General features: G+C 73.2%; 92 protein-coding genes and 2 pseudogenes (2 of these 94 only partly in view). 49 read left to right on the forward strand and 45 right to left on the reverse strand.

Annotated features, from left to right (window positions below; translation table 11 throughout):
• Positions 1-2,495, forward strand: partial view of an alpha-mannosidase gene (locus IO36_RS20205; RefSeq protein ID WP_037621736.1) — the 3' portion only. It extends 520 nt beyond the left edge of the window; the window shows 2,495 of its 3,015 coding nt (coding positions 521-3,015); the start codon falls outside the window, past its left edge; the stop codon is at positions 2,493-2,495.
• A 108-nt stretch (positions 2,496-2,603) separates the two neighbouring features.
• On the forward strand, positions 2,604-4,190 hold the full coding sequence (locus IO36_RS20210; RefSeq protein ID WP_037621737.1) for a transcriptional regulator: 1,587 nt from the start codon (positions 2,604-2,606) through the stop codon (positions 4,188-4,190).
• Positions 4,191-4,246: 56 nt separating this feature from the next.
• Here the strand turns inward: IO36_RS20210 and IO36_RS20215 are convergent, their stop codons facing one another.
• Positions 4,247-5,989, reverse strand: a complete 1,743-nt coding sequence (locus tag IO36_RS20215; protein ID WP_037621738.1) for a pyruvate dehydrogenase — start codon at positions 5,987-5,989, stop codon at positions 4,247-4,249.
• Positions 5,990-6,092: 103 nt separating this feature from the next.
• Entirely contained in the window at positions 6,093-8,462 is a 2,370-nt protein-coding gene (locus tag IO36_RS49355) for a protein phosphatase 2C domain-containing protein (protein WP_078943310.1), read from the reverse strand.
• Positions 8,463-8,989: 527 nt separating this feature from the next.
• On the opposite strand from IO36_RS49355, the gene IO36_RS20230 reads away from it, so the two are divergent.
• Together IO36_RS20230 and IO36_RS20235 are read left to right on the forward strand one after the other, a co-directional pair.
• On the forward strand, positions 8,990-9,970 hold the full coding sequence (locus IO36_RS20230) for a TrmB family transcriptional regulator (protein ID WP_037621740.1): 981 nt from the start codon (positions 8,990-8,992) through the stop codon (positions 9,968-9,970).
• A gap of 36 nt (positions 9,971-10,006) precedes the next feature.
• Positions 10,007-10,489, forward strand: a complete 483-nt coding sequence (locus tag IO36_RS20235; RefSeq protein ID WP_037621741.1) for a DUF456 domain-containing protein — start codon at positions 10,007-10,009, stop codon at positions 10,487-10,489.
• A gap of 49 nt (positions 10,490-10,538) precedes the next feature.
• Here the strand turns inward: IO36_RS20235 and IO36_RS20240 are convergent, their stop codons facing one another.
• The gene (locus tag IO36_RS20240) at positions 10,539-11,918 is read right to left on the reverse strand and encodes an SGNH/GDSL hydrolase family protein (protein ID WP_078943311.1); all 1,380 of its coding nucleotides are present in this window, start codon (positions 11,916-11,918) and stop codon (positions 10,539-10,541) included.
• Positions 11,919-12,200: 282 nt separating this feature from the next.
• Between IO36_RS20240 and IO36_RS20245 the strand changes: the two genes are divergently transcribed.
• Positions 12,201-12,569 carry a PPOX class F420-dependent oxidoreductase gene (locus tag IO36_RS20245; protein WP_107065755.1) on the forward strand — a complete coding sequence of 123 codons (369 nt, stop codon included), beginning with the start codon at positions 12,201-12,203 and terminating at the stop codon, positions 12,567-12,569.
• A gap of 286 nt (positions 12,570-12,855) precedes the next feature.
• On the opposite strand, the gene IO36_RS20250 is transcribed toward IO36_RS20245, so the two are convergent.
• From IO36_RS20250 to IO36_RS20265, 4 genes are all read right to left on the reverse strand, one after another.
• Positions 12,856-14,295 carry a DNA-3-methyladenine glycosylase 2 family protein gene (locus tag IO36_RS20250; protein ID WP_037621743.1) on the reverse strand — a complete coding sequence of 480 codons (1,440 nt, stop codon included), beginning with the start codon at positions 14,293-14,295 and terminating at the stop codon, positions 12,856-12,858.
• 307 nt (positions 14,296-14,602) lie between these two features.
• On the reverse strand, positions 14,603-15,718 hold the full coding sequence (rsgA, locus tag IO36_RS20255) for a ribosome small subunit-dependent GTPase A (protein ID WP_037621744.1): 1,116 nt from the start codon (positions 15,716-15,718) through the stop codon (positions 14,603-14,605).
• A gap of 296 nt (positions 15,719-16,014) precedes the next feature.
• A complete protein-coding gene (locus tag IO36_RS20260; protein WP_037621745.1) occupies positions 16,015-17,526 on the reverse strand; it encodes a cellulose-binding domain-containing protein in 1,512 nt (503 codons plus the stop codon).
• Between the two features lie 495 nt (positions 17,527-18,021).
• Positions 18,022-19,344, reverse strand: coding sequence for a radical SAM protein (locus tag IO36_RS20265; protein ID WP_037621746.1), 1,323 nt, complete (start codon positions 19,342-19,344; stop codon positions 18,022-18,024).
• A 162-nt stretch (positions 19,345-19,506) separates the two neighbouring features.
• On the opposite strand from IO36_RS20265, the pseudogene IO36_RS20270 reads away from it, so the two are divergent.
• A pseudogene (locus IO36_RS20270) lies at positions 19,507-20,354 on the forward strand (alpha/beta fold hydrolase).
• A 195-nt stretch (positions 20,355-20,549) separates the two neighbouring features.
• Here IO36_RS20270 and IO36_RS20275 read toward each other — a convergent pair.
• The gene (locus tag IO36_RS20275) at positions 20,550-21,536 is read right to left on the reverse strand and encodes a hydroxyacid dehydrogenase (protein WP_037622008.1); all 987 of its coding nucleotides are present in this window, start codon (positions 21,534-21,536) and stop codon (positions 20,550-20,552) included.
• A gap of 413 nt (positions 21,537-21,949) precedes the next feature.
• Between IO36_RS20275 and IO36_RS20280 the strand changes: the two genes are divergently transcribed.
• The 6 genes from IO36_RS20280 to IO36_RS20305 all read left to right on the forward strand — a co-directional run bounded on the left by IO36_RS20280 (position 21,950) and on the right by IO36_RS20305 (position 30,906).
• Positions 21,950-23,200, forward strand: a complete 1,251-nt coding sequence (locus IO36_RS20280) for an FAD-binding protein (protein WP_037621747.1) — start codon at positions 21,950-21,952, stop codon at positions 23,198-23,200.
• Between the two features lie 108 nt (positions 23,201-23,308).
• Positions 23,309-24,556 (forward strand): ROK family transcriptional regulator, encoded by a 1,248-nt coding sequence (locus IO36_RS20285; protein WP_037621748.1) that lies wholly within the window; start codon positions 23,309-23,311, stop codon positions 24,554-24,556.
• 271 nt (positions 24,557-24,827) lie between these two features.
• Entirely contained in the window at positions 24,828-26,090 is a 1,263-nt protein-coding gene (locus tag IO36_RS20290; protein ID WP_037621749.1) for an ABC transporter substrate-binding protein, read from the forward strand.
• Between the two features lie 20 nt (positions 26,091-26,110).
• A complete protein-coding gene (locus tag IO36_RS20295) occupies positions 26,111-27,076 on the forward strand; it encodes a carbohydrate ABC transporter permease (protein ID WP_037621750.1) in 966 nt (321 codons plus the stop codon).
• A complete protein-coding gene (locus IO36_RS20300) occupies positions 27,073-27,966 on the forward strand; it encodes a carbohydrate ABC transporter permease (protein WP_037621751.1) in 894 nt (297 codons plus the stop codon). The genes IO36_RS20295 and IO36_RS20300 overlap by 4 nt, the downstream gene beginning before the upstream one ends.
• A 12-nt stretch (positions 27,967-27,978) precedes the next feature.
• Positions 27,979-30,906, forward strand: coding sequence for a glycoside hydrolase family 2 TIM barrel-domain containing protein (locus IO36_RS20305; RefSeq protein WP_037621752.1), 2,928 nt, complete (start codon positions 27,979-27,981; stop codon positions 30,904-30,906).
• A 54-nt stretch (positions 30,907-30,960) separates the two neighbouring features.
• Here the strand turns inward: IO36_RS20305 and IO36_RS49360 are convergent, their stop codons facing one another.
• Positions 30,961-31,704 carry a hypothetical protein gene (locus tag IO36_RS49360; protein WP_037622010.1) on the reverse strand — a complete coding sequence of 248 codons (744 nt, stop codon included), beginning with the start codon at positions 31,702-31,704 and terminating at the stop codon, positions 30,961-30,963.
• Positions 31,701-33,449, reverse strand: coding sequence for a PHP domain-containing protein (locus IO36_RS20315; RefSeq protein WP_037621753.1), 1,749 nt, complete (start codon positions 33,447-33,449; stop codon positions 31,701-31,703). The genes IO36_RS49360 and IO36_RS20315 overlap by 4 nt, the downstream gene beginning before the upstream one ends.
• A gap of 248 nt (positions 33,450-33,697) precedes the next feature.
• On the opposite strand from IO36_RS20315, the gene IO36_RS20320 reads away from it, so the two are divergent.
• A complete protein-coding gene (locus IO36_RS20320) occupies positions 33,698-34,312 on the forward strand; it encodes a TetR/AcrR family transcriptional regulator (RefSeq protein ID WP_037621754.1) in 615 nt (204 codons plus the stop codon).
• Between the two features lie 39 nt (positions 34,313-34,351).
• On the opposite strand, the gene IO36_RS20325 is transcribed toward IO36_RS20320, so the two are convergent.
• From IO36_RS20325 to IO36_RS20350, 6 genes and pseudogenes are all read right to left on the reverse strand, one after another.
• On the reverse strand, positions 34,352-34,954 hold the full coding sequence (locus IO36_RS20325) for a hypothetical protein (RefSeq protein ID WP_037621755.1): 603 nt from the start codon (positions 34,952-34,954) through the stop codon (positions 34,352-34,354).
• 73 nt (positions 34,955-35,027) lie between these two features.
• Complete coding sequence (locus IO36_RS20330; protein WP_051900706.1) at positions 35,028-35,777, reverse strand: rhomboid family intramembrane serine protease; 750 nt, start codon at positions 35,775-35,777, stop codon at positions 35,028-35,030.
• 43 nt (positions 35,778-35,820) lie between these two features.
• Positions 35,821-37,554, reverse strand: coding sequence for a DUF2264 domain-containing protein (locus tag IO36_RS20335; protein WP_037621756.1), 1,734 nt, complete (start codon positions 37,552-37,554; stop codon positions 35,821-35,823).
• A 102-nt stretch (positions 37,555-37,656) separates the two neighbouring features.
• Positions 37,657-37,821: pseudogene (locus tag IO36_RS20340) on the reverse strand (carbohydrate esterase); the annotation flags it as partial.
• 2 nt (positions 37,822-37,823) lie between these two features.
• Positions 37,824-39,281: an RICIN domain-containing protein gene (locus IO36_RS20345; RefSeq protein ID WP_078943340.1), complete on the reverse strand. Its 1,458-nt coding sequence runs from the start codon at positions 39,279-39,281 to the stop codon at positions 37,824-37,826.
• 163 nt (positions 39,282-39,444) lie between these two features.
• Positions 39,445-39,933, reverse strand: a complete 489-nt coding sequence (locus IO36_RS20350) for a MarR family winged helix-turn-helix transcriptional regulator (protein ID WP_037621758.1) — start codon at positions 39,931-39,933, stop codon at positions 39,445-39,447.
• 139 nt (positions 39,934-40,072) lie between these two features.
• Between IO36_RS20350 and IO36_RS20355 the strand changes: the two genes are divergently transcribed.
• On the forward strand, positions 40,073-41,437 hold the full coding sequence (locus IO36_RS20355) for a pyridoxal phosphate-dependent decarboxylase family protein (protein WP_037621759.1): 1,365 nt from the start codon (positions 40,073-40,075) through the stop codon (positions 41,435-41,437).
• 21 nt (positions 41,438-41,458) lie between these two features.
• Here the strand turns inward: IO36_RS20355 and IO36_RS20360 are convergent, their stop codons facing one another.
• Positions 41,459-42,061: a nitroreductase family protein gene (locus tag IO36_RS20360; RefSeq protein WP_037621760.1), complete on the reverse strand. Its 603-nt coding sequence runs from the start codon at positions 42,059-42,061 to the stop codon at positions 41,459-41,461.
• A gap of 190 nt (positions 42,062-42,251) precedes the next feature.
• Here IO36_RS20360 and mmuM point away from each other — a divergent pair, with 190 nt between their 5' ends.
• The gene (mmuM, locus tag IO36_RS20365; protein WP_037621761.1) at positions 42,252-43,178 is read left to right on the forward strand and encodes a homocysteine S-methyltransferase; all 927 of its coding nucleotides are present in this window, start codon (positions 42,252-42,254) and stop codon (positions 43,176-43,178) included.
• Between the two features lie 44 nt (positions 43,179-43,222).
• Here mmuM and IO36_RS20370 read toward each other — a convergent pair whose 3' ends face one another.
• Positions 43,223-45,007 carry a carboxylesterase/lipase family protein gene (locus IO36_RS20370; protein ID WP_051900708.1) on the reverse strand — a complete coding sequence of 595 codons (1,785 nt, stop codon included), beginning with the start codon at positions 45,005-45,007 and terminating at the stop codon, positions 43,223-43,225.
• A 319-nt stretch (positions 45,008-45,326) separates the two neighbouring features.
• Positions 45,327-46,007, reverse strand: a complete 681-nt coding sequence (locus IO36_RS20375) for a ThuA domain-containing protein (RefSeq protein WP_037621762.1) — start codon at positions 46,005-46,007, stop codon at positions 45,327-45,329.
• 88 nt (positions 46,008-46,095) lie between these two features.
• Here IO36_RS20375 and IO36_RS20380 point away from each other — a divergent pair, with 88 nt between their 5' ends.
• Positions 46,096-46,509 carry a VOC family protein gene (locus IO36_RS20380; protein ID WP_037621763.1) on the forward strand — a complete coding sequence of 138 codons (414 nt, stop codon included), beginning with the start codon at positions 46,096-46,098 and terminating at the stop codon, positions 46,507-46,509.
• 6 nt (positions 46,510-46,515) lie between these two features.
• On the opposite strand, the gene IO36_RS20385 is transcribed toward IO36_RS20380, so the two are convergent.
• From IO36_RS20385 to IO36_RS20395, 3 genes are all read right to left on the reverse strand, one after another.
• Positions 46,516-47,238 (reverse strand): helix-turn-helix transcriptional regulator, encoded by a 723-nt coding sequence (locus tag IO36_RS20385; protein ID WP_037621764.1) that lies wholly within the window; start codon positions 47,236-47,238, stop codon positions 46,516-46,518.
• A gap of 10 nt (positions 47,239-47,248) precedes the next feature.
• Positions 47,249-48,193, reverse strand: coding sequence for an AraC family transcriptional regulator (locus tag IO36_RS20390; protein ID WP_037622016.1), 945 nt, complete (start codon positions 48,191-48,193; stop codon positions 47,249-47,251).
• Positions 48,194-48,296: 103 nt separating this feature from the next.
• Positions 48,297-49,469 carry a YihY/virulence factor BrkB family protein gene (locus IO36_RS20395; protein WP_078943312.1) on the reverse strand — a complete coding sequence of 391 codons (1,173 nt, stop codon included), beginning with the start codon at positions 49,467-49,469 and terminating at the stop codon, positions 48,297-48,299.
• A 17-nt stretch (positions 49,470-49,486) separates the two neighbouring features.
• Between IO36_RS20395 and IO36_RS20400 the strand changes: the two genes are divergently transcribed.
• From IO36_RS20400 to IO36_RS20470, 15 genes are all read left to right on the forward strand, one after another.
• Entirely contained in the window at positions 49,487-51,121 is a 1,635-nt protein-coding gene (locus tag IO36_RS20400) for an acyl-CoA dehydrogenase family protein (RefSeq protein WP_037621765.1), read from the forward strand.
• Between the two features lie 259 nt (positions 51,122-51,380).
• Positions 51,381-52,676: a GAF domain-containing protein gene (locus IO36_RS20405; RefSeq protein ID WP_037621766.1), complete on the forward strand. Its 1,296-nt coding sequence runs from the start codon at positions 51,381-51,383 to the stop codon at positions 52,674-52,676.
• 160 nt (positions 52,677-52,836) lie between these two features.
• The gene (locus IO36_RS20410; RefSeq protein ID WP_037621767.1) at positions 52,837-54,183 is read left to right on the forward strand and encodes a hypothetical protein; all 1,347 of its coding nucleotides are present in this window, start codon (positions 52,837-52,839) and stop codon (positions 54,181-54,183) included.
• 169 nt (positions 54,184-54,352) lie between these two features.
• Positions 54,353-54,925, forward strand: coding sequence for a GNAT family N-acetyltransferase (locus tag IO36_RS20415; RefSeq protein ID WP_037621768.1), 573 nt, complete (start codon positions 54,353-54,355; stop codon positions 54,923-54,925).
• 163 nt (positions 54,926-55,088) lie between these two features.
• Entirely contained in the window at positions 55,089-55,172 is an 84-nt protein-coding gene (locus IO36_RS49205; RefSeq protein WP_309486338.1) for a putative leader peptide, read from the forward strand.
• A 135-nt stretch (positions 55,173-55,307) separates the two neighbouring features.
• Complete coding sequence (locus IO36_RS20420; protein WP_037621769.1) at positions 55,308-57,002, forward strand: nitrite/sulfite reductase; 1,695 nt, start codon at positions 55,308-55,310, stop codon at positions 57,000-57,002.
• Positions 56,999-57,178, forward strand: coding sequence for a hypothetical protein (locus tag IO36_RS20425; RefSeq protein WP_037621770.1), 180 nt, complete (start codon positions 56,999-57,001; stop codon positions 57,176-57,178). The genes IO36_RS20420 and IO36_RS20425 overlap by 4 nt, the downstream gene beginning before the upstream one ends.
• Positions 57,175-57,885: a phosphoadenylyl-sulfate reductase gene (locus IO36_RS20430; protein WP_037621771.1), complete on the forward strand. Its 711-nt coding sequence runs from the start codon at positions 57,175-57,177 to the stop codon at positions 57,883-57,885. Before IO36_RS20425 ends, IO36_RS20430 begins: the two co-directional genes overlap by 4 nt.
• The gene (gene cysC / locus IO36_RS20435; RefSeq protein ID WP_078943314.1) at positions 57,882-58,487 is read left to right on the forward strand and encodes an adenylyl-sulfate kinase; all 606 of its coding nucleotides are present in this window, start codon (positions 57,882-57,884) and stop codon (positions 58,485-58,487) included. Before IO36_RS20430 ends, cysC begins: the two co-directional genes overlap by 4 nt.
• Positions 58,484-59,422 (forward strand): sulfate adenylyltransferase subunit CysD, encoded by a 939-nt coding sequence (gene cysD / locus IO36_RS20440; RefSeq protein ID WP_037621772.1) that lies wholly within the window; start codon positions 58,484-58,486, stop codon positions 59,420-59,422. The genes cysC and cysD overlap by 4 nt, the downstream gene beginning before the upstream one ends.
• Positions 59,423-59,424: 2 nt before the next feature.
• Positions 59,425-60,780 (forward strand): sulfate adenylyltransferase subunit 1, encoded by a 1,356-nt coding sequence (locus IO36_RS20445; protein WP_037621773.1) that lies wholly within the window; start codon positions 59,425-59,427, stop codon positions 60,778-60,780.
• A gap of 232 nt (positions 60,781-61,012) precedes the next feature.
• Positions 61,013-62,134 (forward strand): aliphatic sulfonate ABC transporter substrate-binding protein, encoded by a 1,122-nt coding sequence (locus IO36_RS20455; RefSeq protein ID WP_425535542.1) that lies wholly within the window; start codon positions 61,013-61,015, stop codon positions 62,132-62,134.
• Between the two features lie 36 nt (positions 62,135-62,170).
• Positions 62,171-62,959 (forward strand): ABC transporter ATP-binding protein, encoded by a 789-nt coding sequence (locus IO36_RS20460; RefSeq protein WP_037622025.1) that lies wholly within the window; start codon positions 62,171-62,173, stop codon positions 62,957-62,959.
• Positions 62,946-63,848, forward strand: a complete 903-nt coding sequence (locus IO36_RS20465) for an ABC transporter permease (RefSeq protein ID WP_037621775.1) — start codon at positions 62,946-62,948, stop codon at positions 63,846-63,848. Before IO36_RS20460 ends, IO36_RS20465 begins: the two co-directional genes overlap by 14 nt.
• 7 nt (positions 63,849-63,855) lie before the next feature.
• The gene (locus IO36_RS20470) at positions 63,856-64,602 is read left to right on the forward strand and encodes a sirohydrochlorin chelatase (protein ID WP_037621776.1); all 747 of its coding nucleotides are present in this window, start codon (positions 63,856-63,858) and stop codon (positions 64,600-64,602) included.
• A 49-nt stretch (positions 64,603-64,651) separates the two neighbouring features.
• Here IO36_RS20470 and IO36_RS20475 read toward each other — a convergent pair whose 3' ends face one another.
• From IO36_RS20475 to IO36_RS20485, 3 genes are all read right to left on the reverse strand, one after another.
• The gene (locus IO36_RS20475) at positions 64,652-65,278 is read right to left on the reverse strand and encodes a mycothiol-dependent nitroreductase Rv2466c family protein (RefSeq protein WP_037621777.1); all 627 of its coding nucleotides are present in this window, start codon (positions 65,276-65,278) and stop codon (positions 64,652-64,654) included.
• Positions 65,279-65,386: 108 nt separating this feature from the next.
• Positions 65,387-65,752, reverse strand: coding sequence for a nuclear transport factor 2 family protein (locus tag IO36_RS20480; protein ID WP_037621778.1), 366 nt, complete (start codon positions 65,750-65,752; stop codon positions 65,387-65,389).
• Positions 65,745-66,293 carry a DUF1697 domain-containing protein gene (locus IO36_RS20485; protein WP_037621779.1) on the reverse strand — a complete coding sequence of 183 codons (549 nt, stop codon included), beginning with the start codon at positions 66,291-66,293 and terminating at the stop codon, positions 65,745-65,747. The genes IO36_RS20480 and IO36_RS20485 overlap by 8 nt, the downstream gene beginning before the upstream one ends.
• Before the next feature lie 298 nt (positions 66,294-66,591).
• On the opposite strand from IO36_RS20485, the gene IO36_RS20490 reads away from it, so the two are divergent.
• Together IO36_RS20490 and IO36_RS20495 are read left to right on the forward strand one after the other, a co-directional pair.
• Positions 66,592-68,859, forward strand: coding sequence for an MMPL family transporter (locus IO36_RS20490; protein ID WP_037621780.1), 2,268 nt, complete (start codon positions 66,592-66,594; stop codon positions 68,857-68,859).
• Between the two features lie 221 nt (positions 68,860-69,080).
• A complete protein-coding gene (locus IO36_RS20495; RefSeq protein WP_037621781.1) occupies positions 69,081-69,944 on the forward strand; it encodes a phosphotransferase enzyme family protein in 864 nt (287 codons plus the stop codon).
• 110 nt (positions 69,945-70,054) lie between these two features.
• Here the strand turns inward: IO36_RS20495 and IO36_RS20500 are convergent, their stop codons facing one another.
• The 4 genes from IO36_RS20500 to IO36_RS20515 form a co-directional block, all read right to left on the reverse strand.
• Complete coding sequence (locus IO36_RS20500) at positions 70,055-70,777, reverse strand: 3'-5' exonuclease (protein WP_037621782.1); 723 nt, start codon at positions 70,775-70,777, stop codon at positions 70,055-70,057.
• A gap of 107 nt (positions 70,778-70,884) precedes the next feature.
• Positions 70,885-72,123: an SAV2148 family HEPN domain-containing protein gene (locus IO36_RS20505; RefSeq protein ID WP_037621783.1), complete on the reverse strand. Its 1,239-nt coding sequence runs from the start codon at positions 72,121-72,123 to the stop codon at positions 70,885-70,887.
• A gap of 118 nt (positions 72,124-72,241) precedes the next feature.
• Positions 72,242-73,558 carry a copper amine oxidase gene (locus tag IO36_RS20510; protein WP_037621784.1) on the reverse strand — a complete coding sequence of 439 codons (1,317 nt, stop codon included), beginning with the start codon at positions 73,556-73,558 and terminating at the stop codon, positions 72,242-72,244.
• 56 nt (positions 73,559-73,614) lie between these two features.
• Positions 73,615-74,433, reverse strand: coding sequence for a Tat pathway signal sequence domain protein (locus tag IO36_RS20515; protein WP_037621785.1), 819 nt, complete (start codon positions 74,431-74,433; stop codon positions 73,615-73,617).
• Between the two features lie 178 nt (positions 74,434-74,611).
• Between IO36_RS20515 and glgX the strand changes: the two genes are divergently transcribed.
• Positions 74,612-76,720 carry a glycogen debranching protein GlgX gene (gene glgX / locus IO36_RS20520; RefSeq protein WP_037621786.1) on the forward strand — a complete coding sequence of 703 codons (2,109 nt, stop codon included), beginning with the start codon at positions 74,612-74,614 and terminating at the stop codon, positions 76,718-76,720.
• A gap of 161 nt (positions 76,721-76,881) precedes the next feature.
• Positions 76,882-79,353, forward strand: coding sequence for a malto-oligosyltrehalose synthase (treY, locus tag IO36_RS20525; RefSeq protein WP_037621787.1), 2,472 nt, complete (start codon positions 76,882-76,884; stop codon positions 79,351-79,353).
• Here treY and IO36_RS20530 read toward each other — a convergent pair.
• Complete coding sequence (locus IO36_RS20530; protein WP_245173358.1) at positions 79,313-80,509, reverse strand: cytochrome P450; 1,197 nt, start codon at positions 80,507-80,509, stop codon at positions 79,313-79,315. The two genes, treY and IO36_RS20530, sit on opposite strands and share 41 nt — an antisense overlap.
• A gap of 1,120 nt (positions 80,510-81,629) precedes the next feature.
• On the opposite strand from IO36_RS20530, the gene IO36_RS20540 reads away from it, so the two are divergent.
• On the forward strand, positions 81,630-82,880 hold the full coding sequence (locus IO36_RS20540; protein ID WP_037621789.1) for a M14 family zinc carboxypeptidase: 1,251 nt from the start codon (positions 81,630-81,632) through the stop codon (positions 82,878-82,880).
• Positions 82,881-82,882: 2 nt separating this feature from the next.
• On the opposite strand, the gene IO36_RS20545 is transcribed toward IO36_RS20540, so the two are convergent.
• The 3 genes from IO36_RS20545 to IO36_RS20555 form a co-directional block, all read right to left on the reverse strand.
• Entirely contained in the window at positions 82,883-83,302 is a 420-nt protein-coding gene (locus IO36_RS20545) for an SSI family serine proteinase inhibitor (RefSeq protein ID WP_037621790.1), read from the reverse strand.
• Positions 83,299-84,624: a M14 family zinc carboxypeptidase gene (locus IO36_RS20550; RefSeq protein WP_051900713.1), complete on the reverse strand. Its 1,326-nt coding sequence runs from the start codon at positions 84,622-84,624 to the stop codon at positions 83,299-83,301. Before IO36_RS20550 ends, IO36_RS20545 begins: the two co-directional genes overlap by 4 nt.
• Before the next feature lie 150 nt (positions 84,625-84,774).
• Positions 84,775-85,341: a DUF1707 and FHA domain-containing protein gene (locus IO36_RS20555; protein ID WP_037621791.1), complete on the reverse strand. Its 567-nt coding sequence runs from the start codon at positions 85,339-85,341 to the stop codon at positions 84,775-84,777.
• Positions 85,342-85,534: 193 nt separating this feature from the next.
• On the opposite strand from IO36_RS20555, the gene treZ reads away from it, so the two are divergent.
• The gene (treZ, locus tag IO36_RS20560) at positions 85,535-87,280 is read left to right on the forward strand and encodes a malto-oligosyltrehalose trehalohydrolase (RefSeq protein WP_037621792.1); all 1,746 of its coding nucleotides are present in this window, start codon (positions 85,535-85,537) and stop codon (positions 87,278-87,280) included.
• Between the two features lie 3 nt (positions 87,281-87,283).
• Here the strand turns inward: treZ and IO36_RS20565 are convergent, their stop codons facing one another.
• From IO36_RS20565 to cyc2, 5 genes are all read right to left on the reverse strand, one after another.
• Positions 87,284-88,246, reverse strand: coding sequence for an aminoglycoside phosphotransferase family protein (locus tag IO36_RS20565; RefSeq protein ID WP_051900714.1), 963 nt, complete (start codon positions 88,244-88,246; stop codon positions 87,284-87,286).
• A gap of 63 nt (positions 88,247-88,309) precedes the next feature.
• Positions 88,310-89,434, reverse strand: a complete 1,125-nt coding sequence (locus IO36_RS20570; RefSeq protein ID WP_037621793.1) for an aminopeptidase P family protein — start codon at positions 89,432-89,434, stop codon at positions 88,310-88,312.
• 96 nt (positions 89,435-89,530) lie between these two features.
• Positions 89,531-90,151 carry a LysE family translocator gene (locus tag IO36_RS20575; RefSeq protein WP_037621794.1) on the reverse strand — a complete coding sequence of 207 codons (621 nt, stop codon included), beginning with the start codon at positions 90,149-90,151 and terminating at the stop codon, positions 89,531-89,533.
• 115 nt (positions 90,152-90,266) lie between these two features.
• The gene (locus tag IO36_RS20580) at positions 90,267-91,109 is read right to left on the reverse strand and encodes a PDZ domain-containing protein (RefSeq protein ID WP_037621795.1); all 843 of its coding nucleotides are present in this window, start codon (positions 91,107-91,109) and stop codon (positions 90,267-90,269) included.
• Positions 91,110-91,352: 243 nt separating this feature from the next.
• Positions 91,353-93,524: a germacradienol/geosmin synthase Cyc2 gene (gene cyc2 / locus IO36_RS20585; protein WP_037621796.1), complete on the reverse strand. Its 2,172-nt coding sequence runs from the start codon at positions 93,522-93,524 to the stop codon at positions 91,353-91,355.
• A 320-nt stretch (positions 93,525-93,844) separates the two neighbouring features.
• Between cyc2 and IO36_RS20590 the strand changes: the two genes are divergently transcribed.
• On the forward strand, positions 93,845-95,116 hold the full coding sequence (locus tag IO36_RS20590) for a cytochrome P450 (RefSeq protein ID WP_245173359.1): 1,272 nt from the start codon (positions 93,845-93,847) through the stop codon (positions 95,114-95,116).
• A gap of 37 nt (positions 95,117-95,153) precedes the next feature.
• On the opposite strand, the gene IO36_RS20595 is transcribed toward IO36_RS20590, so the two are convergent.
• A complete protein-coding gene (locus tag IO36_RS20595) occupies positions 95,154-96,353 on the reverse strand; it encodes a damage-control phosphatase ARMT1 family protein (RefSeq protein WP_051900715.1) in 1,200 nt (399 codons plus the stop codon).
• Positions 96,354-97,043: 690 nt separating this feature from the next.
• On the opposite strand from IO36_RS20595, the gene IO36_RS20600 reads away from it, so the two are divergent.
• Positions 97,044-98,012, forward strand: coding sequence for a lytic polysaccharide monooxygenase auxiliary activity family 9 protein (locus IO36_RS20600; RefSeq protein WP_037621798.1), 969 nt, complete (start codon positions 97,044-97,046; stop codon positions 98,010-98,012).
• An 18-nt stretch (positions 98,013-98,030) separates the two neighbouring features.
• Here the strand turns inward: IO36_RS20600 and IO36_RS20605 are convergent, their stop codons facing one another.
• A complete protein-coding gene (locus tag IO36_RS20605) occupies positions 98,031-98,696 on the reverse strand; it encodes a hypothetical protein (RefSeq protein WP_037621799.1) in 666 nt (221 codons plus the stop codon).
• A gap of 707 nt (positions 98,697-99,403) precedes the next feature.
• On the opposite strand from IO36_RS20605, the gene IO36_RS20610 reads away from it, so the two are divergent.
• The 3 genes from IO36_RS20610 (at position 99,404) to IO36_RS20620 (ending at position 101,917) form a co-directional block, all read left to right on the forward strand.
• Entirely contained in the window at positions 99,404-100,078 is a 675-nt protein-coding gene (locus tag IO36_RS20610; RefSeq protein WP_037621800.1) for a DUF6230 family protein, read from the forward strand.
• On the forward strand, positions 100,078-100,494 hold the full coding sequence (locus tag IO36_RS20615) for a DUF6114 domain-containing protein (RefSeq protein ID WP_051900716.1): 417 nt from the start codon (positions 100,078-100,080) through the stop codon (positions 100,492-100,494). The genes IO36_RS20610 and IO36_RS20615 overlap by 1 nt, the downstream gene beginning before the upstream one ends.
• Before the next feature lie 178 nt (positions 100,495-100,672).
• A complete protein-coding gene (locus IO36_RS20620; protein WP_037621801.1) occupies positions 100,673-101,917 on the forward strand; it encodes a cytochrome P450 family protein in 1,245 nt (414 codons plus the stop codon).
• 112 nt (positions 101,918-102,029) lie between these two features.
• Here IO36_RS20620 and IO36_RS20625 read toward each other — a convergent pair whose 3' ends face one another.
• The 4 genes from IO36_RS20625 to IO36_RS20640 all read right to left on the reverse strand — a co-directional run bounded on the left by IO36_RS20625 (position 102,030) and on the right by IO36_RS20640 (position 105,756).
• Positions 102,030-103,388 carry a cytochrome P450 gene (locus IO36_RS20625; protein WP_078943342.1) on the reverse strand — a complete coding sequence of 453 codons (1,359 nt, stop codon included), beginning with the start codon at positions 103,386-103,388 and terminating at the stop codon, positions 102,030-102,032.
• A gap of 216 nt (positions 103,389-103,604) precedes the next feature.
• Entirely contained in the window at positions 103,605-103,934 is a 330-nt protein-coding gene (locus IO36_RS20630) for a DUF742 domain-containing protein (RefSeq protein WP_037621802.1), read from the reverse strand.
• Between the two features lie 32 nt (positions 103,935-103,966).
• Positions 103,967-104,380 carry a roadblock/LC7 domain-containing protein gene (locus IO36_RS20635; RefSeq protein WP_037621803.1) on the reverse strand — a complete coding sequence of 138 codons (414 nt, stop codon included), beginning with the start codon at positions 104,378-104,380 and terminating at the stop codon, positions 103,967-103,969.
• Positions 104,377-105,756, reverse strand: a complete 1,380-nt coding sequence (locus IO36_RS20640; protein ID WP_051900717.1) for an ATP-binding protein — start codon at positions 105,754-105,756, stop codon at positions 104,377-104,379. Before IO36_RS20640 ends, IO36_RS20635 begins: the two co-directional genes overlap by 4 nt.
• 215 nt (positions 105,757-105,971) lie before the next feature.
• Between IO36_RS20640 and IO36_RS20645 the strand changes: the two genes are divergently transcribed.
• Positions 105,972-106,934 (forward strand): AraC-like ligand-binding domain-containing protein, encoded by a 963-nt coding sequence (locus IO36_RS20645; RefSeq protein ID WP_037622036.1) that lies wholly within the window; start codon positions 105,972-105,974, stop codon positions 106,932-106,934.
• A 78-nt stretch (positions 106,935-107,012) separates the two neighbouring features.
• On the forward strand, positions 107,013-107,882 hold the full coding sequence (locus IO36_RS20650; protein ID WP_037621804.1) for a LysR family transcriptional regulator: 870 nt from the start codon (positions 107,013-107,015) through the stop codon (positions 107,880-107,882).
• 21 nt (positions 107,883-107,903) lie between these two features.
• On the opposite strand, the gene IO36_RS20655 is transcribed toward IO36_RS20650, so the two are convergent.
• Complete coding sequence (locus tag IO36_RS20655; protein WP_245173360.1) at positions 107,904-109,340, reverse strand: YhgE/Pip domain-containing protein; 1,437 nt, start codon at positions 109,338-109,340, stop codon at positions 107,904-107,906.
• Positions 109,341-110,176: 836 nt separating this feature from the next.
• Between IO36_RS20655 and IO36_RS20660 the strand changes: the two genes are divergently transcribed.
• The 5 genes from IO36_RS20660 to IO36_RS43180 all read left to right on the forward strand — a co-directional run.
• Entirely contained in the window at positions 110,177-111,256 is a 1,080-nt protein-coding gene (locus IO36_RS20660; RefSeq protein WP_425535543.1) for a lysylphosphatidylglycerol synthase transmembrane domain-containing protein, read from the forward strand.
• A gap of 242 nt (positions 111,257-111,498) precedes the next feature.
• Positions 111,499-111,831 carry a hypothetical protein gene (locus IO36_RS20665; RefSeq protein ID WP_037621805.1) on the forward strand — a complete coding sequence of 111 codons (333 nt, stop codon included), beginning with the start codon at positions 111,499-111,501 and terminating at the stop codon, positions 111,829-111,831.
• A gap of 23 nt (positions 111,832-111,854) precedes the next feature.
• Complete coding sequence (locus tag IO36_RS20670; RefSeq protein ID WP_037621806.1) at positions 111,855-112,166, forward strand: pore-forming ESAT-6 family protein; 312 nt, start codon at positions 111,855-111,857, stop codon at positions 112,164-112,166.
• 41 nt (positions 112,167-112,207) lie between these two features.
• Positions 112,208-112,600, forward strand: coding sequence for a DUF6507 family protein (locus tag IO36_RS20675; RefSeq protein ID WP_037621807.1), 393 nt, complete (start codon positions 112,208-112,210; stop codon positions 112,598-112,600).
• On the forward strand, positions 112,597-114,964 hold the 5' portion of the coding sequence (locus IO36_RS43180; protein WP_051900718.1) for a hypothetical protein. Its footprint extends 122 nt past the window's final position; the window shows 2,368 of its 2,490 coding nt (coding positions 1-2,368); it begins with the start codon at positions 112,597-112,599; its stop codon lies off the right edge, out of view. The genes IO36_RS20675 and IO36_RS43180 overlap by 4 nt, the downstream gene beginning before the upstream one ends.

Here is a 114,964-nt window from a genome sequence, read left to right on the forward strand (position 1 = left end):
CTGCCGATCTCGCCGTACTGGACGAGGACGTGTGGCATCTGGTCCTCGACATCGAGGTCCTCTCGGAGCTGATGTACGAGCTCGATCCGCAGCGGCCGCGGCGGCACGAGATCCTGCGTGCCCTGGAGAACGCGCTCGACGCCCTCGACCTGCACGACGTGTCCGGCACGGCCGCGGCGGCCCGGGCCGAGCTGACGGACGTGCTGGCGCGGCCCGCTGCGGCGAGCGCGCACCGCATCTCGGCGACCGGGCACGCGCACATCGACTCGGCGTGGCTGTGGCCGCTGCGCGAGACGGTCCGCAAGGCCTCCCGCACGTTCGCCAACGTCACCGCGCTGGCCCTCGACTACCCGGAACTGGTGTTCTCCTGCTCCCAGGCCCAGCAGTACGCCTGGGTCGAGGAGCACCAGCCGCACATCTGGGAACGCATCAAGAAGGCCGTCCGGGACGGCAACTGGGCGCCGGTGGGCTCGATGTGGGTGGAGTCCGACGCCAACATGCCCGGCGGAGAGGCGCTGGCCCGCCAGATCGTGCACGGCAAGCGGTTCTTCCTGGAGGAACTCGGCGTCGAGACCGAGGAGATCTGGCTGCCGGACTCCTTCGGCTACACCGCCGCCTTCCCGCAACTGGCCAAGCTCGCAGGCGTCCGCTGGTTCCTCACCCAGAAGCTGAGCTGGAACCAGACCAACAAGATGCCCCACCACACCTTCTGGTGGGAGGGCATCGATGGCACCCGCGTCTTCACCCACTTCCCGCCCGTGGACACCTACAACGTGCAGTTCCACGGCCGTGAACTCGCCCATGCCGAGCGCAACTTCGCGGAGAAGGGACCGGCCACCCGCTCCCTGGCCCCGTTCGGCTGGGGCGACGGCGGGGGCGGCCCGACCCGGGAGATGCTGGAGAAGGCCCGCCGGCTTCGGTCCCTGGAGGGCTCCCCCACGGTCGAGATCGAGAAGCCGGAAGCCTTCTTCACCGCCGCGGAGCAGGAGTACGGGTCCGGGGCCCCGGTGTGGTCGGGCGAGCTGTACCTGGAACTGCACCGGGCCACCTACACCACCCAGGCCAAGACCAAGCAGGGCAACCGCCGCTGCGAACACGCCCTGCGCGAGGCCGAGTTGTGGTGCGCCACGGCGGCCGTGCGCGACACCTCGTACAGCTACCCGTACGACGCGCTGGACCGGATCTGGAAGACGGTGCTGCTGCACCAGTTCCACGACATCCTGCCCGGCTCCTCGATCGCCTGGGTGCACCGGGAGGCGCGCGAGACCTACGCGCGGGTGCTCGCCGAGATCGAGGAGATCACCGCGGCCGCGGTCCGGGCGCTGGGGTCAGGACCGGCCGCGGTGCTGAACGCCTCGCCGTACGAGCGGACGGAGGTGACCGGGGACGCGCTGGTGACGGTGCCGGGGCTGGGCACCGCCCCCTTGCCCGGCGGGCCCGGCGGCCCCACCGTCCGGGCCGAACGGCGCGGGGACACCGTGGTGCTGGAGAACGACCGGTTGCGTGTGGTGATCGACGCCGACGGGCTGCTCGCCTCCGTCCGGGACCTCGCGCACGGCCGGGAGGTGCTGTGCGGCCCCGGAAACCTGCTCCAGCTCCACCCCGACCATCCCAACGCCTGGGACGCCTGGGACATCGACCGGCACTACCGGCGCACCCGCACGGACCTCACGGCCGCGGAGTCGGTGGACCTGGTGGAGAGCGGACCGCTGCGGGCCGCCGTGCGCGTCACCCGGACCTTCGGATCCTCCCGGATCACCCAGGAGTTCCGGCTGGACGCCGCGAGCCGCCGGCTGGACATCGTGACCGACGTCGACTGGCGGGAGTCGGAGAAGGTCCTCAAGGCCGCCTTCCCGCTCGACGTCCATGCCGAACGCTCCGCCGCCGAGATCCAGTTCGGCCACGTCCACCGTCCCACCCACGCCAACACCGGCTGGGACGCGGCCCGTTTCGAGATCTGCGCCCACCGGTGGCTCCGGGTCGCGGAGGAGTCGTACGGCGTGGCGGTGCTCAACGACTCGACGTACGGCCACGACGTGACCCGCACCCCCGGCGCCGACGGCCTCGGCACGACCGTACGGCTGACCCTGCTGCGCGCTCCGCACAGCCCCGACCCCGAGACCGATCTCGGCACGCACCGGTTCACGTACGCGCTGCTGCCCGGCGCCGGGGTGGGCGACGCCGTGGCGGAGGGGCTCGCGCTCAACCTGCCGCTGCGCCGGGCCGCGGTGCCGGCGGTCGCGCCCCTGGTGAGCGTGGACCACCCGGCCGTCACCGTCGAGTCGGTCAAGCTCGCCGAGGACCGCGGCGGCGACGTGGTGGTGCGGTTGTACGAGTCGCGGGGCGGGCGGGCCCGCGCGAAGGTGACCGCCGGTTTCCCGGTCGCCCGCGCCGAGGTGACCGACCTGCTCGAACGGCCGCTGCACGAGGCACCCGAGGAGATCGAGCTGCGGCCGTTCCAGATCCTCACCCTCCGGCTGCGTCCCGCCCGCTAGGAGGGCGCGGGGGCCAGCCGGGGCCCGGGATGGAACCGTCCCAAGCCCTGCCGCCTCCTACATGAGGAGTGCCTGGGATGCCGTCCTGGGACGGGAACGGAGGAAACGGTGTCATCCCCGGACGAGGTCGAGGAATTCGCGGCGCTGCTGCGGCACTTGAAGGGCCGCACCGACCGCAGTTACGCGGCTCTCGCCCGTCGTCTGAACATGAACGCCTCGACCCTGCACCGGTACTGCTCCGGGGAGGCGGTCCCGCTCGGCTTCGCGTCCGTGGAGCGGTTCGCCACGCTGTGCGGGGCGGAGCCGGCCGAACGGATCGAGCTCCACCGCCTGTGGATCCTGGCGGTGGCGGCCCGTCAGCGCTCCCGGACGGCGGCGCCCGGACCCGGGCAGGGCAGGGGAGAGGCCCCGTCGGAGTCCGGGCAGGAAGCGGCGGGAGCCCTGGAGTCCGGGCCCTGGCAGGACACGGCGGGAGCCCCGGAGCCCGGCACCTGGCCGGACGCCACGGAGGCCCCCGCTTCCGGGGCCTGGCCGGACGCGGCGCAGACCCCGGAGTCCGGGACCGGGCCGGACGCCACGCGCACCCCTGAGTCCGGGAACGAGCCCGACGCCTTGCGGGCCCCCGGGTCCGGGACCGGGCCGGGCCCCGGTGAGGCCGGCGGAACGCCCCCGCCGGGGAGCGCGCCGGGTACGTTCGACGCGCTGCCGCCGGTCACGGACCTCGCGGCCGTGCCCGGCGAACACCCCGCGGACGGCGACACCGCCCGGGACGGGGCGCCGCGCAAGCGCCGGTTCCGGCGTCGCGCCGTGGTCACCGCGGCCGTCGTGACCGCGCTGATCGCGACCCTGGGCAGCCTGTCCGCCCTGCCCTCCCGGCACTCCTCGAAGGACGCCGACGACCGGGCGTCCGTCACGCCGACCGCGAAGGCGGCGGGCGGGCGGCGCGACTCGGCGACACCGTCCGCGTCCCCCTCGGGCAAGCACGGCCGGCCGTCGGGCTCCCCGACGCCGAGCGCGTCCGGCGGCCCCGCCGCCTCGCCGAGCCCGTCCAGGAGCCCCTCCCCCGCCCCCGCCGTGACCGGTCCCCCGCTCACCTGGACCGTGAACTCCCACCGCTGGGCGGTCGGTTGCGGCCACGTCTACGTCATCGACAAGGCGCCCGAGCAGGTGCCGCCGCCCCCGGCCCCGCAGGACGCCTCCCCGTGGGCGCAGACACAGAACGGGGTGCACGGCGAGGCGACGATCGTGGACATCACGGTGCAGGGGCGCTCCGACGCGGCCGTGGTCCTGGAGGCGCTGCGGGTGCACGTCGTCGGACGGTCGGCCCCGCTGAAGGGCAGGGCCTACTCCACCGGCGGCGGGTGCGGCGGCGACCTCGGACTCGGCTCGTTCACCGTCGACCTGGACAAGGACCGGCCCGTCGCCGACCCGATCGCGAGCGACGACGGAACGGGCCCGAAGGTCCTGCGCCCGCCCTTCCGGGTGTCCGTGGAGGACCCCCAGGTGCTGGAGGTCAACGCCCTGACCGAGGACTGCGACTGCCGCTGGTACCTGGAGCTCGACTGGTCCTCGCGGGGCCGCAGCGGCACGGTCCGGATCGACGACCAGGGTGCCCCGTTCCGTACCAGCGGCATCAAGGGCCTGCCGTACTACTGGTACCGGAACAACGGCTGGTCCCTCTCCAGCCCCGGCTGAAACGGAGCCGCGCGGCACCCGGGCGCGCGCGGCAGGCGGGATCTTCGCAACACGCCCTACGGGCGGGGCACGTTGCGCAGGTTGGAGCGGGCCATCTGCACCATCCGGCCGACGCCCCCGTCCAGCACGATCTTCGACGCCGAGAGCGCGAACCCGGTCACCATGTCCGCGCTGATCTTCGGCGGGATGGAGAGGGCGTTCGGGTCGGTGACGATGTCGACGAGGGCCGGGCCCTTGTGGCGGAAGGCGTCCTTGAGGGCGCCGGCGAGGTGCTTGGGCTTCTCGACCCGGATGCCGAACGCCCCGCAGGCCCGGGCCACCGCCGCGAAGTCCGGGTTCTTGTTCGTGGTGCCGTAGGAGGGCAGCCCGGCGACCAGCATCTCCAACTCCACCATGCCGAGAGCCGAGTTGTTGAAGAGAACGACCTTCACCGGCAGGTCGTACTGCACGAGGGTGAGGAAGTCGCCCATCAGCATGGAGAACCCGCCGTCGCCCGACATCGACACGACCTGGCGCCCTCGGTCGGTGAACTGGGCGCCGATCGCCATCGGCAGCGCGTTCGCCATCGACCCGTGCGAGAACGAACCGATCACCCGGCGGCTGCCGTTGGGGGAGATGTAGCGGGCCGCCCAGACGTTGCACATCCCGGTGTCGACCGTGAACACCGCGTCGTCGTCCGCGAGTTCGTCGAGTACGGAGGCGACGTACTCGGGGTGGATCGGGACGTGCCGGTCGACCTTGCGGGTGTAGGCCTTGACGACCCCCTCGAGCGCGTCCGCGTGTTTCTTCAGCATCTTGTCGAGAAATCGCCTGTTCCCCTTGGGCCGCACCCGCGGGGTCAGACAGCGCAGGGTCTCCCGCACGTCGCCCCACACCGCCAGGTCCAGCCTCGACCGCCGCCCCAGATGCTCCGGCCGCACGTCGACCTGCACGATCTTGACGTCGTCGGGGAGGAAGGCGTTGTACGGGAAGTCGGTGCCCAGCAGGACGAGGAGATCGCACTCATGGGTCGCCTCGTAGGCCGCCCCGTAGCCGAGGAGCCCGCTCATCCCGACGTCGAAGGGATTGTCGTACTGGATCCATTCCTTGCCGCGCAGCGCGTGGCCGACCGGCGACTTGATCTTCTCGGCGAACTCCATGACCTCGGCGTGCGCGCCCGCCGTGCCGCTGCCGCAGAACAGGGTGACCTTCTCCGCCGCGTCGATCATCGCGACCAGCTCGTCGATCTCGGCGTCACCGGGCCGGACGGTGGGCCGGGAGGTGACGAGCGCGGTCTCGACGGTCCTGTCCGGGGCGGGCCGGGAGGCGATGTCGCCGGGCAGCGCGACCACACTGACCCCGGACCGGCCCACCGCGTGCTGGATGGCGGTCTGGAGGAGCCGCGGCATCTGCTGGGGGTTGGAGATCAGTTCGCTGTAGTGGCTGCATTCGCGGAACAGCTGGTCGGGATGGGTCTCCTGGAAGTACCCGAGGCCGATCTCGCCGGAGGGGATCTGCGAGGCGAGGGCCAGCACCGGGGCCATGGAGCGGTGCGCGTCGTACAGCCCGTTGATGAGGTGCAGGTTGCCCGGGCCGCAGGACCCGGCGCAGGCCGCGAGCCGGCCCGTGACCTGGGCCTCGGCGCCCGCGGCGAACGCGGCGGTCTCCTCGTGCCGGACCTGGATCCAGTCGATGGCCGCGTTGCGCCGGATCGCGTCCACGACCGGGTTGAGGCTGTCGCCCACGACCCCGTACAGCCGCTCGACACCCGCGCGGACGAGGATGTCGACGAACTGCTCGGCGACGTTCTGCTTGGCCATGCCGCACACACCTCTTCGTGGTCCTGGAAGCCCTCGGGTACCCGGGTCCCCTCCTCCACCCGGCGGCTCGTCCCTCGGTTCCATGAATTCACACCGGGCGCGGTTACGCCTCCCACACGGCGGCGGCCGTCCGGTCGTCGGCGTACCCCTTGACCCGCACGGAGGCGTCCGCGAGGAACGCGGCGAGGCCCGGCGGCTCCCCCTCCGCCCAGCGGGTCGTCAGGTGCTCGGCCAGTTCGGGCTCGCCGCGCAACGGCTCCGCGAGACCGCCCGTGCACAGCAGGAGCGTGTCACCCGGGCGGGCGACGGAGGCCCGGAACCGGAAGGGGGCCCCCGGCGGCCGGGGAGCGGGCTCGTACGGGCTCGGCGGTGTCGTGATGCCCAGGTCCATGGTGAGCCGGTCGCCCCCGGGGGTCTCGTGCGGCGGCGATCCGAAGCCGACGACGGGCTCCCCGGCCGTGTCGGTGACCCGGGGCTCGATGTCCTGCCACTCGCCGTCCCGTAGCCGGAACAGTCCGCCCGCGCCGACGCCGAAGAAGACCCGCGTCCGGCACTGGGGATCGGCGGGCAGCAGCAGACAGCGCAGGCCCGCGGTGTACTCCTCCGGTTCGACGCCCTGCTCCGCCGCGCTCGCCCGCAGCTTGCCGAGGCTGCGGTCGGTGAGCCGGTGCAGTCCCGACTTCAGCTCGCCGCGCCGGGCGGCCCTGATGTCCTCGGAGAGCCGTTCGTGGCTGCGTCCGACGGCCTGCCCGATCCATCGGCACGCCTCCGCCGCGGCGCGGTGCGCGCCCGAGGTGGCGCGCGCGCCGGTCGCCATCGCCACCAGGACGAGTGCCTGCTCGCCGGTGCCGAACCGGGCGGTGAGCAGCGCGTCCCGGCGCGGCTCGCCCCGGTAGCGCGCGGAGTCCCCGCGCAGGGACACGGCCCGCAGCGTGCTCGCCCCGTACCGCGCTCCGTCCAGCACGGTGTCGGCGACCAGGTCACCGAGCTCGTCGGGCTCGGCGGGCGGCAGCGCGGTCGGTTCGGGGGCGTAGGTGGGCGGCCCGGAGCCGACGTGACCGGCGGGGGGCGGCGGTTCCACGACGGACAGGACCGTCTCCCGGGGCCCGGCCTCCGCCTGGTCCCCGGGGGGCGCCTCGGGCGGGGGCGTGCGGAAGCCGCCGGTGGTGCTGGGCAGGACGTCCGCCCCGGGCTCCGGGGGTACGGCGGGCGCGGACACGGGTTCCGGCGACCCGTCCGACGGCGCCCTCGACGCGGGCACCCGGTCGGACGCGGGGGCGGAGGGCACCGCGCTCCGGGCGTCCCGGGGCGTGTGCGGGGCGGGTTCCCGGGGGGTGTGCGGTGCTTGTTCCCGAGGAGCGGACGCCGATGGTTCCGGGCCGGCCGGCGGGGACGCGGGCGCGGCCGGGGCGGGGCGCGGAAGGTCCCAGGACGGGGGCTCCCAGGGAGTGGGCTCCCAGTGGGTGGGCTCCCAGGAGCCGGGGTCGGAGGGGCTGGAATCAGAGGGGCCGGGTGCTGGGGAGCCGGGACCGGAGGAGCAGGGATCCGAGGAGGGCGTCGGCCGGGCGGGCGCGCCCGTGTCCGCGCCGGGCCCCGTCACCGGTCCTCGCTCCCAGCGGCCCGGCCGGGCCATCGGCTCGTCGGACGGCGCCGGCCCGGACGGGGTCGGTCGCGACGGGGTCGGTCCGGACGGGTTCGGGCCGGGCGCGGCGGAGGGCCGTTCGGACGAGTACGGGCCCGGCGCGGTGGGAGGCAGCTCGGGAGGGTTCGGACCCGGCGCGGCGGGCGGCCGTTCGGGCAGGGGCGGACCCGACTCTGCGGAAGGCCGTTCGGACCGGTACTGGTCCGGCGCGGCGGAAGGCCGTTCAGGCGGGTTCGGGCCGGGCGCTGCGGAAGGCGGGTTCGGGCCGGGCGCGGCCGGAGGCAGCTCGGACGAGTACGGGCCCGGTGCGCCGGGAGGCCGTTCGGGCGGCAGGGGGCGTGCCGTCCCCGAGTCGGGGGTGGCGGGCCCCGGTACGACGGGAGGCCGCTCGGGGCGCGGCGGGCCGCCGGGAGCACGGGTGCCGGGCCCCGGGGCGGACGCCCCGCCCGCCGCGGACCTCGGATCGGGACCGGCCCCGGCGTCCGACGACGGGCGCCGTCCGCCCGGTACGCGCGGCACGTCCGGCCCCGGACGGCGGTCCGGTGCGGGCGGCAGGTGGGACGGGGGCCTTCCCGTGGACGCGGATGCGGGCCCGGGCTCCGACGGGGTCCGCGCACCGGACCCTGCCCTCCGCCCGGGCACGGGCCGGGTGTCCCGCCCGGATTCCGGGCCCCTGTCCAGCCCGTCCCCGAGTGTCCCCGACGCCGACGCGAACCGGTCGTCGAGGGAGTCGGCCACGGGCGCGGGCCCCGTGTCCTCGGTGGAGTCGTCGTACAACTGCCGCCACCAGTCGTCCTCGTGACCGGTGGGCCTGTCCCCCTGCTGGCTCATGCCCCCGATTGTCCACCGAGACGGCGGGTTGAAAACGGGGCATCCGGAAAAACCGGCCAAGGTGCGGGCCGTCGAACGGCGCGCCGCGTGAACGCTCGAACGGGGATCCGCACCGGTGCGGGCGGACGCGTGGCCGCCGGGCGGTCCCACCCCCCACGGGAGAACCGCCCGGCGGCGTCCGGAGGGCCGCCCCCGCGCACGCGGTGGACCGGCCGGGCCGCGGTCCGGACGGCCAAGTCGCCGTCGAGGCCGTCCGGTTCGGCACCGGCTCGGCCCTCGCGGCGGCCGGCCGCCGCGACCCCGCGCGCTCCGGGGCGGGTTCACCCGCAGCGCGGGCGACGGACCCGCGTACGAACGAAGGAACCGGTCGGCACCTCGTCGTCCCGCCCGGGCAGCTCGGTGACGTGAGCTTGTCAGAGGGGCGGGGGGTACGGCGATGATGTGCCGCGGCGGGTTTGCGCCGTGGCCGATTTCCGCCACGGCCGGGCCGGCCGGCCGGAACGCATCCGAGGGAGGGGCTACTCCGCATGCTGGGAGCGATAGGTCTGGACGAGACCCACGAGTCGGCGTACCGCGCGCTGGTGTCCGCGGGCGCCGCCGAGGTGCCCGATCTGGCGCGCCGGCTCACGCTCGGTGAGCACGAGACGGAGCGCGCCCTGCGCCGGCTGGAGCTGAACGGCCTGGCCGCCCAGTCCTCGGCGCGGCCCGGACGCTGGGTCGCGGCCCCGCCCGGGGTCGCGCTGGGCGCGCTGCTCACCCAGCGGCGCCACGAACTGGAGAAGGCGGAACTGGCGGCCGCGCTGCTGGCCGAGGAGTACCGCGGCACCGCCGCCGAACCGGCGGTGCACGACCTGGTCGAGGTGGTGATCGGCGCCGCGGCGGTCTCACAGCGCTTCCTTCAGCTCCAGCTCGGCGCCGTCGAGGAGGTGTGCGCGCTGGTCACGGGCACCCCGATGGTGGTGTCCGGCGCGGACAACGACGCCGAGGAACAGGCCGCGGGCCGGGGCGTCCGCTACCGCGTGGTCGTCGAGCGGTCCGTGCTCGACCAGCCGGCCGGGATCACCGAGCTGTCGGCCGCGCTCGGCCGCGACGAGCAGGTGCGGGTCCTGGACCGCGTGCCGACCAAGCTGGTGATCGCCGACCAGACGCTCGCGATGGTGCCGCTCACCTCGCACACCGCCGAGCCGGCCGCGCTGGTCGTGCACGCGAGCGGGCTCCTGGAACTGCTGTCGGGGCTGTTCCGGTCGGTGTGGCGGGAGGCGCTGCCGCTGCGGCTGGGCAGCCGGGGCGTACTGGAGCAGGAACCGGACGGACCGGACACCACCGACCTGGAGATCCTCTCCCTGCTCCTCGCCGGTCTGACCGACGCGAGCGTCGCCAAACAGCTCGACCTGGGCCTCAGGACGGTGCAGCGCCGGGTCAAGCGGCTGATGGAGCTGACGGGCGTGACGACCCGGCTGCAACTGGGCTGGCACGCGTACGAGCGGGGCTGGGTGGCGCGAGGCTGACCTGCGCGCTCCCGTCGGCTCGGGCAGGCTGGGCAGATGGGAGTGTGGGAACTCCTGCTGGTCGGCGTGGTGATGCTGTTCGGCCTGGTCGGAGTACTGGTGCCCGGTCTGCCGGGGTCGTGGCTCGTCTGGGCCGCCGTGCTGTGGTGGGCGCTGAGCTACCCGCAGGCGCTGTCCTGGGCCGTCCTGGTGGCCTCGACGGCGGTCCTGCTGCTCTCCCAGGCCGTCCGCTGGATGCTGCCGCCACGACGGCTGCGGGAGAGCGGCGCCACCACCCGAATGGCGGTATTCGCTGGGGGCGGCTCCTTCCTGGGCTTCTTCCTGGTCCCGGTGATCGGCGCCGTGGCCGGTTTCGTCGGCGGGATCTACCTCAGCGAACGGCTGCGCCTCGGCGGCCACGGCCCGGCGAAGGCCGCGGTGCGCACCGCGATGCGGGCGGGCGGCTGGAGCGTGCTGACGGAACTGTTCGCCTGCCTGCTGATCATGGGCGCGTGGCTGGGCGCGGTGATCTGGGGCTAGGGCGTTCAGGGGTCGGCTGCCCGGTGCCGGGTCTCCCCGGTTCGGTGTCCTACGCCGGGTTCCGAGGACCCGGCGCCCGGAGTCCGAGTCCGGTTTCGGGTACCTGGCGTCCGGCGTCACGGGTCGGGTGCCAGGCGTCCAGGGCCTGGGGGCCGGTGTCCGGGGCCTGGGGACCGTTGCTCGGGGTCAGCAGGGACCGGAGGTCGATCGTGTCGGCGAGCGCGCGCATGCCGGCGTCGTTGAAGTGCAGGTGGTCCCCGGGGTCGTAGGCCGGCAGGATCCGGTCCGGGCGGGCCGGGTCGCGGACGGCGGCGTCCATGTCCGCGACGGCGTCAAAGATCCCCCGGGCGCGGATGGCGGCGTTGACGGCCTGCCGCACGGCCTCGCGGGCCGGGGTGTACGCGGCGTGACCGCCGTACGGGGTGATCGTGCCGCCGACGACCCGGATGCCGCGGGCGTGGGCGCGGCGCACCACGAGCCGGTAGGCGTCCTCCAGCGTGCGGGGGTCCGACTGCTCCGGGGTTCCCTTGATGTCGTTGACGCCCTCCAGCACGATCAGCGCCCGGACGCCCGCTCGGGAGAGGACGTCGGCGTCCAGACGGGCCAGCGCGTTCGGGCCCCGCCCGTCGAGCAGGAGACGGTTCCCGGCGATCCCCGCGTTGAGGACGCCGGGCCTGCGGTGTGCCGGAAGTCCGCGCAGCCGGGCGGCGAGCAGGTCGGGCCAGCGGTGGTTGGCGTCGGGCGAGGAGCCGGTTCCGTCGGTGATCGAGTCACCGAGCGCGACGACACTGCCGGCAGCCGGGGCTCCGAGCACGTCGACCCCCGTCACGTAGTACCAGCTGCCCACGGTGGCGGTGTACCCGGCGCCGCTCTCCTCCGCGGTCCGGTCGCCCACGGGGGCGACGAAGTTCGTCTGGAGCGCGGAGCGGTGGTAGGCCACCGGGCCCGAATCGCCAGGGGTGTGCACCGAGACCAGCAGGTTGGCGTCGGCGGGGACGCGCAGCGCGACGGGGTCGCTGACCAGGTCCCGGCCGGCCGGAACGGTGACCGACCCGGAGCCCCCGAAGGTGACCGTGCGCAGGGAGCCCGCGCGGGCCCGGGGGCTTCCCGGTTCGCCGGGCTGCTGGAGCGCCAGGGTCACGGAGCCGAGCCGGAGCGGCCGGGTGCCGAGCCGGTTGGAGAGCCGGACACGGGCGGCCCGGCCGCCGACGCTGGTGTGGACGACGTTGCGGACCGAGGCGCCGGGCGGCGCGGGCACGGTGCCGGAGGCCGCCGCCTCCCAGGTTCCCGTCCAGACCCCGGGCCGGGGGCGGGGGGCCGGTGACGGGGCTCCGGGGGCTGGGATCGCCGCGGCGGCACCCGTCGAGGTGAGGACCAGGGCGGTCGCGAGGGGGACGAGAAGACGCCGGTACGTGATCGCTCGGGACATGGGGCGATCGATTCCCCGCCCCCGCACCACGGCATCACATGATCACACCGCCGGACGCGCCCGAACGGGCGGGCCGGACGGCCGGGGCCGGACGGGTCTCTCCTCCCCCGGTCCTAGGGCCTGTCTGACAATTCGCGTCGTCGCCCGGAGGGCGGCCCGGCGGCGTCAGGTACGTGCTCTCGGCGTGCCGGCCCCGCGTCGCCGGGCAGACGGGAATTGTCAGACAGGCCCTAGGTCCCCGACCCGATGCGCCGAGGGGGCGGGGCGTGTTTGGCTGCTGCCATGACCGGATTCAGTGAGGCCGAGCGCGCGTATCTGAAGTCGCAGCGGCTGGGGCGGCTGGCCACCGTCGACCCCCTCGGGCAGCCCCAGGCCAATCCCGTGGGCTTCTTCCCGCAGGAGGACGGGACGATCCTGATCGGCGGCTACTCGATGGGCACCACGAAGAAGTGGCGCAACCTCCAGAAGAACCCCAAGGTCGCGCTCGTCGTCGACGACGTCGTGAGCCTGCGGCCGTGGAAGGTGCGCGGGGTCGACATCCGCGGAGACGCGGAACTCCTCACCGGGGCCCACGACCTGGGGCCGCAGTTCAGCGAGGAACTGATCCGCATCCACCCGCGGCGCATCCACAGTTGGGGCCTCGACGACTGAACGCCCGTGCAGCTGAGCCGAGTCGAGGAACAGCCCGCGCGATCCGGGCCGCACGAGGGCGAGTTCTGCTTGCGCACCGCAGGTCGGTCACGCCACCCGAGGACGAGTTCCGCCGGGGCGGTCACGCTGTACGACGGCGAGTTCGGCCCGCGCACCCGGCGCCGTCACCTCGTACGACCGTGGGTTCGGCCCGCGCACCCGGCGCCGTACGACCGTGGGTGCGGCCCGTCCGTCCCGCGCCGTCACTCCGTACGACGGCCGGTTCCCCCGCCGCGCCCCCGGACCGTCACCCGCCCGCCGCCGCCAGATGCCGGACGGCGTACGAGCGCCAGGGTCGCCAGGTGTCCGGGGCGTCCACCCCGGGCGGGGCCACGTCCGGGTCGCCGAGGGCGCGGGCGCGGATGACGGCGACGGCACCCTCGTCCATCCCGGGCAGGGCGAGCAGCGCCGCCCGCGCCTCCTCCCGGTCAGCCCCCGGGTCCAGACGCAGGGTGCCGTCGGCGAGGGCCGCGGTCAGGGCGCCGAGCGGTCCGCCGGGCTCCGCCTCCGCGAGCACGGCGGCCTCGGGGAAGACATGGGTGAGCGTGTCGCACTCGGCGTCCAGCCGCTTCCCGTACCGCAGCACCAGCCGTCCGGCCTCCGCCTCCCCGACCAGCGCGCGGACCGCCAGCTCGTCCGGATCGGCGGTGCCCGGCGACCGCAGGCCCGGCCGTGCCGCGACCAGCGCACCCAGCACGGCGTCGGCTCCCAGCCGCTCGTCCACGGCGAACGGATCCGCGTCGAGGTCGAACAGCCGCCGCAGCCGCTGCACGGCGGTGGTGAGGTCCCTGAGGTCGGTGAGGTGCAGCCGGGCGTCGAGCCAGCCGCCGGGGTGGGCGGCGCCGGGGCCCGGTGTCGCGCCGGTCCGGCTCCTGCCGACGGCCCGGGCGCGCCCCGCCCCGGCACCCGCCCGCTCGTCGACGGCCACGATGCCGGTGCCGTACGGCAGCCGCAGCGTCCGGCGGTACGTCCGCAGGCCCCGGCCGCCGGTGACGGCCTCGATGCCGGGGACGGCCTCGGCGGCCAGCAGGTCGAAGACGGCGGCCGACTGGTAGGGGCCGCGGTGGGCGAGCCGGAGCGGGACACCCGCCGCCGGGGTCGCGGCGCTCCGCGGGGCGGGGCCGGGACGGGGAGCGGCGGCGCGCAGCTGGCTCGGCGTCGAGGCGTAGACCGTGCGGATCGTCTCGTTGAACTGGCGGACGCTGGCGAACCCGGACGCGAACGCGATCTCGGTGACGGGCAGCCCGGTGGTCTGCAGGAGCGTGCGCGCGGTGTGCGCCCGCTGGGCCCTCGCGAGGGCGACCGGACCCGCGCCGACCTCCGCCGTGAGCTGCCGCTGGACCTGGCGGGCGCTGTAGCCGAGCCGCGCGGCGAGTCCTCCGACCCCCTCGCGGTCCACGACGCCGTCGCCGATCAGGCGCATGGCCCGGCCGACGACGTCGGCCCGTACGTTCCAGGCCGCGGAGCCCGGCACGGCGTCCGGGCGGCAGCGGCGACAGGCCCGGAAGCCCGAGCCCTGCGCGGCGGCGGCCGTCGCGTAGAACCGCACGTTGTGCCGTTTGGGCGTCACCGCGGGGCAGCTGGGCCGGCAGTAGATCCCCGTCGTCCGTACGGCGAAGAAGAACTCCCCGTCGAACCGGGCGTCCCGGCTCCGCACGGCTTCGTACCTGGTGTCCTCGTCGTTCACCCTTCCAGTGTGTCCCGGCGGCCCGGCCACCGGCTGGCGGAAATCGGACACCACGCCCCGCCCCGGGACGACGCGCCCGCACGCGGCGGGGCGCGACAGATCCGGGGCGAGACGCGATGCACCGCGGACAGGGCGCCATGGCCCCGGGACGGGGACGCCCCGGACCAGAGACGGGGCGCCACGGACCCGGGACGGGGCGCCACGGACCCGAGACGGGTGACCCGGACCCGGGACAGGTGACCCGGACCCGGACCCGGGACAGGTGACCCGGTCCGGGGCGCCCCCGCCGCCCGATTACCAGCGACCGCTACCAGCGACCGCGCTTCGCCTCCATCGCGGCGCGGCCCTCCGCCCCCTTGCGCTTCCAGTCGCGGCGGATCTCGGCGCGCACCCGAGCGTCCGTCTTGGCGACGATCCGCTGGTTCTCGCGGAGCAGCTTGCGGTAGCTCTCCAGCCGCCGCTCGGGAAGTTCCCCGGCGTCGACGGCCGCCAGCACCGCGCAGCCGGGTTCGGCGACATGGGCGCAGTCCTGGAAGCGGCAGTCGGCGGCGAACTCCTCGATCTCCGAGAACACCTGCCCGACACCGCTCTCGGCGTCCCAGAGCCCGACCCCGCGCAGCCCCGGGGTGTCGATGAGGACACCGCCGCCCGGCAGCACGAGCAGATTGCGGGTCGTCGTGGTGTGGCGGCCCTTCCCGTCCATGTCACGGGTGGCCCGTACGTCCATCACGTTCTCGCCGAGCAACGCGTTGGCCAGGGTCGACTTGCCCGCGCCGGACTGGCCGAGCAGCACGGCCGTACCGCCGGCGAGCACGGCCTCGAGGACGTCGAGCCCCTCCCCCGTCTCGGAGCTGACCGCGAGCACGGGAACACCGGGAGCGGTGGTCTCCACGTCCTCGACGAGATGGGCGAGGGTCGCCGCCTGCGGGACCAGGTCGGCCTTGGTGAGGACGACCACGGGCTGTGCGCCGGACTCCCAGGCCAGCGCCAGGAAGCGCTCGACGCGGCCGAGGTCGAGCTCGACGGCGAGGGAGACGGCCACGACGGCGTGGTCGACGTTGGCGGCGAGGATCTGCCCCTCGGACCGCTTGGAGGAGGTGGAGCGCACGAAGGCCGTACGGCGCGGCAGATAAGCCTTCACATAGCGGGGGTTGCCGCCCTGTTCGACGGCGACCCAGTCACCGGTGCACACGACGCGCATCGGGTCGTGCGGGGTGACGAAGGCGGTGTCGGCGCGGATGACGCCGTCGGCGGTGGCGACGTCGCACTGGCCGCGGTCGACACGGATCACGCGTCCGGCGACGAGGCCTTCGGCGTCGTAGGGGGCGAACTCGTCCGCCCAGGCATCGTCCCAGCCGTACGGAACGAGCGGGGAGAGTCCGAGGGAGGCGGACGGGGTGGAGAAGGCGGAGCTGGAAGTCAAGGGAGACCCTTCACAAGGGCGGCCCCGGCGACGCGCACTGCGGCGCGAAGGAAGAGGAAGGTCAGCCGGCGGCCACGGAGGTGGACTTGATGAACTTCTGGATTCGGGCAGCGCCCGTCGCAAAGACAGCCATCGGTCACACCTCCTGGATCTCGCTCGAGGCCGGGCCTCGATGCCGACGCCTCGTTGTCGACGCGTGAACTGTACCGGGGCCCCCTTCGGCCCCGTCAACCGAATAAAAGACCCCCGCCGGGGTTCGGCGGGGGCGGTCGGCCGGGCCCGGCGCGCCGGCGGTGTCAGCCGGCCGTCGTGCAGTGTCCGCCGTTGAGGGTGAAGTCGTCCGGTGCCGTGTTCGCGTCGTGCCAGCTGCCGAGGAAGCCGACCGCGAAGGTGCCGCCCGCGGCGACCGACTTGTTGTAGTCGGCGGCGGTCGCCGTCACCCGGGAGCCGTCCTGGCCGACCGTGCCGTCCCACATCTGTGTGACCCGCTGGCCGTCGTCGAAGGCCCAGCCGATCTGCCAGGAGTCGAGGGCCTTGGCGGACGTCACGCTGACACTGGCCTGGAAGCCGTCGGTCCACTGGTCGACGACCGTGTACTTCACCTCGCAGGAGGCGGGGCCCTTGGTCGCCTCGGCGGGTTCCGTGGAGCCCTTGGAGCCCGGGGTCCGCCCGGTGGCGTGGGCCGGGGACGACGAGGACGTGCCCTGGGGCTCGGGGTCGGACTTCGAACCGGTGCCGGCGCTCGGGTCCACGGGCTCGGGCGAGACGAGCGCGCCCTCGGCGCGCCGGGTCGCCGGCGGGGAAGAGACGGCGGGGTCGGCCACCGGCCGGCCGTCGGCCGCCTCTCCGCGCGCGGAGACGTCGTGGTCGTTCCCGGAGCCGAAGGGCATCAGGGAGACGGTGAGGGCGAGCCCGGAGACGATGACGGCGGCGACGAGCAGGCCGGTGCGGCCGATCCGGGGCGCGGCCTCCTTGTTCTCGGCGAGCCCGGTGTCGGCGGCCGCGTCCGTACGCCCGCCGGCGAGCCCCGCCTCCGCGGCACGGCGCCTGCGTTCCAGATAGGCGAGGCCGCCCCAGCCGATGACGCCGCCCGCGAGGGCCGCGGGCAGTCCGCCGCCGTGCAGCCGCAGACAGGCCGCGGCCTCCGCGCACTCCACGCACCGGGCGAGATGCTGGGAGAGGTCCTCGGGCGTCTCGGCACCCGGCGAGCGGGTGACCGCGTCGAGCAGCCGCGCGTAGCTGCGGCACTGCGCGTCCATCGGGGTGTCGAGGTGGTTGCGGTGGCACCGGTCCCTGAACAGCGCCCGCACCTGGCCGAGTTCCTCGGCCGCGGCGACCGGGTCGAGCCCGAGCCGCCGGGCCACCGCGGGCAGCGGCAGCGCCTCCACCTCGACCAGCCACAGCAGGGCCGCGTCGGGTTCCTGGAGGTCCCTCAGACCGCGCAGCGCGACCGGGCGGTGGAGCGGGGGGCCGGTGTAGCGGGCGGCCTTCTCGGAGTTGAGCCACAGCCGGAGGTCCGGGTCCAGCCGGTGCCCCTGGCCGTGCGCCTCCCAGGCGGCGGCGGTGGTCCGCACGGAGTTCAACAGCATCGGGATCCGGGGCAGTTGGGGATTCCGGCGGCCGGTGGTCTTCGTGCGGGCCGAGACGGAGCGGGCCTCGTGGATGCCGTGGGTGAACGCCTCCGTGGCGAGCTGCGTGGCCGCGGCGGACCCGGACGTGCACAGGTCGGCGTACGACAGGACGGCGTCCCAGCATTCCGAGAACAGCGCGGCCTCGGCGGCGTCCTGGGGGGTCGGCAGGTCTGGCATGGGGGCTCCTGCATCCACGGCTTCCGCGTGCAACGTCGGACAACGCCCAACTCGCCGGTTTTCAGACAGAGTTGGGGGCCTTCAAAACAACGGGCCAGAGCCTTTCACGCTTTCGACACAACTGACAAGCGACGTCGTCACATCATGCGGTCGCGCGATCACGGGACGGACCGCCGAACACCGGCGGGCCGAAACCTGGTGTCCGCGGCCCGGGGTGGCCCTCGGTCGCCCGCGCCGGGACTCCGGTGGCCAGAGTGTCGTACGGAAGGCGTCCAAGAGGGGAACCGATCACTCCAACCTTCACAGGACCCGCCATTCCGCGGCGTGGCAGACCGGGCGCGAAGGGGCCGCACCGGGCGCAACGGGGCACGACGCCCGCGGCCGGACGCCTACGGCACAGGACGCCTACGGCCGGACCCGACGGGACACGACGCGTACGGCCCGGACGCCGACGGGGCGTCCGGGCCGTACGGGTGCGCCCTCGGGGGCGCCGGGTCACACCTGGGAGACCGGCTCCTGCGCGGGCAGGCTGTCCATGAAGGAGCTGACGGAGAAGACCGCGCGGCCGGGACCGGGCTCGCCGTACCCGGGCGGCGACTGGAGCCCGAAGTCGTCCATCGTGGCGCGGTAGGCCTCGAGCAGCCGGATGTGGTACTCCAGCGGCGCACCGTTCGGGTTCGCCTTGCCGAGCGGGGTGGTCGGCTCCGGGCACCAGGTGGTGAAGCGGGGCGTGATGCCGTGCGACATGAAGAACCGCAGGCCCTCGGTCGTCGACGCGATCGCCTCGTCGACACTGGTGAAGCCGAAGGGCTCGGCCATCTCCACGCCCGCGACGAAGTTCGGGATCACATTGCGGGCGCCGAAGATCTCCGCGGAGTCGAGGATGCGCTTGTGCCACTCGTCCCGGCCGACGTAACGCTCCTTGCCGGGGCAGTACAGCTCGAACAGCCGGCGGTCCCACACCTCGTAGTTCGGGTGGTAGATCTGCACGCCGTAGTCCTTGAAGCGCTGGACGTCGTCGCGCGGCAGCGCCTGGGCCACCACCTTGCCGATCCAGCGCCCGGGGAACCTCTCCTCGATGGCCTTGGCGTAGTGGCCGTAGAAATCGGCCTCGTCGCGGCCGGCGACCGTCTTGGTGATCGCTCCGCCGGTGAGCGTGTACGCCGTCGACGCCTTCGCGGTGTCGTACCGGTCGATGATCTCCAGGGCCTCCAGGACCTCCTCGACGTCCTTCACCCCGGTGTAGGGACGGCCCGCCGCCTTGTGCTGGCGCCAGTTGTGGTTGATGTCGCAGTACTGGCACTCCTCCTTGGCGCCGAAGTACTGGCAGACGCGGAAGACGGTGAGGTAGATGAGATAGCCCCACTGGATCGTCGGGGCCACCTCCATCACGGACTTCCCGTTCGAGAGGGTGTGCCGGTAGTACTCGGGCATCGGCGGCACGCCGACGTCGGAGATCCGCTTCCCGTCCAGGTACAGCCCGAGGACGCCCTCGTCGTCGGCGGCCACGCGGTACGGCGAGGCGGGATTGACCCGCACGGACACGACCGTCCGGCGCAGGTCGTACGGGCCGCCCGTGAGGATGATCTCCTCCGGCGGACGCCGGAGCGCGGCCTCGCCCAGCTCGGGCAGGGTGCCGTGGTCGAAGGAGAAGATGAAGTACGACTTCGGTTTGACCTCGCCGCTCTCGTTGTCGCTGAGCGCGGACGCGTCGAAGGCCACGCCCCCGCGCAGCAGGTCCTCCTTGATGACGGCTTCCCGCGGCACGTGCGGGAACCGCTCCATCAGATCCTCGACCAGCGCGGTGCGGCTGCCCATCCCGTTCTCCTCGCTCCCGACCTGCTTCGTCTGTCGTGTTCGACTCCTCACGGTATGCCCCCGCCCGGACATCGGCCGTGCCGGGTCCCCCGTGCCGCGCGGGGCCGCCCCGGCCCGGGATCTCGTTTGCTCCGTCCGGGCGCCGCTGCGAGAGTCGTCGCCATGCCTTCCTTCCTCGCGTACGACGGGACCGAGCTGGCTTTCGACACCTCGGGGGACGGTCCGCCCCTGGTGTGTCTGCCCGGCGGCCCGATGCAGGACAGCGACTACCTCGGGAATCTGGGCGGGCTGTCCGCCCACCGGCGGCTGATCATGGCGGATCCGCGCGGGACCGGCGGGTCGGCGGTCCCGGCGGACCCCGGCTCGTACCGCTGCGACCGGCAGGTCGACGACGTCGAGGCCCTGCGCGAGCACCTCGGGCTCGACCGGATGGACCTGCTCGCGCACTCCGCCGGGACGAACCTCGCGGTGCTCTACGCCCAGCGCCACCCGGAGCGCGTCGGACGCCTCGCGCTGATCACGCCGAGCGTCTACGCCGTCGGGGTCGAGGTCACCGGCGAGGTCCGGCGGGAGACGGCGCTGCTGCGCAAGGGCGAGCCCTGGTTCCCCGAGGCGTTCGCGGCGCTGGAGGCGATCGTCGCCGGGAACGGTGACGCCGCCGCCTTCGCGGCCATCGCCCCCTTCTGGTACGGACGTTGGGACGCGGCCGCCCGGGCCCACCGGGACGCGGAGGACACGCACCGCAACCAGGAGGCCGCGGCCCGCTTCTCCGACGGCGCCTTCGACCCGGACGCCACCCGGGTAGCGCTGGCCCGTCTGGCGTCCCCGGTGCTCGTCCTCGCCGGGGAGCTCGACCTGAACTCGCCGGCGCCGGCGATGGCCGAGGTCGCCGCCCTGTTCCCGCACGCCGAGCTGGTCGTCCAGCCCGGGGCCGGCACTTCCCCTGGCTCGACGATCCGGCGCGGTTCGCGGCGACGACGGAGGCGTTCCTGGGCGGGACCACCAGCTGACGGCCCGGGCGAGCCCCGTCGATCCGGGCGAGCCCCGTCGATCCGGGCGAGCCCCGTCGATCCGGGCGAGCCCCGTCGGTCCGGGCGGGCCCCGTCGGTCCGGCTGCCGCCTGACAGTCCGAACGGCCCTTGACGGTCCGGCCGCAAACTGACGGTCCGGGCCGCGGAGTCGGCCGGACCGTGCGCGCCGCACCGTCAGGCCGTCCGGCCCAGCGTCCCGGGGTCGACCGGGAACTCCGGCGCCCGCCCGGACAGCAGGCGTTCGGCCTCCCGGACCACGGTCAGGCCGAGGCGGGCGACCTCGTTGCCCTGCGAACCCGCGAGGTGGGGTGTGACGAAGGCGTTCGGGAGGTCGTACAGCGGGGAGTCGGCGGGCAGCGGTTCGGGGTCGGTGACGTCGAGGATCGCGCTGACGTGCCCGGCGCGCAGCGCCTCGACCAGGGCGTCGTGATCGACCAGGGAGCCGCGCGCGGTGTTGACGAGCACCGATCCGGCGGGCATCAGGGCGAGTTCGCGGCGGCCGATCAGATGCCGGGTCTCCGGCGTCTGCGGGGCGTGGACCGTGACGACGTCGCTGCCGGTCAGCAGGTCGTCGAGCGGTAGCAGGGGAACGTCGAGGGCGGCCGCCCCGGCCTCGTCGACGTAGGGGTCGGCGAGGCTCACGGCCAGGTCGAAGGGCCGGAGCAGTTCGATGAGGCGCCGCCCGATGAGGGAGGCGCCGACGACGCCGACCCGGCGGCCGAAGTTGCCGATGCCGGGAATGATCCCGCCGTGGGGGAAGGCCCGTTCGGCGCGCAGACGGTCCCGGAGGGCGAAGACGTCCTTGCCCGCGAGCAGGATCATGGCGAGCGTGTACTCGGCGACGGGCAGCGCGTTCGCGGCGGCGGCCGAGGAGACGACGATGCCGCGCTCCCACACCGTCGGGGTCGCGAAGCCCTTCACGGAACCGGCGGCGTGCAGGACGGCCCGCAGCTTCGGGGCCGCGTCCAGGGTCTCGGCGTCGAGCACCGGGCAGCCCCAGCCGGTGATCAGGATCTCCGTTTCGGCGAGCCTGGCCCGGGTCCGCGGTTCGGTGAAGTCGCCCGCCGCCCAGGAGGGATCGATGTCCACCAGCTCGCGCAGCCGGGCGAGGACGTCCGTCGGGAAGATCCGGGCCACGTTCTCGGGGGTCATGGCGAACATCGCCACGGGCCGCCCGGACGACTCCTCCGCAAGTGGCTCGGACGCCTGCTCCACGGCCGGCTCGGACGTCTGCTCCACGGGCCACGCGGCCCCCAGCTCCGCGGCCGGCCCGGACGGCAGCTCCGCGGCTGGTCCGGACGTCAGCTCTACGGCCGGCTCGGACGTCAGCTCCACGGCCGGCTCGGACGGCTCGACGGACGAGCTCTCGGACGGCTTCCCCACAGGACTCTCGGGCAAGAAAACGGCCTTCCGTTTCGGTGGCACCGACGACAGCAAGCGCTCTCTACGGTAGATCGCGCCACGTGAGGGGGTCAACGGACCGGTCTGCCGGCCGGAGCGGCCGACGGGGTACGTTCACCGGGTGGCCGCTGCACGGAGCCACGGACGGCGACCTCCGGGGAGGAACGACAGGGATGACTGGGACCCTGACCAACTGGGCCGGCAACATCACCTACGCGGCCGAGCAGCTGCACCGGCCCGCCTCGCTCGACGCGCTGCGGTCCCTGGTCGCGGACAGTTCCCGGGTCCGGGTGCTGGGCAGCGGGCACTCGTTCAACGAGATCGCCGACGCGGGCCCCGACGGCGTCCTGCTGTCGCTGACCGCCCTGCCTCCCTCGGTGGACGTCGACACCACGGCCCGCACGGTACGGGTCTCGGGCGGGGTCCGGTACGCCGAACTCGCCCGCCGGGTGCACGAGCACGGGCTCGCGCTGCACAACATGGCCTCGCTCCCGCACATCTCGGTGGCGGGATCGGTGGCCACGGGCACGCACGGCTCCGGGGTCACCAACGGGTCGCTCGCCGCCGCCGTCCGCGAGGTCGAGCTGGTCACGGCGGACGGCTCCGTCCTGGTCGTCGGCCGCGGCGAGGAACGCTTCGGCGGCGCCGTGACCGCGCTGGGCGCGCTCGGCGTGGTCACCGCGCTCACCCTCGACCTGGAGCCGGACTTCGAGGTGAGCCAGCACGTGTTCACCGAACTGCCGCTGGAAGGGATCGACTTCGAGACCGTCGCCGCCTCTGCGTACAGCGTCAGTCTGTTCACCGACTGGAGGCGTCCGGGCTTCCGGCAGGTGTGGCTCAAGCGGCGCACCGACCGGCCGGCGCCCGACTTCCCGTGGGCGGTGCCCGCGACCGAGGCGCTGCATCCGGTGCCGGGCATGCCCGCCCGCAACTGCACCGAGCAGCTGGGGGTTCCCGGGCCCTGGCACGAGCGGCTTCCGCACTTCCGGGCCGAGTTCACCCCGAGCAGCGGGGCCGAGTTGCAGTCCGAGTACCTGCTGGCGCGCGCGGACGCCCTGGCGGCGCTGCACGCCCTGGACGCGATCAGCGACACGATCGCGCCGGTGCTGCAGATCTGCGAGGTGCGGACGGTGGCCGCCGACGACCAGTGGCTGAGTCCCTCGTACGGCCGGGACACGGTGGCGCTGCACTTCACCTGGATCGAGGACACCGGGGCCGTCCTGCCGGTGGTACGGCGGGTGGAGCGGGCCCTGGCGCCGTTCGGGCCGCGGCCGCATTGGGGGAAGGTGTTCACGGTGCCGCCCGCGGTACTGGCCGAACGGTCGCCCCGGCTGGACGCGTTCAGGGCGCTGGCCGGTGAGCTCGACCCGGCCGGCACGTTCACGAACGCCTTCGTACGGGACGTCCTCCACCCGCTCCCGTGACCTTCCTCCAGCCCATTTCCTAACCCCTTGTCGAATCTCCCCGGCGGGCCATAGCCTGACGCCGCGCCGGGGCCGACGCGACCGGGCACGGGAGCGAGGGGGAGTCCCATGAAGCGCGGTACGTCACGCGACATCCGCACCGCGAACCGCTACGAGGTGCTGCGCCAGATCATCGCCGCGTCCCCCACCTCCCGGCAGGAACTGGCGGCGGCGACCGGGCTCAGCCTCGCGACGGTCGCCACGCTCGTCGGCGAACTGCTCGACCTGAGGATGCTGACCGAGGTCGGCTTCGAGGACTCGGCGGGCGGGCGGCCCCGCGGTCTGGTGGCGGTCAACACGGCCGGGGGCGCCCTCATCGGGGTCGACATCGCGGAGACGTACGTCCGGGTCGAGCTGTTCGACCTGGCCCTGGACGTGCTCGCCCGCGCCGACGAGGACATGCGCCCCGGCGAGAGCAGCCCGGAACAGGTGGTCGGGCATGTCGCGGCCGCCGTCGGCTCGGTGGTCGCACAGGCAGGGGTGGAGGGCGCGCGGGTCCTGGGCGTGGGCGTCAGCGTCCCCGGGCAGGTCGACCGCGACACCGGGATCGCGGAGTACGCGCCCAACTGGGACTGGCACGACGTGCCGTTGCGCGATCTGCTCGCGGAGCACATCCCCTACCCGCTCCATCTCGACAACCCGCTGCGCGCCTGTGCCGTCGCCGAGTCGTGGTTCGGCGCGGCCCGTGGGCGCGGGGACGCCGTCGTGGTCAATCTGGGCACGGGGGTGGGCGCGGGGCTGGCGCTCGGCGGCGGTCTGCACCGGGGCGTCAGCAACAGCGCGGGCGAGTGGGGGCACACCACCCTCGTGCTGGACGGGCGGCTGTGCCACTGCGGCAACCACGGCTGCGTGGAGACGTACGTCGGTGCTCCCGGCATCATGCGGAACCTGCGCGAACTGAGCCCCGGGAGCGCCCTGTTGCACCCGGAGGACCAGACCGCCACCATCGACGCCCTCGCCGCGGGCGTCGCCGCACAGGACCCGGTGGCCATCGAGGTCGTGCGCGACACCGCCCGTTACCTCGGCGCCGGGATCTCCGACCTGGTCAACCTGCTCAACCCCGAGGTGGTCGTGCTGAGCAGCTGGGTCGCTGCCGCGCTCGGGGAGCCGCTGCTGCGCGAGGTGCGCGAGGCCGTCGCCCGGCACGCGCTGCGGCGTCCGCTCGCGGCCACAGAAATCGTCCTGTCCCCCATTCCGACCGACCCGGTGTGCCTGGGCGCCGCGACGTTCGCCCTCGAAGGCGCGCTCCAGTCGGCCGGCCGACGACCGGCCGGGCGCACCGCCCCCGCCAAGGGCCGCACCGCGCCTCCGGCATGACGGGCACCCGACGCCCATGACAACCGGTCCGCTCAAGTTCCTTTGAGGGCCGGCGAGTTGATTCGCCCGACTCTTCCGCACCCCTCGAAGCCGGGCCGCCGCGTCCGGTATCCCGAACCTCCGGCAACGCTTCGCGCGGACTTCGTCCAACCCCTTGCCGAAGGATTGGCGGAAGGTTAACGTCCGGCACCGCACGGCGAATTCGATCCGGGGCCGCGTTCGGCCCGTCTGTGATGCGCACTCAAACCGCCCACAAGACAAGGACGTCACCATGTCGGCATTGAGCAGCACCTGGGACCGTCGCTCCGTTCTGCGGGCCGCCGCCGGCCTCGCCGCCCTCGGACCGCTGGCCGCCTGCGGCAGCAACAACGGGCGTTCCGGCGGCGGGAGTTCGGGCAAGGAGCTGGTGCAGTACTTCCACGCCTACGGGGAGGCGGGCACCGAGCAGGCCATCAAGCGGTACGCGAAGGCCTACGACAAGGCGGCGGTGACCACACAGTGGATCACCGGCAGCGACTTCGAGAGCAAGCTGTTCGCCAGCCTGCTCACCAAGAACGCGCCGGACGTCTTCGAGTTCCATCCCCAGATCCAGCTCGTCAGGAGCGGGCAGGTGGCGGACCTGAGCGACATCGTCGATCCGGTCAAGGACGACTTCAACCCGGCCGACATCGCCTCGCACACGGTCGACGGGAAGATCTACGGCGTCCGCATGATCGACGACCCGCAGTTCTTCTTCTACCGGCCCTCGCTGCTGGAGAAGGCCGGCGTCGACGTGCCGACCACACTCGACGAACTCGTCGAAGCAGCGGCCAAGTTGACGACCGGCAAGGTCAAGGGACTGTTCCTCGGCAATGACCTGCACGCGGTCATCAACCCGATGATCTGGTCCGCGGGCGCCGACACCCTCGACTCGCAGAACCGGATCGCGTACCACACGGAGGGGGTCAAGGAGGGGCTGAAGAAGATGCGGAGCCTCTTCACCAGCGGCCATCTGCTGCTCGACGCCCCGGCCGACTACTGGGACCCCTCGGCGATCGACCAGGGCCTGTGCGCGATCCAGTTCTGCGGGATGTGGGCGATGCCGCAGATGCAGAAGACCCTCGGCGACGACATCGGCGTGTTCCCCTTCCCGAAGGTCACCGACTCCGGCAAGCCGTCGGTCTACAACGGCGGCTGGTCGATGTTCGTCAACGCCAAGGGCAGACACGTCGACCTGGCCAAGGAGTACGTGAAGTGGCTGTGGATCGACCGGAAGAAGTACCAGGAGGACTGGTCGCTGTCGTACGGCTTCCACATCCCGCCGCGCTCCTCGCTCGCCGCGTCCGCCACCAAGCTCGAGTCGGGACTGCCCGCGGAAGGGGTCAAACTGTTCGGCGAGTACGGGCACTTCGACAACATCGGCTGGACCCAGTCCATGATCACCGCCCTGGAGGACGTCTTCGCCGACTGCGTCCGCAAGGGCGGGGACCCGGAGGCGGCGCTCGACAAGGCGGACACGACCGTGAACCGCGAGCTCAAGAAGCTGTTCGGATAGGCCGGCGGACGGGCCCCGGCATGCCGACCACCACCGCGCACGACGTCCCGCGCTCCGCCCCGGCCCCGGCCGCCGCCGCCCGGCCGCGGCGGTTCCGGCGGAACCCGAGCACCCTCGCCTTCTGGCTGTTCACCGGCCCCTTCCTCCTCGGCCTGCTCGTCTTCGTGTACGTGCCGATCGGCTGGAGCCTGTGGCTGAGCTTCTTCGAGGCCCGCTTCACCGTCACCCCCGACACGTTCGTCGGCTTCGACAACTACCGGCAGATGCTGGAGAACGGCGACTTCACCGGCTCACTGCTCACGTTCACCGTGTTCGCCGCCCTCATCGTTCCGCTGACCTGGGCGCTCTCCCTGGCGCTGGCGCTGCTGGTGAACCGGCTGCGTCTCCTGCGGGCGTTCCTCCGGTCGGTGTTCTTCCTGCCGACCGCGTGCAGTTATGTCGCCGCCTCGCTGATCTGGAAGATGTCCATCTTCAGCGGGGTGCGCTTCGGCCTGATGAACACCGTCCTCGGCTGGTTCGGGATCGAGAACACCGCCTGGCTGGCCGACCCCGATCCGCCCTGGTACTGGCTGGTCATCGTGACAGCGCGGCTCTGGCTCCAGGCCGGCTTCTACATGATCCTGTTCCTGGCCGCCCTGCAGAACATCCCGCCCGAGCTCTACGAGGCCGCCGCGATCGACGGGGCGGGGCCCGGCTGGCAGTCGTTCCGCCACATCACCCTGCCCCAGCTGCGCGCCACCTCGACGGCCGTGATCCTGCTGCTCCTCGTGGCCGCCTACCAGGCCTTCGACGAGTTCTTCAACCTGCTCTCGAAGACCACCTGGGGCCGCCCGCCGCTCGTCGAGCTCTACTACACGGCGCTGGGCCAGGAGCAGGACTACGGCGCGGGCAGCGCGGGCGCCGTCATCCTCACCCTGCTGATCTGCGGGGTGACCCTGCTCCAGGGCAGGTTCATGGGCTTCGGACGCGGGGAGGACGCCGGATGACCGCCGCCACCAAGGACCGGGGAGCCCGCGCCGCCGCTCGGGACGGGCGCCGACGGGCGGGCCGGGGCGGTGTCCTCGGCAGCGCCGGACTGTTCGCCGCCACCGGGGTCGCCGCGCTGCTGTTCCTCGTCCCGTTCTATCTACTGGTGCGCAACGCCCTGTCGACCGACGCCCAGATCACCGGCGAGAACTGGGAGTTCTTCCCCACCCGTCTCCAATGGGGCAACATCGGGGAGCTGTTCGACGACCCCACCGTGCCGTTCGCCCGCTCGCTGTGGAACTCCGCGGTCGTCGGCGTGCTGCACACCGTCGGCACCCTGCTGGTCTGCTCGCTCGCCGGCTACGGCCTCGCCCGCATCCCCTACCGGCACGCCGACAAGATCTTCTACGCGGTCCTGGTCACCCTGATGGTCCCCGCCGCCGTGACGTTCGTGCCGAGCTTCGTGCTCGTGTCCTCGCTCGGCTGGGTGGACAGTCTTCGCGGACTCATCATCCCGGGGCTTTTCAGCGGTTTCACCTGCTTCCTCTTCCGGCAGTACTTCCTGGGGTTCCCGAAGGAACTGGAGGAGGCGGCACGCATGGACGGGCTCGGTCACTGGGGCGCGTACTGGCGCATCGTCGTGCCCAACTCCCTCAACTTCTTCGCCGCGATCGCGACCATCACGTTCATCAGCGGCTGGAACGCCTTCCTGTGGCCGCTGGTCATCGGCCAGGACCCCGACGCCTGGACGGTCCAGGTGGCGCTGTCCTCGTACATGACGAACCAGACCGTCAACTTCCATCTGATCTTCATGGCCACGGCCATTTCCATCCTGCCCCTGGTGTTCGTGTTCCTCTTCCTCCAGCGCTGGCTGGTCCAGGGAATCGCGCAGACCGGCATCAAGGGCTGACCTAGGAGACGCATGACCGTCCGCACCTCTCCCGGAACACCGGCCTCTCCCCCGTCCGCCACCGACTACGTCGAGGACGTCTCCCCCGGCTCCGGGGCACTTCCACCCCGCGCCCGGTACGCGCACTCCGACGCCCGCTCCCTCTCGCTGAACGGCCGCTGGGACTTCCGGCTGTCGCCCACCGCCGACGCCGAGGACGACTCCTTCGCGGCCGAGGGGTACGAGCCCGAGGGCTGGGCCGGGGTCGACGTCCCCGGCCACTGGGTGCTCCAGGGGCATGGAACGCCGGTCTACACCAACCACCTCTACCCCTTCCCGGTCGACCCGCCGCACGTACCGACCGAGAACCCGACCGGGGACCACCTGCGCCGCTTCGACCTTCCGGCGGACTGGCCGGCGGAGGGCGGCTCGGTCCTGCGCTTCGACGGGGTCGAGTCCTGCGCCCGGGTCTGGCTGAACGGCACCGACCTCGGCGAGTTCAAGGGCTCCCGGCTGCCCCACGAGTTCCCCGTGGGCCAGTTGCTCCGGCCGGGGGGCAACGTGCTCGCGGTCCGGGTGCACCAGTGGTCGGCGGGCTCCTACCTGGAGGACCAGGACCAGTGGTGGCTGCCGGGCATCTTCCGCGACGTCACCCTGTTGCACCGGCCGCCGGGCGGCGTCCTCGACTTCTTCGTGCACGCCTCCTACGACCACCGGCGGGGCCTCGGCACCCTGCGGGTCGACTCGGACGTCGACGGACGGGTCCTCGTGCCCGGCCTGGACATCGATGTCGAGACCGGGACGCCGGTGACGCTCGCGGTGCTGCCGTGGACGGCCGAGACACCCCGGCTCTACGACGGCGAACTCGTCACCGCGGGCGAACGCGTCCCCCTGCGCATCGGCTTCCGTACGGTCGAGCTCCGCGACGGCCTGATCACGGTGAACGGCACACCCCTCCTCTTCAAGGGCGTCAACCGGCACGAATGGCACCCGGAGAAGGGCCGCGCCCTCGACCCGGAGACCATGCTCGCGGACGTGCTGCTGATGAAGCGGCACAACATCAACGCGGTGCGCACCTCCCACTACCCGCCGCACCCCGCCTTCCTCGACCTGTGCGACACCCACGGCCTGTGGGTGATCGACGAATGCGACCTGGAGACCCACGGCTTCACCGAACAGGGCTGGCGCGACAACCCCGTCGACGACCCGCGCTGGACACCGGCGCTGCTCGACCGGGCGGAGCGCATGGTCGAACGGGACAAGAACCATCCCTCGGTGATCCTGTGGTCCCTGGGCAACGAGGCCGGCACCGGGCGTGGCCTCACCGCGATGGCCGAGTGGATCCGCGCCCGTGACCCCTCGCGGCTCCTGCACTACGAGGGCGACCACGACTGCCGTGACACGGACGTCTATTCGCGCATGTACGCCGACCACGCCGAGGTCGAACGGATCGGCCGGCACGAGGACGGCGGCGGGCTGAGGCGGCGCCGACTCCCGCTGATCCTGTGCGAGTACGGGCACGCCATGGGCAACGGACCCGGCGGACTCGCCGACTACCAGCGCCTGTTCACCTCCCACGACCGGCTCCAGGGTGGCTTCGTCTGGGAGTGGATCGACCACGGCATCGCCGACGAGCGCCACGGGTTCGCCTACGGAGGGGACTTCGGGGAGGAGCTGCACGACGGGAACTTCGTCTGCGACGGTCTCCTCTTCCCGGACCGGACACCGTCCCCCGGGCTCGTCGAGTACAAGAAGGTCGTCGAGCCCGTCCACATCGACGGCGGGGACTCCCCCTCCGGCGAACGCCGCGAAGGTTCCGGGGCCCGGGACGGCACCGTGCGCGTCACCAACGGGTACGACTTCACCGGCCTCTCCCACCTGGAGTTCGCCTGGTCGTACGAAGTGGACGGCGAGCGCGTGGAGTCGGGGCCGCTCGCGGTGCCCGCCCTCGCGCCGGGCGAGTCGGCCGACGTCAAACTGCCCCCGCCGCCCGTGGATCCGGGGGACGCCTGGGCCGGCTGGACGATCCGGGCGGCGCTGGCCGAGGAGACGTCCTGGGGGCCGCGGGGTCATGTCGTCGCCCGGGCCCAGCTGGTCGTGAAGGAGCCCGCGCCGCCGTCCTTCACCCCGTCCGCGGTCCCGGTGCGCGGCGGGCGGACCGTCACGCTCGGGCCGGGTACCTTCGACGCCCGCACCGGCGCGCTGCTGTCCGTCGGCGGGGTCGAGGTCACCGGCCCGCGCCTCGACGTGTGGCGCGCCCCGACCGACAACGACAACGGCGCGCACTGGCAGCCGGACGCCCGGTACGGCCCGCTCTGGCGCAAGCTCGGCCTGCACCGGATGCGGCACCGCCTGGACACGGTGGAGACCGGCGACGACTTCCTCACCGTGCGCACCCGGGTGGCGCCCGCGGCCCGCGACGTGGGCCTCGGGACCGTGTACCGCTGGACCTCCGACGGCACCCGGCTGCGGCTGACCGTGTCCGTGGCTCCGGAGGGCCATTGGGCGCTGCCGCTGCCCCGGCTCGGCGTCCGGCTCGGTCTGCCGGGCTCCGCGGACCGGGTGACCTGGCTCGGCGGCGGCCCCGGAGAGGGGTACCCCGACACCGGCTCGGCCTCCCTGCACGGGCGTTGGGAGTCGACGGTCGACGCGATGCAGACGCCGTACGTGCGTCCGCAGGAGAACGGTGCCCGCCCCGGCGTCCGCTGGGCCGAGATCGGGGGACTGCGGATCGAGGGCGACCCGGACTTCTGGTTCACCGCGCGGCGCTGGACGAGCGAGCAGCTGGACGCGGCGGAGCACCGGACGGAGCTGCGGCCCGGTGACACGGTCTGGGTCAACCTCGATCACGGCCAGCAGGGCATCGGTTCCCAGTCCTGCGGGCCCGGCGCCCTTGCGCGGTACCAACTGCGGGTCGGTCCGGCGGAGTTCTCGTTCGTGTTCTCCGCCGTCACGGGCTGAGGCCCGCGTTCCCCGTGCGGCCGGACGGCTCTCCCCAGCCGTCCGGCCGCACGGTCAGTGGCCGGCGCAGCAGGGTGTCGGGTCCGGCACCTCGAAGGGCACGAGGGTGCCGCCGGCGGCCGGCATCGCCGCGAGGACGAGCAGGCCCTCGCGCCACTCCGGGCGCACATGGCCGCGCGTGACCAGCTTCGCCTCCGGGGAGGGCCCTTCGGGCGCGCCGAGCACCGTCACCCGGTCCACCGCCGAGACCTCCAGCAGCCGGGCGACGGTCAGGGTTCCGGTGACCGTCTCCGAACCCGGGTACAGGACGGCCCGGCCCCCCGTGCGGGCCTCGTGCTCGGCGGCGGCATGAACGGCTCCGGCCGCGAGCTCCTCGGGCCCGTGCCGGTCGTCGCCGAATGCGACCCCCGGCAGGGCCTCGGTCCCGGCGCCGGAACCCTCCCCGCCGCTGCCGGCACCGTCGCCACCACCACCGTCACCCGCACCGGCTCCGGCTCCGGCTCCGGCTCCGGCTTCGGCTTCGGCTCCGGCTCCGGCTCCGGCTCCGGCTTCGAGGACGGTGCCGGGGCCGGTGGGGTGCTCGGTGAGCCACTGCCAGGCCGCGCGGGCCGCCGCCGCGGACGGCAGCGCGAACGACAGGGCCGTGTGCGGCCGCCGTCCGTCCCGGACGTGGTGCGTGCAGCCCACCGCGTCCGCGTCCAGTCCGAGCTCCGCGGCGAGCGCCCGCAGCAGATGGTCGGCCTCGCGCGGGGGGCCCGTGTGACCGGTGTCGACGCCGACGACGTACCGCCCGGTCACGACGGCAGGACCCACACCGGGTTGGAGTAGAACCACAGGTCCTTCCACGGGTCGGCGTCGCCGAGGACGTCCACGGCGGGACCCGCCGGGTCGACCGACGCGCCCCTGAGGCCGACGGCGGAGCGGTTGCCGTCGGTGCCGCGCAGCCGGACGTACACCGGGCGGTCGACGGCGCCGAGGTCGTAGGTGAGCCGGACCGTGCCGGAGGACTTGTTCACCTCGTAGGACCTGGCGACGCGCGCGGTGGGCGCGGTGAACGTGTCCCGGTCGGAGACGGGGCCCGTCACATCGCCCTGGATGACGTCGACCCGGGCCAGCTCGGGCACGAACCCGGCCCAGTTGGGTCCGCCGGCCAGTCCGAGGTCCACGGTCAGGGTCACCCGGGTGCCCTTGCGCACGTGCAGGGCGCCGCCGAGGGTGGCCCAGCGGCCGCCGCCGGAGACCCGGGCGTCGAGACCGCTGATGAGCTGCCCGTGGTCGACCCACACCCGGCCGGCGCGGATGCCGTCCATCACGGCGGCGTAGGAGAACCCGTCGGAGCCGACGTGGGTGCGGCTGTACTGGCCGGGCCAGTAGTCGCCCTGGGTGGTGTCGATCTTCCCGCCGTAGACCGGGTCGGTGTGCCGGCCGTTGAGGTTGAAGTCGCTGTCCGGTCCGCCGCGCACCGCGGTGTCCGTGTAGACCTGGTGGGAGTCGGAGTTGGCGGTGATCCACCAGGGCTTGCCCTCGGCGAGGAGGCTGTCCCACAGGCCGCCGACGGTGGCGGTCATCCAGTCGAAGCCGCCCCAGGTCCGGTAGCTCTCCAGCGGGTAGCCGGCGAAGGAGTTGGCGCTCGGGCTGTTGTCGTACAGACCGCGGGCGACGCCCATGCCGTACGTCTTCTCGATGCCGCCGGCCTGGTGGCCGGGGGCGCCCTCGAAACCGACGGCGATCTGATGGGACGCGGGGGTCGCGTCGCGCCAGGCGCGGATCTCGTGCGGGGAGTCGAGACCCTTGCGGGCGGGGTGGTTGGCCAGCATCAGGATGTCCTTGACGCGGCGCCGCTGGACCTGCTCGGCGAGGAAGTTGAGGCCCGCGACGGCCAGCGCCTCGTTGGCGGGCGTCGAGTCGCCGGCACCCTTGACGCTGCCGTCGTAGTCCGTCTCGAACTGCTTGAGGACGGCGACCTCGTTGCGGCCGGGGTGGACGAAGACCGTGCCGTGCTCGGCGGCCGGGATGTTCCATTCGAGGCCCTGGAAGACGAGGGTGTCCTCGTGGATGTCCCGGGCCTCCTGGATGTCCGGGTTGACCTTGTCCACACCGATCTTGGCGTGGGTCTCGCTGCCGTGGTCGGTGATGACCATCCAGTCCAGGCCGTGCGCGGCGCCTTGGCGGACCTGGTCGCGGACGCGGTACTTGCCGTCGCTGCTGTACTGGGTGTGGATGTGGTGGTCGCCGGCGAGCCAGAGGAAGCCGTTCTTTCTCCGGCCGCCCGTGGAGGCCGCCGCGGGTGCGGCGGCCGCGGGGGTGGCGGCCGCGGGGGTGGCGGCCGCGGGGGTGGCGGCCCCCGGCGCGAGGACGCCGCCGGCGGCGAGACCGGCGCCGAGCAGTCCGGCGCGGCGCAGCAGCGAGCGGCGCGACTGCTGCTCGGGGGTCAGGGCCTCGTCGGGCACCGAGGTGTCGAAGGCGGCGGGCAGCGTGGTGCCCGCGTCGCCGTGATGGTGGTGATGGTGATGCCCGTGCTCGTGTCCGTGCGTGTGCCCCATGACCGCCTCCTGAGTCCAGCCCCGCCCCTGCGGGCGCGTCATGAGGAGATTCGGGGCGGAGCATGAACGGCGGGCGGCTCCCTCGTGTTCGCGGGACGACCTGAATCGGTCAACTGGCTTTATCCATGGGCCTGTTGCCGCATCCCCTGTCCGTTGCGCCGGGAATGCGGCGGGCCCGGTGCCATCGGTGGCTAGGCTTCTGCCTCGGTTCCCCAGGAAAAGTGGCGTGGCGGAAAAGGGTGGTCCTCATGGCTCGTGCCGGACTCACGACCGAGCGGGTCGTGCTGGCGGCGGCCGATCTCGCGGACGAGATCGGCTTCGAGAACGTGACCGTGGCCGCCCTGGCCCGGCGGTTCGGGGTGAAGGACGCGAGCATGTACGCGCATGTGCGCAGCGTCCGGGAGCTGCGCGAGCGCGTCGCGCTGCTCGCGTCCGGCGAGATGATCGACAGGATCGCCACCGCCGTGGCCGGACGAGCCGGGAAGGACGCGCTGGTCGCCTTCGCCGACGCCTACCGGGCCTACGCCCTGGAGCGGCCCGGCCGCTACCGGGCCACCCACACCCAGCCCGACCCGGCCCTGGTCGCCGAGCGGCCGGAGTACCGCCGCACGGCCGAGGTCACCGCCGAGGTCACCACGGGCATGCTCCGCGCCTACGGACTGACCGAGCCCGACCTGACCGACGCCGTCCGCCTGCTGCGCAGCACCTTCCACGGCTACTGCACCCTGGAGGCCATCGGCGGTTTCGGCGCCCCCCGCCCCGTGGAAACGTCCTGGCGCCACGCCCTGGACGCCCTGCACGTGACCCTGGAGAACTGGCCACACACCGAGGCCGGGACGCCCGGTCCGGTTCCCGCTCCCTGACCGGCTCGGGACTCCGGCGGTCCGGCCGCCGGCCGGGTCTCAGAGAAGGTCCCGCCAGAACGGGACCGTGGCCCTCGGGTCCCAGCTCGCGTCGGTGTGGCCGTGCCCGTTGCCGAACTCCTGGTGCAGGTAGTCGTCGAGGTCCAGGCCGTAGTAGATGATGTCGGTCTGCCACACCGAGAGGACCGGGTGTCCCGACGTCCCCCGGCCGGCGGGCAGATACCGGTGGCTGTAGACCGGTACGAGCGCCGGGACGTCCCGCAGGCACAGCCGTGCCCGCTCCAGGGCGGCCTCGGCGGCGGCCGGGCGTTCCCCCCATGCCTCGTACCAGAAGTCGTTGCTCTCCACGTCGAAGAGGACGCCCTCGACCGGCCATTCGAGCCGCTGCCGCAGTTCGGCCGGATCCCCGCCGCGCCACTCGGGCCACGGCCTCTCCCACATCTGCCCTTGGCGGGGCGTGCCGTTCACGGGAACGCCCGCGGCGAGGAACGCGCGGTGGTCGTCCCCGAACTCGAAGCCGTAGGCGTCCTCGATCTCCGCAAACTCGGTGTCCGTCAGACCCGGTTCGATCGCGAACCGGCCCGATGCCGCCAGACGCCGTGCCGCCGCCGCACCCAGGCGCGTCCCCTCTTCACCGATCACCGGCGCAGGCTAGCGCCGGCGAGGTCACGCCGCCACATGGTTTTGCCGGTGCTCGCACCCCGGGCCGGGCCGGTCAGAGCAGCCCCAGATCCCCCAGTTCCTTGTGCAGGTCCGCGCGGGGGTTGGGTGGGGTCGGGTCCGGGGTCAGGGGGGCGGGGAGGGTTGTGCCGGGGGTGGGGTGGGGACCGGACGGTCGGCGGGGGTGGCGGTCGCGGAAGATCCAGGCGCCGGCCAGGCCGCCGATCAGTCCGCCGAGGTGGCCGAGCCAGCTCACCCCGGGCGTCCCGGGGACGGCGACGGTGAGCATGTAGGCGAAGGACGCCGCCATGACGACACCGATGAGGGTGTCGATCAGGTGCCGGTCGAAGACGCCCCGGACCACGACGTAGCCGAAGTAGCCGAAGATCAGACCGCTCGCGCCCACCGTCTCCACGTCACCGCGTTCGAAGAACCACACCACGAGTCCGCTGGTCACCGCCACCAGCAGGCTCAGCCCGAGGAAGCGGGTCACGCCCCGGTAGGCGGCGAGGAAGCCGAAGACGAACAGCGGGCCCGAGTTGCTCTCGATGTGGGCCCAGCTCCAGTGCAGGAAGGGCGCGCTGATGATGTCGGGCAGGGTGGCGATGTCGCCGGACACCACCCCGTACTCCCGTGAGAAGGCGTAGTGGTCGGCGAAGTTGGCGAGTTGCACCAGCCAGACCACCGCCAGGAACCCGAACATCACGAAGAACGCCTTCCGCGCCTCCGCGATCATCTGCTCCGCGTCGGCCGGACCGATCCCGGCTCCGCCGCCCCAGCCCCCGCCCCTGCCCGGACCACTCATGACCTGCCCCTCCCCGGCGGATGCGTCTCCGCCCCCACGCACTCTAGGGAATGCCCGTGACATCGTCCCCGGCCAGGGGGACGATCCCGTCGGCACCGAGGCGGAAGCGGACCGTCCCTCCCCCGGTCCAGGTCACCGTCACCTCGTACGTCCCCGGCGGTGCCCCCTCGGAAGCGTCCGCCTGGACGGACACCAGGTCCGTGAGCGGGTCGGGATCGGGGTCGGCGGTGAGGCGGGCGAGGGCGACGAACAGGGAGGCGCCGTCCCCCGTGACGCCCTCCCCCGCTCCCGACAGGCCGTGCGCGGGCAGGAGTTCGGCCCGGACCTCGTCGCCCGCGGCCCAGCCGGTGATCCGGACCGGCGTCCCGGGTACGGCCCCCGAGACCAGGTGGGCCCGCACCTCCACGGCACCTCGGGCTGCCACCAGGGAGATCACCGAGACGCCCTCCGTGACCGTGTGCCGGGACGCCGCCCAGCCCTCCCCGACCCCCAGCGGCACGATCCCGGTCCGGCTCGCGTCGCCGCCGACGATCACGCTGTTGTCGTACGACGGTGAGGGCGCCGTCGCGGTCGAGTAGGCGAGCCGTGTGTAGAACGGGTCGTAGCGGACGTCCTCGCTGCCGTGGTTGTGCAGCCGGACCAGACCGTCCGAACGGGTCGACTGCAGAAGCCAGTTGGGCGGGCCGACCGGGGTGACCGCGTCGGCGCGTTCCGCCGGGCCCGGCTCCTCCGCCGCCGTCCAGACCTCGTGCTCCGGCGGCAGCAGCAGCGCGACGAACGCCTTGCTCGCCCAGTACGGCGAGGCGGGGCCGGAGTAGTGCTGCACGTACGCCTCGTCGGGGCCGTGCCAGCCGAGGGTGAGCAGCCCGTCTCCGTCCACCGCGCCCCGGTCGAGGAAGTGGCGCAGGGCGCCCGAGGCGAGCCGGCGGGTCTCGCCCGGCGACAGCGGACTTCTGCCGGTGAGCGCGCCGAGCCACAGCGGCGCGGTGGCCGCGAAGCGGTAGGTGAGCGAGCGGCCCTGGCGCAGCGGCGCCCCGTCACCCCCGAACAGCCGGGCGTGGTCGCCGAGATGGGCCTCCAGCCGGCCGCCGTAGAGGTCGAGGAGCCGCGCGTCGTCCGCCAGCCACGCGTGCAGCACCGGATAGAGGTGCATCGCCCAGCCGTTGTAGTAGTCGAACTTGCGCCCGTCGCCGTCGGTGTACCAGCCGTCGCCGCGGTACCACTGCTCGATGCGTTCCAGACCCCGGTCGACCGCGGCGCGCGAGGCGTCGGGCTCCCAGCCGATCTCCTCGAGGAACCCGCCGACCGTCACCGGGAACAACTCCCAGTTGCAGGCCCAGGGTTCGGCCGTCAGCGCGTCACCGAGCCAGGCGGCCGCCCGCTGCTTCACCCCGTCGTCGAGGCGGTCCCACAGCAGCGGCCGGGTGAGCCGCAGCGCGAGCGCGACCGACGCCGCCTCGACGAGGGGCTGGCCGCGGTCCTCGACGCGCGGCCAGATCCCGGCCGTTCCGGCGGCCAGGCCCCGCGCGTACCGCTCCAGGACCTTCTCGTCGCGGCGGAAACCGGCCAGCAGCAGCGTCCGGGCGTAGCCCTCCAGACCGTCGGAGAGCCGGCCGGCGCTGCCGGTGTGTCCACCGGGGAGGTGGTAGAGGGCCTGGTCCTCGGTGGCGTGGGGGGCGACCGCGGCGAGCAGGGAGTCGGCGACCGCCTCCCAATGGGCGCGGGTGAAGCCGGTGTACGGGCTGAGAGAGCGGTCCTCGGCGGGTTCGACGGGCATCAGGTCTGCTTCCTGTCCGGGCGGGGTCCGGCGTCCGGGGGTCCGGCGGATGGCCGGGCCGGTACCTGGGGCGCCCCGGTTCCGGTCGGGACGCCCCAGGGGTCATCCCACCCTCACCCGGTCCTCCGGCACCAGCCCCAGGGCGAGGAGTTCGTCGCGGACCAGGGCCGCGTAGACCGTGGCGCCGTGCACCGAGGTGTGGGTGTTGTCCCGTTTCTCGTCGTAGAGGTAGATCGCCTTCGAGCCCTCGACGCCGAGGGACTCCAGGTTCAGGTCCCGCGCGTCCACTGCTGGTTGGCGCCTCCGTTGCAGGTGTACGTGATGAGTGCCGCGGAGTCCGCGGCGGACGCCCCGGACACGTCCAGGCACTCACCGGTGGCCCGCGCCCTGAGCAGCGTGTAACCGCCGGAGGACGTCACCGACCACTGCTGGGAGACGGCGCCGGAGCAGTCCTCCTGGGTGACGTCGGTGGCGTTCTCGGTCAGGCACAGGGAGCTGCCCCGGCCCGTCAACTGGTAGTAGCCGCCGAGGGACTTGAACCAGAACTTCTGGTTCGCCCCGCCGTTGCAGGTGTACTGGGTGAGCGCGGCCCCCTGCCAGAGCGACTGGCCGGGGACGTCCGCGCACTTGCCGGAGTGACGGGCCGTCAGGGTCTCGTAGGCGGCGCTCGTCGCGCCGATGGTCCCGGCGGCCGCGTCGACCGTGATCTCCGGGGACCAGGACAGGGACATGGTGGTGGCGGTGGGGAAGGCGACCGGCAGCCAGACGTACCGGGAGTCGTCGACCGTGCCGCCGAACGCGTCGCCCCAGCGGTCGCCCATGTACAGGTAGGAGGTGCCCGAAGCCCCCTGCACGGGAAGGACGTACGCGGTCTGCGAGCCGTACGCGGTGGAGTCGCCGACGTTCGTCATCGCGGTCCAGGGGCCGGCGAGCGAGGTGGCGGTGGCGTACTGCTGTTGGTTGGGACTCCAGCCGGTGGCGGCCGAGGTCAGCATGAAGTAGACGCCGCCCCGCCGGAACAGCGCCGGGGCCTCGCGGTGCCCGCCGTGCCAGGGGTCGGCGACCAGCGCCGCGACACCGGTGTAGTCGGCGGTGAGCCGGTAGATCTGGAGGTCGTAGTTCTCCCGGGCGGCGGACACCAGGTAGCCGGTTCCGTCGGTGTCGACGAAGGTCGTGAGGTCGCGGGACATGTACTGGCCGAGCGGCCGGAAGCTGCCCCGGTAGGTGTAGTCGCCGTCCACGGTGTCCGAGACGGCGACGGCGGCCCGCGCCTCGCTGTAGTCGACGCCGTTCTCCTTGTGCATCCACATGACGAACGTGCCGGTGGATGCGTTGTACATGACCTTGGGCCGCTCGATGTAGGCCGTGCCCAGTTCGGCGGCGCTCGCCCGGGTCAGGACGTGGTTGCGGAACTCCCAGGACTTCAGGTCGGTGGAACGATAGGCGTCGACGTACTCGAAGGTGTTGTCGGCGTTGCGGTCCTCGCCGAACCAATAGTAGTAGCCGCCCACTTTGATGACCCCGCCGCCGTGCGCGTGCACGGCGGCCCCCGAAGTGTCCTTGAACTGGGTCCCGTTGACGATGGTCTGGGCCGCCGCCCGCGCGGGCAGGGCGGCGAGGAGTCCTCCGGCGAACGTCAGGACGAGGGCGAGGAGCAGGGCGCCCGTACGTCCCGCCGGGCGCCGGCCCGAGGAGACGGCGCGCGGGGCGGGGATGGTGCGGCTCATGCGGCTCATACGGTGACCGTCCGTCCGGTAGGCCGAACAACCTCTGCGACGACATGCCTTGCCGCCGAAAAAGTAAGCGCGTTCTACGTCCGGGTCAACGGAGTGGACGGGGCCGGTCCGCCTCCATCCGCCCCTGTCCCGCCTCCGTCGCACCTCGACTCCGTCAGGCGTCGTCGCGCAGGGCCGTCTCGATCCGGCCCAGGGCGGCGGTCAGGCGGCCGTAGTCGTCGGTGGTCAGCGGGGCGACGAAGTACCGCTCGACCAGGCGGGCGTGGACGGCGGCGGCACGCAGGAACACCTCGCCTCCGTGGGGGGTCGTCTCCACCAGGGTGACCCTGCGGTCCGCGGGTGAGGGGATCCGGCGGACCAGGCCCGCCTCCTCCATGCGGTCCAGCAGTCGGGTGGTCCCGCTGCTGGTCAGCGTGAGGTCGTCGGCGAGATGCCGCTGGGAGACCTCCTCGCCCGGCCGGCGGCAGAGCCGTATCAGGACCTCGAGCATGGTGTGGCTGATCCCGCACTCCTGCCGCAGCTCGCCGTCGATGCGCTGTTCCAGGCGGGTGGCGGACTTGATCAGCAGGCCGAAGTCCCGGACGAGCCGGCTGTTGGCGGCCCGGGCGGCGACTTCCTCGCCGGGCTGAGGGGTGGTGTTCATCGCCGCCGAGCTTACTGCCGACGCACCAAGTGACTCCTCAATCACCAACCAGTCAGTCATTGACATAGCAATTGCTGAGTAGTCAACTAAAGCAAGGGCGGTGCGCAACCGCCGGAGAGCACCGGAGAGGGAGACCCGCGTGGATCTGCAGCACTGGCTCGGCCGGGCCACCGAGGCCGTACAGGACTGGGCCGACGGTTTCGGCACCTTCCGGCCGCACACGTCACTGGAGGTGGACGACGAGCGCTTCGGTGCCGCCTTCGCGGAGTTCACGGTGAGGCTGAGGGACAACTATCCCTTCTTCCACCCCCGTTACGCGGGCCAGATGCTCAAGCCGCCGCACCCCGCCGCGGTGGTCGGCTACCTCACCGCGATGCTGATCAACCCCAACAACCACGCGCTGGACGGGGGGCCCGCCACCGCCGCGATGGAGCGCGAGGTCGTCGCCCTCCTGGCCACGATGTTCGGCTATGAGGGTCATCTGGGGCACCTGACCACCAGCGGCACGATCGCCAACCTGGAAGCCCTCTTCGTCGCCCGCGAGCTCCATCCGGGGCGCGGGATCGCGCACAGCGCGGACGCCCACTACACCCACGGCCGCATGTGCCACGTCCTGGGCGTCGCGAGCCACGCCGTGCGCACGGACGCCCGGGGCCGGATGGACCTGGAGGATCTGGAGCGCGTACTGCGGACCGGGGAGGTGGGCACCGTCGTCGTCACCGCCGGGACCACCGGGCTCGGCGCCGTCGACCCCGTGGACGAGATCCTGCCGCTGGCCCGACGGCACGGCGTGCGGGTCCACGTCGACGCCGCCTACGGGGGGTTCTTCACCCTGCTCGCCGGTGCGGACGGCCCCGAGGGACTTCCCGCCGGGCCCTGGCGGGCTATCGCGGGGTGCGACTCGATCGTCGTCGACCCGCACAAGCACGGTCTCCAGCCCTACGGCTGCGGCGCCGTCCTGTTCCGCGATCCCGAGGTGGGCCGCTTCTACCTCCACGACTCGCCCTACACGTACTTCACCTCCGACGAGCTGCACCTGGGCGAGATCAGCCTGGAGTGCTCGCGCGCGGGCGCCTCCGCGGCCGCCCTGTGGCTGACCTTCCGGCTCCTGCCGCCCACCCCCGAGGGTCTGGGCCGGGTCCTGGCGGCCGGCCGCCGCGCGGCCCTGAAGTGGGCCGGCCTGATCACCGCGTCCGACCTGCTGGAGCTCTACCAGCCGCCCGAGCTGGACATCGTCGGCTACTTCCCCGCCGTCGAACCCGCCTCGCTCTCGGGCATCGACGCGGTGTCCGGGCGGGTCCTCGCCGAGGGCATGACCGGCTCCGAGCCCGTGTTCCTGAGCACGCTCAAGGCCGGCGAGAAGGCGTTCACCGCCCGCCATCCCGGGGTCGCCGCGGACGCCGACGGCGCCCGGATCCTGCGCAGCGTGCTCATGAAGCCGGAGTCCGAGCACCACGTCGAGCGGCTGCACGCGCGGGTCGAGGACCTGGTGCGGGCCCGCTGAGCGGTCCGGGCGCGACCCGGGTCAGTTGCGCAGGCCCCAGTGGCCGCGGTGCACGACCTCGTCCATCCCGCGCCGGCGCTCCGCGATCCGGGCGCCCTGCGCGGGGACGTCGTCCGACCGGTAGCCGACCGTGATGCCGCCGATCGGCGCGTACTCCCCGGGGATCCCGAACTCGGCGCGAAAGGGCTCCAGTTGTTCGGGCATGATCCCGAAGAAACAGGCGTCGAGTCCTTCGTCGACCGCGCTCAGCAGCATCATGAGCGCGGCCATCCCGGTGTCGACGTACCAGTAGGGGACCGGCCACCGGGCCTCGGCGCGGTCCTCCCAGCCCTTGTCGGGTTCGGCGTAGCGCTCCAGATACGCCGCCTTGTGGGCGAGCGGTACGACGACCAGCGGGGCGTCCTGCATGGTCGGGGTCTGCTCGACGCGGGTGGGGACGAACGGCCAGAAGCGGGCGCGGTCGGCGGGTTCGGTGAGCGCGAGGAACGCCCACCCCTGGGAGAAGCCGGCCGACGGGGCGCGCAGCGCGGAGGCGAGGACGCGCTCCACCGCCTCGGGGGCCAGCGGCTTGTCGGAGTAGTGCCGGATCATGCGACGACGACGGACCACCTCGGAGAACTCCATGTCACCCGATCCTGCCAGGCCACGCCCCGCCGGGACCCCGGCTCCGTCCGGATCAAGCCGTCGGCCCGGGAGCGGGAAGGCCCCCGCCCGGCGGGGCGCGTCCTCGGCCCGGGTGTTCCGTTCCGCGGGACGGCCGCCCGACAGGTGGACGGGGGCGGGGCGCGGCCTCCGGATCGGTTAGCGTCGGGACATGGCCAGCGACAACGCCCTCTCCCTCGCCGCCGCACTGTCCTCGGGCACGGTCGTGCTCGACGGAGGCATGTCCAACCAGCTGGAGGCGGCCGGACACGACCTCGGGGACGCGCTCTGGTCGGCGCGCCTGCTGGAGGACCGGCCCGAGGCGATCGTCGAGGCCCATCTCGCCTATTACGAGGCGGGCGCGGACGTGGCGATCACCGCCAGCTACCAGGCGACGTTCGACGGGTTCGCCCGGCGCGGCATCCCGCGCGAGCGGGTCGCCGGGCTGCTCGCCCTGAGCGTCGGGTCGGCGCGCGAGGCCGCGCGGCGCGCGCACGCGAAGGGCGCCACGCGGCCGCTGTGGGTCGCGGCGTCGGTGGGGCCGTACGGGGCGATGCTCGCGGACGGCTCCGAGTACCGGGGGCGCTACGGACTGAGCGTCGCGGAGCTGGAGCGCTTCCACCGGCCGCGCCTGGAGGTGCTGGCCGCCGCCGCGCCCGACGTGCTGGCCCTGGAGACGGTTCCGGACGCGGACGAGGCGCGGGCGCTGCTTCGCGGGATCCGCGGGCTCGGCGTACCGGCGTGGCTGTCCTACAGCGTGGCCGGGGACCGTACGCGGGCCGGTCAGCCGCTGGAGGAGGCCTTCGCCCTGGCCGCCGAGGCGGACGAGGTGATCGCGGTCGGGGTCAACTGCTGCGCGCCCGAGGACGTCGACGCGGCCGTCGCCACGGCCTCGCGCGTGACCGGCAAGCCGGTGGTGGTCTACCCGAACAGCGGTGAGGCGTGGGACGCGACGGCCCGCGCCTGGACCGGCGCCTCCACGTTCGCCTCCGAGCAGGTCGTCGGCTGGGAGCGGGCCGGCGCCCGGCTGATCGGCGGCTGCTGCCGGGTGGGCCCGGAGGCGATCACCGGAATCACGTCGGCCCTCCGAGCGACCTGATCCAGCCCCGGACCCACGAACCGTCACCCCAGCCGGCGGCAGGGTCAGCGTCTGCCCGCTCCGCCCGGGCGGCGGAAGCGGCGGACGACCGCGAGCGGTGTCGTGATGCGTACGGGCGCGTCGACGGACGGAGGGGCGGACGGGTCCTCGGTCACCGTGGACGGGCCGTCCGCGGGTTCGGGGTCCGCGCCGGTGCCGGACCGGACGGCGACCGCGGGCGTCGGCGCGGGGACGGTCCCGACCGTGGATCCGCCGATGTGGCGGCGCGTGGGGCCGGTCGCCGGCCTGGCCGCGGCTCTGGCCGACTCGGCCGCCCACAGGGCGAGTTCGGGGTCACGGGGGCCGTGGACGGTGTGCGGGTCGCCGTCGCCGAAGATCCGGACGGGGTGCGTGTCGTCCCAGGCGGCCCACCCCGGGTCGCCGTGGGTCGCGAACCGCACCCAGGCCGCGTGCATCGCGTCCGCCAGCTCCTGCGGGGCGCCCTCGCCCGCGAGCTTCGCCGACTCCGGCACACCGGCCGTGTCGAAGACGAAGCCCAGTTCCAGGGCGTGGCAGGCGCCGAGGTCCGGCACGTTGGAGGGCCAGGCGAACTCGTAGACGTGCGCCGGGGCGCGGACGTCGGCGCCGGGGGCGGTGGAGGGAGTGCCGCCGCGCGCGTCGGCGAGGCGGTGCAGCGGTACCCGCAGGAGGTGGTCGGTGATCATCTGGCCGACGAGGTCGGCGGTGCCCGCCTCGGGACGGAGGCTCCGGTACCCGCGGGGCACCTCGTGGCCGCAGTGGCAGCGGGCCATCGCGCCGGCCAGGGCCACCGGGCCCAGCCGGTCGACGCGCTCCAGGAGCCCGCCCGGCACGAGCCACAGCCGGTACTCGTCGCGGGTCCAGCCGAGCAGCAGGCCGACGTCCGCCGCGGCGCCCTCGACCAGGGCCTCCAGGGGATCGCGCGGTACCAGGTCACCGTCGACGACGATCCCGAAGGCGGGACCGCCGAGCACCGGGCTGCTGAGTCTGCCCACGTCGGCCTGGGTGCGCAGCAGCAGGTCGCGGTCCACGGCGGCGAACGCCTCCGCCGTCGCGGGGACCTTCAGCCGGGTGGCCATCCTGCGCACCATCCGGCGCACCTTGTCGCGGTCGCTCACCTCGGGCGGCCCGCTCTGCAGCACCGCCCGCCGGAACAGGCCCCGGGCCCGCGGGCTCGCGAGCAGGGCGCCGATGCTGATGGCTCCGGCGGACTCGCCGAAGACGGTCACCCGGCCGGGGTCTCCGCCGAACCGGGCGACGGACTCGTGCACCCACTCCAGCGCGGCGAGCTGGTCGCGCAGTCCGGGGTTGGCGGGCGCGTCCGGGAAGAGTCCGTAACCCTCCACGCCCAGGCGGTAGTTGAAGGACACGAAGACGACGCCGTCGCGGGCGAAGGCGTGCCCGTCGTACACGGGCACGGCCGAGGAACCGCGGGTCAGGGCTCCGCCGTGGATCCACACCATGACGGGGAGGCGGGCGGCGGGGTCCGGGGCCGGGGTCCACACGTTCAGATTGAGACAGTCGTCGCCGGGGACGACGGGGTCGGCGAGGAGCTTGGCGAAGGCCTCGGAGTAAGGCGGCTTGGGCGGGGTCGGCCCGAACGCTCCGGCGTCCCGGACCCCGTCCCAGGGTTCGGGGGGCTCGGGCGGCCGGAACCGGCGGGCGCCGAAGGGAGGGGCCGCGTACGGGACGCCCCGGAAGACCGCGATCCCGTTCTCGTACCGGCCGCGCACCGCTCCGTAGGGGGTGGGGACCACCGGGTCCCTCTTCTCCGCCACCGGATCCACCGAGTCCACCGAGTCCGCCGTCATCCGGGACCAGCTCCTCACCGTCGCGCGCTGTAGAGATCAGAGCATCACATCGCGTCGCGGTATTCCTGTCGAGAATGCCTTGACCGGCCGATTCCGCGGGACGCCGAGACGGGGTCCGAGGGACGCCGAGACGGGGTCCGTGGAGCGCCGACACGGGTTCCGTGGGGCGCCACACGGGCCCGGCGGGGCCGGTGGCGGGCTCCCGACGGGGCCCGGGCGGGCCCGGTCCACGGTCGGCCGCCGGTCCTGAGCCGCCCCAGAGCAGCCCCGGACACCCCCGGCCGGCCCTGCACCGCCCCCACGACGCCCCCGACGACGGTCAGCTCCCCGGGCCCGCGGCGGGCTCCCGGGCCGCCCAGAGGATGCCCCCGAGCAGATGCCGGCGGAAGTCCGGGTCCTCGTACGCCTCCGCGGAGTGCCCCAGCGCGGTGTAGAAGACCCGGCCGGTGCCCTGCTCCCGGCACCAGACCAGGGGGTGGTCGGCGCCCATTCCGCCGCCCTCGTAGGAGGTCTCGTCGGCGGAGGCGAGCACGCGCACATGCTCCGCTTCGCGCGGGTTCGTACGGAAGTCGTACCATTCGTCCGTGAATGCCCAGACCGGCGGCAGGTGCCGGGTCGCGGGATGTCCGTGGTCCTCGACGAGGACCCGGCCCGGCTGGAGGTCCGGGTGCCGGTCGAAGCGGGCTCCGAGCAGGTCGCCGTAGTGGGGCCAGTCGTATTCGGTGCACGCGGCGGCGTGCACCCCGACGAAACCGCCGCCGCCCTCGACATGGGCCGCGAGCCGGCCGCGGCCCGCCGGGGTGAGCACCTCGCCGCTGGTCGACAGGAAGACGACGGCCGCGTACGGGTCGAGGGGGGCCTCGAGGACCGCGGGGTCCTCGGTGGCGTCGGTCGCGAAGCCGTGGGCCCGGCCGAGCGCGCGCACGGCGCTTACGGCGGCCGGTATGGAGTCGTGCCGGTAACCGGTCGTACGGGTGTACACGAGAACGCGGAAGACCATGCCCGGAGCCTAAGGGCTGCGCACCGGGGAGGGAGCGCTGTCCGTTTCCTTCAAGACCGGCGGACGGGGACCTGCCTACGGTGGCCGCATGACTCCACGATTCGATGTGATCGGGCTGGCCGTCTCCGACATGGCCGCCTCCCTCGCCTTCTACCGCCGCCTCGGGCTCGTCTTCCCCGACGGCGCCGAGAACGAGCCGCACGTCGAGGCCGGACTGCCCGGCGGGCTGCGCCTCGCGCTGGACACGGAGGACACCATCCTTTCGTTCCACCCCGCCTGGCGGCCCCCGGCCGGCGGCGGCCGGGCCTCGCTCGCCTTCCGCTGCGAGGACCCCGCCGAGGTCGACTCGGTGTACGAGGAGCTCGTCGGCGCGGGCCATCACGGCGAGCTCAAGCCGTGGGACGCCTTCTGGGGCATGCGGTACGCCGTCGTGCACGACCCGGACGGCAACGGCGTCGACCTGTTCGCCCCGCTGCCGGAGGCACCCGCCCCCGCCCCCTAAGGCATGTCACCTGCGGCCGGTCAGTTCGCCGAGCGTCATTCCCGTCAACTCCCGTACGTCGCGGGCCAGATGGGCCTGGTCCGCGAACCCGGCGCGGAGCGCGGCGACGGCGAAGGGCTCGTCGTCGCGGGCGAGGGCGAGCGCCCGTTGCAGGCGCAGGATCCGGGCCAGGGTCTTGGGGCCGTAGCCGAAGGCGGTGAGCGAGCGGCGGTGCAGCCGCCGTGCGCCCAGGCCCAGCCGGTCGGCGGTCTCGGCGACCGGGCGGCCCGCGTCCAGCGCGGCCACCACCTCCCGGAGCAGCGGGTCGGGAGGCGGGGCCTGTGCCGCGCGGAGCAGCGCGACCTCTTCGAGCGCCAGGACGGGATCGGCGGCCGCGTCGATCCGCGCGGCGAGCCGGCGCACCTCGGCGGCGGGCCACAGGTCGGTCAACTCCACGCGCCGGTCACGGAGTTCGTGGGCGGGCACGCCCAGGTAGGCGGGGGCGGTGCCGGGGTGGAAGCGGACGCCGGCCCAGCGGCGGGGCGGGCCCTCGGGGACGTGGGACCGGGTGTCGGGACCCGCGACGAGCAGCCGTCCCTCGGTCCACAGCAGATCCATGCAGCCGTCGGGCAGCACGGCGGACCGGGCGCGTTCGGACCCCCGAGCCGCGTCGGCGTCCGGTGCCGGTCCGCCCGGGGCGCGGCTCCAGACCACCGCGCCCGGCAGCCGGGACGCCCGTTCCGCGTACATGTCCGCCAGGCTACGCCGGGCGGGCCCGGTGCTCCTGGGGGCTGACGCCGTAGAGCCGTTTGAAGGCGCTGGAGAGCGCGAAGGCGCTGCCGTAGCCGACGTGGCGGGCGATCGTCTCCAGGGTGTCGTCGCTCTCGCGGAGCCGGTCCGCGGCCGAGGCGAGGCGCCGGCCGGTCAGATAGGTCATCGGGGGTTCCCCGACGAGTTCGCCGAAGCGCCGGGCCAGCGCGGCGCGCGAGACGCCGGTCTCGGCGGCGAGCGCGGCGACCGTCCAGGGGCGGGCGGGGTCGTCCTGGAGGAGCCGGAGCGCCCGGCCCACGACGGGGTCCGCGAGGGCCCGGTACCAGGCGGGGGCTGCGGCCTCGGGGCGGGAGAACCAGGCCCGCAGGGCGCTGATCGTCAGCAGGTCGAGGAGGCGGTCCAGGACGACCGCCTGGCCGGGTTCGTCGCGCGCCATCTCGGCGGCGAGGATCGGGGTCAGCGGGCACTCCCACACGTCGGAGGAGAGCGTGAGCAGCGGCGGCAGGGCGTCGAGCAGCGGGCCGTGGACCTCGCCGCGCATCAGGTACGTGCCGATGAGCAGCACCGTCGAGCCGTCGGGCTCGCCCCAGCTGCGCACCCCGAGGTCCCAGTGGCCGCTCAGCGGGCGCCCGTCCGGGTAGTGGCACTCGCCGCCGGGCAGGATCACGGCCCCCGGCGCGGTGGCGGGGTCGTCGGCGCACCGGTACGGGTCGGGGCCGCGCGCGATGGCGAGGTCGCCGGCCCGCAGCCGCAGCGCCTCTCCCCGGTCCGGCACGACCCAGGCGTCGCCGCGGACCGCCAGCATGACCGTCAGCGGGGCGCGGTCCTCGACGCGTACGCACCAGGGGGGATCGAAGCAGGCGCGGATCATGAACGCGCCGCGTGCGCGTGGACCCTCCAGCAGGCCGGCGAGGGGGTCTCCCCGGGTGAGCATGTCCGAGCGCGACGGAACGTCCATGGCGTCAGGGTAGACGGCGGCGGGACGGCCGCTGACGCCCGCCCACGGGCCTCGCGAAGAGCGTCCGGGTGGTGCCGGGTCACTCCCCCGGCGGGTGCTCCTCGCCGTTCTTGCCGGCGCGGTGGGCGTTGTGGTGGGTGTTCCTGGCGTGGGTGCGCAGCCGGGAGGTGACGTCCTCCGGGGGCAGGAAGCGCGACCAGCGCTCGGGGAACTCGGAGGGCATGTCGAAGTCGTCGGGGTCGGCGTCGTAGGAGCGGTGCGCGGCGACGCGGGCCACGTACTCGGCGGCCTGGGCCTCGCGCAGCCGCTCGTTGGCGGCACGGGCCGCGGCGGTCGCGGCGGCGGGCCAGACCCGGTCGATGGCGGCGTTGACGGCCGCGCCGACCAGGACGGCGAAGGCGGACACGCCGATCCACAGCAGGACGGCCACGGGCGCGGCCAGCGAGCCGTAGATGGTGGGGCCCTCGATGGTGTTGGTCAGGTAGATGCGCAGCAGGAAGCTGCCGAGGACCCACATGGCGAGGGCGACCAGGGCGCCGGGCACGTCCTCGACCCAGGGGGAACGCACGGGCACGGACACGTGGTAGAGGGTCGTCAGGAAGGCGACCGACAGGACGATGACGACCGGCCAGTACAGGACCTGCACGACGGTGGTCGACCAGGGGACGACGTTCACGACGGCGTCCGGGCCCGCCACCATCAGCGGGAGCGCGACGGAGCCGATCAGCAGCGCGACGATGAACAGCAGGAAGGACATCATCCGGGTCTTCACGATGCCCCGGGTGCCGTCGAGGCCGTACATCACGGTGATGGTGTCGACGAAGACGTTCACCGCGCGCGAGCCCGACCACAGGGCGAACAGGAATCCGAGGGAGATGATGTCGGGCCGGCCGCCCTTCATCACGTCGTGCAGGATCGGCTCGGCGATCTGGTGCACCCCCTTCTCGGTGAGCACCGTGCGGGAGGCGTTGAGAAGGTTGGACTCCAGGCTCGCGATGGTGTCGGCGCCGGTCCAGGCGTCCACGTAGCCGAGCAGCCCGATCAGGCTGAGCAGCAGCGGCGGCACCGACAGGAGCGTGAAGAACGCCGCCTCGGCCGCCAGTCCGAGGATCCGGTACTCCATGCACGAGTTGACGGTGTCCTTGATCAGCAGCCAGGCGGTCCTGCGCTTGGAAACGTTCCGGTAGAGCGCGCGAGCGCGGTGGAACCGGCCCGGACGAGGCCGTTCAGGTGTTTCTTTTGCCTGGTGCACGTCCTTACGGTAGCGGTATGGCAGCCAGCACCCACACCGTGACCAACCAGGCTCCGCCCCTGGTCGGATATGACGTCTTCGCCGCCGACCGGGCACTGGGCGAGGCGGTCGAGCGGCACCTCGATCCGGAGCTCCTGGAGGAGGCGCGCGAGGACCTGTCGTCGCTCGGCCGTACGACGGGTTCCGCCCAGGTCCAGGAGTGGGGCGCGCTCGCCAACGAGAACCCGCCGCGGCTGCGCACCCACGACCGCTACGGCAACCGGATCGACGAGGTCGAGTTCCACCCGTCCTGGCACCGGCTCCTGGGCAAGGGCGTGTCGGCGGGGCTCACCTCGGCCTGGACCCGGCCCGGCGGGCACCTGCGGCGCGCGGCGGGCTTCGTGGTCTGGTCGCAGGCCGAGGCGGGCAACGGCTGCCCGCTGTCGATGACGCACGCGGCGGTGCCCGCGCTGCGCGCCGACCCGGCGCTCGCCGCCGAGTGGGTGCCGCGTCTGACGTCCGCGGTCTACGACCAGGAGCTGCGTCCGGCGTCGCTGAAGGCCGGTGTGCTCTTCGGTATGGGTATGACGGAGAAGCAGGGCGGCAGCGACGTCCGCGCCAACACGACACAGGCGCGGCCGCTGGATGAGGACGGGACGTACGGACTGACCGGGCACAAGTGGTTCTGCTCGGCCCCGATGTCGGACGGTTTCCTGGTGCTGGCGCAGGCCCCGGGCGGGCTGACCTGCTTCCTGGTGCCACGCGTCCTCGAGGACGGCACCCGCAATGTCTTCCGCATCCAGCGGCTCAAGGACAAGCTCGGCAACCGGTCCAACGCCTCGGCCGAGGTCGAGTTCGACGGGACCTGGGCGCGCCGGGTGGGCGACGAGGGGCGCGGGGTGCGGACCATCATCGAGATGGTGGCGGCGACCCGGCTGGACTGTGTGCTCGGCTCGGCCGGGCTGATGCGGCAGGCGGTCGCGCAGGCGGTCCACCACTGCACCTACCGGGAGGCGTTCGGCGGCCGTCTGGTCGACAAGCCGCTGATGCGCAACGTGCTCGCGGATCTGGCGCTGGAGTCGGAGGCGGCGACGACGCTGGCGATGCGGCTCGCGGCGGCGTACGACGACGGGAGCGAGCGGGAGCGGGCCCTGCTGCGGATCGCGGTGCCCGCGGCCAAGTACTGGGTGACCAAGCGCTGTACGCCGGTTGCGGTGGAGGCGCTGGAGTGCCTGGGCGGCAACGGCTACGTCGAGGAGTCGGGCATGCCGCGGCTGCTGCGGGAGTCGCCGCTCAACTCCATCTGGGAGGGCGCCGGCAATGTGCAGGCGCTGGACGTCCTGCGCGCCCTCCAGCGGGAGCCGGGGGCCCTGGACGCGTATCTGCGGGAGGTGGGCCAGGCCCGCGGCGCCGACCACCGGCTGGACGGGGCCATCAAGAACCTGCTGACCGAACTCGCCGACCTGGACGGCATCGAGGGCCGGGCCCGCCGGCTGGTCGAGCGGATCGCGCTGGTGCTCCAGGGTTCGCTGCTCGTGCGGTACGCGCCGCCGGAGGTGGCCGACGCGTTCTGCGCCTCGCGTCTGGGCGGTGACTGGGGTACGGGCTTCGGCACGCTGCCGCACAGTCTGGATCTGGCCACGGTGGTGGAGCGGGCCCGGCCGGTGTCCTGAAAGGAGCGCTGACGCGGGGGTGGTGCTGCGCCGACACGGCACCACCCCCGCCGCTCGCCCCGTTCAGGAGCTCGGACACCGCACGGGCGGCGTCGCTGTCAGTTTCGAGGAACCTTGTGACCGTTGGCGAGAGTTGCAGACCGTTGCATTCCTTTGTGCACCTTGTGCGAAGTCCCGGCGGAGGCGGCCGAGAGCAGGCACGATGTGGGATGACGGCGGTGTCGCGGCCCGTACGAGGTCCTGGTTTCGGGAGTGCTCTGTGAAGACCACATCGTTCAACCCAGCCCGTTTCGCACCGTCCGACGCGTCCGAGACGGCGGGGCACCTCCACAAGGCCTGGGCCGCCTCGGTGCGGGGGGAACCTGGCGCGTTCGCCCCGCGTCCGGTGATCGGCCGGTCCTGGCAAAGAGCGAAACGATTCGGCGTCAATCCCGAACAGGGAACGGCCAGCACCCTTCTCCAACCGGACGAAGTCGAACACCGGCGGACGTCCACCGCGCTCGCCGATGTGATGCCGACGCTGCACGGCGCCCTCGGGACGGTCGCCGACGCCTCCCTGCAGATCATGGTGGTCACCGACCCCGAGGGCCGGGTGCTGTGGCGGGCGGGGAATCCGGGCGTGCTGCGCCGGGCGGACGCCATCTGCCTGGAGGAAGGCGCCGCCTGGAGCGAGGAGACCACCGGCACGAACGCCATCGGAACGGCCCTGTCGGCGGACGCGCCCGTCCAGGTCCACTCCGCCGAGCACTACGTGCGCACCCTGCACGAGTGGACCTGCGCCGCCGCTCCGGTCCACGACCCGCGCGACGGACGGCTGCTCGGGATCGTCGACGTGAGCGGCCCGGACAGCACCTTCCACCCCGCCACCCTCGCCCTCGTCGACACGGTGTCGCGACTGGCCGAAAGCGAACTGCGCGCCGTGCATCTGAGGGCCGTCGAGCGGCTGCGCGCCGTGGCCGCCCCGCTGCTGTGCCGGCTGGACGGCCCGGCGCTCGTCGTGGACACCCACGGCTGGCTCGCCGCCGTCACCGGGATGCCTCCCGTGGACCGGGTTCCGCTGCCCGCCTCCTTCGGCGCCGGGCACTGCTGGCTGCCCTCCCTCGGGACGTGCGTCGCCGAGCCGATGCCCGGCGGCTGGCTGCTGCGCGTCACCGGCGACGCCGACCCCGGGAGCCCCGGCCGGGTCCTCCTCGACCTCGGCGAGCCCCGCCGCCCGCACATCACCGTCCGGGGCACGGCGGGCAGTTGGGACCAGGCCCTGAGCCCGCGCCACGCGGAACTGCTCTACGTCCTCGCCGTCCACCGACAGGGACGCAGCGCCGCCCAGCTCGCGGTCGACCTCTTCGGCGACCCCACCCGCACCGTCACGGTCAGGGCCGAACTCTCCCGCGTACGCCGCCGGCTCATCGGGCTCCTCGACCACCGGCCCTACCGCTTCCGTGAGGAACTGGAGGTCCAGGTGCTGCTGCCGGACGACCCCCGCGACCTGCTGCCGCACTCGACGGCTCCCGCGGTGAGCGGAACGCGCGCGAGTGCCGAGGCGGCACCGTCGTGACGGCGGGCAGGGGCGCGAGGGGCGTATTTCGGGGGCGTCTTCCGCGGTATCCGCCCTGGCCGGAAGGTCTCTGCCGTAGCATCCACTCCACAGGCCACCCCACCCGTCTCTCCGTCAACGCCCTCGGCGGGGGAGGCAGTTGGCCTACCCGGGAGGACACATGAGGCAGCGCGGCAGGCACCGACGCCGAAGAAGGGGACAGGCGCTGCGCGCCACCCTGGCCGGAACGGCGCTCGCGCTCACCGCGGCCGCCACCCTGATCAGCACCTCGCAGGCGACCGGCGCCAACAGCCCGGGCGACCTCACCCCGCTGCACACCGGCGCCTCCACCCAGCTGAGCCTCCACGAGAACCTCGCCTCCCGGGACACCCTGGACACGCTCAGCGGGAACATGGGCGGCAACGTGGGCGTCGACGGCGTCCTGAGCGACGCCGACCGCTCGATGCGCAACGCCTCCGGCTGCTCGGCGGACGAACGGGACGCGCTCCCCGTCGAGCCGACGGCCACCCGCGCGTACTGCTGGGACGACGCCGACGCGCGGACCCCGCGCTGGCGGCCGCGTTCCCTGACCACCTCGGGCGACGCCGACGACGACGGCGCGTGGGGCGCGCACGAGGTGATCCTGTCCGGCTGGACCCACCGCGACACACGGGCGGCGGCGCCCGGCCGGGACGAGGGACTCGCCAGGATCGCGTTCGTCGACGCGACCGACCCGGACGCCCTGCGCTACCGCTGGGTCCTGCTGGTCGCCCCGCGCGCCGGCGGGAAGGACTTCGCCCCGGTCCGCGCGGACCTCGGCGGCATGGTCTGGTACCAGGACAAGCTGATCGTCACCGCGGAGCACGGCCAGGGCCTGCTCCTGTTCGACCTGCACCGGCTGCTGCGGGCCGACGTGGACAGCTCCGCCGTCGGCCGGGTGGGCCACGGCTACTCCGCCGCCGGCTACCGCTACGTCCTGCCCGCCATCGGCTCGTACGAGCCCGAGGGCGGCTCCTGCACCCGCGGCCGCGGCCACGCGGTCCCCTGCATCGGCTCGCTCTCCCTGGACCGGACGACCACCCCCGACAGCCTCGTCGCCACGGAGGCTCCGGGCGACCGTCCGGAGCGCACCCGCATCTGGCGGTACGCCTTCAGCACCGCCGCCTACCGCACCGGACTGCTGGCCGACGCCCAGGGCCATGTGAACGCGGTCGAGGCCTACACGACCAAGGGGACGGGGATCTCGGGCGCCCTCTCGCACAGGCCCTCCGGCGGGGCCGAGGCCGAGTGGTACATCGGACGGCCGTCCGGCGACCGCGCGGGCCACGGGTCCTTGTGGCGCCAGGACGGACACGGCGCCGAGGCCGCCACCTGCACCGCCGACCAGTCGCACGCCTGCTGGAGCCTCGGCTCCGGATCGCTGTCCTACTGGCAGCGGACCGGCGAACTGTGGACGCTGAGCGACACGGCGGACCGCCGGGTGCTCTACGCGGTGCCGCTGTCGTCGGTCGACGGCTCGCTCGGATAGCCGCGGGCGGGCCCGCCCCGCCCGGCTTCCGCACGGCCCGGCTCCCCTGCGCCACGGGCCCCCCGCCGATGGGTCCGGGTCGGCCCGCCGACGGGTCGCCCCGCCCGCCCCGCGGCCGAACCATGGACGCCTTTGGAGCCGCGCCCGCCCCCGTGGTTCCCTGGCGGTCATGAGCAGCATCAGTGTGACCACCTGGTCCCTGGAGCAGACGGCCCCGGCCGACCTGCTCCCCGCGAGCGCGCCCGAGGGCGACCTGCGGATCGTCCGCGCGGAGGTCCCCTCGCCCGAGTTCAGCCGCTTCCTGTACGCCTCGGTCGGCGGGGACATCCTCTGGACCGACCGGCTCGGCTGGACGTACGCGCAGTGGCAGGAGGTCCTGGACAGGCCGGGCGCCGAGACCTGGGTCGCCTACGACCGGGGAACCCCCGCGGGATACATCGAACTCGACGCCCAGGACGACGGGGTCGTGGAGATCGCGTACTTCGGACTCGTCCCCGCGTTCCGCGGGCGCCGGATCGGGGGGCACCTCCTCGCCTTCGGGACCGCGCGCGCCTGGGACCTGGCCGGGCGCTGGCCGGGGCGGGCCGAGACGAAGCGGGTGTGGCTGCACACGTGCAGCAAGGACGGCGAGCACGCGATGGACAACTACCAGCGCCGCGGCTTCCGGCTCTTCGACACCAAGGTCGAGGAGGAGGCGGAGACCGTCACCCCGGGACCCTGGCCCGGCGCGTACACCGTCTGACCCGCTTTGTGCCGTGATGACCACGGCTCCCGGCCCTCCCCGCGGCACCCCTCACGAGCCGGTCATGTGATCGACACCACCCTTGTCCCACGATTCGGGACAAGGGTGTCCACATATTGGATGACGGTGGACTGCCCGGAGATCCCCGTGACACGCTTCCGTCATGTCTGGAACTGGGATTGCCTTGGTGAGTCGGCGGCACGTCGACCTCGGCCGCATGTCCAGCGCCATCTGTCCGGCGAGCTGATCAGCCCAGCAGCGCCGAGCCCCCCTCTTTTTGCGACCCTTGCGCAGTGCTGCGCCCATTCTTCCGTATGCACCCGTATGCGCAGGTCAGAGCCGCAGTCAGACCTGCCCCGCAGTCTCGAAGGACGTATCGACCATGGCCGCCACCCCGCAGGATCCCGCTGTCGCGCCCCGCCGCAAGGTGAGCCGTCACCGCGGCGAGGGACAGTGGGCCGCCGGTCACTTCACCCCGCTCAACGGCAACGAGCAGTTCAAGAAGGACGACGACGGTCTCAATGTGCGGACACGCATTGAGACGATCTACTCCAAGCGGGGCTTCGACTCGATCGACCCCAACGACCTGCGCGGCCGCATGCGCTGGTGGGGTCTCTACACCCAGCGCAAGCCCGGGATCGACGGCGGCAAGACCGCGATCCTGGAGCCGGAGGAGCTGGACGACGAGTACTTCATGCTGCGGGTCCGCATCGACGGCGGCCGGCTGACCACCGCGCAGCTGCGGGTCGTCGGCGAGATCTCGCAGGAGTTCGCGCGCGGCACCGCCGACCTCACCGACCGCCAGAACGTCCAGTACCACTGGATCCGCATCGAGGACGTCCCCGCGATCTGGGAGCGCCTGGAGGCCGTCGGCCTGTCCACGACCGAGGCCTGCGGTGACACGCCCCGCGTCATCCTCGGCTCGCCCGTCGCCGGGATCGCCGAGGACGAGATCATCGACGGCACCCCGGCCATCGAGGAGATCCACCGCCGGGTCATCGGCAACAAGGACTTCTCGAACCTGCCCCGCAAGTTCAAGACCGCGGTCTCCGGCTCGCCGCTGCTCGACGTGGCGCACGAGATCAACGACGTGGCCTTCGTCGGCGTGAACCACCCTGAGTACGGTCCCGGCTTCGACCTGTGGGTCGGCGGCGGTCTGTCCACCAACCCGAAGATCGGCCAGCGCCTGGGCACCTGGGTGCCGCTCGACGAGGTGGCGGACGTCCACATCGGCGTGCTGTCGATCTTCCGCGACTACGGCTACCGGCGGCTTCGCAACCGCGCCCGGCTGAAGTTCCTGGTCGCCGACTGGGGCGTGGAGAAGTTCCGCCAGGTCCTGGAGGACGAGTACCTGGGGCGCAAGCTGGTCGACGGCCCCGCCCCCGACCAGCCCGTCGCCCGCTGGCGCGACCACGTCGGCGTGCACCGGCAGCAGGACGGCCGCTTCTACGTCGGCTTCGCGCCGCGCGTCGGCCGCATCGACGGCGCCACCCTGACGAAGATCGCCGACCTGGCGGAGGCGCACGGCTCGGGCCGGGTGCGCACCACCGTCGAGCAGAAGATGATCGTCCTCGACGTCGAGGAGGGACAGGTCGACTCGCTCGTCGAGGGCCTGGAGGCGCTGGACCTCACCGCCCGCCCGTCCTCGTTCCGGCGCGGCACGATGGCCTGCACCGGCATCGAGTACTGCAAGCTCGCGATCGTCGAGACCAAGGCGCGCGGCGCCTCGCTGATCGACGAACTCGAGCGCCGCCTGCCGGAGTTCGACGAGCCGCTCACCATCAACATCAACGGCTGCCCCAACGCCTGCGCCCGTATCCAGGTCGCGGACATCGGCCTCAAGGGCCAGCTCGTGCTCAACGACGCGGGCGAGCAGGTCGAGGGGTACCAGGTGCACCTCGGCGGCGCGCTCGGTCTGGAGGCCGGGTTCGGCCGCAAGGTCCGCGGTCTGAAGGTCACCTCGGACGAACTGCCCGACTACGTCGAGCGGGTCCTCAAGCGCTTCCAGGAGGAGCGCGAGGACGGCGAGCGCTTCGCCGTCTGGGCCGCGCGCGCCTCCGAGGAGGCGCTGTCGTGAGCGAGCGTGCGGCGCCGTTCTACTGCCCCTACTGCGGGGACGAGGACCTGCGACCCAGCGAACAGGGCCACGGCGCATGGGAATGCGCGGCCTGCAACCGAGCCTTCCAGCTGAAGTTCCTGGGGCTGCTGTCCCGGGGCGTCCGGCAGGAAGAGCATGGAGGGGCGGAGATATGACGGTCATTCAGCAAGAGCGCACGGACGAAGAGCTGAAGAGCCTGGCGGAGCGGGCGGGACGCGACCTGGAGGACGCGTCCGCCCTGGAGATCCTGCGCTGGGCCGCGGACACCTTCGGCGCGAAGTTCTGCGTGACCTCCTCGATGGAGGACGCGGTCGTCGCCCATCTGGCCTCGCGCGCCCGTCCCGGTGTGGACGTGGTGTTCCTCGACACCGGCTACCACTTCCCGGAGACCATCGGCACCCGGGACGCGGTCGAGGCCGTGATGGACGTCGACGTCATCACGCTGACCCCGCGTCAGAGCGTCGCCGAGCAGGACGCCGAGTACGGGCCGAAGCTGCACGACCGCGACCCCGACCTGTGCTGCAAGCTCCGCAAGGTCCAGCCGCTGGAGCAGGGCCTGACGGGCTATCAGGCCTGGGCGACCGGCCTGCGCCGCGACGAGTCCCCCACCCGGGCGAACACCCCGGTCGTCGGCTGGGACGAGAAGCGCCGCAAGGTCAAGGTCTCCCCGATCGCCCGCTGGACCCAGGACGACGTCGACGCGTACGTCGCCGAACACGGCGTCCTGACCAACCCGTTGCTCATGGACGGCTACGCCTCCGTCGGCTGCGCCCCCTGCACCCGCCGGGTGCTCGAGGGCGAGGACGCGCGCGCCGGCCGCTGGGCGGGCCGCGCGAAGACCGAGTGCGGACTGCACGGATGACGACCACGACGACCACGACGAACCCCGCGCCCGCCGCGGGCCCCACGATCTCCCAGGAGCAGGAAGTGACGAGCGGAGCCACCGTCTGGCTCACGGGTCTGCCGAGTGCCGGCAAGACCACCATCGCCTACGAGCTGGCCGGCCGGCTGCGCGAGGAGGGCCACCGCGTCGAGGTCCTCGACGGCGACGAGATCCGCGAGTTCATCTCGGCGGGTCTCGGCTTCGGCCGCGCGGACCGGCACACCAACGTGCAGCGCATCGGCTTCCTCGCCGAGCTGCTCGCCCGCAACGGCGTCAAGGCGCTCGTTCCGGTCATCGCGCCCTACGCCGACAGCCGCGAGGCGGTGCGCGGGCGCCACCGGGAGAACGGGACGACGTATCTGGAGGTGCACGTGGCCACCCCGGTCGAGGTGTGCTCCGTACGCGATGTGAAGGGTCTGTACGCCAAGCAGGCCGCGGGGGAGCTGACGGGGCTCACCGGGGTCGACGACCCCTACGAGGCACCCGAGTCGCCCGACCTGCGCATCGAGTCGCACACCCAGACCGTGCAGGAGTCCGCCGCCGCGCTGCACGCGCTGCTCACCGAGAAGGGTCTCGCATGACGACCGTCGCCAGCGTCTCCGAGGAGACCGAGAGCAGCCCGTACGCGCTGTCGCACCTGGACTCGCTGGAGTCCGAGGCGGTCCACATCTTCCGCGAGGTGGCGGGCGAGTTCGAGAAGCCGGTGATCCTGTTCTCCGGCGGCAAGGACTCCATCGTCATGCTCCACCTGGCGCTGAAGGCGTTCGCCCCGGCGGCGATCCCCTTCACGCTGCTGCACGTGGACACCGGGCACAACTTCCCCGAGGTCCTCGACTACCGCGACCGGACCGTGGAGCGCCACGGGCTGCGACTGCACGTGGCCTCGGTGCAGGACTACATCGACCGCGGTGTCCTCAAGGAGCGCCCGGACGGCACCCGCAACCCGCTGCAGACCCTGCCGCTGACGGAGAAGATCCAGTCGGAGCGCTTCGACGCCGTGTTCGGCGGCGGACGCCGTGACGAGGAGAAGGCCCGCGCCAAGGAGCGGGTCTTCTCGCTGCGCGACGAGTTCTCCCAGTGGGACCCCCGCCGCCAGCGCCCCGAGCTGTGGAACCTGTACAACGGCCGCCACGCGCCGGGCGAGCACGTCCGCGTCTTCCCGCTGTCCAACTGGACCGAGCTCGACGTGTGGCAGTACATCGCCCGCGAGGGCATCGAACTGCCCGAGATCTACTTCGCGCACGAGCGCGAGGTCTTCCAGCGGTCGAACATGTGGCTGACCGCCGGCGAGTGGGGCGGCCCGAAGGACGGCGAGACCGTCGAGAAGCGGCTCGTCCGCTACCGCACGGTCGGTGACATGTCCTGCACCGGTGCCGTCGACTCCGACGCGACCACGCTGGACGCCGTCATCAACGAGATCGCCGCCTCCCGGCTCACCGAGCGCGGCGCGACCCGCGCCGACGACAAGATGTCCGAGGCCGCGATGGAAGACCGCAAGCGCGAGGGGTACTTCTAGACATGACCAGCACCACCGAACCCACCGAGCCCCTGTCGGTCGAACAGCTCTCGGCGACCACCCTGCTGCGCTTCGCGACCGCGGGCTCCGTCGACGACGGCAAGTCCACGCTCGTCGGACGCCTGCTGCACGACTCGAAGTCGATCCTGACCGACCAGTTGGAGGCCGTCGAGCACGCCTCCCGCAACCGCGGCCAGGACACCCCCGACCTCGCGCTGCTCACCGACGGCCTGCGGGCCGAGCGCGAGCAGGGCATCACCATCGACGTCGCCTACCGCTACTTCGCCACCGCGCGCCGCCGGTTCATCCTCGCCGACACCCCCGGCCATGTGCAGTACACCCGCAACATGGTCACCGGCGCCTCCACCGCGGACCTCGCCGTCGTCCTCGTCGACGCCCGCAACGGTGTCATCGAGCAGACCCGCCGGCACGCCGCCGTCGCCGCGCTGCTGCGCGTCCCGCACGTGGTGCTCGCCGTCAACAAGATGGACCTCGTCGGCTACGAGGAGTCCGTGTTCGCCGCGATCGCCGAGGAGTTCACGGCGTACGCGTCCGAGCTGGGCGTCCCCGAGATCACCGCCATCCCGATCTCGGCGCTCGCCGGCGACAACGTGGTGGAGCCGTCCGCGAACATGGACTGGTACGGCGGCCCGACGGTGCTGGAGCACCTGGAGACCGTGCCGGTCAGCCACGACCTGGCGCACTGCCACGCGCGGCTGCCCGTGCAGTACGTGATCCGCCCGCAGACCGCCGAGCACCCCGACTACCGGGGCTACGCGGGCCAGATCGCCGCCGGGACCTTCCGCGTCGGCGAGCGGGTCACCGTCCTGCCCTCCGGACGCACCACGACGATCTCCGGGATCGACCTGCTCGGCAAGCCGGTCGACGCGGCCTGGACGACCCAGTCGGTCACCGTCCTGCTGGCCGACGACATCGACGTCTCCCGCGGCGACCTGATCGTGCCGAGCAAGGACGCGCCCCCGACCACCCAGGACGTGGAGGCGACCGTCTGCCACGTGGCGGACGAGGCGCTCACCGTCGGCCACCGGGTGCTGCTCAAGCACGGCACCCGCACGGTCAAGGCGATCGTGAAGGACATCCCGTCCCGGCTCACCCTGGACGACCTCTCGCTGCACCCGCACCCGGGCCGGCTGGTCGCCAACGACATCGGCCGCGTCAAGATCCGCACCGCCGAGCCGCTCCCGGTCGACTCCTACGCGGACTCCCGGCGCACCGGCGCCTTCATCCTGATCGACCCCGCGGACGGCACCACCCTCACCGCGGGCATGGTCGGCGAGTCGTTCGCCGCCCCGCAGCCGGTCAAGGACGAGTCAGACGACGACGGTTGGGACTTCTGACATGAACCCCATCGACATCTACGCGACGTTCGCGAAGGAGGGCGGCCGCGTCGGCAGCGGCGCCCTCGGCAGCGGGCAGGGCGGGGTGGCGCGATGTGCGCGATGACGTACGCGCACTGCCTGCGCGCCCCGTCCCCCCACCGGACGTCCCCGTTACGACGAAGACCTGCCGACCTCCCGGCCACGACCTGAGACAGGCGTGACCGCCGGGCCACCGAGAGGAACACCTCCCGTGTCTGCCATCCGCTCCACGCGCACCAAGCTGCTCGGCCGCGGTATCGCCCTCGTCACCGCTCTCCCCCTGCTGGCGCTCGCCGCCTGCAGCTACGGCTCCGAGGCCAAGGACGACAACGCCGCCGCCAAGGTGGCCGCCGGATCGAAGAAGATCGACGGACTGGACTCCGTGAAGATCGGCTACTTCGGCAACCTCACCCACGCCACCGCGCTGGTCGGCAACCAGAAGGGCTTCTTCCAGAAGGAGCTCGGCGCGACCCAGGCGAAGTACCAGATCTTCAACGCCGGCCCCTCCGAGATCGAGGCGCTCAACTCGGGCTCCATCGACATCGGCTGGATCGGCCCCTCGCCCTCCATCAACGGCTTCACCAAGTCCGAGGGCAAGAACCTCAGGATCATCGGCGGTTCGGCCTCGGGCGGCGTCAAGCTCGTGGTGAACCCCAAGAAGATCAAGTCCCTGAAGGACGTCAAGGGCAAGAAGATCGCGACCCCGCAGCTCGGCAACACGCAGGACGTCGCGTTCCTCAACTGGGCCGCGGAGCAGGGCCTGAAGGTCGACGCCCAGAGCGGCAAGGGTGACGTTTCGGTCGTCCGCGTCGACAACAAGGTCACGCCGGACGCCTACAAGTCCGGCTCCATCGACGGCGCCTGGGTGCCGGAGCCGACCGCGTCCAAGCTGGTCGCCGAGGGCGGCAAGGTACTGCTCGACGAGTCGGACCTGTGGCCCGACAAGAAGTTCGTGATCACGAACATCATCGTCTCCCAGAAGTTCCTCAAGGAGCACCCGAAGGCCGTCGAGGCGGTCCTGAAGGGCTCGGTCGAGACCAACAAGTGGATCAACGCCAACCCGGACGAGGCGAAGGCGTCGGCGAACAAGCAGCTGGAGGCCGACTCGGGCAAGGCGCTGCCGGCGAACGTCCTCGACCCGGCCTGGAAGTCCATCCAGATCACGAACGACCCGCTGGCCGCGACGCTGCACACCGAGGCGGACCACGCGGTGAAGGCCGGACTCCTGGACAAGCCGCTCCTGGACGGCATCTACGACCTGACGCTCCTGAACAAGGTCCTCGCGGCCGCCGGTGAGAGCAAGGTCGACGACGCCGGTCTCGGCGTCAAGTAAGTCCGGATCCCGATGAGTTCCCAGGAGGTGACGACCATGGCAACGACGCTCGCCAAGGCCGCCGACGGCGCCGACACGACCGAGTACGCCGCCCGCATCGAGCACGTCTCGAAGTCCTTCGCCGGACCCGCGGGACCCCAGCTCGTCCTCGACGACATCAACCTCGATGTCGCGCCGGGCGAGTTCGTCACCCTCCTGGGGGCCTCGGGGTGCGGCAAGTCCACACTGCTGAACCTGGTCGCGGGGCTGGACAAGCCCTCGGCCGGATCCATAGCGACCAACGGGCGCCCCGCCCTGATGTTCCAGGAGCACGCCCTGTTCCCGTGGCTGACCGCGGGCAAGAACATCGAACTCGCTCTGAAGCTCCGGGGCGTTCCCAAGGCCGCACGGCGCGAGCGGGCCGAGGAGCTGCTCGAGCTGGTCCGGCTGAAGGGCGCGTACGGCAAGCGGGTGCACGAGCTGTCCGGCGGTATGCGCCAGCGCGTGGCCATGGCGCGGGCGCTCGCCCAGGACAGCCAGATCCTGCTGATGGACGAGCCGTTCGCGGCGCTGGACGCCATCACCCGGGACGTGCTGCACGACGAACTCACCCGGATCTGGCGCGAGACGGGCCTGTCCGTCCTGTTCGTCACGCACAACGTCCGTGAGGCCGTCCGGCTCGCCCAACGGGTGGTCCTGCTGTCGTCCCGCCCGGGGCGCATCGCCCGCGAGTGGCGGGTGGACATCCCGCAGCCGCGCCGGATCGAGGACGCCCCCGTGGCGGAACTGTCCATCGAGATCACCGAAGAACTGCGTGGGGAGATCCGCCGTCATGGCCAGCACTGAGACGAAGTCCGAGCCGGGCGCCAGGGACCACGAGGAGCTCGGCGGACTGGAGGCGGGCCTCGACGCGCTGGAGTCCTCCGTGACCGGCCGCAGCTCCTTCGGCACGACGTTCCGGCAGAAGGTGCTGCCGCCGCTGGTCGCCTTCGTGATCGTCCTGGCGGCCTGGCAGGCACTGATCACCTTCAAGATCGTCGACGATCCGACGAAGCTGCCCTCGCCGTCCGACGTCTGGGCCGAGGTGAAGGGCGCCTGGCTCCAGGGCACGCTGCTCGACTACATCTGGACCAGCGTCTCGCGCGGTCTGCTCGGCTTCCTGTTCGCCCTGGTGATCGGCACCCCGCTGGGCCTGCTGGTGGCCCGGGTGAGGTTCGTGCGCGCCGCGATCGGGCCGATCCTGTCCGGGCTGCAGTCCCTGCCCTCGGTCGCGTGGGTCCCGCCGGCCGTGATCTGGCTGGGCCTGAACAACTCGATGATGTACGCGGTGATCCTGCTCGGCGCGGTCCCCTCGATCGCCAACGGGCTGGTGTCGGGCGTGGACCAGGTTCCGCCGCTGTTCCTGCGCGCGGGCCGCACGATGGGCGCGACGGGCCTGCGCGGCACCTGGCACATCGTGATGCCGGCCGCGCTGCCCGGCTACCTCGCCGGTCTGAAGCAGGGCTGGGCCTTCTCCTGGCGCTCCCTGATGGCCGCGGAGATCATCGCCTCCTCCCCCGACCTCGGCGTGGGCCTCGGCCAGCTCCTGGAGAACGGCCGCAACGCCAGCTCCATGCCGCTGGTCTTCCTCGCCATCTTCCTCATCCTGTTCGTCGGCATCGCCATCGACCTGCTGATCTTCAGCCCGGTGGAGCGGTGGGTGCTGCGCAGCCGCGGACTCCTGGTGAAGGGCTGACCCCGCCATGAACAGGCCCGAGCGCCCCGTCCTCGTCGTCATCGCCCACGGCAGCCGCGATCCGCGGCACGCCGCGACGGTGCACGCCCTGGTGGAGAGGGTGCGCGCCCAGCGCCCGGGCCTGCGCGTGGAGACGGGCTTCCTGGACTTCAACATCCCTTCCGTGCAGGGGGTGCTGGAGTCCCTGGCGGCCGAGGGCGTGCGGGACGTGGTGGCGCAGCCGCTGCTGCTGACCCGCGCCTTCCACGCCAAGTCGGACATCCCGGCGGTGCTGCGCGAGGCACCGTCGCGGCTGCGGATCCGGCAGGCCGAGGTGCTCGGCCCGTCGCCGCTGCTGACGGCCGCGCTGGAACGCCGGCTGTACGAGGCGGGGCTCACGCCCGCCGACAAGTCCCGCACCGGGGTCGTCCTGGCCTCCGCGGGATCCACCGACCCGGAGGCGATCGCGGTGATCGCAGAAATCGCGCGGGAGTGGCGGCACACCGGTTGGTGCGCCGTGCGGCCCGCGTTCGCCTCCGCATCCCTTCCCCGCACCGAGGACGCTGTCCGCGAGCTGCGGGCCCTCGGCTGCGAACGCGTCGCCGTGGCCCCGTACGTCCTGGCTCCCGGTTTCCTGCCGGACCGCATCGCCCGGGGCGCCGCCGGGGCGGACGTGCTGGCCGACGTCCTCGGTCCCGCCCCGGAGGTCGCGCGGGTGCTGCTGGACCGCTACGACGGGGCCCGCACCCCGTCCCTGTCCGCGATCGGCGCCTGACCCCCGCGACGGCGCCCGGCCCTCGCGACGGCCCCCGCTCCTCGCACGGTCAGTCGAAGGACAGTCCCCCGGTCCGGGTCCGCTTGAGCTCGAAGAAGTCGGGGTGGGCGGCGAGGACGCGGAAGCTGTCGAAGAGTTCGGCGGCCTTCTCGCCGCGGGGGACGGCCCGGAGCACCGGCCCGAACCACACCGTTCCGTCGACGTGGAGGGTGGGCGTCCCGACGTAGGCGCCGGTGTCCGCCTCCGTCCCGGCGTCGTGGCTGCGGCGCAGCGCCTCGTCGTACGCGGGGTCGTGGGCGGCCTCGGCGAGGGCGGCCGGAAGTCCGAGTTCGGCGAGCGCCTCGGCGGTCACCGCGTCGAAGTCCTTCATCCCGCTCTGGTGGATGCGGGTGCCGAGGGCGGTGTACAGATCGCGCAGCACCTTCTCGCCGTGCGCCTCGGCCGCGGCCACCGCGACCCGCACCGGGCCGATGGACCGGTCCACCAGGTCCCGGTACCAGTCGGGCAGTTCGTTGCCGGTGTTGTGCAGGTACAGGCTCATGACGTGGAAGCGGAGGTCGAGCGGGCGGCTGCGTTCGACCTCCAGGATCCAGCGCGAGGTGATCCAGGCGAAGGGGCAGGCGGGGTCGAACCAGAAGTCGACGCGGGTGGGCGAGGTGGCCGATGTGGTCGTCATGCCGTCGAGGCTAGTGGCCCGGTGGCATGGAATCCCGGCCCAATCCGGCACCAGGATCATGGGCCAATTCGGGCCCGGGGGGGCGGACGGGACGACGGACGCGGCGGCCTACGCGGGGCCGTACAGCGTGCCCTGGTGGAAGTAGAGGAGCCATTCGTCCCCGAGCCGCCGCCACAGTGAACTCCGGTGCGCCCGACGGCCGTTGTTGTCGGTGTCGAAGGTCAGATGGACCAGGTCGGGGGCGAGCTGCACCCCCTTCATCCGGAAGGTGGTGATCCGGCCGCCGTCCTCCATCCCGGCCTCCAGCGACGCGACGGTCGAGGCCCGGTCCCAGACGCGCCCGGAGGCGCCGAACTCGTGGAAGTCCGGGTGCAGCAGCGCGGCGACGAGGTCGGCCGAGCGGCGGACCGCCGGGTCGAGCAGGCGCAGTTCGCTCTCGATGGCGGCCTCGACGGCGGCGTTGTGCTCAAGCACCGGTCATCTCCTCCAGCTTGACGACGGTGTTCCAGTTCCGGGTGGTGGCGAGGAGCCCCTTGAGCAGCCTCGGCTTGGCCAGGGCCTCCGCCAGCTTGGAACGGCCGAGGCCGTCGGGCGCGTAGAGGTACAGGGCACGGTCGCCGAGGCGGAACTCCTCGGGCAGGAAGGCCGCGGGGTCGACCGAGGCGAAGCGCTCGGCGTCGACGGGGTGCGAGAGATAGGTGACGTGGAGCTGCTTGGCCTCCAGTTCGGCGGCCGGGAACGGACAGGCCTCCCGTACGGCCCTCAGCTGGGCGTGATCGCGGACGAGCACGCCCACGGCGAAGCCGAAGTGCTTCTCGATGGCCCCGGAGAGCTCCGCGGCCAGGGAGTCCTCGTCGCCGCCGGCGCTGCTGAACACGGCGTTGCCGCTCTGGAGATAGGTGCGGACGTCGCCGTACCCGAGCCCCTCCATCAGGGTGCGCAGCTCGGCCATCGGCACCTTTTTCGCGCCACCCACGTTGATGCCGCGCAACAGCGCCGCGTACGTCGTCGTCATCCGCCCACCATAGGCCGGGCGCCGCTCCCCCAGCGGGGTGACGCGACGGCGGGCCCCCGCGGAGCCGCCCGCGGGCCCGGGCGGCCGGGCGGGTCCCTGAGCGGCATCCCCGAGAAGTGCCGTTAGGTGTAAGGGGCTTCTGTCCTCCCCAGTGCGGAGGGACCGGGGTCCGCGGGGAGGAGCGGGCGCCCCTGCGGTTCACCGGACAGTACGAGGAGACGCGCTTACCCAGCCCCTACCTTCGATACGGAAGGTGACGGCAGGGGGCTGTCACCGCAGCCGAGGGGGCAGGCCCGTCATGGGGAACGCAGACACACGGGTGCGTGGCATCGCCGCGCGAGCAGGCGGCTGGAGCGCCCGCCATCGATGGGCGGCCGTCGGGATCTGGGTGCTCTTCGTCGTCCTGGCGATGGGCCTCGGCTCCGCTGCGGGCCGGGTCGACGTCAAGGAGAGCGACCAGCTCAAGGGCGAGACCCACACCGCCGCCAAGATCATCGAGGACGCCGGCATCAAGGAGCCGGCCAGCGAGACCGTCCTGATCCAGGGGAGGGACGCCGGCACCAAGGCCACCGACGCCGAGTTCAGGAGCGCGGTCTCCGCGGTCGTCGACGCGGTCGGCGCCACCGGGAAGGTCACCGACGTGACCTCGCCCTACGACACGAAGACGATCTCCAAGGACGGCCGCAGCGCGCTCGTCCAGTTCGACATGCGCGGCGACTCGGAGACCGCGGGCGACCGTGTCGCGCCGGTGCTCGACGCCGTCGCGAAGGTGCAGAAGGAGCACGACGGGCTGCGGATCGAGGAGATCGGCGGCGCGAGCATGAAGAAGCAGTACGACGACGCGTTCGGCGACGACTTCCAGAAGGCCGAACTCTCCGCCGTACCCGTGGCGCTGGGCATCCTGCTGATCGCCTTCGGCGCCCTGGTCGCCGCGCTGCTCCCGGTCGCGCTCGCGGTCACCGCCATCATGGCGACGATGGGCCTGATGGGCCTCGTCAGCCATCTGATGCCGATGAGCGACACGGCCAACTCCGTGATGCTGCTGGTGGGTCTGGCCGTCGGCGTCGACTACTGCCTCTTCTACCTGCGGCGTGAGCGCGAGGAGCGCGAGGCGGGCCGCGACGCCGGAACGGCGCTGCGGATCGCCGCCGCGACCAGCGGCCGCGCGATCATCGTCTCCGGTGTCACCGTGTGCGTGGCGATGGCGGGCATGCTGTTCACCGGGCTCGCCGAGTTCGAGGCGATGGGCCTGGCCTCGCTGATGGTCGTCGCCGTCGCCATGGTCGGCTCGGTCACCGTGCTGCCCGCCCTGCTGTCCCTGCTCGGCGACCGGGTCGAGAAGGGCCGCGTCCCGTTCCTGCACCGCTCCAAGCGGCGCGCGGCGAACCGGAGCGGCCGCCGTCCGGCCGACGAGGGCAGCCGGTTCTGGAGCGCCGTCCTGCGCGTGGTCCTCGCCAAGCCCGCCGTCTCCCTGGTGGTCGCGACGGGCGCGCTGCTCGCCATCGCCGCCCCCGCGCTCGGCATGAAGACCCAGCAGCTCACCCTGGACAAGGAGTTCGGCAACTCGCTGGCGATCGTCGGCACCTACAACCGGGTCAACGAGGCCTTCCCCGGCGGCTCCGAGCCGGCCGAGGTGGTCGTCAAGGCACGCGCCATCAACGCCCCCGAGGTGAAGGCCGCGCTGGCCGACTTCCGCTCGGCGGCGGTCACTTCGGGTGCCTCGCGCGGCCCGGTGGACGTCAAGGTGCACGCCGAGGACAACGTCGCCTTCGTCTTCGTCCCGCTGGTCGGCGGCTCCGACCAGGCCAAGGCGGAGAAGAGCCTGGAACTGCTGCGCGACACGGTCCGCCCGCGGACGCTCGGCAAGGTCGACGGGCTCCAGGCGCCCATCACCGGACAGGTCGCGGGGTCGCACGACTTCAACGACCAGCTGATCGGCTCGGTCACCCCGGTGTTCGCCTTCGTGGTGGTGTTCGCCTTCGTCCTGATGCTGCTCTCCTTCCGCTCCCTGACGATCGCGATCACCTCGATCCTGCTCAACCTCCTCTCGGTGGCGGCCGCCTACGGCATCCTGGTCGCGGTCTTCCAGCACGGCTGGGGCGCGTCCCTGGTGGGCGCGGCGGGCGTCGGCGCCATCGTGACCTGGCTGCCGCTGTTCCTCTTCGTGATCCTCTTCGGGCTCTCGATGGACTACCACGTGTTCGTGGTCTCCCGGATCCGTGAGGCACGGCTGCGGGGCCGCAGCACCAAGGACGCGATCCGGCACGGGGTGGTCACCACCGCCGGTGTCGTCACCAGCGCCGCCGTCATCATGGTCGCCGTCTTCGCGATCTTCGGAACGCTGTCCATGCAGTCCATGAAGCAGATGGGCGTGGGCCTGGCGGCCGCGGTGCTCATCGACGCGACGATCATCCGGGGTGTGCTGCTCCCCGCGGTGATGGCGCTGCTGGGCGAGCGCAACTGGTACCTGCCGAAGTGGCTGAACCGGATGCCCGACCTCACCCACGACGAGTCGCCCGAGCCGGTCGCGACGCCGCTGCCGCAGGGCGAGCGCGCCGGGGTGTAGCCACCCGGCGGCGGCCGCGACCGGCCGCCGCCGGTACGCCCGGACGGAAACAACCGCGGCACTCCCAGGGCCTGTCGGCCGCCTCCTCCCGGAGGCGCCCGGCAGGCCCTTTCGCGGGTCCGGCCTGGGACAATGCGACACTGGCCGACGGGCCGCGTGCACCGGGAGCCGTCGTACGCGGAGCCCGCGCGGGCCGGTACGCGAGGACACGGAGGCGGTCGATGGACGAGGCACGGGCACGGGACGTACTGGCCGCGGCGAAGGTGCTGCCGGGGCCGGCCGGGGAGGCCTCGCTCCTCGCGCTCGGCGAGAACGCGGTGTTCGGAGCCGGTGACCTGGTCGTCAAGGTGGGGCGCGACGCGGAACTCCACGACCGGGCGCGCCGGGAACTGGCGATCGCCGCCTGGCTCGCCGAGGCGGACGTGCCCGCCGTACGGGCCGCGGAGCCGGAGGCGCTGCTGGTCGACGGGCACCCCGTGACGGTGTGGCACCGGCTGCCCGACGCCGTCCGCCCCGCCGAACCGGCCGATCTGGCCTCATTGCTGCGGGTGGTGCACGCCCTGCCGTCCCCGTCCTTCGCGCTGCCGCCGCGCGACCTCCTGGGCGGTGTGGAGCGCTGGCTGCGGCTGGCGGGCGACGCCGTCGCCCCCGCGGACGCGGCCTATCTGCGGGAGCGCCGCGACGGCTTCGCGGCGGCGGCCGCCGCCCTCACCCCGCATCTGCCCCCGGGCCCGATCCACGGCGACGCGCTGCCCCGCAACGTCCATGTCGGCCCGGACGGCCCGGTCCTGGTCGACCTGGAGACCTTCTCCGCGGATCTGCGCGAGCACGATCTGGTGGTCATGGCCCTGTCCCGCGACCGATACGGTCTTCCCGCCGAGGCCTACGACGCCTTCACCGGGACGTACGGCTGGGACGTCCGGGAGTGGGAGGGCTGCTCGGTGCTCCGGGGTGCCCGCGAGACCGCGAGCTGCGCCTGGGTCGCCCAGCACGCGCCGGTGAACCCCAAGGCGCTGGCGGAGTTCGAGCGCCGGGTGGCGTCCCTGCGGGACGGCGACGAGACGGTGCGCTGGTACCCGTTCTGATCCGGCCCCGGGTGCCCTCCGGGCCTCGGGGAGCAGCGGACACAGTGGCCGTGGGCGACGGTCCGACCAGCGTGGCAGCGGCACCAGGCGCGATCTGCCCCCTACCCGGGTCAGACCCGTTCGTCGGCCAGGTCGCGCAGCGGCCAGGTCCCGTCGACCACCGCGTCCGTCTCGCCCTTGCGGCGCAGGAAGGACTGGAAGTCCGCCGCCCACTGCGCGTACCACTCGATCTGGCGACGGTGCAGCTCGACGGGGCCGAGGCCCGCGACCTTGGGGTGCCGGCCGGCTATCGCGCAGGCGAGCCGTGCGGCGGCGAGGGCGTCGGCCGAGGCGTCGTGCGCGGAGTCCAGGACGACCCCGTACTCCGTGCAGACCGCCTCCAGGTTGCGCTTGCCCCGGCGGTAGCGGTCGACGGAGCGGTCGATCGTGTACGGGTCGATGACGGGGGCCGGGTCGATCCCGCCGAGCCGCTCGGCCAGCGAGGGCAGGCCGTACCGCCGCAGTTCGGCGGAGAGCAGGGTCAGGTCGAAGGCCGCGTTGTACGCGACGACCGGCACGCCGGTGCTCCAGTAGGTGACGAGGACGTCCGCGATGGCGTCGGCGACCTCGTCGGCCGGGCGGCCCTCGGCGGTCGCGTGCTCGTTCGTGATCCCGTGCACCGCCACCGCGTCGACCGGGATCTCCACGCCCGGGTCCGCCAGCCATTCGCGGCGGCCCAGCGGCTCCCCGTCCCTGACCTCTATCACGGCGCCCGTGACGATGCGCGCCTCGCGCGGATCGGTCCCGGTGGTCTCCAGGTCGAAGCCGATCAGCAGCTCCCGGTGCCAGCCCATGGGCGGCCCCCCTTCCTCGTGGTGCTTTCCCCCAGTGGTCTCCACGATCGCACGGGCCACTGACAATCCCGGGACCGCGTTCCACCGGACCGGAGGGAACCGCCCATTCAGGACACAGGGCGCGAATCGACCCAGGCCGCCTCGAACTCTTCGCGATACGTCGGGAAAAGCCCCTCTTCGCCGATCACGTCCGGTTTGAGCACCCGGCTCCCGCCGCGCAGCACCAGGACCGGCGCCTCCATGCCCCGGGTGCGGCGGAGGTAGGACTGCACGACGGCGATGCCGTCCGAGCCGTCCCCGTCGACGAGGTAGGCGCTGAAGCGGGGCGTCTCGTCGTAGACCTGGATCTCGAAGGCGTCCGGGTCGCGCAGCCGGGACCGCACCCGCCGCATGTGCAGGATGTTCATCTCGACCGAACGGCTCAACTCGCCGCGCTTCATCCCGAGTTCACGCTCGCGGCGCTTGACCGCGCTGGACGCGGGGTTCAGGAACAGCAGCCGGGTGCGGCAGCCGGACTCGGCGAGCCGGACCAGTCTGCGCCCGGAGAAGTTCTGGACCAGCAGATTCAGTCCGATCCCGACCGCGTCGAGGCGGCGGGCCCCGCCGAAGAGGTCCTCCGCGGGGAACTGGCGCAGCAGCCGCACCCGGTCGGAGTGCACGCCGACGACATCGGCGTACCGGTCGCCCACGAGGTCCTCGACGGCGTCCACGGGCAGCCGCCGGGCCGAGGGGACGTCGCTCCCGGCGCCGAGGATCTCCAGGAGCCTCGCCGCCGCCCGCTCGGCCTGGTTCAGCACGGCCTCGGACAGGGCGCGGTTGCGTGACACGACGTTGCGGGTCACTTCCAGCTCGTCCAGGGCCAGTTCGACGTCCCTGCGTTCGTCGAAGTAGGGCTCGAAGCACGGCCAGTGCTGCACCATCAGCTCGCGCAGCTGCGGCAGCGTGAGGAAACTCAGCACGTTGTCGTCGGCCGGGTCGAGCAAGTACCCCTTGCGGCGGCTCACTTCGCGCACGGCGACCGCGCGCTGCACCCACTCCTGGCCGGCCGGGCCCGCCGCGGCGACCACCCACTCGTCGCCGTGGACGGGTTCGTAGACCGGGCGGAGAACAGCGGCCACGACCGCGCGCAGCCGCTGTTCGACCAGGTTCAGCCAGATGTAGGCGCGGCCGGCCCGCTGGGCACGGGTGCGCACCTCGCGCCAGGCGTCGGCGCCCCAGTCCAGTTCCGGACCGATGGATCCCATCTCCATCGGCCGCGCCAGGGACACCGCGCCGGGTGGGACATCTGTGGAGTTCCCCTCGTGACCCTCGTCACCAGGAGGAAGCTCCAGCCCTCCCGAGCCCACCCACGCACCGCCTTCCGCTCCCCCGAGCACTCCCCGGGGCCAGGCCCCAATCAACGATCAAGGAAGGGTACTCCGGGAGCGGTGAGCGATGCAGCCCGATGCACAGGTCGTTTCCCAACTACCTAGGTTCGACATGCCCGTTCTGGTCCGCGAGCTCCGGAGGAGTGAGCGGATTCATAGCGGTGACGTCACGCGGCGCGATGGAGAAACCCTGCCAGTGGACCGGCATGGGCTGCTGGTCCTCGTCCCGGGCGATGTGGTGGAAACCGACGTTGACCCAGACCACCGGGTGGGAGAGCGTCTGTCCGTCGACGTACTTGTCGACGGACTTTCCGTGCCCGGCACCGCAGTTGCGCAGGTTGTCGCTGGCGAACTGCTCGCACTTGTTGTACTCGGTGAAGAAGATGTCGTGCTTGGTGAAGGCGTGACCGAGGTACTTGGTGGTCGCGCCCGGCACGAACTCGTACGAGCGTGCGTGGTTGTCCTTGTTCTTGCCGGTGTTGCTGACGATCCGCCACCAGCGCATGTTCTTGGCGTCGCCGGCGAGCTCCTTGGTGACCTTGGTGACCGTGGTCTTGTTGCTCGGGGCCTCGGCGCCGTGGGCGGGCGGGCTCACCACGGAGTCGTACTGCTCGATCTTCCCCTTGGACGAGCCGTCCAGGTTGAAGTTGAGCCGCCAGAAGATGTTGTGGGCGTGGCTCGTGGCGTAGTCCTTGGCGCCCTTGCCGAGCGGCCAGCCGCGGCCGTCGCCCGCGTCGTAGTCACCGGGCGAGAGGCTGCCGGTGGCGCCGACGTTCATGTTGATCGTGCCGTCGTCCTGGAACCGCCACTCGGTGATGTACTCGTACCAGCCGACCTTGTTGACGGTGTAGACGAGCAGGTCCTTGCCCTGCTGCTGGAAGACCTTGTTCCCGGTGTCGGCCTCCATGCGGTAGGCGTGACCGCGCGAACGGGTCGTGGTGCACAGGCCCTTGACGTTGGCGTGCGCCGGGTCCCAGGCCTCGGGGACCTTGACCGTCTTGATGGAGCCGCCGGGGCACTCGGCGGGGACCATGTCGACCAGGCCCTGGCCGAAGCCGGCGCCGGTCAGGTCGCTGTACTCGACCGAGCCGTCGTCGTAGGGGACGTCGATCTGGGCGAGCTTGGCGGTGCTCAGGACCTTGATCGGGGCGGCCTCGCCGGGGGGCTGGTACGAGATGTTCTCCAGGACGAGCCCGGCCTCGCTCTCGTAGTGCCAGCACATCCGCCAGGTGGTGCCGGTGGAGAGCTTCTGCTCGATCTGGTACGCGGAGCTGCAGGCGGGTGCCGGCGCGGGCGCGGACCGGGGCTGGGCGACGGCCGGCCCGGCGGCCGTGGTCGCTCCGGCGGCCAGGGCGAGCACCGAGAAGCCCGCGGCCGCCCGGCTGCGGGCACGACTGTTTCTGTTGACGCGCATGAAGAGACGACTCCTTGCGGAAAGCTGTGAAGGTGAAAAGGACGGACGGGCGGCGCTCAGCCGAGCTTGCCGACCTTGCGGGCGCTCAGGTCGATCACCAGGTCACGGCTGTCGATCCAGGGCCCGTTCTTGACCTTCGGGAAGAGGCGGACGCACCGGTGCTCGCCGCAGGCGCCGAGGGCGGCGGGCTGGGCACCGGGGGTGGCGCGGTAGACCATGCTGTTGAGCATCAGCTGGTCGGGCGAGGTGAGGTCCTTGCCGGTCGCGTCCTTGAAGTCGGCCTTGAGGCCGGCGCCGAGCGGGTCGGCGATCAGCAGCTTGGCGGCCTCGGTCATCTCGTCCCGGCTGATCGGCGGCTGCACGCCGTGCTGGACGCCCGTCTGCTCGACCTTCCCGGTGTCGAGGTCGACGGTCTTGGTGACGAGCGTGTCGTCCTTGTAGTCGTAGAACGTGATGTCGGCCCGGCGCGGCGCGTCCGGGTTGTCCAGATCGGCCGTCTCGGGTTCCGCGAGGTCGACCCCGAGGCGCTGCGGTCCGCGCGCGCCCTCGACGTCCTCGCTGGAGTTGAAGAGCTGCCGGTTCACCGCGATCCGCTCGGCGCGCCGGATCTCGTCGTCGGTCAGCGGGTCACGGCCCTTGCCCTTCTGGCCCTCGGCCGGCGCCCGCTCGACGACACCCGGCCGCACGACGCCGCCCGAGGCGTCCCGGCCCTCCGCCGCCTGCTGCGCGGTCCCGTCGGCCCGGAGCCCCCCGCCGGATTCCTCGGCCCCCGCCGACCCCGGAAGGGTGACACCGATCATCACGGCCGTCCCGGCCACCGCTATGGCCGCACCCGCCACCACCTTGCCCAGATGGCGGTGCACTATCTTGCGCACATTTCCCCCTACTCCCCCTACATCCCCAGGAGTCGTTTGAGTCCCACTGGTTCGGCATACGAGATATGCCTGGTCGCGGGGTAAGAGGGATGTAAGGCATGTGAGGTTCCATCACTTTCGGGGAGACTCGGATCGGACTCGCCCCCCGGGGCACGGAACTACTGGAAGAGTCGTATCCATGCAGGTCTGGCCTGGCGAGGCGTATCCGCTCGGTGCCACGTACGACGGCGCCGGCACCAATTTCGCGGTCTTCTCGGAGGCCGCCGACCGTATCGAGCTGTGTCTTCTGCACGACGACGGCTCGGAGACCGCCGTGGAACTGCGGGAGACCGACGCGTTCGTGCGGCACGCGTACCTGCCCGGCGTCATGCCCGGGCAGCGGTACGGCTTCCGGGTTCACGGGCGGTACGCGCCCGAGCGCGGGCAGCGCGCGAACTCCGCGAAGCTGCTGCTCGACCCGTACGCGCGTGCGATCGCGGGCTCCGTCGACTGGGGCGAGGAGGTCTACGGCTATCCGTTCGGTTCACCCGACCGGCGCAACGACCTCGACTCGGCCCCGCACACGATGTCGTCGGTCGTGGTCAACCCGTACTTCGACTGGGGGGACGACCGGCGCCCCCGGACGGAGTATCACCACACGGTGATCTACGAGGCCCATGTGAAGGGCCTCACGATGCTCCATCCGGACCTTCCGGACGAGCTGCGCGGCACCTACGCGGCCCTCGCGCACCCGGCGATCATCGAACACCTGACCAGGCTGGGCGTCACGGCGCTGGAACTGATGCCCGTGCACCAGTTCGTGAACGACCACCGGCTCGCCGACATGGGCCTTTGCAACTACTGGGGCTACAACACGATCGGCTTCTTCGCCCCGCACAACGCGTACGCCTCCTGGGGCGACCGGGGCCAGCAGGTGCTGGAGTTCAAGTCGGCCGTCCGGGCGCTGCACGAGGCCGGCATCGAGGTCATCCTCGACGTGGTCTACAACCACACGGCCGAGGGCAACCACCTGGGCCCGACGCTCTCCTTCCGAGGCCTCGACAACGCCTCGTACTACCGCCTGGCGGACGACCCCCGCTACTACATGGACACCACGGGCACGGGGAACTCCCTGCTCATGCGGTCCCCGCACGTGCTCCAGCTGATCATGGACTCGCTGCGCTACTGGGTCACCGACATGCACGTGGACGGCTTCCGCTTCGACCTCGCGGCCACCCTGGCGCGCCAGTTCCACGAGGTGGACCGGCTGTCGTCGTTCTTCGACCTCGTCCAGCAGGACCCGGTGGTCTCCCAGGTGAAGCTGATCGCCGAGCCCTGGGACGTCGGCGAGGGCGGCTACCAGGTGGGCAACTTCCCGCCGCTGTGGACCGAGTGGAACGGCAAGTACCGCGACACCGTGCGGGACCTGTGGCGCGGTGAGCCGCGCACGCTGGCCGAGTTCGCCTCCCGGCTGACCGGCTCCTCCGACCTCTACCAGGACGACGGCCGCCGTCCGCTCGCCTCCATCAACTTCGTGACCTGCCACGACGGCTTCACCCTGAACGACCTCGTGTCGTACAACAACAAGCACAACCAGGCCAACGGCGAGGACAACCGGGACGGCGAGAGCCACAACCGGTCCTGGAACTGCGGTGCCGAGGGCGAGACGGACGACCCGGACGTGCTGGCGCTGCGGGCGCGGCAGCGGCGCAACTTCATCGCCACCCTCATGCTGTCCCAGGGCGTGCCGATGCTCAGCCACGGAGACGAGTTCGCGCGCTCCCAGGGCGGCAACAACAACGCCTACTGCCAGGACAGCGAGCTGGCCTGGGTGCCGTGGCCGGAGGAGGACTGCGAGCTCCTCGCCTTCACGCGCGCGATGGTGTGGCTGCGCCGCGACCATCCCGTCTTCCGGCGGCGGCGCTTCTTCCACGGGCGGCCGGTCCAGGGCACCCACGACGAGCTCTCCGACATCGCCTGGTTCACCCCGGAGGGCCAGGAGATGACCCAGCACGACTGGGGGTCGGCGCAGGCCCGGGCGCTGTCCGTGTTCCTGAACGGCAACGCGATCTCCGAGCCGGGATCGCGCGGGCAGCGGATCGGCGACGACTCGTTCCTGCTGATGTTCAACGCCTCCCCCAAGTCCCTGGAGTTCGTGGTGCCCGCCGACCACGGCCGACTGTGGCAGGTCGTCGTCGACACGTCGGTCCCCGAGGGCGTGGCCCCGGGCACGGGCCCGAAGGTCACCGCCGGCGACCGGCTGACCCTGGTCGACCGCAGCATGACCGTCCTTCAGCGGCCCGCCTAGGAGGGCCTCGGTCACGCCCCGCGCCGGGTCCCTGAGTGGGCCGGGTGCGGGGCGGGGCCGTGCCCCGGGCACGGCCGGGACGGTATGCCCGGGCGGGGCCGTGCGTGCCGTTGTGCGGGCCGTGGTGACAGAAAGGCGGCCGGGCGGGTACGTAGAGTCGCATGACACCTGAGCGCCCCGAACCGGCGATCGCGGACTCGGTCGTCCCCGGCCCCCTCGCCCCCGTCGTGCCGACCGCCACCTACCGGCTCCAGCTCCAGCCGGAGTTCCCCTTCCGCCGCGCCGAGGCGGCCGTGCCCCACCTGGCCTCGCTCGGCGTCTCCCATCTGCACCTGTCCCCCGTCCTGGAGGCGGTCCCCGGCTCCCTGCACGGCTACGACGTGGTGGACCACGGCCGCGTACGGGCCGAACTGGGCGGGGAGGAGGGGCTGCGCTCCCTGGCGCGCACCGCGCGGGAGCACGGCCTCGGCCTCGTCGTGGACATCGTGCCGAACCACATGGCGATGGCTCCGCGCCACAACCACGCCCTGTGGGAGGTGCTGCGCGAGGGCCCGGAGTCGCCGTACGCGCGCTGGTTCGACATCGACTGGGACGCCCAGGACGGACGGCTGCTGCTGCCGGTGCTCGGGGACCGGCTCGGCGCCGAGACCGGCCAGCTGAAGGTCGACGACGGCATACTGCGCTACTACGACCACGTGTTCCCGCTGCGCGAGGGCACCGCGGGGCTGCCGATGCCCGAGCTCCTGGACGCCCAGTGGTACCGCCCCGCGTGGTGGCGGCTGGCGCGCACGGACCTCAACTACCGGCGTTTCTTCAGCATCTCCGAGCTCATCGGGGTGCGCGTCGAGGACCCGGAGGTGTTCGCCGCCACCCACGCGAAGATCCTGGAGCTCGTGGCCGACGGGGTGATCGACGGACTGCGGGTCGACCACCCGGACGGGCTGGCAGATCCGGACGCCTATCTGCGCCGGCTGTCCGAGGCGGCCGGCGGCCGCTGGATCGTGGTCGAGAAGATCCTCGCCGACGGCGAACCGCTCCCGCCCGCCTGGCCCGTGGCCGGCACCACGGGCTACGACGCGCTGCGCCGCGTCGACGGCCTCTTCACGGACGAGGCGGGCGCGAGCCGGCTGCTCGGCCGCTACCGGCGCTTCGCGGGTCCGGAGGCCGACCGGGGCGGCCACTGGGAGAGCACCGTGCGCCGGGCCGCGTACAAGGTGATCACACAGGAGCTCGCGGCGGAGGCCGACCGCCTCACCCGCGAGGTGAGCGCCCTGTGCGCCCACTCCCCCGACCCCGCCGCGCGCGACCACGCGCCCTGGGCCCTGGGCACCGCGCTGCGTGAGCTCCTGGTCCGGATGGAGGTGTACCGGCCCTATCCGTCCACCGACGCCTCCGAGGCGCTGACCGAACGGGCCGCCGCCGAGGCCCGTTCGGCGTTCCGGGTGCCCGAGGAGGCGCACGCCGTCGACGTCGTACGCGCCCTGCTGCTCGCCCGGGACGACGAGGTGCCCGGGGCGGCCGCCGTCCGGGCCCGGTTCGCGCAGACCTCCTCGGCGCTGCGGGCGAAGTCGGTGGAGGACACGGCGTTCTACCGGTACGTGCCGCTGCTGTCGGCGAACGAGGTGGGCGGCGAACCGGGCGCCCCGGCGGTGTCTCCGGACGACTTCCACGCCCACTGCGCGCGGATGCAGCGCGACTGGCCCGTCACCGGGACCGTCCTGTCGACCCACGACACGAAACGCAGCGCCGACGTGCGCGCCGCGATCTCCGTGCTGACCCAGTGCCCGGAGACCTGGTCCGAGGTCCTGGCGGAGGTGACCGACGAGGGCCCCGCCGCGCCCGACCCGGGGACGGCGTGGGCCGCGTGGCAGACGGTGTTCGGCCTCGGCCCGGCCGACGGCGACGAGGCCGGGGCCGGGGACGGCAGCGGGGACGGCCGCTTCACGGAGCGGGTCCGTGACACGCTCCTGAAGCACGTCAGGGAGGCCGGGACGCGCACCGCCTGGACCGAGCGCGACCCGGCGTACGAGGACGCGGTGGCACGGTTCGTCGCCGACGGGCCGTGCGGGCCCCCCGGACGGCGTGTGGCCGCGCTGCGGGCCTCGCTGGCCCCGCACATCCGGGCCAACGTCCTCGGGGCCGCCCTGGTCCATCTGACGATGCCCGGGGTGCCGGACGTGTACCAGGGCACCGAGGACGAGTACCGGGCGCTGGTGGACCCGGACAACCGGGGGGCGTTCGCGCCGCGCGACCTCGGTGCGGAGAAGCCCGCCCTCACGGCCGCCGCGCTCCGGCTGCGCGCCCGGCGGCCCGAGGTGTTCGGCGACGCGGCGACGTACGCGCCGCTGCGGGCCGAGGGACCGGCGGCCGGGCACTGCCTGGCGTTCGCGCGGTCGGGCAAGGTCGTCACGGCCGTCACCCGGCTGTCGCTGGCCCTGGAGGAGGCCGGCGGCTGGCGGGACACCGTGCTCGCGCTCCCCCCGGGACGGTGGGCCGACGTGCTTCCCTCCGGCTCCCCGGAACGGGAGTTCACGGGTCACGTGCCCGTGGCGGACCTGTTCGCGGGGTCTCCCGTCGTGCTGCTGGAGCGGGTCAGCGCGGGCACACCGGAAGGGTCCGGGGCGAGCGGCTGACCAGTCCCTCGGCGCGGGGCCGGGGGCCCGGCGCCCGGCGCAGGCCCGGCAGCACGGTCAGCAGGGCGCGCAGGGCGCCCTCGGCCGTCAGCCGGGCCAGCGGGACACCGAGGCAGTGGTGCGGCCCCGAGCCGTACGCGAGGTCGCCCGGGTCGGCGCGGAAGAGGTCGAAGCGGTCCGGGTCGGCGAACCGGGCCGGGTCGCGGCCCGCGGCGCCCAGCAGACACGCCACGGTGGCGCCCTCGGGGATCGGGCCGATCGGTTCGAGCGCCCGGCGGGCCACGATCTGCAGCGGCGGGTCGCGGCGCAGCGACTCGGCCCAGGCGGAGCCCGTCAGTTCGGGCCGGGCGCGGAGCAGGCCGAGCCGGTCCGGATGGTCGAGGAGGTTGGCGAGGAACGAGGCGAGGGCGCGCGCGGTCGTCTCGCCCGCCGCGCCCAGTACCGTCCCGGCGAGTGCGGTCACGGCCTCGTCCGGCAGCGGACGTCCGTCCGGCCTGGCCGCGCACAGCACGGACAGCAGGTCGTCGCCCGGGTGGGCGCGGCGGCGGGCCAGGTGGGGCCGCAGATGGGCGTCGAGTCCCGGGTGGGGACCGCCGAGGTGGTCGAGTCCCGTGCGGCACCAGGCGTGGACCCGCGCGGTGTCCTCGTACGGCAGCCCGAGCGCGGCGACGGCCGCGGCGGCGGGCAGCCACTGGCAGAACTCGGCCACCAGGTCCACCTCCTGACGGGACGCCAGGCGGCTCGCGAGGACATGGGCGGCGCGCTCGACGCCCGCTCGCAGCGTGGCCGGGATCCGGTCCCCGAGCGCCGGGGACACGACGTCCCGGTACGCGCCGTGGGCCGGTACCGGGCCGGGAGCCGGCGCGGCGAGCCGCGGGTCCGCCAGCGCGGCGCGCACGTCGGCGTACCGGCTGACCAGCCAGGCGCCGAACGGCTCGTCGTACACCAGGGGGAAGTTCCCGCGCAGGGCGCGGTAGAGCGGATACGGGTCGCGCTCGGTCCCGGGGTCGAGCAGGCTGCCCGGGGCACCACGGTCCGCGGAGAACTCCGCCGGAGGGGTGTACGGGCCGGGCGGCGGGTGATCCGGGGAACCGGGACCGGCGGGGGCGCCCGTCGGCGGGGCCGTTCCCGGCCCCGCCGGGTACGCGGGCCTCACGACACCGCCGGACCGCGATCCCGCGAGAGCCGTCACCCGCCCGCCCGGGCCCGGGGCTGTCCGCCCCGCACCGGAGGAAAACGACGCGATCCCGTCGAGCCCGTCGAGCGAGGGCGGTCGCGAGCCCACCCGGGCCGCCCCACCGTCGCCCCCGGCCGGAGGGTTCGGCACGGGAGCCGACGCGGCCGTGACGGGACCCGCCGGCCGGTGAGCCATGGAGACCGGAAACGGCCCACCGGCGACGGGGAACGCCGGTATCGGACCGTCGCCCGGAGCGGGCGGCTCGGCGTCGGCCGACGCGGGCGACGGACCCCCTGCCGGAGGGTTCGGCACAGGGCCCGGCACGGGCGGGACGGGCCCCGGAGGCCCGTGGGACGCCGAGGCCGGAAACCGCCCACCAGCGGCGGGAAACGCCGGTATCGGACCCTCACCCGCCACGGGCGGCTCGGCGTCGGCCGACGCGGGCGACGGACCCCCTGCCGGAGGGCTCGGCACAGGGCCCGGCACGGGCGGGACGGGACCCGGAGGCCGATGGGCCGCGGAGGCCGGAAACGGTTCCCCGGCGACGGGGAACGCCGGTATCGGGCCCTCGCCCGGCGGGGGCGGTTCGGCGTCGGGGGACGGGGGTGCCGGGCCCCCGGCCGTCGGTGGCGGTTCGGTCCCCGGCAGCGGGACGGGCGGGAGCCCCGGGTCTGACCGGGGCGGGGTCGGGGCGCCTTCGCCGGGAAGGCCGTGTGGACACAGCACCGCGGGCACCACCTCGGGTCGGCGCGCCGGACCCGCGCGCGGTCCCTACGAGTCGACCACCGCCCGCCCGTCGGCGCAGGCCCCGTACACCCGGACGAGTGAATCGTGTACGTCGCAACGGGTTCACTCTCCTGAGGCCCGCGCGTACGCCGGTCACCGTCCCCCGCGCCCCCGGTCCGGGCGGCCCGTCCCGGTTCTCCGCAGGCCCACGGGACGCGGCCGGATCCGGCCGGGGAGAGCCGCGCACCGGCCACCGCCCGTTGCCGGTGGAAAATGCCACCCGGGGTCCCGGGCGCCCGCGCCGACGCGTCCTTGACAGTTCTCCGAGACCGTGGAGTACTGCCAAAAGCGACGCAGGGCGGACAAGTCGGGGGTGAGTCATCTGCCGGAGTTGCGCTACCCCAGTGTGACCGAAATCGTGTCGTCCGCCTCGGCGCTGGCGGCCCACCGGCCCGACCTGTGCGTCCTGCGGCAAGTGGGCTCCTCCCGCGCGGGCAGACCCCTCCACCTGCTGTCCGTCGGCCACGCCCGGCACGCGGTCCTCGTCGTGGCGGGGGCCCACGCCAACGAACCGACGGGCGGCTCGACGCTGCTGTCCCTGGCCGAACGTGTGCTGTACCGAAGGGAGTTGCGCAGGGACACCTCCTGGCACTTTCTGCTCTGCGCGGACCCCGACGGGGCGAGCCTCCATGTGACCCCCGCGCCCCGGACCCTCCTCGACTACCACCTGGGCTTCTTCCGTCCGGCCGGGCCCGAGCAGCCGGAGTGGTCGCCCTCGGTCCTGCCGCCCGACCGGCTGCCGCCGGAGACCCGGGCGCTGACCCGGGTCATCGACGAGGTGCGGCCCTACCTCCAGGTGACGCTGCACGGCACCGATCTGGGCGGCAGCTGGGTGCAGTTGACCAAGGACATCCCCGGTCTCGCCGAGCCGTTCGCCAAGTCCGCGGCGGAGCTGCGCATCCCGGTCGAGACGGCCGCCTCGGACGCGGCGGGCTGGCCCGCCTCGGGTCCCGGGGTGCATGTGATGCCGGCGCCGGGCTCGGACGCGGCGTACCCGAGCATGCCGGACGACGCCCGGCACAGCACCTGGTACCACGCCCATCGGTACGGCGGTCTGACGGCCGTCGTGGAGGTGCCGATGTGGGCGAGCGACCTGGTGGACGATCCGGCGCCGCACCCCGCGCCCGAGGCGGCGATGCGGCGCCTGGCCGACCGGCTGGTGGCGGACGCCGGCCAGGTGGAGGCGGTGCTGGGGCGGGCCCTGCCCCGGCTCCGGGGACCCGACGGGCCCCTGCTGCGGGCCGCGAAGTGGGCCCTGGACCTGGTGCCGGGTCTGGCCGCGGACTGGTCCCAACCGCCGCCGGTGGACACGACGATGGCGTACGTGGGCAGCGTGGACGCGTTCGGCCGGAGGATCCCGCTGCGGGCCGCGTCGATGCTGCTGCGCGTGCTCCGGGAGGCCGGCGACCAGGAGGCCGTCCGCCTCGAACAGCTGGTCGCCGGCTGGTGCGACGCGTTCGCCGAACGCTTCCGCGCGCGCTGGGTGCCGCTGGAGAACCAGGTCGAGCACCAGGCCCGTACGGTGGTGGCGGCCGCCCGCCACGCGCGCGAGGGCGCCGGCTGAGCTCAGCGCGTGAAGTCGAACACGGCGCCCGTCTGCGCCTTCATCGAGCAGGAGTTGGAGAACGCGCGCCGGTAGTCGACCCGGTGGCCGTTCCACCGGCCGTGCGCCGACGCCGTCACGGGCGCGTACAGCATCGGGCACATGACCCCGGTCCGGCGCGGGATGCGGCCGATGTCGCCCCGGGCGGCGGCGAGTTGCCGGCAGGCCGCGGCGGCGTGGGCATGGCCCTGGGGCGGGTCGCAGAGCAGCAGGACGCCCCGGGTGTCGCTGGAACGGGCGTCGCCGCGGGTGACGGCGAGGCTGAGCCAGTTGCCGGGAAGGGTGTGCCGGGGGGACGCGTGGGCAGCCGGGGCCGCGGCCGCCAGGAGGAGCGCGAGCGGGAGGAGCAGGCAGGCGCGGACCGCTCGAAGGGTTGTCGTCATTCCCGGTGCATCGGCACCCTGGTCCGTGCGGTCCAGCCGGAGTCACCCGAACGGGGACGTGCGCCGGCCTCGCGTCCGGCGAGTTCGAACGCGGAGAGGACGACACGCGCCTGGTACTCGACCTGGCGTGCGACGGGGATCCAGCGCGCCCCGCAGCCGTCGCGGTAGTCGGCGCACCACCCGTCGATCAGCCGGTCGAGCTCGGGCAGCGCCCCGTGCGGGTCCCGCCCGGAGGCGGTGACCAGCTGGTGCAGCAGCCCGGCGGTGCGCAGGGCCACCCGGCGCCCGGCGAGGCGCAGGGCGGTGAGCCGGGCGGTGTCGAGCGCCGGGAGGGCCCGGGTCCCGGCGTCGCGGACGTCGGGGTCCCAGGAGTCGGCGAGTCCGGGGCCGACCAGTAAATAGTCGTCGACGGGGGCGAGCAGCCGGGCCGTGTCCGGGGAGACGCCGAGGCCGGGGCGCACCCGGGCCAGGACGTCCTCCAGGATCCGCGTGTCGTGCCGCAGGGTGCGGCTGAGCGTGCGCAGCACCGCGTCGGGGTCGGCGGGGCGGGCCGGGTCCTCGACGGCGCCGACGCCCCACATGGGCGCCTCGACGATGGCGGTGAGCGTGCCGTGCGGCTGGGGGTGGAACCAGGTGGAGTCGACCGCGGCCTCGGTGATGGCGGCGGCCAGGTCCCCGGTGCGCGGGGGCGGGACGCGGTACACGGCGGGGCCGAGGGCCGGCCAGTACAGGGTGTCGTAGGGGCCGAGTTCGCGCGGGATGCCGAGCCGCGCGGCGCTGTGCGCGACGCGCTGGGCGAGGCCGGGCAGGTCGCGGGTCAGCTCGACGAAGGCGCCGCCGACGTCCACGCCGTGCAGGGAGCACTGCAGGAACGGCCGCAGCTCGTCCTGGAGGCCGAGCAGGACGCGGGTCTCCGGCAGGGCGGCGGCGTCCGGGCCGTCGGGCAGCCACTCCGGCTGTTCGAGGAAGCCGGGCCGGAAGAAGTTCCGGAAGTAGTGCCCGAGCGTGTAAGGGCCTTGGAGCCAGGCCTCGTTGCGGCGCGAGCCGTCGGGGTCGAGGCAGAGCAGCAGGTTCCAGGTGGCGTCCGCGCCCTCGGTGAGACGGGGGTCGGCGAGCGCCCGTTCGGCCAGTCTGAGGGCTGTCGCGCCGCCCACGGGTTCGTTGGCGTGGGGTCCGGCGACGACGAGGACCTGGCGGCTGCCGTGCCCGACGGACAGGAGCAGCATCGGCGCGCCCGCCCGGGAGCTGCCCACCCGGCGCAGCCGGGCCTCGCCGGGGCACCGGGCGACGAGCGCGGCGGCGCGGACGCCGAGTTCGTCCACGGTGGGATAGCGGCGGAGGGGCGGCAGAGCACACCTCCACTCGTACGGTGCCGTCGTTTCACCTGATGTACACGAAGTACACACAGTCAGTCACGAACCCGGGGGGTACGTCAACACCGCGGGAGCGGAAGGATGTTGGGCGACGGCAGGTCAGGCGGAGGTGAGGCGGAACAGCATGCGGCCGAAGCCGACCTGGTCGCCGTCCTTGACGACGGACGTGCCGATGACGCGCCGTCCGTTGACGGTCGTGCCGTTGGTCGAGCCGAGGTCGCGCAGCACCCACACACCGCCCTGGCGGTGCAGTTCGGCGTGCACCCGGGACACCGTCTCGTGGTTGAGCCGCAGTCCGCTGGCGGGGTCGCGCCCGATGCGCAGCGGGTGCGTCTCGCCCGGGTGGGGCAGCTGGAGCTTGGGCAGGCGCTCGGCCTGCCAGGCCCGGCGCAGCCGGACGGTGAAGCCGGAGAGTGCCTCCACGGTGCCGAACACCCGCTTCGACCAGCCCCGCCCGGCGCCCTCGTCACCGTCGGGCAGATCGGCGGTGAGCACGGCGAGTTCCTCGGAGCGGCGGGCGCACAGGGCCAGCTCCATGCGGCGGACGAACGTGTCGTGCGACAGGCGGCCGAGCGCGACGCCCTCGCGAAGGGACTTGAGCGCCCGGTCGCGCTCCGCGTCGGACAGCCGCGCGGGGTACACATGGAACTCGAAGGACGACGTCACGTTCGTGATTGTCGGTCAGTAAGGACGGGGTGTCCAGAAGACCCGGAAACGGCTGGTGGGGCCGGGTGCGGCCGTTCGCGCGACCGATGGACGGGCGACACGCGGCAAAAGGGTGGATCCGTAAGCGAATTGATCTCCGGTGGAGCACCATGGACGTGCTGGGTCACTGCGAGCCGACGAGGGGGAAGCGTCCATGCGATTCGAGGTGTGGGCACCGCGGGCCGACCGGATGACGCTCCATTGCGCCGGTGTCACGAGCGCGTTGGAGCGCGACGCCGGGCGGGCCGGATGGTGGACGGGCGAGGCGGAGGCGGCGGAGGGGACCCGGTACGGGTTCTCGGTGGACGACGGTCCCGTCCTGCCCGATCCCCGCTCCCGCCGTCAGCCGGACGGCCCCGACGGACTGAGCGCCGTGGTCGACCCGGACGGGTACGCCTGGCGCGCCGACTGGCGCGGACGGCCGCTGCCGGGCGCGGTCCTCTACGAGCTGCACGTGGGGACGTACACCCCCGAGGGCACGCTGGACGCGGCGGCGGAGCGGCTCGGGCACCTGGCCGAACTGGGCATCACGCACGTCGAGTTGATGCCGTTGTGTCCGTTCCCCGGCCGGCACGGCTGGGGGTACGAGGGGGTCTCCCTGTGGGCCGTGCACGAGCCGTACGGCGGCCCCGAGGCGCTGAAGCGCTTCGTCGACCGGGCGCACGAGCTGGGACTCGGGGTCGTCCTGGACGTCGTGCACAACCATCTCGGCCCGTCCGGCAACCATCTGCCCGCGTTCGGGCCCTACTTCACGGACACCCACCAGACGCCGTGGGGCTCCGCGGTGAACCTGGACGCGCCCGGCTCGGACGAGGTGCGCTCCTACCTGGTGGGCAGCGCGCTGGCCTGGCTGCGGGACTACCGGCTCGACGGGCTGCGGCTCGACGCGGTGCACGCGCTGCGGGACACCCGGGCGGTGCACTTCCTGGAGGAGCTGTCGGCGGCCGTGGACGCGCTGGCCGACGACGTGGGACGGCCGCTGTTCCTGATCGCCGAGTCGGACCTGAACGACCCGCGGCTCATCACCTCCCGCGAGGAGGGCGGGCTCGGGCTGCACGCCCAGTGGAACGACGACTTCCATCACGCGCTGCACACCACGCTGACCGGCGAGGCCCAGGGCTACTACGCGGACTTCGCGCAGGCCCCGCTCACCGCGCTGTGCAAGACGCTGACGACGGGCTACTTCCACAACGGCACCTGGTCCAGCTTCCGCGGCCGGCACCACGGCCGCCCGCTGGACCGCGCCCGGGTCTCCGCGCAGCGGCTGCTCGGCTATACGCAGACGCACGACCAGATCGGCAACCGCGCCCAGGGGGACCGGCTGTCGGCCTCCCTGTCCCCCGGGCTGCTGGCCTGCGCGGCGGGGCTGACCCTCACCGCGGCGTTCACGCCGATGCTCTTCATGGGCGAGGAGTGGGGCGCCTCGACGCCCTGGCAGTTCTTCACCGACCACACCGACCCGGAGCTCGCGGACGCCGTACGGCGGGGCAGGCGGCGGGAGTTCGCGGCGCACGGCTGGGCCGAGGAGGACGTGCCGGACCCGCAGGACCCGGCGACCCGGGACCGCTCCTGCCTCGACTGGTCGGAGCCCGAGCGCGAGCCGCACGCGCGGCTGCTGGCCTGGTACCGCGAGCTGATCGCCCTGCGCCGCGGGCAGGCCGACCTGTCGGACCCCGACCTCGCGGCGGTCCGGGTCGCGCACGATCCGGCGGCCCGCTGGATCGCCGTCCGGCGCGGGGACGTCCGGGTCGCCGTGAACCTCGGCAAGGACCCCGCGGCGATCCCCCTCGGGATCCGCCGCGCGCGGATCCTCGCGTCCTGGGAACCGGTCGAGGCCCCGGGCCCGGACGGGGTGCTGACCGTGCCGGGCGAGTCGTGCGTGCTGCTGACCCAGGAGTGAGGGTCACAGGGCCGGGTCCGGGCCGTCCCTCAGGTCCGTGACCCGCTCCAGCAGGATCGACTCCCAGGCTCTGCGCAACTGGGCCTCCAGCAGCGGCAGTCGTCCGGTGTCGCCGGCGTGGAGGCGGGCGGCGAGCCGGACGACGGTGTCGCAGCGGGCGAGCCACAGACCGCGCAGACAGGGACGGGCGCCGTACCCGGCGAGGGTGGCGGCGCGCACGGCGGCGGGGGCGCCGACGGCGACGGCCAGCCCGGCGATGTCCTCGGCCGGGTCCCCGATCACCGCGCCGGTCCAGTCGAGGACGCCCCGCACCCGCCCGTCGGGGCTGACCACGAGGTGTTCGCCCAGGAGGTGGTGGTGCACCAGGACCGGTGCGCCGGTCTGCGCGCCGAGCTGGACGGCGGCGGGCGCGGCGAGCTGGTCGAACCGGGCGGGGTCGAACTCCTCCGCGGGGAGCCGTCCGGCGGCCCGTACGGCGGTGGCCCGCAGCGCCTCCAGCGAGCGCGGCGGGGTCCGGGGCACCCCGAGGGTCTCGGCCTGCCGTACGGGGACCTCGCGCAGCCCGGTCAGCAGCTCCGCCAGGTCGGCCTCGCCGAGGGCCGAGACGGCGTGCTCCTCTCCGGAGACGCCGGGCACCTTGGTGTCCAGGGTGTAGCCGAGACCGGGCGCCCACTCGCCCCGGGCGACGCTCACGGGAACGGCGCCCCCGACCAGAGGGCGGACCAGATCGCGCAGCCGCAGTTCACGGCGCTGGCGCAGCGTGGCCTCGCGGTCGGGGGCGAGCCGCAGCACATGGCGGCGGCCCACCCACCAGGTGAAGTGGCCGCCCTGCTCGCGCACGGGCCGTACCTCCGGCCCTGGACCGGGCGCGGCGGCGTCGGTGAGCAGGGAGCGGACGAGCCGGCGGACGGTGTCGGGCGCCGGGGCCGGCTCGGGTTCCGGTGCGGGTGGCGGGGTCGGGTTCATGGTCGCGCCCTTGTCGTCCGGGGGCGGGGGTGAAGCGGTCGCCGCGGGGGTCGCGGGCGCACGTCAGTCGACGATCACCATCTCGCGGGAGGTGTTGTTGAGCCGGCGTCCGCCGTCCTCGGTGACCGTGACGATGTCCTCGATGCGGACCCCGAAGCGGCCGGGCAGGTAGATCCCCGGTTCCACGGAGAAGCACATGCCGGGGACCAGGGGCTGTTCCTCGCCCTCGACCATGTAGGGCGGTTCGTGGGTGGTGACGCCGATGCCGTGCCCGGTGCGGTGGATGAAGTACTCGCCGTACCCGGCGGCCTCGATGACCGCCCGCGCGGCACGGTCGATGTCCTGGCAGGCGACGCCGGGGCGCACGGCGCGGAAGCCGGCCTCCTGGGCCTCGCGCACGATGTCGTGGACCTTGCGCTCCTCCTCGTCCGGCTCGCCGACGTGGACCGTGCGGGAGGTGTCGGAGCCGTAGCCGTCCTTCAGGCCGCCGAAGTCGAGGACCACCATGTCGCCGTTCTCGATCACGCGCTCGTCGGCCTCGTGGTGCGGGTTGGCGCCGTTGGGGCCCGAGGCGACGATGGTGAAGTCGACCTGGGAGTGCCCGAAGCGGCGCAGCAGCTCGGCGAGGTCGTGGGAGACCTCCGACTCCCTGCGGTCGGCGAAGCGGACCTTGCGGATCTCCTCGAACGCCTCGTCCGCGGCGGCTCCGGCGGCCGCGAGCCGTTCCAGTTCGGCGGCGTCCTTGACCGCCCTGAGCATCGGCAGCACCTCGGTCAGGGCCGCGTAGCGGGTCGCGGGGAGCCGCTGCTGGAGGCCGAGCAGGTGCAGGGCCCAGCCGTTGTCGCTGATGCCGAAGCGGCCGGCGCGGCCCATGAGGGGTTCGGCCGCCGCGTAGGGGTCCGTTCCGTCGGCCCATTCGTGGAGGCTCAGCGCGGGCGCGCCGGGCGACTTGGCCGCGTCGGGCTTCTCCAGAGTGGGTACGACGAGGGCCGGGTCCTGTCCCGCCCGCAGCACCAGCAGGGTGAGCCGCTCGGTCTCCACCGGGCGGTACCCGGTCAGCCACACCAGGTCCGGCCCCGGGGCGATCAGGACGCCGTCGAGTCCGGCGTCGGCCGCGGCCTCGGCGGCGCGCCGCATCCGGGCCTCGTAGTCGTCCGCGGTGAAGGGCGCGGGTGTGGCGGCGGTCATGCATGCCTCCGTGTGTCCGGAGTTCCCCAGGGGGCTACGGCAGCATCCTGCCCCTCCGGTGCGGCGCGCGCGAGCCGGTGGACGCCCGCCACGGGCTCAGCCCTCCAGGGCGAGCCGGGCGCCGAGGAGCAGCAGGACGCCCCCGGAGACCTGTTCCAGACGCCGGCGCACGCCCGTACGGGACAGCACGGCCTTCATCCGCCCGACGAACCACACGTAGACGCCGTAGTACCCCACCTCGTAGAGCGCCCAGAGCGCGGCGAGGCCGAGCATGGCGGGCAGGTGCGGGGCGCCCTCGGGCACGAACTGCGGCAGGAAGGACATCGCGAAGACGGCGGCCTTGGGATTGGCGAGGTTGAGCAGCAGCCCGCCCCGGTAGGAAGCCCAGGCGCCCTTCTCCGCGCCCTCCCAGCCGCCGTCGGCGGACCCCTTGGAGCGGCGGGCCTGCCACAGCGTCTGGACGCCGAAGCCGACGAGCACGACGGCACCGACGATCCGCATGACGCCGTACGCCATCTCGGAGGCGGCGAGCAGCGCGGTGAGGCCGAACGCGGCGACGGCGCCCCACAGGAAGACCCCGGTCTCGTTGCCGAGCACGGTCATGAACCCGGAGCGCCTGCTGCCCAGGGACCGTTTGATGATCAGCACGGTGCTCGGTCCGGGCGAGGCGGCGATCAGGGTGCAGGCGCCGAGGAAGGCGATCAGGGTGCTGAGCATGCGGCCATGGTGACGGGCCGCGGCTCCGTTGACCAGCCCTTTTCCCCAGCGCGTTCGCCGGCCCGGGTGACTCGGGGCAGCGCGTTCGCCGGCCCGGGTGACTCGGGGCGCGTTCTCAGGTCGCGGTGCCCGGGACCGCGGACAACTGCCCGCGGGTGCCGTCCGCGTGGCGCACGCGCAGGGTGACCCGCCGGCCCGGCCGGGCGTCCGCCACCGCGCGGGCGAGGCCGGCCGCCGAGGTGACCGGGGTCCCGTCGAGGGCGAGCAGGACGTCACCGCGCGCCAGGCCCGCGCCGGAGCCGGGACCGGGGTCGTGCACCCCCACGACGAGCGCGCCCCGGCCGCCGGGGGCGTCCACTGCCTCGATGCCGAGGGTGCCCCGGGCGGGCTGCCGCCCCGGCTCCCCCTCACGGGCCGGGTCACCGCCGCCGGGCTCCGCAGTGGAGCGGTCGCCCGACGGCACCGAGGACGACCGGTCCACCAGCCAGGCGGAGCCCGCAGTCGCGGATCCGGCGGACCCCGGCACGGCGGACCCGGCGGACCCGGCGGCCTTGTCGGACTCGGCAGACCCGGCGGAGTGCCGCGCCACCGACCCCGCGGACCCCGCGGACCCCGGGGTCGCGGCCTCGGCGCGCGTCCGCGTCACGGGCCGGGTCACCGCGGAAGCGCCGGGCCGCCGCTCTCCGGACCCGGCCGCGGCGGCCTCCTTCCTGAGGTCCGCCAGTCCCGGGACGCCGATCACGGTCGCGCCCACCGCGCCGAGCCCCACACCGGACAGGACGAGGACCCCGGCGGCGGACAGGCCGAGCAGCGTGGTGACCAGCCGCCGGCCGCGCCGCCGCGTGGGCTCCGGGGGCCGGATTCCGGCGGGCGGACGGGTCCCGGCGGCGGGCCGGCGGCGGCCGCCGCCCGGCTCCTGGCCGGGCATCGGCTTGGGACGCAGCGCGGTCGGTTCCATGGTTCGCCTCCGGCAGATGTTCTACGGGCCGCCTTCGGCTCTTGCCCTACCCCCCGCCCCCGCGCCCGACGATCCCCGAACGAGTGAGACTGTCCGCCCCGCTCACCGGGGAGATGACACGGCGGTCGCCGCTCCCGGGAAGGCCGGGAACGAGGACCGCCGTGAAAGGGGTGCCGTGAAAGGGGTGCCGGGAGCGGGGTTCCCTCGCGGGAGGAAGGGCGCCGCCCCCGCCGCCCGCGGCTGTCAGACGGGCAGCGCGCGGCGGGCCAGGGGCGGTGCGGGCACCCGGTCCGGAACGAAACCGTGGGCCCGCCGGGCCAGGTCCTCCGCCCCGTAGCGGTGGCAGTCCTGGTGCCACTTCAGGATGCCGGCGAGCCAGTTCTCCAGCTCCGCCACATAGCCCCGCATGATCCCGCGCGCCTCCTCCGAGAGCTGGAAGTCCTCGTACAGCAGGGGCAGTTCATGGGCGGCGACGTGCTGGAACTGTTCCATGCGCCGGGTCATCAGGTCATGGACGATGCCGAGCGCGTCCGGGTAGTCGCAGCCGAAGAAGTTCTGCACGACGAGGATGCCGTTGTGGATCTCCCCCTCGTACTCGATCTCCTTCTGGTACGAGAAGACGTCGTTCAGCAGCATCGCGTAGTCCATGGCCGCGTTCTCCAGGGACCGGACGGGGCCGCTGCGGTAGACCTCGGGCGGGACCGTGCGGCCGTGTCCGAGGCGGCACAGGCTCATCGTGAGCTCGGAGCCGAAGGTCGCCCGGCGCATCTCCAGATAGTCGACCGGGTCCGGGATGCGGTTCTGCATCTGGTTGGACAGCTCCCACAGCCAGCTCTCCGTCATCGCGTCCACGGCCGCGCGGAAGACCCCGCGGGCCTGGGGGGTCATCTCGGCGGTGGTGCGCCGCCACAGGTCGATCAGCCCTCGCTCCATGCCGTTGACCGGTACGGGCACCTCCTCCCCGTCGACGGGCATGCAGGCGGACAGGCGCGCGGTGGTCAGCCGGGCGGCGGCCAGGTCGCGGCGGTTGCCGTAGTACAGCGGGTAGTAGTCGTCGCCGTAGGTGCCCCAGGCCAGCCACTGCGAGCTGATGTCGAGGGCGTCCGCGGTGGCGTCGGGGTGGATGCCGGCCGCGCAGAGCGGCAGGTCGTAGGCGATGAGCTTGTCCTCGTCCCAGACGCCCTCCTGGAGCATGCCCATGGAGTGCATCCAGGTGCCGAGGCGGTCGCGGGCTCCCGCCAGGTGCGGGCTGAGGGTGACCTCGAAGGGCATGACGAAGTCCGGGAGCAGGGAGGGCCCGACCTTCCGGAACGGGACATGGGTGTACGCGCGCAGCCGTTCGGCGCCGGCCGCGGAGAGCAGCGCCCCGACGTCCGCGGCGGACGTGCCGAACCCGCCCATGCCGAGGGGCCGTGCCTCCTCGGCGGCCTCCTTGTTCATGTACCTGCTGGAGCGCAGGTGCCATTCGTGGCCGCCGGACTGCCAGTCCTGGAGGCCCTGGGTGTACGCGGCGACGGCGCCGACCTCGGCGGGGGTGAGCCCCTTCTCGGCGGCGAGCACGGGCACCTCGGTGAGCGCCGTGTGCTCGAACTGGTGGAGCCGTGAGGTCAGGACGTCGTTGACGGTCTCGGCGGCCTCCTGGGTCGTGCAGCCGAAGAACGTCTCCAGGACGAGGACTCCGTTGCTGAGTTCGCCCTCGTCCTCGACCTCGCGCTGGTAGGAGAACAGGTCGTTGCGCAGATGGACACCGTCGGAGAACGTCTCCATCAGGACGCGCAGCGGCCTCGACTCCGCGACGGACGCGGGGACTTCGGAGGTCGCGTACTCGACGAGCCCGGCCGACCAGGGGGCTCCGCCCACCTTGCGGCGCATCTCGATGTACTCGACGGGGTTGGCGACGCGTCCCTCGTCGATGTTGGACAGCTCCCACATCGACTCGTTGAGCAGGTGTTCGGTGGAGACGGCGAACCGTCTGCGCCAGTCCGCGGACATCGAGGGCACCGTGCGCGCCCACAGGTCGGCCAGTCCCGCCTCGACCGGGTTCTCCGGCTCGGGGACGGGGGTCGAGAGGTCGAGCGGCATGAAGAGGGGGAGCCGGTCCAGGTAGGCCTTGCCGCCGGCGCGGTCCTGGCTGCGCTTGAAGGTCTCCAGGAAGTGGTCGTCGAAGAAGAACACCCACACGTACCAGTCGGTGATCAGGGAGAGGGCCGGGCCGTCGCAGTCGGGATGGGTGTAGGCGCACAACAGGCCGTAGTCGTGGGCGTCGAGGTCGGACTGCTCCCAGATGCCCGAGCCCTCGAGCATGCCCATGGCGCGGGCCCACTCGGTCGAGTGGACCCGTGCCTCGTCCAGGTGCGGGTTCAGCCGGGCGGTGTACGGCATGTAGAAGTGCGGGAGTCGGAACGGCTGCGTCATGGCCGGGCCCTACCCAGGCCCCCACGGGCACATCCGCAGGCCAGGACATGATCACACCATCGCGTGAACCGTGCCGAAAGCCGCGCGCGACGGCCGGGTCGTCAGGTCGGGTCACCCGCGTGTGCCCGGCGAGGCGGCCCCCTTGCCGACCGGGCCACGGGCCGCCACCGTGTCCCCATGGCCCTCCCGGTACTCCCCCGTCGTCCACTCGGCCACACCGTCCGCGCCATGACGGCGGTGCGCGGTCCGTCCGCCCGCCGGCCGCCGCACCCGGGGAGGCCACCGGGTCCCGGGCGGTACGACGGCGGGGGCCCGGCGTCGTGAGCGCGGCCGTGCCCCGCGAGGCGCCACCCGTGCCGGACGTCTTCGACCCCCGCCGGTACGCCGAGGGTGTGCCGCTCGCCGCGTACCGCGTGCTGCGCGATCACCACCCGGTGGCCTGGCAGGACGAACCCGGGGTGCTGGGCTGGCCCGCGGGCCCCGGTTTCTGGGCGGTGACCCGGCACGCGGACGTGGTCCGGATCCTCAAGGACGCGCGGACCTACTCCTCGTTCCTCGGCGCTACCCAGATCCGCGACCCCGATCCGGCCGACCTGCCCTTCATTCGGCGCATGATGCTCAATCAGGATCCGCCGGACCACGGCCGGTTGAGACGACTGGTGAGCCGGGCCTTCACCCCACGGCGGGTGGACCGGTTCGAGGCGGCGGCCCGGGAACGGGCCCGCGCCCTGCTCGGACGGGCGGTACGGGAGGCCCGCGCCGGCGACGGCACCGGCGACCTAGTCGCCGCCGTCACCGACGAGTACGCCCTGCTCAACCTCGCGGATCTGCTCGGCGTCCCGGAGGACGACCGGGGTCTGCTGCTGGACTGGACGCGGCGGGTGATCGACTATCAGGACCCCGACGAGGCACAGCCGGCGCCCGTCGGCCCGACCGGCGAGCCCGTGAACCCGCGCTCCCCGGCGATGCTGGGCGACATGTTCGGCTACGCGCGGGAGCTGGCCGCCGCCAAGCGCCGCCGGCCCGCCGACGACGTCCTGACCACGCTCGCCACCGATCCCGAACTCGCCCCGGAAGAACTGGAGATGTTCTTCTTCCTGCTCACGGTCGCGGGCAACGACACCGTGCGCAGCGCCGCTCCGGGCGGGCTGCTGGCGCTGGCACAGCACCCGGCGGCCTACGAGGAACTGCGGTCGGGCCGCCACCGGCTCGGCACGGCCGTCGAGGAGTTGCTGCGCGTGCACCCGCCCGTGCTCAGCTTCCGCCGGACGGCGGCCGTGGACACCGAGCTGGCCGGGAGGCGGCTGCGCGCGGGCGACAAGGTGGTCGTCTTCCACGCCTCGGCCAACCACGACGAGCGCGCCTTCGCCGATCCCCTCCGGCTGGACCTGTCGCGGAACCCGAACCCCCATGTCTCCTTCGGCGACGGCCCGCACGTCTGCCTCGGCGCCCACTTCGCCCGGCTGCAACTGCGGGTGCTCTACGAGGAGACGCTCCGGGCCGTGCCCGCGCTGCGTCCGGCGGGGCCGCCCCGGCGTCTCGTCTCCAACTTCATCAACGGGGTCAAGTACCTTCCGCTGACGCTTACTTGACCGTCCGAAACGATGCGACGATGAGCCGGGAGCGCCGTCATCCGCGTCTGGCCTGGACGAGCGCGTGGGTTCCGCCGGTGCGCCAGCGGTCGCCCTCGGCGGCGTCCAGGGCCGCCTCCACGGCGGGGGTGAGCCCGACGACGACATCGGACTTGAGCGTCCGCAGTGCGGCCACCGCTCCAGGAAAGGAGGAGGTGGCGGCGGCGAACGAGGTGGTGGCGGGGTAGAGGCGGTCCCCGATCAGCCGGCGGTAGTTCAGATCGCCCTTCAGCACGGTCACGTCGGCCGCGGCGAACTCCCGCCGCAGGTCCCCGGGCAGTTCGGCGTACGCCAGCGGGCCGCAGGAGAAGAGGTGGGTCCTGACGGTGAGCCGGCCCGCGGACAGGGCCGCCCACAGCCGCTCCCCGGCCTCGCCGGCCGCCCCCTTCGCCGCGGTCAGCCGGCGCACGGCGTCCAGCACGTCGGCCGCCGTGGCGTCGGACACGTAGTACGGGTAGGGCTTCACGTGCAGGACGGCGCGCTCGGCCCGTCCGTGACGGAGCAGATGGTCTACGAGGAGCAGGTCGGGGATGAGTTCCCGGCCCGCGTTGTCCGCGATGAGGCAGAGGGTGCCGCCGGCGAACAGGGAGCGCAGCAGTTCCGTGTCGTCGGCCACGAGCCCGGACTCGGCGGCCGGCCCGCCGGCGGTGCCGGCCAGCCTGAACCCGAGGTCGGCGCGGTTGCCCCACAGGGAGCCGTGCAGCAGCGCCTCCTCCTGCTCGTCCGCGGAGGTGCGCGCGAGGTCGTCGAGGGCGCCGAGTTCCTCGTCGGTCTCCGGGGTGTCGAGTTCGGCGAGCTTGAAGGGACGGAACGGGTCGACGCCCTGCCAGGGGCCAGGCGCGAAGTAGCCGACGGCTTCGAGCAGTTGGCGGTAGAAGTAGCTCTCGGACCACAGGAAGGGTAGGTCGAACCAGGACCTGCCGTAGTACTCCGGGCCGCCCCAGGCGTCCCACCGGCCCCGGTCGGCGGCCGTCTCCGCGAGCGGTTCGACGACCCCGTCGACGCAGTTCACGACCAGGGCGTCGAGCGCGTGCCGCTGCTCGGGACCGTAGGGGAACGCGTCGCGCACCTTCCGGATGAGCGCCGGATGCCGTTCGGCCAGCACGCTCCAGGGGAACGAGCCCCGCACCGAACTCACGACCACCGGGGCGTCGTCGGGACCGGCGGCCGGCGGGGCGGAGGCATCGGGATCGCGCATGCGGCTCACCGTACCGGCAGAACAGAAGGGGCCGTCCGACGCCGTGCGCGCCGGGCGGCCCCTCCCCCCGTAGAGCTCAGCGTTCTGCCTAGGTCGGTCGGCTTCGAGCTGCTGTCGAGCGCCCCGGAGTCCCGCGCGGCCCGGTCGCGGACCGGGGGCGCGGCCGCCGACGGCGGTCGCGCTGAACGATAGGCGGGCGGTGAAGCGCGGGGATAGCGGGAAAACCCTCGATCCGACCGGTGCCCGGCCCTCGCCCTCCCCCGACCGGGCGGGGTGATCCCGATTCGCGCCGATTGCGGATCGGAGCCAGTCCGATCACGGGTCCGGTTGGGGCAGACCGCGGCTCCGGTCCTCGCCGATTGCAGGTACGGTCCGCGCCGATCGCGGGGCCGGTTGTGGCCGATCGCGGTCCAGTCCCCGGCGCTTGCAGGTCCAGTCGGGCCCGATCGCGGGTCCGGTTGAAGCCGATTACGGTCCGGTCCCCGGCGACTTACAGGTCCGGGCCGCGCCGATCACGGGTCCGGTCTGCGCCGACCACGGGTGTGTTGGGGCCGATCGTGGGTCCGGTCGAGCCGGGAGGCCTGAACGCCGTGGGCTCCGGATCCGTATCCCACCGTGCCCCGTGCGAGGTGTGCGTCCCGGCCGCGCACGGCGGCCCCCGCTTCGCCCACGCCTGAGGAGACGTTCCGGATGACCGCCTACCGCACCGCCACCGCGGCCGCCGTCGCCCTGGCGGCTCCCCTGCTGCTCACGACGTGGGCCGCGGGGACAGCGTCGGCGCACGGCGCCCCGACGTCTCCGGTCAGCCGGGTGTACGCGTGCTCGCCCGAGGGCGGCAGCCAGAACGCCACGGCGGCCTGCCGGGCGGCGATCGCCGCGAACGGCTCGCCCTTCACCGCGTGGGACAACCTGCGCGTGGGCGGAGTGAACGGCCGGGACCGTTCGGTGATCCCGGACGGGAAGCTGTGCAGCGGGGGCCTGCCCGCGTACAAGGGGCTCGACCTGGCGCGCGCCGACTTCCCGGCGACACGGCTGACGCCCGGCGCGCACCTGACGATGAAGTACAGCTCGACGATCGCGCACACCGGTACGTTCAAGCTCTATCTGACCAAGCAGGGCTACAGCCCGACGAGGCCGCTGAAGTGGTCCGACCTGCCGGAGAAGCCGTTCGCCTCGGTCACCGACCCGGCGCTGGTCTCCGGCGCGTACCGCATCGGCGCGACGCTGCCGTCGGACCGCACCGGCCGCCAGATGCTGTTCACGATCTGGCAGAACTCCAGCACCACGGACACGTACTACTCGTGCTCGGACGTGGTGTTCCCCGGCGGGAGCACGGCCGCGAAGCCGGCCGGGAGCGGCGGGACCTCGAAACCCGCCGCGAGCGGCACGAAGGGCGCGAGCGCCAAGGCGTCCGCCGCGGCGGACCGGTCCGCGACCCCGACGCCCAGCCCGACGGCGGCCTCGCCCTCCGCCGGCTCCCCCTCTCCCGAGGCGAGCGGGGCCGGCGCCACGGCCGGGACGGCGAGCACCGATCATCTGGCGCCCGCCGCCGAGAACACCTCGGGCGGCGGCCCCGGCCTGCCCCTGGTCGCGGGCGGAGCCGGGGCGGCCCTGCTGCTCACTGCCGGCGTCGCCGTGGTGCTGCGACGCCGGCAGTGAACCGGGCTCCCGTGGGGGTCAGTTGACGAACACGACCGGGCTGCCCGCCTGGCTGGTGTCGGTCACCGGCGCGTACTTCGCGGTGAAGTAGCCGTTCGCGAAGCAGAGGGACGAGCCGGAGAACTTGGTGAACTGCTGGTTGGTGAACGTGATGCTGTTGTCGGTGTTGTTCGCCGTGCCCGACAGGCTGTTCGCCCGGTAGACACAGGTCAGCGTGCCCAGCAGCGAGCGCAGCTTGACCGTGGTCTGGATGGTGGAGCCGGCGGCCGGGGTGACGGTGACGCTGCCGTCGGAGCCCACCGCGGTGCTGTAGGGCAGGTTGTCGACGGTGATGCTGGTGACGCCGAGGACCCCGACGACGTTGCTGCTGCACGAACTGGCGTCGAAGGTGTGGCCGGTGAGGGACTCGGTGGCCGTACCGGGGGCCGCCGGGTTGTCGGCGGCGGTCGCAGTGAAGGTCGACGCGGAACAGGAGACGCCGCTCGTGCCGGTGGCGCTGGAGTAGAGCGTGGCGTTGGTGCCGCTCGCCAGGGAGGCGGCGAGGACGTCGCCGACGGCGACCGGGGTTCCGCCGGCGCTGCCGGTGGTGAGCACCGCGACGTCGTCCGCGGAGGCGGGGACGACGGCGGACGCCGTCAGGGCCGCGACGACTCCGGCGAGCGCGAGCAGGGATCGAGTACGCATGGGGGGATGCCTCTTCTCCGATGGGGGTGTGGGTGCCTGACCGCGCCGGGGCGCGGGAGTGCGGGTCGAGACGGTGACGCGGGGTGGAACGGGCCGCGCGCGACGACGGGCCGGTACACCGGGCCCGCCCGCGGGAGGGTGCGAGAGTGACCGCCGCCGGTCCGTGACGCCTTCTCCTTACGCCACGGGCCGGCAGCGACAGCCGGGCGACCGGTGCGGCCCTCGGGGGGAAGGAGACCGCGCCGGTGCCACGGAACGGGGAACGGCCGAGGGGCGTGCCTTCTCGGCGTACGCGCCAGGGCAGTTCCGGAACACGCCAGGACCGCCCCGCTGAGCGGGGTCCGGGAGGTGACGGGCGCGTCGGCCGACGGATCCGGCGCCACGGATCCGGGAAACAGGGAGAGTTGTAGACCTGATGGATGGTCAACGTCAAGGCGCAGCAAGGAAGTTGGAGGTCAGCGCGACCTCGCGGCCGACACCCGTTCACAGATGAGGCACAACAGGCACGGTTTTCCCACAGGCTCCTTGACCGTGCGTGTAACCATCGGTAACTTCCTCGAAGGCTACTGCCGCGTAACGAGAAAGCCCTTGCAACCGCCGGGAGGCGCGAGGAGGCGTGCGCGGCAGCTGCTGTCCGCGCCAGGACAACGCGCCACTGGAGCCCCACCCGCATCGACATCAGCATCGAACGTGCCCAGGGAGCAGACATGGCTTCGTCCCCGGACGCCACGGCGTCCAACGGTTCCACGCCCGAGATACCGGAAAGCGGTTCCGCCGCCGACGGACAGCACAGACGCGGGCGGGTCCGGCTGCGCCGCGCCGCCGTGATGGCGGTACCGGCGACCATGGTCGCCGCGGGGCTGATGATCGCCACCGCGCAGGGCGCCCTCGGCGTCCAGTTCGCCATCTCCGGCATGCCCTTCACGGTCACCGCGACCGAGCTGAACGGCACCGGCTTCGAGCAGTTCGGCGGCCTCGACAACATGGCGGACGACAGCCCGAACGCCGGGGACACCGGGGGCCAGGTCCTCATCGTCACCTCGGCGATCAAGAACGCGACCCTGGACCACCTGTGCCAGAGCGTCGACCTCGGGGGCACGAACCTGCTCATCACCGCCGGCAGCGGGTCGGACAAGGTCCAGGCGACCGACCTGACCACCGACTCCACCGAGCTGTCCGGCAACGCCTCGTTCAACAACATCGAGATCGGCAACGACGCCAGCACGCTGAACAAGGCCGGGGTCCAGGGCCCCAAGGGCGTGTTCAGCCAGCAGGCCGACACCGTGCGCATCGCGAACCTGCGCCAGACCAACTACGCGACGACGGCCGGGGTGTTCAAGCTCCCGGGCCTCAAGCTCCGCTTCAGCGACCAAGGCTGCTGATGAGCGCCGAGGCGCAGACGGACGCATCCCGGGACCTGAGGGACTCCTTCCGGCGGTGGCGCGCGAACCGTCCCTTCTGGGGCGGGCTGCTGCTCACCCTGGGCGGGGCGGAGATCCTCCTCACCGAGAAGGCGTCGCTGAAGGTCGTCCTGCACATCGGGATGCAGGGCCTCGCGGGCTATCTGCTGCCCACCACGATGCTGCTGTGCGGCCTGCTGATCCTCTTCAACCCGGCCCAGCGGCTGTTCTACTCCCTGCTGGGCATCCTGCTGTCGCTCGGCACCTGGGTCACCTCCAACCTCGGCGGGTTCTTCGTCGGTCTGCTCCTCGGGGCCGTCGGCAGCTGCCTCGCCTTCGGCTGGCTCCCCGACCAGGAGCCGCGCCGGCGGCGGCTGCTGCGCCGCGGACACGCCTGAGCGGCGGGATCGCGTCCCCCACTGGCTTGCCCGCGCACCCGGAAAGGACGTAATTGCCGGTACGCGCAGGGAAGTTGGCACCGCACGCACCGGGCCCGGGCGCATCTCCACGTGCCCGGGTCCTCGCGTAGCGTCACGGCGTAAGTCGAATCGGAGTTCGACGGCCGGGAGGCTCCTGATGGGAAACGCACGTCCTTTGGTGATCGACACGACCGGACGCGACATCCACGCGGAGGCCGCGCTGATCCGTGCCAGAGGACCGCTCGCCCTGGTGGAGCTGCCCGGTGGGGTGAGCGCCTGGGCGGTGAGCGCACCCGACCTGCTCAAGCGGCTGCTCACCGACCCCCGGGTGTCCAAGGACGCGCGGCAGCACTGGCCCCTGATGACGAACGGCACCATCACGCCCGCCTGGCCGCTGTTCACCTGGGTGGCCGTGGAGAACATGTTCACCGCGTACGGCGGCGAGCACAGGCGTCTGCGCGCCCTGGTCTCCAAGGCGTTCACCGCCCGCCGCACGGCCGCGCTCCGGCCCCGGATCGAGGAGATCACCCGGGAACTGCTGGACCGCGTGGAGAAGGCCGGGCACGATTCCCAGGTCGTCGACCTGCGCGAGGAGTTCTGCTATCCGCTGCCGATCCAGGTGATCAGCGAACTGTTCGGGCTCCCCGAGGAACGCGGTCCCGAACTGCGCGAACTGGTCGACAGCATCTTCGCCACCTCCGCCGACCCGGGCGAGATGACCGCCTCCTACGGCCGGTTGCTGGAGGTCCTGGGCGAACTGGTCGCCGCCAAGCGGAAGTCGCCCGGCGACGATCTGACCTCCGGGCTCATCGCGGCCCGCGACGACCAGAACGGCAGCGAACTCAGCGAGCAGGAACTGCTGGACACCCTGACCCTCATGGTCAGCGCCGGTCACGAGACGACGGTCAACCTCCTCGACAACGCCGTGCACGCCCTGCTCACCCGCCCCGGCCAGCTCGCGCACGTCCGCGAGGGCCGGGCCGGCTGGGACGACGTGGTCGAGGAGACCCTGCGCGCGGACGCTCCGGTCGCGAGCCTCCCGCTGCGCTACGCCGTCGAGGACATCGACCTCGCCGCACTCGGCGGCCCCGAGGGGGCCGTGATCGCCGAGGGCGAGGCGATCCTCGCCGCGTACGCCGCCGCCGGCCGCGATCCCGGGCGCCACGGCGAGGACGCCCACCTGTTCGACGTCACCCGCGCCGACAAGGAGCACCTCGCCTTCGGCCACGGCGTGCACCGCTGCCTGGGGGCGCCGCTGGGCCGCCTCGAAGCCCTGATCGCGCTTCCGGCCCTGTTCGAGCGCTTCCCGGACCTGCGGCTCGCCGTCCCCGAGGACACCTTGCTGCCGGTGGACTCCTTCATCTCGAACGGACACCGGGCCCTGCCGGTACGGCTCTCCTAGGACGGTCCGCGACCTGGGACCTGTGGCCCGGGGCGCCCCTCCCGGCTGCCCGGTTCCGCGTCTCCGTGGAGCAGGCCCCCGCGAACCGGGCACCTGGGCACCCGGGGCCCGGTCACTCGCCGCGCCACCATGCGGCCGTCCGCGCCCAGGCGCCCCGCGGAGTCCCGTGACCGGGGGCCGTTCCGTGACCGGGGGCCGGCACCTCCACGGCCGGCTGCTCCCCGGTGGACGGTACGAAGGGCGCGGACGACGGCGGCTGTCCGGTGCCCTCCCCTTCTCCGGGACCGGGCGGCCTGGTCCCGGACCGGGCGGCGACGGGCGAGAACGTCACCGGCAGCGCGGCCAGCGCGCGGTGGAACGGGCCGGGACGCCAGGTCAACTCCCCTACGGGAAGCGCCAGTCCGAGGTCCGGGAGCCGGTCCAGGAGCCGTTCGAGGGCGACGGACGCGATCAGCCGTGCCTGACCCTGCGCGGGGCAGGTGTGCGGGCCCGCGCTCCACGCCAGGTGGGCCCGGTTGCCCGCGCTCCGAGTGCCGGTCAGCGCCGGGTCGGTGTTCGCGGCGGCGAGGCTCACCACCAGCGGCTCCCCCGCGCGCAGCGGCGTGCCCTCGTACACGGTGTCGTGGCGCGGATAGTGCACGGCGTAGTTCGCGATGGGCGGGTCGGTCCACAGCACCTCGTCGAGGGCGTCCTCTATTTCCAGGGTGCCGCCGGACAGCCCGCCCGCGAACCGCTCGTCGGACAGCAGCAGACGCAGCGCGTTCGCGATCAGGTTCTGCTGCGGTTCGGTGCCCGCGCCCATCAGCACGGCGAGGGCGTGGATCAGCTCCTCGTCGGTCAGCGCGGCCGGGTGCTCCATCAGCCAGGACGTCAGATCGGCGGACGGCCGCCGCCGCTTCAGCGTGATCAGGTCGGACAGCGTGTCGGTCAGCAGCGCGTGCGCCCGCTCGGCGTCCACCCCGTCGAACATCCCGGACATGGCCTCGACCAGCCGGACGCCGTGCCCGGCGGGACAGCCGAAGAGACGGTCGAACACCAGGAGCGGCAGGACCTGGGCGTACTCGCCGAGCAGATCCGCCGTGCCGAGCGGCGCGAACCGGTCGATGAGGGTGTCCGCGCTGCGCTCGGCGTAGCCGCGCAGGGTCCCGGCGTCCACGCGGGCGAGGGTGTCGGTGACGGCGCCCCGCAGCCGGGCGTGCTCACCGCCGTCCGTGAACAGGGCACTGGGCCGGTACGTCATCATCGGAAGAACCGGGCTGCCGGGCGGGACGGTGCCGTCGGCGAGGTCCCGCCAGTGCCGCGGGTCCTTGGAGAAGGTCTCCGGCGAGCGCAGGACGTGCAGCGCGGCGTCGTACCCGGTGACCAGGGTGGCCCGTACGCCGGGGGCGAGTTCGACGGGCGCGGTCGGTCCGGACGCCCTCAGCCGCCGGTAGACGGCGGCGGGGTCGGCGGCGAACTCCGGCCCGTACAGGGACTGATGGGCCGGACAAGAGGGCGGGGACACTGCGTTCGCGCTGTCCCCGGTTCGCCCGGTCACTCCGTCTCCGCTTCACGGGCAGGGGCCGGCGGACGAGTGGCCGGGGTGATCGGTGTCCGGGGACCGGAGACCCGGCCGCGGGCCCCGCGGCACGGCGGCGGCGCGGACGTCGTCATGGCGGTCCGCTCCACCTCGGGCGGGAGCGCGGCCTCAGAGCCGGGCGCGCAGACCATCGAGCACCTCCTGGAGGACGTGGGGGTCGGACGGCGGCGCGGCGGAGGGGATCGGTCCGCGGGTGACGAGGTGACCGCTCTCGATCAGATCGGCGACGAGCACCCTGGTGACGCTGACGGGCAGTCCCAGACGGCCGGCGGCCTCGGCCAGCGACAGGGCCCCCGGCCGGCACAGTTCCGTCAGCCGCCGCTCCTCGGGGCCGAGCCCGGTGAGCGGCGGGCCCTCGGCGGCGATCAGCAGGGTGACGAGATCGAGGGTGTCGCGCGAGGGCCGCGAACGGCCGCCGGTGACCACGTACGACCGCACCAGCCGTTCCCCGGGACGACCGCCGGGCGGTCTCACGCGGGACTGCCGGTGTCCTGCCGGGCGGGACTGGTCAGTTCCTTGCCGAGCCGGTCGACCATCTTGTGCATGCGGTAGGCGACCGCCTCCATGTCGACGTCCTCGGTCGTGGACACCGCGAGGTGGGTGCCCTCGCCCGCGGCGACGAGGAAGACGTACCCGTGCGCGAACTCGATCAGGGTCTGCCGCCACGGCGTGTCCGGGCTGCCGCAGAACTCGGCGGTGCTGCGGCTGATCGCCTGCACCCCGGACAGGCCGGCGGCGAGCCGCTCGGCGTCGTCCCGGGCGATGTCCGCGGAGTGGGCGCGCAGCATGCCGTCGGCGGACAGCAGGATCGCGTGCCGGGCCTGCGGCACCTTCAGGACCTCGTCGAGCATCCACCCCAGCTCGTTGGTCATGGGCGCGGTCATCCCTGCGTGCTCCCTTCTGTCGGACGGGCCCCGTCCTGCGACGCGGGCGACTGCGGGGTGTCGACGGCCCCCGGCGGCGGGGTGGCCGGGGCTTCGGTGGTGTCGCGGGCCGCGCGGGTGCCGCGGGCGAACGCGCCCATGCGCCGGGCGTTGTCCTCGGCCGACCGGACGCCGGCGTCCTCGGCGGGCACGGAGGCGGACGGTCCCGGCCGGCCGGCCTCCTGCGGGACCCGGCGCCGCCGCTTCGGCAGACCGCCGGCCGTGGTCGTCCCGACGGGCTCGGCCGACCTCCGTGTGGGCAGCACCGAAGGCCTGGAGCCCGCACGCGGCGGCAGCTCCGCCTCCGGGGCCACGTGCGTGAGCAGGGCCGACGGCAGGAACACCACCGCACGGACACCGCCGTACGGCGACCTCGTGTCCACCGAGACGTCGAACCCGTAACGGGCGGCGAGCACACCGGCCACGGCGAAACCGAACCGCGGAGGGTCGTCGAGCCGGGTCACGTCCACTGTGTCCCGGCCGGTCAGCAGCCGGGCCGCCCGCTCGACCGCCCCGCCGTCCATGCCGACGCCGGCGTCGTCGACGACCACGCAGACGCCGTTGTGCGCCGGCCGGACGGTGACCTCGACGGTGGTGTCGGGCTGCGAGTGGCGGGCCGCGTTGTCCAGGAGCTCGGCGAGGGCCAGGACCACCGGCTCGACGGCCCGGCTCCCGACGGCGACGTCGACATGCCCGTTGACGCGGACGCGCCGGTAGTCACGGATCCGGGAGGTCGCGCCCCGCACCACCTCCACCAGCGCGGACGTGCCGCGCTGGCGTCCCGGCCAGGAGCCGCACAGGACGGCGATCGCCTGCGCCCGGCGGCCGAACTGCGCGTTGGTGTGGTCGATCTCGAGGAGGTCGCGCAGCACGTCGGGATGGTCGTGCCGGTCCTGCATCTCGGCGATGGACACCTGCTGCTCGTTGGCGAGGGCCTGGATCGACCGCATCGACGCCTTGAGCGCCGACTTCGCGGACCGGTCGGCGCGCGCCCGCGCGTGTCCCACCGCTTCGGAGCAGCGTTCCAGGACGGTGTCGAGCCGCTTCGCGAAGTCCGTGCCCGCGAGCCGGGCGTCGAGCAGACCGGCGACCGGGGCTTCCGCGGCGGCCGGGCCGTCCGCGCCGGCGCGGGGCTGCGCGGTCTCCGCCAGGGCGGGCAGCCGGACCTCGGCCAGATGACGCAGCTCCTCGTCGCGGGCCCGCAGGTCCTCCATGAGGTCGTCGGCCCGCCGGCGCAGCCGCCCGCTGATCCCGCTCTGGCGCAGCAGCAGCACGGTGACGGCGAGCAGGCCGACGGCCAGGCACCAGGACACGGCCTCCGGTATCCGTTCGGTCATGTTCCTCAAGTCCTCTTGTACACAAGAGCATTGCCGGGACAGGAGCAGGAAGAGTGAGGGATGGGGCGCGAGTTGACGGGGCGGCCGACGGTAGCCGCGCACGGGTGTGGCCGCTTTCCCTCGCGCGCAAGGAAGTTGTCCCCATGCGCACCGGCTGTGTGCACTAGGCTGACACCGCGTAACTGCCCTCACCCTCACGGGAGTCGATGGTGGCCATGCCCACGGGCAACTACCTGGTGGAGACCCGGTCGACGGACGCGGTGGAACCGGCCGAGCGGGCCGACTTCTGGAGCGAGCACATCGGGTCGTACCAGTCCCGGATGGGCTACCGGTACGGCAGCACCGAGGACTTCGGCGGGAGCACGGTCCGCCAGCGCACGGAGGCCTACCAGCTCGTCAGGTTCCGGTCGGACGAGATCGAGTACAGCAGGACCGCGCGGCAGATCCGCGAGGAACCCGACGAGGACTACCGGTTACTGCTGCCGCTGACCGGACAGATCGTCCTGCGCCAGGACGGTCGGGAGGCACGGCTGACGCCGGGAGCGGGCACGCTCGTGTCGTTCGGCTCGCCCTTCCAGTGCCTCCAGGACGCCTCCACCCAGGCCTTCGTCCTGACGATCCCGGCCCGGGAGCTGGACGGCCCGCTGAACCGCAAGTCGCCGCTGGCCACCGGCCTCGATCTGAGCAGGGGCCTCGGCCGCGTCGTCCGCTCGATGCTCGACGCGCTGTACGCCGAGCGCGACGGTCTCACCGACTCCCAGTTCAACGCCGTGTCCGACCGCGTGGTGGAGCTGCTGTGCATGCTCACCACCCACGACGACCGTCCCGACGGCGCCCGCCATCTGTCCGACGTGGAGGCGGTGGTGCGCCGCCATGTCCGCGAGCACGCCGCCGACCCCGGGCTCACCGGTACGTCCATGGCCCATGCCCTCGGCTGGTCGCTGCGCCAGATCCAGCTGGCCCTCCAGCACGCCGGCACCACCCCGCGCGATCTGATCCGCGAGGAGCGGCTGCGCCTGGTCCGCGAGCGGCTCCGGTGCGGCGACTGCGAGCATCTGACGATCACCGACCTGGCCTACGCCTCGGGCTTCTCGTCGGCGAGCGCCCTGAGCACCGCCTTCCGGCAGCGCTTCGGGGTGAGCCCGCGGGAGATGCGCAACGGCGTCCGCGGGACGTGACGCGCGGCCCGGGCTGGGACAATCGGTGACAGAGGGCGGGAATCCGGCCGGAAGCGGGCCGCCGCCCCGGGAGCGGAGATGGATCTGCGGCAGATGGAGGTCGTGGTCGCGGTGGCCGAGGAGGGCGGTTTCACCGCGGCGGCCCAACGGCTGCACGTGGTGCAGTCGGCCGTGTCGAGCACCGTCCTCGCGCTGGAGCGGGAACTGGGCACCCCGTTGTTCGACCGCACCACGCACCGGGTGACCCTGACCCCGGCGGGCGAGGCCTTCGTCCCGGCGGCGCGCGCCGCGCTGCGGGCGGCGGAGCGGGCGCGGACCGCGGTCGGCCTGGTCCGGGGACAGCTGCGGGGCAGCATCACGATCGCCACGACACCGGGGGCCGGGGCCTGCCTCCACCGGCCGCTGACCGCGCTGCGGGCCGAGCATCCGGGCGTGGCGGTACGGCTGCGGCAGACGCCCCCGGCCGACGTGCGCGGCGCGCTGCGCGAGGGCACCGTCGACCTGGCCGTGGTCGCGCTCGACCGGCGGCCGCAGCGCGGGCTGGAGACCCGGCTGCTGGCGTACGAGGAGATGGTCCTGGCGTCCGCCCCCGCGCGCGGGCTCACCGGCACCGGTCCTGACGGCGCGGTCACCCTCGCCCGGGCCGCCCGGCTGCCGCTGGTGGACTTCTCCCCGGGCCAGGCGATCCGTCTGTGCGTGGACCGGGCGTTCCGGGCCGCCGGGGTGGACCGGGAGAGCGCCTTCGAGGTCGACGACATCGCGTCCGCGGCCGGGCTCGTCCGGGCCGACCTGGGCGTCTGCGTCCTGCCCGTCTCGGTCGCGGAAGGATTCCCCGGCCTGAGCACCCACGCGTTCGCCGGGCACGCCCCGCACTGGAAGATCGTGCTGGTCCGCCCCCGCGGCGAGGCCCCGCCGGTGGTCGCCGCGCTCCTGCGGCACCTGGTCTGACGGCCGGAGTGTCCGGACCGGTCAGGCGGTCGCGGCGGGCGGGGCGGCCTGGTGGACGGGCGGCTGGGGAGTCAGCCGGTCCAGGCCCTTGCGGTCGTAGTAGCGGGTCATCGCGAAGCCGAACACGAGGGCGAGCACGGCACCGACGGTGATCATGAGCCAGGCGCGGCCCAGCCCGGCGTCGGCCCGCGCGTCGAAGAACAGGATGGCGCGCACCCCGTCGCTGAGCTGGCGCATGGGCTCGAACACGGACAGGAACCGGTAGAAGCCGGGGACCGCCTGGAGCGGGACGGTGGCGCCCGAGGACGGCAGGCCGAGGACGATGAACACGAACATGGACACGAGCTGCCCGATCCCGCCGAACGCCGCGTTGATCGCCTGGACCCCCAGCCCGACGGCGAGGCTCGCGCAGTAGGAGTAGATCCACAGCAGCGGCAGATGGGTGGCGTCCATGCCGAGGATCGCGACGGTGGCGAGCATGACCAGGGAGACCGTGAGCACGGTGATCCCGGCGGTCATGACCATCTTCAGGAGCAGCGTCTGGGTGCGACTGATGGGCACGGTCGGACGGCGGGTGTGCCAGGGGCCGATCTCGTTGTCGGCGTAGCCGAGGGCCGTGTCGACGCCGGTGCTGATGAGGTTGCCGCCGAGGAACCCGGCGAGCACCAGCAGCAGGGTGTAGTAGAACGCGCTGAGCCCGAGGCCGCTGTGCGCGCCGATGGGGTGGCCGATCCGGGTGACGACCTCGACGGGGTCGGCGAGGAGCAGCCGGGTGGTGGAGTCCGTCTTCGCGGTCACCGGGGACGCCGTGAGCTGCTTCCCGATGGTCGCGGAGGTCTGCTGGGCCGCGGCCGTCGTGATCCGGCTCGCGAGGGACGAACCGAGGCTGCCCATGCCGGGGTTGGTCAGGACCGTCATGGTGGGCCGGACGGTGGCGTGCGCCGTGGTCAGGGCGGTGACGGAGGCCGTGAAGTCGGCGGGGACGACGAGGGCGCCGTAGATCTTGCCGGAGGAGAGCTGGTCCTCGGCCTGCGCCCGGGTGAGCCGGCGCCAGCCCGCCGTGCCGGAGGTGTCGCTCGCGGCGATGGCCGCGGTGACCTGGGTGCCGACGTTCTGCCGCTGCCCCGGAGGCGGGGCGCCGGTGTCCTCGTTGACCAGGCCGATCGGCAGATGGCGCAGATGCCCGTTCGGATTGACGATGCCGCCCATGTAGAGCAGCGACAGCAGCAGCGCGAGCAGTCCCGTCAGCACGGTGGGCAGCAGCCACAGTTTCGGGCGGCGCAGCAGGGCGGCGGCCCGGGCCCGGACGGGGGCGGCCGTGACTCCGTCCGGGGCACCCCCGCCAGGGCCGGTACCGCCCCGGCCACCGGGGTCCGTCGCCCCACCACCGCCGGCGCCGCCCGCGCCCAGGGGCTCTCCGTCGCCGTGATCCGCGGGGTGGTTGCTGTCGGCGTCCATGGTTCTCCGTGGGGTCCGGGGGCGGTACGGGTACGGGGGCGGTGCGGGTCGGGGGCGGTGCGGGTCGAGAGCGGTGCGGGTCGAGAGCGGTGCGGGTACCGGGGGAGCGGGTACGGGAGATACGGGAGCGGTGCTGGGCGTACGGCCCCCGGCCGGGGAGTCCGGGGCCGCACGTCAGGCCAGGATCGGGGGTGCGCACGGGTCACGGACGACGACTCGCCGTGTCCACGGCGCCGGTCCCCGCCTTGGCACGGGGAAGCCCGCCGACGAACCGCATCGGATCCCCGGCCGCCGCGCCTAGGCGCCCTTCGCACCCCGCGGACCCTTGACCACCCCGAAGCCTCCCTGGGCCCGGGGCCTCCACCTCCCCGAGCAGTTCCCCGCCCCGGCGCCTCCACCTCCCCAAGTCGCTCGCCTCCCCCGCGCGCCACCTCCCCGACGCCTCCGCCTCCCCGATGCTTCCGCCAGCCCCGCGCCGCCCCCAGGTGTTCGCCTCCCTCGCGCCTCCACCTCCCCGAGGCCTCCGCCGGCCCCACGCCTCCACGTCCCCGAGGCCTCCGCCATCCCAAGGCCTTCGCCTCCGCATCCCCGAGCCCCCTCTCTCCCCCTCCGCATTCACCCTCCAGGCCCGGAATCTGCGGTCGCGCCTCGGCCCTTCGGGTCGTACGTTCGCAGCGCGGCCGGCGTCTCCGGCCGTGTCGCTCACACGGTGGTCCCGCTTCCCCTGCCGGACACCGTGGCGTCACACCGGACGGGAACCTCTCCCCCGTCCCCGTTGCATCGCCTCGGATCCGTCCGTCCGTGCCCGGGCGTGACGCGGAAGGACGACGTGCGCCGTGTCCCTGCCTCCGCTCGACCGCCTCCCCACCCCCGCCACCACGCCCACGACCACGACCACAACGACATCCACAACCGCACCGGCACCGGCACCCGGCGAAGCTCCCCCCGTCACCCGTACGGGCGCCGCGACCCGCCTCACTTCACTGAACCGTCCGGCCCATCTGGTGCTCGCGCTGCTCCCCCTGCTGGTCATCGGAACCTGGGCCGCGCTGGACCGCGACGCCTGGCGCGACGGCCCCGCGCGGCTGGCCGACGCCGACCCGCGCTGGCTGCTCGCGGGCGTCCTCTTCACCCTGCTGGGCTGGGTGGTCACCGCGTGGATCCGGCAGGGCGCCCTGCCGGAGAGGCTGCCGCCGGGCCTGCTGATGGCGTCGCAGCTCGCCGCCGGCGCGGCCAACCTCGTGCTGCCGTCGAGCATCGGCGCCCACGCGGTGACCCTGCGCTTCCTCCAGGGCCGCGGCATCCCGCTGGCCCGCGCCACCGCGTCGCTCGCCCTGTACTCGCTGGTCAAGCCGGTGGCCAGGGTCCCGGTGCTGATCTTCTTCCTGCTGGCCCTCGAGGACACCCGCGCACTCGGCGCGCTCGCCCCGGACCGCCGGACGCTGCTGCCGGCGGCGGGCGGCGTGGCGCTCTGCCTCGCCGCCGTCTGCCTGCTCCTGACGGTCGTGCGCCCGCTGCGCCGCCCGGTGCTCGGCTTCCTTCGCACCGCGCTGACCGACGTACGGATCCTGCACACCCGGCCCAGCCGCGTCCTGGCCCTGTGGGGCGGTTCGGCCGCCGCCCCGGTGATCCAGGGAACCGTGATCGCCTCGGTCGGCTTCGCGCTCGGACTGCCGCTGTCGTGGACGCAGGTCGTGTTCGCGCTGCTGGTCGCCAGTACCGCAGCGGGCGCCGTACCCGCACCCGGCGGAATCGGCCCGGTGGACGCTGCCATGGTCCTCACCATGGCCGCGCTGGGCGCCCCGGCGTCCCTGGCGACAGCCACCGTCATCGGCTACCGCGTCCTGACGGTCTGGATCCCGCTGCTCCCCGGCACGCTGATCCTGTCCGCGCTGGTGCACCGCAAGGTGCTGTGAACGACGGCGAGAGGAAGCCGAGAAGAACAGTCGACCCGGTACACAGTGAGACAACTCATGGTGCGGATCACGCCACTTGAGCCCCTGTCACGTTGCACCCGCAATGAGCAATGCGAGAGAATGTTCGATATGCGATGAGACGTTCGTGACACAGGGGAACTGCTCCGGGGTCCGGCACGTCTCTGCTGTCGAACATCCGAGGAATCGCGATGTGCAACGTTGAAGGACACGGGGGCGGGTGAATGAAGTTCGACATGGGGTCGTCGACCCTGGTGGATCTCGGCAAGAGCACGGTCGGCTCGACGGAGGACCTGGGCACGCTGATCCGCTGGCTCGTCCAGGCGGCAGAACCGCTGGAGGGGAAGTTCAACGGAGCGGGCAAGGCGGCGTTCGACTCGTTCAAAGCGCACACGGACGAGATCACCAATGCGTTGAACGGGTCCCTGGGCGCGATCCTGGGCGGCCAGGGCGGGATGGACTCCGCGTTCGGCTCCGGTGACCTGGAGCAGGAGGACAACGCCCACAAGAACATGGGCCAGTCCAACTTCGACGCCGCCCGCTTCGGCGCCCGCTAGCCCTACCGAGGGGGAACTCGATCATGGCTCAGAATCAGGACCGCCGTTCGTACGACACCGGCGCCTCCACGGAGGTCCAGGGCAGTCTGCAAGGCGTCATCGGGCAGTTGGAGCGCGTCCTCGGTGACCGCGACCGCGCGGTGAAGGCCGCGATGGCCGACTTCACGGCCGACGGCGTCGCCGACGAGTACCACGGTAAGGAAGTCCGCTGGAACCGCGCCGCGAACGAGGTCCGCGACATCATTCGCCTCGTACGCACCACGCTCGAGGAGAACGACGGCACCGCGCAGTCGACCATGGCGAAGGCCCGCGCGGCCGTCGACAACATCGGCTGACCGTGCCGCAGTAAACAAGAACGTTTTCACGGGGGTTGGGCATGTCGGGGTGGGACATCTCGTCGTCCGGCGTCGAGTTCGTGACCTCGCTGGTCGCGGACGCGATGGACGACGTGGCCAAGGACGTCAAGGCGTACGGGACGGACATGGAGAGCGCGGCGGTCTCCGCCGGCACCGTCAGCGGACCGTACTGCGGAGCCGCGCCCACCGGAGCGATCGGCGCGGCTCTGGCGATCTTCGTCGAGAAGACCGCGGGTGACGTCCTGTTCCTCGGCGCGCGGGCGGCGAAGTCGGTCAACGGGGCACGAGAGGCGACCGCGTACTACCTCGCCGGGGACCTCGAGATGGCCGGACGGAGCGAGCACAGGGCGCTGGGCGCGCCGAAGATCGATCTGCCGGGGCAGAGCGGCGGACAGGGTGGCGGCGACAAGTGATCGAACCCTCGGCCATACCCCAGTTCACCGGCGACTTCGATCAGTTGGACAAGGACACGTCCGGCCTGCGCAGCGACGCCATCGGGATCCGCGGCGGCGGAATGGACGTGCACTCCCGTTTCCAGATGCTGGAGGCCTTCTACACCGCGCCGGAGGCCGACGACCTGTTCGCCACCACACGGCCGGTGATGGACGGGGCCGACGCCTTCGCCACCCAGCTGGAGACGGTGGCGGACGCTCTGGACACGTACTCCGTCGAGGCCCGGCCCATCGCCGAGAAACTCGCCCTGCTCAAGACGGACGCCTTCGCGTTCGTCGAGAGTGTCGAGGGCGACGACGACTGGACGTACGACGGGGACAAGATCCACCGTCATCAGGAGCTCATGGACGGTGTCGCCGCCGCGGAAAGCGCCTTCCGGGAGGCGGAGCGCCGGGCAGCCGGCAAGATCTCGGCCCTCGTCGGCGGACCGGCGTTCGTGGTCGACGACGGCCACCACACCGTCGACAAGAAGACGGTGATGTACGGGTACGACCTGGACGTCCTCAAGCACGCCGAGAAGACACCCTGGGGCACCCCGGAAACCGAGTCCCACCACGCCTGGGAGGTCGGCTACTGGGCCAAGAGCTTCGTCTGGGACGGCCTCGTCATCGACAACGTGTGGGGTGGCATCAAGGGCCTCGGCACCCTGGTCGGCTGGAACGGCTCGGACGCGGCCGGGGACGCCTGGGGACATCTCGGGGACGTCGTCAGCGGGATCGGCCAGTACACGGTCACCCCCTACGACGCGCTCATGGACTGGGCGTTCGGCCCGGACAAGGAGAGCGCCACCGAGGTCCGGCAGAAGAAGGCCGCCAAGGACTTCGCCAAGTCCATGGTCGCCTGGGACATGTGGAGCGAGAACCCGGCCCGTGCCGCGGCGACGGTCGTCTTCAACGGGCTCACCCTCGGCGCCGGTCCCCTGGCCGTCGCGTCCAAGGGCGGCGAGGCCGGCGCGGTCGCCAGGAGCGCCAGCGTCGCTGCCAAGGTCGGCGAGTACATCGACCCGGTCAGCGTGGGCCTCAAGGCGACGGGCAAGGCCGTCGGCTCACTGCCCAAGCTCTCCGACCTCACCGCCGGAATCCGCAGCGGCATCGGCGCCTCGGCCGACTCCCAGCGGATCCACAGTGTCATCGAGCTCGGTGACGGCTCCAAGGTCGTGATCGAGGACGGCAGGTTCATCGCCGTCGACAGACACGGCGACATCGTGGGGGAGGCGCCGCGCCGGGAAGCGTCCGCCGACGCGCGGTCCACGCCGCGGGACACGCCCGCGCCGCAACGGGAGCCCGCCACGGTCGGCGCCTCCTCGCACTCGCCCGGGACCACGACGCACGTCGGGAACGGGCCCGGCGGTCACGGAGCCACCCATCCCGCCGCCCCCCGGCCCCACGGACCCGACTCCGGCCCGACCGGCGGCGGCCACGGCGGCACGGGAGGGGGCCCTCACGGGGAGGGCGGCCTGGACGACGCCGGACGGAGCGGCGACGACGCCACGGGCGGCACGGGCCACGCAGGCGGAGAGACCACTCCTCCCGCGCACCAGGGGGACGGGGGCGGCGGCACCGGAACCGGCGGAGAGCGGGAACTGACCGCCGCGGAGCGCAAGGCGATCCAGGACAGGCACGTCCAGAAGGCCAACGACGCCGACCAGACGTGGTTCAAGGAGCACTACGACACACTGGGGCGGCGCAGAAACCTCGCGAACGCCGACGGCACACCGAAGTTGGTGGACGGAGTCGAGCTCCCGCAGCTGGCGAAGAACCCACAAGGCAAATGGGTCGCCGCACACGACCTGCCGAGTGGGCCGTCCGAAGTCAGGACGGGCCGTACACCGTACGGCCGGGACACGGTCTCCCCGATTCATCGGCCGGACCTGGACACGGCGGCGAAGAACCGCAAGGTGTCCATGAATCTCACGAACGCGGAAAAGGCGTTCGACGAGACTCCGTCCGCCGCGACGAAGAAGGGTCTCGAAGACGCGCAGCATGCCTACGATCAGCAGCTCGGAGGCGTTCCGAACAACAGCAAGATTTCCGAAAAGCTCGGCGAGCAGGCCGCCAAGCTGCACGTGGTGCCGAACGAGTTCCGGGGCGCCCACTGGGTCGAGCTCCCGGAGACGCCCAACGGCGCCAATCGGTTCGACCAGCTGTACAAGCTGGGCGACGACGGTCACTACGTGATCGTCGAAGCCAAGGCGCCCAAGGGCGATCTCGACTGGCGCAACGGTGCGGGCGATCAGGCACAGGGCATGAGGGTGAAGCAAGGCACCCGGCTGTACGTCCAGACGATCCTGACGCAGATGTGGAAACGAAACGGCGCGGACCGAC

This window comes from Streptomyces aureus (assembly GCF_000725495.1).
In the GTDB taxonomy this organism is placed as follows: Bacteria; Actinomycetota; Actinomycetes; order Streptomycetales; family Streptomycetaceae; genus Streptomyces; species Streptomyces aureus_B.

Bases quoted from the DNA above. Each gene is read 5' to 3' on its own strand.
- IO36_RS20215 (WP_037621738.1), bottom strand. From the start codon at position 5,989: ATGGCCAAGCAGAACGTCGCCGAGCAGTTCGTCGACATCCTCGTCCGC.
- IO36_RS49355 (WP_078943310.1), bottom strand. From the start codon at position 8,462: ATGAGCCAGCAGGGGGACAGGCCCACCGGTCACGAGGACGACTGGTGG.
- IO36_RS20230 (WP_037621740.1), top strand. From the start codon at position 8,990: ATGCTGGGAGCGATAGGTCTGGACGAGACCCACGAGTCGGCGTACCGC.
- IO36_RS20235 (WP_037621741.1), top strand. From the start codon at position 10,007: ATGGGAGTGTGGGAACTCCTGCTGGTCGGCGTGGTGATGCTGTTCGGC.
- IO36_RS20240 (WP_078943311.1), bottom strand. From the start codon at position 11,918: ATGTCCCGAGCGATCACGTACCGGCGTCTTCTCGTCCCCCTCGCGACC.
- IO36_RS20245 (WP_107065755.1), top strand. From the start codon at position 12,201: ATGACCGGATTCAGTGAGGCCGAGCGCGCGTATCTGAAGTCGCAGCGG.
- IO36_RS20260 (WP_037621745.1), bottom strand. From the start codon at position 17,526: ATGCCAGACCTGCCGACCCCCCAGGACGCCGCCGAGGCCGCGCTGTTC.
- IO36_RS20265 (WP_037621746.1), bottom strand. From the start codon at position 19,344: ATGGGCAGCCGCACCGCGCTGGTCGAGGATCTGATGGAGCGGTTCCCG.
- IO36_RS20275 (WP_037622008.1), bottom strand. From the start codon at position 21,536: ATGTTCGCCATGACCCCCGAGAACGTGGCCCGGATCTTCCCGACGGAC.
- IO36_RS20280 (WP_037621747.1), top strand. From the start codon at position 21,950: ATGACTGGGACCCTGACCAACTGGGCCGGCAACATCACCTACGCGGCC.
- IO36_RS20285 (WP_037621748.1), top strand. From the start codon at position 23,309: ATGAAGCGCGGTACGTCACGCGACATCCGCACCGCGAACCGCTACGAG.
- IO36_RS20290 (WP_037621749.1), top strand. From the start codon at position 24,828: ATGTCGGCATTGAGCAGCACCTGGGACCGTCGCTCCGTTCTGCGGGCC.
- IO36_RS20295 (WP_037621750.1), top strand. From the start codon at position 26,111: ATGCCGACCACCACCGCGCACGACGTCCCGCGCTCCGCCCCGGCCCCG.
- IO36_RS20300 (WP_037621751.1), top strand. From the start codon at position 27,073: ATGACCGCCGCCACCAAGGACCGGGGAGCCCGCGCCGCCGCTCGGGAC.
- IO36_RS20305 (WP_037621752.1), top strand. From the start codon at position 27,979: ATGACCGTCCGCACCTCTCCCGGAACACCGGCCTCTCCCCCGTCCGCC.
- IO36_RS20315 (WP_037621753.1), bottom strand. From the start codon at position 33,449: ATGGGGCACACGCACGGACACGAGCACGGGCATCACCATCACCACCAT.
- IO36_RS20320 (WP_037621754.1), top strand. From the start codon at position 33,698: ATGGCTCGTGCCGGACTCACGACCGAGCGGGTCGTGCTGGCGGCGGCC.
- IO36_RS20330 (WP_051900706.1), bottom strand. From the start codon at position 35,777: ATGAGTGGTCCGGGCAGGGGCGGGGGCTGGGGCGGCGGAGCCGGGATC.
- IO36_RS20335 (WP_037621756.1), bottom strand. From the start codon at position 37,554: ATGCCCGTCGAACCCGCCGAGGACCGCTCTCTCAGCCCGTACACCGGC.
- IO36_RS20345 (WP_078943340.1), bottom strand. From the start codon at position 39,281: ATGAGCCGCACCATCCCCGCCCCGCGCGCCGTCTCCTCGGGCCGGCGC.
- IO36_RS20350 (WP_037621758.1), bottom strand. From the start codon at position 39,933: ATGAACACCACCCCTCAGCCCGGCGAGGAAGTCGCCGCCCGGGCCGCC.
- IO36_RS20360 (WP_037621760.1), bottom strand. From the start codon at position 42,061: ATGGAGTTCTCCGAGGTGGTCCGTCGTCGTCGCATGATCCGGCACTAC.
- mmuM (WP_037621761.1), top strand. From the start codon at position 42,252: ATGGCCAGCGACAACGCCCTCTCCCTCGCCGCCGCACTGTCCTCGGGC.
- IO36_RS20370 (WP_051900708.1), bottom strand. From the start codon at position 45,007: ATGACGGCGGACTCGGTGGACTCGGTGGATCCGGTGGCGGAGAAGAGG.
- IO36_RS20375 (WP_037621762.1), bottom strand. From the start codon at position 46,007: ATGGTCTTCCGCGTTCTCGTGTACACCCGTACGACCGGTTACCGGCAC.
- IO36_RS20380 (WP_037621763.1), top strand. From the start codon at position 46,096: ATGACTCCACGATTCGATGTGATCGGGCTGGCCGTCTCCGACATGGCC.
- IO36_RS20385 (WP_037621764.1), bottom strand. From the start codon at position 47,238: ATGTACGCGGAACGGGCGTCCCGGCTGCCGGGCGCGGTGGTCTGGAGC.
- IO36_RS20390 (WP_037622016.1), bottom strand. From the start codon at position 48,193: ATGCTCACCCGGGGAGACCCCCTCGCCGGCCTGCTGGAGGGTCCACGC.
- IO36_RS20400 (WP_037621765.1), top strand. From the start codon at position 49,487: ATGGCAGCCAGCACCCACACCGTGACCAACCAGGCTCCGCCCCTGGTC.
- IO36_RS20410 (WP_037621767.1), top strand. From the start codon at position 52,837: ATGAGGCAGCGCGGCAGGCACCGACGCCGAAGAAGGGGACAGGCGCTG.
- IO36_RS20415 (WP_037621768.1), top strand. From the start codon at position 54,353: ATGAGCAGCATCAGTGTGACCACCTGGTCCCTGGAGCAGACGGCCCCG.
- IO36_RS49205 (WP_309486338.1), top strand. From the start codon at position 55,089: ATGTCTGGAACTGGGATTGCCTTGGTGAGTCGGCGGCACGTCGACCTC.
- IO36_RS20420 (WP_037621769.1), top strand. From the start codon at position 55,308: ATGGCCGCCACCCCGCAGGATCCCGCTGTCGCGCCCCGCCGCAAGGTG.
- IO36_RS20430 (WP_037621771.1), top strand. From the start codon at position 57,175: ATGACGGTCATTCAGCAAGAGCGCACGGACGAAGAGCTGAAGAGCCTG.
- cysC (WP_078943314.1), top strand. From the start codon at position 57,882: ATGACGACCACGACGACCACGACGAACCCCGCGCCCGCCGCGGGCCCC.
- cysD (WP_037621772.1), top strand. From the start codon at position 58,484: ATGACGACCGTCGCCAGCGTCTCCGAGGAGACCGAGAGCAGCCCGTAC.
- IO36_RS20445 (WP_037621773.1), top strand. From the start codon at position 59,425: ATGACCAGCACCACCGAACCCACCGAGCCCCTGTCGGTCGAACAGCTC.
- IO36_RS20460 (WP_037622025.1), top strand. From the start codon at position 62,171: ATGGCAACGACGCTCGCCAAGGCCGCCGACGGCGCCGACACGACCGAG.
- IO36_RS20465 (WP_037621775.1), top strand. From the start codon at position 62,946: ATGGCCAGCACTGAGACGAAGTCCGAGCCGGGCGCCAGGGACCACGAG.
- IO36_RS20470 (WP_037621776.1), top strand. From the start codon at position 63,856: ATGAACAGGCCCGAGCGCCCCGTCCTCGTCGTCATCGCCCACGGCAGC.
- IO36_RS20475 (WP_037621777.1), bottom strand. From the start codon at position 65,278: ATGACGACCACATCGGCCACCTCGCCCACCCGCGTCGACTTCTGGTTC.
- IO36_RS20485 (WP_037621779.1), bottom strand. From the start codon at position 66,293: ATGACGACGACGTACGCGGCGCTGTTGCGCGGCATCAACGTGGGTGGC.
- IO36_RS20490 (WP_037621780.1), top strand. From the start codon at position 66,592: ATGGGGAACGCAGACACACGGGTGCGTGGCATCGCCGCGCGAGCAGGC.
- IO36_RS20495 (WP_037621781.1), top strand. From the start codon at position 69,081: ATGGACGAGGCACGGGCACGGGACGTACTGGCCGCGGCGAAGGTGCTG.
- IO36_RS20500 (WP_037621782.1), bottom strand. From the start codon at position 70,777: ATGGGCTGGCACCGGGAGCTGCTGATCGGCTTCGACCTGGAGACCACC.
- IO36_RS20510 (WP_037621784.1), bottom strand. From the start codon at position 73,558: ATGCGCGTCAACAGAAACAGTCGTGCCCGCAGCCGGGCGGCCGCGGGC.
- glgX (WP_037621786.1), top strand. From the start codon at position 74,612: ATGCAGGTCTGGCCTGGCGAGGCGTATCCGCTCGGTGCCACGTACGAC.
- treY (WP_037621787.1), top strand. From the start codon at position 76,882: ATGACACCTGAGCGCCCCGAACCGGCGATCGCGGACTCGGTCGTCCCC.
- IO36_RS20545 (WP_037621790.1), bottom strand. From the start codon at position 83,302: ATGACGACAACCCTTCGAGCGGTCCGCGCCTGCCTGCTCCTCCCGCTC.
- treZ (WP_037621792.1), top strand. From the start codon at position 85,535: ATGCGATTCGAGGTGTGGGCACCGCGGGCCGACCGGATGACGCTCCAT.
- IO36_RS20565 (WP_051900714.1), bottom strand. From the start codon at position 88,246: ATGAACCCGACCCCGCCACCCGCACCGGAACCCGAGCCGGCCCCGGCG.
- IO36_RS20570 (WP_037621793.1), bottom strand. From the start codon at position 89,434: ATGACCGCCGCCACACCCGCGCCCTTCACCGCGGACGACTACGAGGCC.
- IO36_RS20575 (WP_037621794.1), bottom strand. From the start codon at position 90,151: ATGCTCAGCACCCTGATCGCCTTCCTCGGCGCCTGCACCCTGATCGCC.
- IO36_RS20580 (WP_037621795.1), bottom strand. From the start codon at position 91,109: ATGGAACCGACCGCGCTGCGTCCCAAGCCGATGCCCGGCCAGGAGCCG.
- cyc2 (WP_037621796.1), bottom strand. From the start codon at position 93,524: ATGACGCAGCCGTTCCGACTCCCGCACTTCTACATGCCGTACACCGCC.
- IO36_RS20595 (WP_051900715.1), bottom strand. From the start codon at position 96,353: ATGCGCGATCCCGATGCCTCCGCCCCGCCGGCCGCCGGTCCCGACGAC.
- IO36_RS20600 (WP_037621798.1), top strand. From the start codon at position 97,044: ATGACCGCCTACCGCACCGCCACCGCGGCCGCCGTCGCCCTGGCGGCT.
- IO36_RS20605 (WP_037621799.1), bottom strand. From the start codon at position 98,696: ATGCGTACTCGATCCCTGCTCGCGCTCGCCGGAGTCGTCGCGGCCCTG.
- IO36_RS20610 (WP_037621800.1), top strand. From the start codon at position 99,404: ATGGCTTCGTCCCCGGACGCCACGGCGTCCAACGGTTCCACGCCCGAG.
- IO36_RS20615 (WP_051900716.1), top strand. From the start codon at position 100,078: ATGAGCGCCGAGGCGCAGACGGACGCATCCCGGGACCTGAGGGACTCC.
- IO36_RS20620 (WP_037621801.1), top strand. From the start codon at position 100,673: ATGGGAAACGCACGTCCTTTGGTGATCGACACGACCGGACGCGACATC.
- IO36_RS20635 (WP_037621803.1), bottom strand. From the start codon at position 104,380: ATGACCGCGCCCATGACCAACGAGCTGGGGTGGATGCTCGACGAGGTC.
- IO36_RS20640 (WP_051900717.1), bottom strand. From the start codon at position 105,756: ATGACCGAACGGATACCGGAGGCCGTGTCCTGGTGCCTGGCCGTCGGC.
- IO36_RS20645 (WP_037622036.1), top strand. From the start codon at position 105,972: ATGCCCACGGGCAACTACCTGGTGGAGACCCGGTCGACGGACGCGGTG.
- IO36_RS20650 (WP_037621804.1), top strand. From the start codon at position 107,013: ATGGATCTGCGGCAGATGGAGGTCGTGGTCGCGGTGGCCGAGGAGGGC.
- IO36_RS20655 (WP_245173360.1), bottom strand. From the start codon at position 109,340: ATGGACGCCGACAGCAACCACCCCGCGGATCACGGCGACGGAGAGCCC.
- IO36_RS20665 (WP_037621805.1), top strand. From the start codon at position 111,499: ATGAAGTTCGACATGGGGTCGTCGACCCTGGTGGATCTCGGCAAGAGC.
- IO36_RS20670 (WP_037621806.1), top strand. From the start codon at position 111,855: ATGGCTCAGAATCAGGACCGCCGTTCGTACGACACCGGCGCCTCCACG.
- IO36_RS20675 (WP_037621807.1), top strand. From the start codon at position 112,208: ATGTCGGGGTGGGACATCTCGTCGTCCGGCGTCGAGTTCGTGACCTCG.